Origin of the sequence: Kitasatospora sp. NBC_01246, from assembly GCF_036226505.1 — a bacterium.
Lineage (GTDB): Bacteria > Actinomycetota > Actinomycetes > Streptomycetales > Streptomycetaceae > Kitasatospora.
Window position 1 is genome coordinate 6,744,758 of the sequence record NZ_CP108484.1, and the last position, 111,680, is coordinate 6,856,437.

General features: G+C 75.4%; 104 protein-coding genes (2 of these 104 running past the window's edge). 52 read left to right on the plus strand and 52 right to left on the minus strand.

All coding sequences use genetic code 11. The features are described 5' to 3' along the window. Together OG618_RS28555 and OG618_RS28560 are read right to left on the minus strand one after the other, a co-directional pair. Positions 1-869, minus strand: partial view of a transglycosylase SLT domain-containing protein gene (locus tag OG618_RS28555; RefSeq protein ID WP_329490421.1) — the 5' portion only. Its footprint begins 178 nt before the window's first position; only the first 869 of its 1,047 coding nucleotides appear in the window; it begins with the start codon at positions 867-869; the stop codon falls past the left edge of the window. A 161-nt stretch (positions 870-1,030) separates the two neighbouring features. Beyond that, a complete protein-coding gene (locus OG618_RS28560) occupies positions 1,031-1,765 on the minus strand; it encodes a helical backbone metal receptor (RefSeq protein ID WP_329492321.1) in 735 nt (244 codons plus the stop codon). A gap of 323 nt (positions 1,766-2,088) precedes the next feature. Between OG618_RS28560 and OG618_RS28565 the strand changes: the two genes are divergently transcribed. From OG618_RS28565 to OG618_RS28575, 3 genes are read left to right on the plus strand one after another with little or no spacing between them, the layout of a single operon-like run. Beyond that, positions 2,089-3,180: an ABC transporter substrate-binding protein gene (locus OG618_RS28565; protein WP_329490422.1), complete on the plus strand. Its 1,092-nt coding sequence runs from the start codon at positions 2,089-2,091 to the stop codon at positions 3,178-3,180. Between the two features lie 4 nt (positions 3,181-3,184). Beyond that, positions 3,185-4,264: a FecCD family ABC transporter permease gene (locus tag OG618_RS28570; RefSeq protein WP_329490423.1), complete on the plus strand. Its 1,080-nt coding sequence runs from the start codon at positions 3,185-3,187 to the stop codon at positions 4,262-4,264. After that, positions 4,261-5,070 carry an ABC transporter ATP-binding protein gene (locus OG618_RS28575; RefSeq protein WP_329490424.1) on the plus strand — a complete coding sequence of 270 codons (810 nt, stop codon included), beginning with the start codon at positions 4,261-4,263 and terminating at the stop codon, positions 5,068-5,070. The genes OG618_RS28570 and OG618_RS28575 overlap by 4 nt, the downstream gene beginning before the upstream one ends. On the opposite strand, the gene OG618_RS28580 is transcribed toward OG618_RS28575, so the two are convergent. From OG618_RS28580 to OG618_RS28590, 3 genes are all read right to left on the minus strand, one after another. After that, the gene (locus OG618_RS28580; RefSeq protein WP_329490425.1) at positions 5,055-6,143 is read right to left on the minus strand and encodes an isocyanide synthase family protein; all 1,089 of its coding nucleotides are present in this window, start codon (positions 6,141-6,143) and stop codon (positions 5,055-5,057) included. The genes OG618_RS28575 and OG618_RS28580 overlap by 16 nt on opposite strands. A gap of 108 nt (positions 6,144-6,251) precedes the next feature. Then, complete coding sequence (locus OG618_RS28585; protein ID WP_329490426.1) at positions 6,252-7,586, minus strand: cytochrome P450 family protein; 1,335 nt, start codon at positions 7,584-7,586, stop codon at positions 6,252-6,254. A 46-nt stretch (positions 7,587-7,632) separates the two neighbouring features. Then, a complete protein-coding gene (locus OG618_RS28590) occupies positions 7,633-9,096 on the minus strand; it encodes an MFS transporter (RefSeq protein ID WP_329490427.1) in 1,464 nt (487 codons plus the stop codon). A gap of 377 nt (positions 9,097-9,473) precedes the next feature. On the opposite strand from OG618_RS28590, the gene OG618_RS28595 reads away from it, so the two are divergent. Next, a complete protein-coding gene (locus tag OG618_RS28595) occupies positions 9,474-10,139 on the plus strand; it encodes an NADPH-dependent F420 reductase (protein ID WP_329490428.1) in 666 nt (221 codons plus the stop codon). Between the two features lie 140 nt (positions 10,140-10,279). On the opposite strand, the gene OG618_RS28600 is transcribed toward OG618_RS28595, so the two are convergent. Then, positions 10,280-10,870, minus strand: coding sequence for a sigma-70 family RNA polymerase sigma factor (locus OG618_RS28600; protein WP_329490429.1), 591 nt, complete (start codon positions 10,868-10,870; stop codon positions 10,280-10,282). A 55-nt stretch (positions 10,871-10,925) separates the two neighbouring features. Between OG618_RS28600 and OG618_RS28605 the strand changes: the two genes are divergently transcribed. Further along, on the plus strand, positions 10,926-11,219 hold the full coding sequence (locus OG618_RS28605) for a zf-HC2 domain-containing protein (RefSeq protein WP_329490430.1): 294 nt from the start codon (positions 10,926-10,928) through the stop codon (positions 11,217-11,219). A 251-nt stretch (positions 11,220-11,470) separates the two neighbouring features. Here OG618_RS28605 and OG618_RS28610 read toward each other — a convergent pair whose 3' ends face one another. Further along, positions 11,471-12,349, minus strand: coding sequence for a hypothetical protein (locus tag OG618_RS28610; protein WP_329490431.1), 879 nt, complete (start codon positions 12,347-12,349; stop codon positions 11,471-11,473). A 406-nt stretch (positions 12,350-12,755) separates the two neighbouring features. On the opposite strand from OG618_RS28610, the gene OG618_RS28615 reads away from it, so the two are divergent. Together OG618_RS28615 and OG618_RS28620 are read left to right on the plus strand one after the other, a co-directional pair. Then, complete coding sequence (locus tag OG618_RS28615) at positions 12,756-14,084, plus strand: ATP-binding protein (RefSeq protein WP_329490432.1); 1,329 nt, start codon at positions 12,756-12,758, stop codon at positions 14,082-14,084. Between the two features lie 89 nt (positions 14,085-14,173). After that, the gene (locus tag OG618_RS28620; RefSeq protein ID WP_329490433.1) at positions 14,174-15,457 is read left to right on the plus strand and encodes a cytochrome P450; all 1,284 of its coding nucleotides are present in this window, start codon (positions 14,174-14,176) and stop codon (positions 15,455-15,457) included. Positions 15,458-15,482: 25 nt separating this feature from the next. Here OG618_RS28620 and OG618_RS28625 read toward each other — a convergent pair whose 3' ends face one another. Further along, positions 15,483-15,941, minus strand: a complete 459-nt coding sequence (locus OG618_RS28625; protein ID WP_329490434.1) for an Lrp/AsnC family transcriptional regulator — start codon at positions 15,939-15,941, stop codon at positions 15,483-15,485. Positions 15,942-16,058: 117 nt separating this feature from the next. Between OG618_RS28625 and OG618_RS28630 the strand changes: the two genes are divergently transcribed. The 3 genes from OG618_RS28630 to OG618_RS28640 are packed head-to-tail and all read left to right on the plus strand — an operon-like array spanning position 16,059 to position 18,784. Then, a complete protein-coding gene (locus OG618_RS28630) occupies positions 16,059-16,685 on the plus strand; it encodes a LysE family translocator (protein ID WP_329490435.1) in 627 nt (208 codons plus the stop codon). A gap of 21 nt (positions 16,686-16,706) precedes the next feature. Beyond that, positions 16,707-18,095, plus strand: coding sequence for a CoA transferase (locus tag OG618_RS28635; RefSeq protein ID WP_329490436.1), 1,389 nt, complete (start codon positions 16,707-16,709; stop codon positions 18,093-18,095). 50 nt (positions 18,096-18,145) lie between these two features. After that, positions 18,146-18,784 (plus strand): DUF6461 domain-containing protein, encoded by a 639-nt coding sequence (locus OG618_RS28640; RefSeq protein WP_329490437.1) that lies wholly within the window; start codon positions 18,146-18,148, stop codon positions 18,782-18,784. 42 nt (positions 18,785-18,826) lie between these two features. Here OG618_RS28640 and OG618_RS28645 read toward each other — a convergent pair whose 3' ends face one another. Then, entirely contained in the window at positions 18,827-19,426 is a 600-nt protein-coding gene (locus OG618_RS28645) for an HdeD family acid-resistance protein (protein ID WP_329490438.1), read from the minus strand. Positions 19,427-19,548: 122 nt separating this feature from the next. Here OG618_RS28645 and OG618_RS28650 point away from each other — a divergent pair, with 122 nt between their 5' ends. Continuing rightward, positions 19,549-19,740: a hypothetical protein gene (locus OG618_RS28650; protein WP_329490439.1), complete on the plus strand. Its 192-nt coding sequence runs from the start codon at positions 19,549-19,551 to the stop codon at positions 19,738-19,740. A 53-nt stretch (positions 19,741-19,793) separates the two neighbouring features. On the opposite strand, the gene OG618_RS28655 is transcribed toward OG618_RS28650, so the two are convergent. The 7 genes from OG618_RS28655 to OG618_RS28685 form a co-directional block, all read right to left on the minus strand. After that, a complete protein-coding gene (locus tag OG618_RS28655) occupies positions 19,794-20,573 on the minus strand; it encodes an enoyl-CoA hydratase (RefSeq protein ID WP_329490440.1) in 780 nt (259 codons plus the stop codon). 181 nt (positions 20,574-20,754) lie between these two features. Next, positions 20,755-21,807 (minus strand): enoyl-CoA hydratase/isomerase family protein, encoded by a 1,053-nt coding sequence (locus OG618_RS28660; RefSeq protein ID WP_329490441.1) that lies wholly within the window; start codon positions 21,805-21,807, stop codon positions 20,755-20,757. Between the two features lie 176 nt (positions 21,808-21,983). After that, positions 21,984-23,204 carry a fumarylacetoacetase gene (fahA, locus tag OG618_RS28665; RefSeq protein WP_329490443.1) on the minus strand — a complete coding sequence of 407 codons (1,221 nt, stop codon included), beginning with the start codon at positions 23,202-23,204 and terminating at the stop codon, positions 21,984-21,986. Beyond that, positions 23,201-24,052 (minus strand): hypothetical protein, encoded by an 852-nt coding sequence (locus OG618_RS28670; protein ID WP_329490444.1) that lies wholly within the window; start codon positions 24,050-24,052, stop codon positions 23,201-23,203. Before OG618_RS28670 ends, fahA begins: the two co-directional genes overlap by 4 nt. Beyond that, a complete protein-coding gene (locus OG618_RS28675; protein ID WP_329490445.1) occupies positions 24,049-25,248 on the minus strand; it encodes a homogentisate 1,2-dioxygenase in 1,200 nt (399 codons plus the stop codon). The genes OG618_RS28670 and OG618_RS28675 overlap by 4 nt, the downstream gene beginning before the upstream one ends. A 69-nt stretch (positions 25,249-25,317) precedes the next feature. After that, the gene (gene hppD / locus OG618_RS28680) at positions 25,318-26,532 is read right to left on the minus strand and encodes a 4-hydroxyphenylpyruvate dioxygenase (RefSeq protein ID WP_329490446.1); all 1,215 of its coding nucleotides are present in this window, start codon (positions 26,530-26,532) and stop codon (positions 25,318-25,320) included. A gap of 291 nt (positions 26,533-26,823) precedes the next feature. Beyond that, positions 26,824-28,185, minus strand: a complete 1,362-nt coding sequence (locus OG618_RS28685) for a phosphoribosyltransferase family protein (RefSeq protein WP_329490447.1) — start codon at positions 28,183-28,185, stop codon at positions 26,824-26,826. A gap of 481 nt (positions 28,186-28,666) precedes the next feature. Here OG618_RS28685 and OG618_RS28690 point away from each other — a divergent pair, with 481 nt between their 5' ends. From OG618_RS28690 to OG618_RS28700, 3 genes are all read left to right on the plus strand, one after another. Beyond that, a complete protein-coding gene (locus OG618_RS28690) occupies positions 28,667-29,752 on the plus strand; it encodes a hypothetical protein (RefSeq protein WP_329490448.1) in 1,086 nt (361 codons plus the stop codon). 162 nt (positions 29,753-29,914) lie between these two features. Beyond that, complete coding sequence (locus OG618_RS28695) at positions 29,915-30,496, plus strand: hypothetical protein (protein ID WP_329490449.1); 582 nt, start codon at positions 29,915-29,917, stop codon at positions 30,494-30,496. Further along, positions 30,493-30,900: a hypothetical protein gene (locus OG618_RS28700; protein ID WP_329490450.1), complete on the plus strand. Its 408-nt coding sequence runs from the start codon at positions 30,493-30,495 to the stop codon at positions 30,898-30,900. Before OG618_RS28695 ends, OG618_RS28700 begins: the two co-directional genes overlap by 4 nt. Positions 30,901-31,500: 600 nt before the next feature. On the opposite strand, the gene OG618_RS28705 is transcribed toward OG618_RS28700, so the two are convergent. Then, positions 31,501-33,738: a GAF domain-containing sensor histidine kinase gene (locus OG618_RS28705; protein ID WP_329490451.1), complete on the minus strand. Its 2,238-nt coding sequence runs from the start codon at positions 33,736-33,738 to the stop codon at positions 31,501-31,503. A 374-nt stretch (positions 33,739-34,112) separates the two neighbouring features. On the opposite strand from OG618_RS28705, the gene OG618_RS28710 reads away from it, so the two are divergent. The 3 genes from OG618_RS28710 (at position 34,113) to OG618_RS28720 (ending at position 38,630) form a co-directional block, all read left to right on the plus strand. Then, positions 34,113-34,745, plus strand: coding sequence for a response regulator transcription factor (locus tag OG618_RS28710; protein WP_329492323.1), 633 nt, complete (start codon positions 34,113-34,115; stop codon positions 34,743-34,745). A gap of 102 nt (positions 34,746-34,847) precedes the next feature. Then, complete coding sequence (locus OG618_RS28715) at positions 34,848-37,079, plus strand: sensor histidine kinase (protein WP_329490452.1); 2,232 nt, start codon at positions 34,848-34,850, stop codon at positions 37,077-37,079. A gap of 243 nt (positions 37,080-37,322) precedes the next feature. After that, positions 37,323-38,630 (plus strand): M28 family metallopeptidase, encoded by a 1,308-nt coding sequence (locus OG618_RS28720; protein ID WP_396488188.1) that lies wholly within the window; start codon positions 37,323-37,325, stop codon positions 38,628-38,630. A gap of 71 nt (positions 38,631-38,701) precedes the next feature. Here OG618_RS28720 and OG618_RS28725 read toward each other — a convergent pair whose 3' ends face one another. Both OG618_RS28725 and OG618_RS28730 read right to left on the minus strand, forming a co-directional pair. After that, positions 38,702-40,402 carry an acyl-CoA dehydrogenase family protein gene (locus tag OG618_RS28725; protein WP_329490453.1) on the minus strand — a complete coding sequence of 567 codons (1,701 nt, stop codon included), beginning with the start codon at positions 40,400-40,402 and terminating at the stop codon, positions 38,702-38,704. Between the two features lie 74 nt (positions 40,403-40,476). After that, complete coding sequence (locus OG618_RS28730) at positions 40,477-41,034, minus strand: PadR family transcriptional regulator (RefSeq protein WP_329490454.1); 558 nt, start codon at positions 41,032-41,034, stop codon at positions 40,477-40,479. Positions 41,035-41,227: 193 nt separating this feature from the next. On the opposite strand from OG618_RS28730, the gene OG618_RS28735 reads away from it, so the two are divergent. After that, positions 41,228-41,698, plus strand: coding sequence for an SPW repeat protein (locus OG618_RS28735; RefSeq protein WP_329490455.1), 471 nt, complete (start codon positions 41,228-41,230; stop codon positions 41,696-41,698). A 122-nt stretch (positions 41,699-41,820) separates the two neighbouring features. On the opposite strand, the gene OG618_RS28740 is transcribed toward OG618_RS28735, so the two are convergent. Next, positions 41,821-43,215 (minus strand): class II fumarate hydratase, encoded by a 1,395-nt coding sequence (locus tag OG618_RS28740; protein ID WP_329490456.1) that lies wholly within the window; start codon positions 43,213-43,215, stop codon positions 41,821-41,823. Between the two features lie 254 nt (positions 43,216-43,469). On the opposite strand from OG618_RS28740, the gene OG618_RS28745 reads away from it, so the two are divergent. Further along, on the plus strand, positions 43,470-45,302 hold the full coding sequence (locus OG618_RS28745) for a cholesterol oxidase substrate-binding domain-containing protein (RefSeq protein WP_329490457.1): 1,833 nt from the start codon (positions 43,470-43,472) through the stop codon (positions 45,300-45,302). Between the two features lie 32 nt (positions 45,303-45,334). Here the strand turns inward: OG618_RS28745 and OG618_RS28750 are convergent, their stop codons facing one another. After that, positions 45,335-45,817, minus strand: a complete 483-nt coding sequence (locus tag OG618_RS28750; protein WP_442906961.1) for a helix-turn-helix domain-containing protein — start codon at positions 45,815-45,817, stop codon at positions 45,335-45,337. 195 nt (positions 45,818-46,012) lie between these two features. Between OG618_RS28750 and OG618_RS28755 the strand changes: the two genes are divergently transcribed. Both OG618_RS28755 and OG618_RS28760 read left to right on the plus strand, forming a co-directional pair. Next, positions 46,013-46,759: an AzlC family ABC transporter permease gene (locus OG618_RS28755; RefSeq protein WP_329490459.1), complete on the plus strand. Its 747-nt coding sequence runs from the start codon at positions 46,013-46,015 to the stop codon at positions 46,757-46,759. Further along, a complete protein-coding gene (locus OG618_RS28760; RefSeq protein WP_329490460.1) occupies positions 46,759-47,067 on the plus strand; it encodes an AzlD domain-containing protein in 309 nt (102 codons plus the stop codon). The genes OG618_RS28755 and OG618_RS28760 overlap by 1 nt, the downstream gene beginning before the upstream one ends. 23 nt (positions 47,068-47,090) lie before the next feature. Here the strand turns inward: OG618_RS28760 and OG618_RS28765 are convergent, their stop codons facing one another. Together OG618_RS28765 and OG618_RS28770 are read right to left on the minus strand one after the other, a co-directional pair. Then, complete coding sequence (locus OG618_RS28765) at positions 47,091-47,411, minus strand: hypothetical protein (protein ID WP_329490461.1); 321 nt, start codon at positions 47,409-47,411, stop codon at positions 47,091-47,093. 94 nt (positions 47,412-47,505) lie between these two features. Then, positions 47,506-48,042: a GNAT family N-acetyltransferase gene (locus OG618_RS28770; protein WP_329490462.1), complete on the minus strand. Its 537-nt coding sequence runs from the start codon at positions 48,040-48,042 to the stop codon at positions 47,506-47,508. Between the two features lie 120 nt (positions 48,043-48,162). Between OG618_RS28770 and OG618_RS28775 the strand changes: the two genes are divergently transcribed. From OG618_RS28775 to OG618_RS28795, 5 genes are all read left to right on the plus strand, one after another. After that, positions 48,163-49,341 carry an acyl-CoA dehydrogenase family protein gene (locus OG618_RS28775; protein ID WP_329490463.1) on the plus strand — a complete coding sequence of 393 codons (1,179 nt, stop codon included), beginning with the start codon at positions 48,163-48,165 and terminating at the stop codon, positions 49,339-49,341. A gap of 83 nt (positions 49,342-49,424) precedes the next feature. Further along, positions 49,425-49,796, plus strand: a complete 372-nt coding sequence (locus tag OG618_RS28780) for an ADP-ribosylation/crystallin J1 (RefSeq protein WP_329490464.1) — start codon at positions 49,425-49,427, stop codon at positions 49,794-49,796. Beyond that, positions 49,793-50,599 carry an ATP-grasp domain-containing protein gene (locus tag OG618_RS28785; RefSeq protein WP_329490465.1) on the plus strand — a complete coding sequence of 269 codons (807 nt, stop codon included), beginning with the start codon at positions 49,793-49,795 and terminating at the stop codon, positions 50,597-50,599. Before OG618_RS28780 ends, OG618_RS28785 begins: the two co-directional genes overlap by 4 nt. A 418-nt stretch (positions 50,600-51,017) precedes the next feature. Continuing rightward, positions 51,018-51,500, plus strand: a complete 483-nt coding sequence (locus OG618_RS28790; protein WP_329490466.1) for a hypothetical protein — start codon at positions 51,018-51,020, stop codon at positions 51,498-51,500. Between the two features lie 131 nt (positions 51,501-51,631). Further along, the gene (locus OG618_RS28795) at positions 51,632-52,921 is read left to right on the plus strand and encodes a multidrug effflux MFS transporter (protein WP_329490467.1); all 1,290 of its coding nucleotides are present in this window, start codon (positions 51,632-51,634) and stop codon (positions 52,919-52,921) included. 60 nt (positions 52,922-52,981) lie between these two features. Here OG618_RS28795 and OG618_RS28800 read toward each other — a convergent pair whose 3' ends face one another. From OG618_RS28800 to OG618_RS28850, 12 genes are all read right to left on the minus strand, one after another. After that, the gene (locus OG618_RS28800) at positions 52,982-53,941 is read right to left on the minus strand and encodes a hypothetical protein (RefSeq protein WP_329490468.1); all 960 of its coding nucleotides are present in this window, start codon (positions 53,939-53,941) and stop codon (positions 52,982-52,984) included. Between the two features lie 369 nt (positions 53,942-54,310). Then, positions 54,311-56,365 (minus strand): glycosyl hydrolase family 18 protein, encoded by a 2,055-nt coding sequence (locus OG618_RS28805; protein WP_329490469.1) that lies wholly within the window; start codon positions 56,363-56,365, stop codon positions 54,311-54,313. 458 nt (positions 56,366-56,823) lie between these two features. Continuing rightward, the gene (locus OG618_RS28810) at positions 56,824-57,426 is read right to left on the minus strand and encodes a hypothetical protein (RefSeq protein ID WP_329490471.1); all 603 of its coding nucleotides are present in this window, start codon (positions 57,424-57,426) and stop codon (positions 56,824-56,826) included. 247 nt (positions 57,427-57,673) lie between these two features. Continuing rightward, positions 57,674-58,279, minus strand: coding sequence for a hypothetical protein (locus OG618_RS28815; RefSeq protein WP_329490472.1), 606 nt, complete (start codon positions 58,277-58,279; stop codon positions 57,674-57,676). 196 nt (positions 58,280-58,475) lie between these two features. Then, complete coding sequence (locus OG618_RS28820) at positions 58,476-59,417, minus strand: ABC transporter substrate-binding protein (protein WP_329490473.1); 942 nt, start codon at positions 59,415-59,417, stop codon at positions 58,476-58,478. Between the two features lie 68 nt (positions 59,418-59,485). Beyond that, positions 59,486-60,181 (minus strand): ABC transporter permease, encoded by a 696-nt coding sequence (locus OG618_RS28825; protein ID WP_329490475.1) that lies wholly within the window; start codon positions 60,179-60,181, stop codon positions 59,486-59,488. Continuing rightward, a complete protein-coding gene (locus OG618_RS28830) occupies positions 60,178-60,846 on the minus strand; it encodes an ABC transporter permease (RefSeq protein WP_329490476.1) in 669 nt (222 codons plus the stop codon). The genes OG618_RS28825 and OG618_RS28830 overlap by 4 nt, the downstream gene beginning before the upstream one ends. Then, positions 60,836-61,972 carry an ABC transporter ATP-binding protein gene (locus OG618_RS28835; RefSeq protein ID WP_329490477.1) on the minus strand — a complete coding sequence of 379 codons (1,137 nt, stop codon included), beginning with the start codon at positions 61,970-61,972 and terminating at the stop codon, positions 60,836-60,838. Before OG618_RS28835 ends, OG618_RS28830 begins: the two co-directional genes overlap by 11 nt. 382 nt (positions 61,973-62,354) lie before the next feature. Next, complete coding sequence (locus OG618_RS28840) at positions 62,355-62,741, minus strand: rhodanese-like domain-containing protein (RefSeq protein WP_329490478.1); 387 nt, start codon at positions 62,739-62,741, stop codon at positions 62,355-62,357. Continuing rightward, entirely contained in the window at positions 62,735-63,301 is a 567-nt protein-coding gene (locus OG618_RS28845; RefSeq protein WP_329490479.1) for a cysteine dioxygenase, read from the minus strand. The genes OG618_RS28840 and OG618_RS28845 overlap by 7 nt, the downstream gene beginning before the upstream one ends. 176 nt (positions 63,302-63,477) lie before the next feature. Then, a complete protein-coding gene (locus tag OG618_RS38070) occupies positions 63,478-63,555 on the minus strand; it encodes a putative leader peptide (protein WP_101948289.1) in 78 nt (25 codons plus the stop codon). Positions 63,556-63,602: 47 nt separating this feature from the next. Beyond that, a complete protein-coding gene (locus OG618_RS28850) occupies positions 63,603-66,689 on the minus strand; it encodes a hypothetical protein (RefSeq protein WP_329490480.1) in 3,087 nt (1,028 codons plus the stop codon). A 410-nt stretch (positions 66,690-67,099) separates the two neighbouring features. Between OG618_RS28850 and OG618_RS28855 the strand changes: the two genes are divergently transcribed. From OG618_RS28855 to OG618_RS28870, 4 genes are all read left to right on the plus strand, one after another. Beyond that, a complete protein-coding gene (locus tag OG618_RS28855; RefSeq protein ID WP_329490481.1) occupies positions 67,100-67,942 on the plus strand; it encodes a nitrilase-related carbon-nitrogen hydrolase in 843 nt (280 codons plus the stop codon). A 14-nt stretch (positions 67,943-67,956) separates the two neighbouring features. Then, positions 67,957-69,369: a dihydropyrimidinase gene (gene hydA, locus OG618_RS28860; RefSeq protein WP_329490482.1), complete on the plus strand. Its 1,413-nt coding sequence runs from the start codon at positions 67,957-67,959 to the stop codon at positions 69,367-69,369. Between the two features lie 75 nt (positions 69,370-69,444). Beyond that, the gene (locus OG618_RS28865; RefSeq protein WP_329490484.1) at positions 69,445-70,482 is read left to right on the plus strand and encodes a TIGR03842 family LLM class F420-dependent oxidoreductase; all 1,038 of its coding nucleotides are present in this window, start codon (positions 69,445-69,447) and stop codon (positions 70,480-70,482) included. Beyond that, positions 70,472-72,001, plus strand: coding sequence for an NCS1 family nucleobase:cation symporter-1 (locus OG618_RS28870; RefSeq protein WP_329490485.1), 1,530 nt, complete (start codon positions 70,472-70,474; stop codon positions 71,999-72,001). Before OG618_RS28865 ends, OG618_RS28870 begins: the two co-directional genes overlap by 11 nt. 68 nt (positions 72,002-72,069) lie before the next feature. On the opposite strand, the gene OG618_RS28875 is transcribed toward OG618_RS28870, so the two are convergent. Beyond that, a complete protein-coding gene (locus tag OG618_RS28875; protein WP_329490486.1) occupies positions 72,070-73,308 on the minus strand; it encodes a glycosyltransferase in 1,239 nt (412 codons plus the stop codon). 136 nt (positions 73,309-73,444) lie between these two features. Between OG618_RS28875 and OG618_RS28880 the strand changes: the two genes are divergently transcribed. Beyond that, the gene (locus tag OG618_RS28880) at positions 73,445-73,711 is read left to right on the plus strand and encodes a GlsB/YeaQ/YmgE family stress response membrane protein (RefSeq protein ID WP_329490487.1); all 267 of its coding nucleotides are present in this window, start codon (positions 73,445-73,447) and stop codon (positions 73,709-73,711) included. Between the two features lie 118 nt (positions 73,712-73,829). Here the strand turns inward: OG618_RS28880 and OG618_RS28885 are convergent, their stop codons facing one another. The 4 genes from OG618_RS28885 to OG618_RS28900 all read right to left on the minus strand — a co-directional run bounded on the left by OG618_RS28885 (position 73,830) and on the right by OG618_RS28900 (position 77,139). Next, complete coding sequence (locus tag OG618_RS28885; protein ID WP_329490488.1) at positions 73,830-74,762, minus strand: ADP-ribosylglycohydrolase family protein; 933 nt, start codon at positions 74,760-74,762, stop codon at positions 73,830-73,832. A 161-nt stretch (positions 74,763-74,923) separates the two neighbouring features. Continuing rightward, positions 74,924-75,511 (minus strand): TetR family transcriptional regulator, encoded by a 588-nt coding sequence (locus OG618_RS28890; RefSeq protein WP_329490489.1) that lies wholly within the window; start codon positions 75,509-75,511, stop codon positions 74,924-74,926. A gap of 123 nt (positions 75,512-75,634) precedes the next feature. Next, complete coding sequence (locus OG618_RS28895; protein ID WP_442906962.1) at positions 75,635-76,630, minus strand: aldo/keto reductase; 996 nt, start codon at positions 76,628-76,630, stop codon at positions 75,635-75,637. A gap of 206 nt (positions 76,631-76,836) precedes the next feature. Next, positions 76,837-77,139, minus strand: a complete 303-nt coding sequence (locus tag OG618_RS28900; RefSeq protein ID WP_329490491.1) for a GNAT family N-acetyltransferase — start codon at positions 77,137-77,139, stop codon at positions 76,837-76,839. Between the two features lie 1,194 nt (positions 77,140-78,333). On the opposite strand from OG618_RS28900, the gene OG618_RS28905 reads away from it, so the two are divergent. From OG618_RS28905 to paaE, 6 genes are all read left to right on the plus strand, one after another. Then, the gene (locus tag OG618_RS28905; protein ID WP_329490492.1) at positions 78,334-79,563 is read left to right on the plus strand and encodes a M20/M25/M40 family metallo-hydrolase; all 1,230 of its coding nucleotides are present in this window, start codon (positions 78,334-78,336) and stop codon (positions 79,561-79,563) included. Positions 79,564-80,061: 498 nt separating this feature from the next. After that, a complete protein-coding gene (paaA, locus tag OG618_RS28910; RefSeq protein WP_329490493.1) occupies positions 80,062-81,117 on the plus strand; it encodes a 1,2-phenylacetyl-CoA epoxidase subunit PaaA in 1,056 nt (351 codons plus the stop codon). Then, a complete protein-coding gene (gene paaB / locus OG618_RS28915) occupies positions 81,114-81,407 on the plus strand; it encodes a 1,2-phenylacetyl-CoA epoxidase subunit PaaB (RefSeq protein ID WP_329490494.1) in 294 nt (97 codons plus the stop codon). The genes paaA and paaB overlap by 4 nt, the downstream gene beginning before the upstream one ends. Positions 81,408-81,424: 17 nt before the next feature. Then, positions 81,425-82,306 (plus strand): 1,2-phenylacetyl-CoA epoxidase subunit PaaC, encoded by an 882-nt coding sequence (gene paaC / locus OG618_RS28920; RefSeq protein ID WP_329490495.1) that lies wholly within the window; start codon positions 81,425-81,427, stop codon positions 82,304-82,306. After that, complete coding sequence (gene paaD, locus OG618_RS28925) at positions 82,300-82,806, plus strand: 1,2-phenylacetyl-CoA epoxidase subunit PaaD (protein ID WP_329490496.1); 507 nt, start codon at positions 82,300-82,302, stop codon at positions 82,804-82,806. The genes paaC and paaD overlap by 7 nt, the downstream gene beginning before the upstream one ends. Continuing rightward, a complete protein-coding gene (paaE, locus tag OG618_RS28930) occupies positions 82,807-83,988 on the plus strand; it encodes a 1,2-phenylacetyl-CoA epoxidase subunit PaaE (RefSeq protein WP_329490497.1) in 1,182 nt (393 codons plus the stop codon). On the opposite strand, the gene OG618_RS28935 is transcribed toward paaE, so the two are convergent. After that, entirely contained in the window at positions 83,976-85,067 is a 1,092-nt protein-coding gene (locus OG618_RS28935; RefSeq protein WP_329492326.1) for an NAD(P)-binding domain-containing protein, read from the minus strand. The two genes, paaE and OG618_RS28935, sit on opposite strands and share 13 nt — an antisense overlap. A 200-nt stretch (positions 85,068-85,267) precedes the next feature. Continuing rightward, the gene (locus tag OG618_RS28940) at positions 85,268-85,639 is read right to left on the minus strand and encodes a YbjQ family protein (RefSeq protein WP_329490498.1); all 372 of its coding nucleotides are present in this window, start codon (positions 85,637-85,639) and stop codon (positions 85,268-85,270) included. A 122-nt stretch (positions 85,640-85,761) separates the two neighbouring features. Between OG618_RS28940 and OG618_RS28945 the strand changes: the two genes are divergently transcribed. The 3 genes from OG618_RS28945 (at position 85,762) to OG618_RS28955 (ending at position 88,188) form a co-directional block, all read left to right on the plus strand. Continuing rightward, positions 85,762-86,697 carry a hypothetical protein gene (locus tag OG618_RS28945; RefSeq protein WP_329490499.1) on the plus strand — a complete coding sequence of 312 codons (936 nt, stop codon included), beginning with the start codon at positions 85,762-85,764 and terminating at the stop codon, positions 86,695-86,697. A gap of 65 nt (positions 86,698-86,762) precedes the next feature. Then, positions 86,763-87,374 carry a hypothetical protein gene (locus tag OG618_RS28950; protein ID WP_329490500.1) on the plus strand — a complete coding sequence of 204 codons (612 nt, stop codon included), beginning with the start codon at positions 86,763-86,765 and terminating at the stop codon, positions 87,372-87,374. Positions 87,375-87,471: 97 nt separating this feature from the next. Next, complete coding sequence (locus tag OG618_RS28955) at positions 87,472-88,188, plus strand: aminoacyl-tRNA hydrolase (protein WP_329490501.1); 717 nt, start codon at positions 87,472-87,474, stop codon at positions 88,186-88,188. 36 nt (positions 88,189-88,224) lie between these two features. Here the strand turns inward: OG618_RS28955 and OG618_RS28960 are convergent, their stop codons facing one another. Genes OG618_RS28960 through OG618_RS28970 form a run of 3 tightly spaced genes read right to left on the minus strand, consistent with a single transcriptional unit; the run spans position 88,225 to position 90,755 of the window. Continuing rightward, positions 88,225-88,971, minus strand: a complete 747-nt coding sequence (locus OG618_RS28960; protein ID WP_329490502.1) for a hypothetical protein — start codon at positions 88,969-88,971, stop codon at positions 88,225-88,227. 45 nt (positions 88,972-89,016) lie between these two features. After that, complete coding sequence (locus tag OG618_RS28965; protein ID WP_329490503.1) at positions 89,017-89,850, minus strand: ABC transporter permease; 834 nt, start codon at positions 89,848-89,850, stop codon at positions 89,017-89,019. After that, entirely contained in the window at positions 89,847-90,755 is a 909-nt protein-coding gene (locus OG618_RS28970; protein WP_329490504.1) for an ATP-binding cassette domain-containing protein, read from the minus strand. The genes OG618_RS28965 and OG618_RS28970 overlap by 4 nt, the downstream gene beginning before the upstream one ends. A 131-nt stretch (positions 90,756-90,886) precedes the next feature. Between OG618_RS28970 and OG618_RS28975 the strand changes: the two genes are divergently transcribed. Both OG618_RS28975 and OG618_RS28980 read left to right on the plus strand, forming a co-directional pair. Beyond that, positions 90,887-92,134: a sensor histidine kinase gene (locus tag OG618_RS28975; RefSeq protein WP_329490505.1), complete on the plus strand. Its 1,248-nt coding sequence runs from the start codon at positions 90,887-90,889 to the stop codon at positions 92,132-92,134. Then, positions 92,131-92,811, plus strand: a complete 681-nt coding sequence (locus tag OG618_RS28980; RefSeq protein WP_329490506.1) for a response regulator transcription factor — start codon at positions 92,131-92,133, stop codon at positions 92,809-92,811. Before OG618_RS28975 ends, OG618_RS28980 begins: the two co-directional genes overlap by 4 nt. A gap of 36 nt (positions 92,812-92,847) precedes the next feature. On the opposite strand, the gene OG618_RS28985 is transcribed toward OG618_RS28980, so the two are convergent. From OG618_RS28985 to modA, 3 genes are all read right to left on the minus strand, one after another. Then, positions 92,848-93,915 carry an ABC transporter ATP-binding protein gene (locus OG618_RS28985; RefSeq protein WP_329490507.1) on the minus strand — a complete coding sequence of 356 codons (1,068 nt, stop codon included), beginning with the start codon at positions 93,913-93,915 and terminating at the stop codon, positions 92,848-92,850. 118 nt (positions 93,916-94,033) lie between these two features. Continuing rightward, the gene (locus OG618_RS28990; RefSeq protein WP_329490508.1) at positions 94,034-94,903 is read right to left on the minus strand and encodes an ABC transporter permease; all 870 of its coding nucleotides are present in this window, start codon (positions 94,901-94,903) and stop codon (positions 94,034-94,036) included. Beyond that, on the minus strand, positions 94,900-95,754 hold the full coding sequence (gene modA, locus OG618_RS28995; RefSeq protein WP_329490509.1) for a molybdate ABC transporter substrate-binding protein: 855 nt from the start codon (positions 95,752-95,754) through the stop codon (positions 94,900-94,902). The genes OG618_RS28990 and modA overlap by 4 nt, the downstream gene beginning before the upstream one ends. Positions 95,755-96,180: 426 nt before the next feature. On the opposite strand from modA, the gene OG618_RS29000 reads away from it, so the two are divergent. Both OG618_RS29000 and OG618_RS29005 read left to right on the plus strand, forming a co-directional pair. Next, positions 96,181-97,248: an RNA ligase (ATP) gene (locus tag OG618_RS29000; RefSeq protein WP_329490510.1), complete on the plus strand. Its 1,068-nt coding sequence runs from the start codon at positions 96,181-96,183 to the stop codon at positions 97,246-97,248. Positions 97,249-97,536: 288 nt separating this feature from the next. Then, complete coding sequence (locus tag OG618_RS29005; protein ID WP_329490511.1) at positions 97,537-98,340, plus strand: MHYT domain-containing protein; 804 nt, start codon at positions 97,537-97,539, stop codon at positions 98,338-98,340. Between the two features lie 104 nt (positions 98,341-98,444). On the opposite strand, the gene OG618_RS29010 is transcribed toward OG618_RS29005, so the two are convergent. Beyond that, positions 98,445-98,816: a hypothetical protein gene (locus OG618_RS29010; protein ID WP_329490512.1), complete on the minus strand. Its 372-nt coding sequence runs from the start codon at positions 98,814-98,816 to the stop codon at positions 98,445-98,447. 203 nt (positions 98,817-99,019) lie between these two features. Here OG618_RS29010 and OG618_RS29015 point away from each other — a divergent pair, with 203 nt between their 5' ends. Both OG618_RS29015 and OG618_RS29020 read left to right on the plus strand, forming a co-directional pair. After that, positions 99,020-99,799: an RNA polymerase sigma factor gene (locus OG618_RS29015; RefSeq protein WP_329490513.1), complete on the plus strand. Its 780-nt coding sequence runs from the start codon at positions 99,020-99,022 to the stop codon at positions 99,797-99,799. Between the two features lie 45 nt (positions 99,800-99,844). Further along, positions 99,845-100,801, plus strand: coding sequence for a hypothetical protein (locus OG618_RS29020; RefSeq protein ID WP_329490514.1), 957 nt, complete (start codon positions 99,845-99,847; stop codon positions 100,799-100,801). Positions 100,802-100,924: 123 nt separating this feature from the next. Here the strand turns inward: OG618_RS29020 and OG618_RS29025 are convergent, their stop codons facing one another. After that, the gene (locus OG618_RS29025) at positions 100,925-102,319 is read right to left on the minus strand and encodes a cation:dicarboxylate symporter family transporter (RefSeq protein ID WP_329490515.1); all 1,395 of its coding nucleotides are present in this window, start codon (positions 102,317-102,319) and stop codon (positions 100,925-100,927) included. 182 nt (positions 102,320-102,501) lie between these two features. On the opposite strand from OG618_RS29025, the gene OG618_RS29030 reads away from it, so the two are divergent. After that, positions 102,502-104,142: a sensor histidine kinase gene (locus OG618_RS29030; RefSeq protein WP_329490516.1), complete on the plus strand. Its 1,641-nt coding sequence runs from the start codon at positions 102,502-102,504 to the stop codon at positions 104,140-104,142. Beyond that, on the plus strand, positions 104,139-104,888 hold the full coding sequence (locus OG618_RS29035) for a response regulator (protein ID WP_329490517.1): 750 nt from the start codon (positions 104,139-104,141) through the stop codon (positions 104,886-104,888). Before OG618_RS29030 ends, OG618_RS29035 begins: the two co-directional genes overlap by 4 nt. A 45-nt stretch (positions 104,889-104,933) precedes the next feature. Here the strand turns inward: OG618_RS29035 and OG618_RS29040 are convergent, their stop codons facing one another. After that, positions 104,934-105,593, minus strand: a complete 660-nt coding sequence (locus tag OG618_RS29040; RefSeq protein WP_329490518.1) for a class I SAM-dependent methyltransferase — start codon at positions 105,591-105,593, stop codon at positions 104,934-104,936. A gap of 145 nt (positions 105,594-105,738) precedes the next feature. Between OG618_RS29040 and OG618_RS29045 the strand changes: the two genes are divergently transcribed. From OG618_RS29045 to OG618_RS29060, 4 genes are all read left to right on the plus strand, one after another. Next, positions 105,739-107,136: a diaminobutyrate--2-oxoglutarate transaminase family protein gene (locus tag OG618_RS29045; protein WP_442906877.1), complete on the plus strand. Its 1,398-nt coding sequence runs from the start codon at positions 105,739-105,741 to the stop codon at positions 107,134-107,136. Beyond that, positions 107,133-108,686 (plus strand): pyridoxal phosphate-dependent decarboxylase family protein, encoded by a 1,554-nt coding sequence (locus OG618_RS29050; RefSeq protein ID WP_329490519.1) that lies wholly within the window; start codon positions 107,133-107,135, stop codon positions 108,684-108,686. Before OG618_RS29045 ends, OG618_RS29050 begins: the two co-directional genes overlap by 4 nt. Positions 108,687-109,234: 548 nt before the next feature. After that, entirely contained in the window at positions 109,235-109,993 is a 759-nt protein-coding gene (locus tag OG618_RS29055) for a tRNA-dependent cyclodipeptide synthase (protein WP_329490520.1), read from the plus strand. Positions 109,994-110,170: 177 nt separating this feature from the next. Further along, entirely contained in the window at positions 110,171-111,358 is a 1,188-nt protein-coding gene (locus tag OG618_RS29060; RefSeq protein WP_329490521.1) for a cytochrome P450, read from the plus strand. Between the two features lie 70 nt (positions 111,359-111,428). On the opposite strand, the gene OG618_RS29065 is transcribed toward OG618_RS29060, so the two are convergent. Continuing rightward, positions 111,429-111,680, minus strand: the 3' portion of a protein-coding gene (locus OG618_RS29065) for an inositol monophosphatase family protein (protein ID WP_329492330.1). 549 nt of this gene lie beyond the right edge of the window; 252 of the gene's 801 nt are visible here — the last part of the coding sequence; its start codon lies beyond the right edge, outside the window — the gene reads right to left on this strand; its stop codon occupies positions 111,429-111,431.

Genomic DNA, 111,680 nt, shown 5'->3' on the forward strand with positions numbered 1-111,680 from the left:
GTCCGGCCGGTGGCCGGGTCGGGGGAGAGGTCGTACTTCCCGCCGAAGGAGGAGTCGCCGTAGTAGGCGACCAGCCAGTCGAGCAGCTGCGTGCCGAGCTGGACGTTGCCGGCCAGCGTCTTCGGGTCGGAGGTGGTGCCGAACTTGCTGTTCATCCAGCTGACGGTGGCGGGCATGATCTGCATGGTGCCGATGCCGCCGTCGCAGGCGAGGATGCCGGACTGCCAGCCGCTCTCCTGCCAGGCGATCGCCTTGACCAGGTTGACCGGCAGCGCCGGGAGCCGGTCCGTGCCGCCGTTGCTGAGGAACAGCGTCCGGGACTGCCCGGCGGCCGAGCCGAGCGCCGCCGCGACGGCCTCCTTCGGCTCGTCGGGCTGGGGCTTGGTCGGGGTGCAGCCGCTCTGCAGCGGCGGGACGTGCGGGGTGGCGGGCGCGGGCGGCGGCGGGGGCGCGACCGGGCCGGGCTTCGCGGTCGGTGCGGGCGCCGCGGCGACGGCTGCCGGGGCCGGGGCCGCCTGGGCCGCCGGGGGCGCGCTGGTGGCCTTGGCGGCCGGGTCCGCGGGCTTGGTGGTGCCGGGCCTGGCCGTGCTCGCCGACGCGGTCGGGCTCGGCTTGGCCGACTTGCCCGCCGTCGCGCTCGGCGAGGCGCTGGGGCCGGGCGAGGTGCTCGTGCCGGGCGAAGGGCTCGCCGTCGCCGGGGCGTCGGCCGTCGGGGTCCCGGAGGGCGAGACCCCGGCGGTGGCGGCCACCGCCGGGCCCGCCGCGGCGTCGGTGCTGCCGTCCGCCTTCTTGCTGCCGCAGCCCGTCAGCAGCGCCGTCGACACGGCCGCCGCCGACACGAGAACCAGCGCCTGCCGTGAAGCACGCACCTTCATGGATTTCCGCCCCCCGTCTTCGCCGGCCGTCCCGGCGAGAGGCGGTCATCCTATGACGGTGTGATCGTCCTACCGACGCGGGCCCCGGAGCGACGTTCGGTACACGGCTCCGGCGTCCCGGCGGCCGCGTGGCGGTCCGGCTCGGGGTGGCCCGGTCAGTCCGGCGCCGCTCCCGGCCGGGCGCGGGCCAGCTGCGCGGCGAGTACCCGGGGCGCCTGCGCCAACGACGGTCCGTACCAGGTCAGATGGCGTCCGCTGAGCAGGGCCGCCGGGATGCCGGGGAACGCCTCGGGGCCGTCCTCGTCGGTGAAGCGGTACGGCTCGTCCGGGAGGACGACCACCTCGGGCCCGCTCGCGAGGAGTTCGGGCAGGGGGACGGCGGGGTAGCGGTCCGGGTGGCCGGCGTGGAGCGTCACTTGGACGCCGAGGCGCCGGAGCAGGTCGCCGGCGAAGGTGTCGCGGCCGAGCACCATCCAGGGGCGACGCCAGACCGGGACGACGGCCCGCCGGAGCACCGGTCCGGGCGGGGCGACGTCCGCCCAGGCGGCCTCGGCGGCGTCCAGCCAGGCGGGGCGGGGGAGTCCGCAGCCGAGGGTGAGCAGGCGGTGGAGGGAGTCGAAGGCCTGCTCCAGGGTGCGGATGTCGGTGACCCAGACGGCCAGGCCGGCGGCGCGCAGCGCGTCGAGGTCGGGGCGGCGGTTCTCCTCGTCGTTGGCGAGGACGAGGTCCGGCGCGAGGGCCGCGATCCGGCGGACGTCGGGGTTCTTGGTGCCGCCGATCCTGGCCGCGGCGAGGTCGGCGGGGTGGCTGCACCAGTCGGTGGCGCCGACCAGCAGGCCGGGAGCGGTGGCGGCGACGGCCTCGGTCAGCGAGGGGACCAGCGACACGATCCGCCGGACCGGGCCGGGCCCGGACGGCACCCGCAGCCCGAGGTCGTCCACCCGGACCGGCGGCCCGCCGACGGTCACCCCGCCGGGCCCGCCCGGCCGGGACCCCGCTCGCGCACCGGACCCTGACGGCGGGTCGGACGGCGGCCCGGGAGGCTCGGGCGGCTCGGGCGGCTGGGCGAGGTGGGAGGCCATGCGGCAAACCCTAGGCCGAACGGGCCCGTCCGGCGGGGGAAAGTCGTGGGAACCGGGCGGGTGCGGCGGCCGACTACCTGGTCCGGGCTCCCAGGAAGGGCCCGAGCACGATCATTGACCAGGAGAGTTCCATGCGCCCTCGCGTGTTCTGCGGCATCGCGGCCGCCATCGCCCTGTTCGCCACGGCCTGCGGGAGCGGCGGTGGGGGGAGCAGCGCCGGCGGTGACGGGGCCGGTGGGGCGGGGCAGTCCGCCGCTTCCGGGTTCCCGGTGAGGGTGGCGAACTGCCAGGGCAAGGAGACCACCGTCCAGCAGGCCCCGAAGCGGATCGTCACCAGCAACGCCGCCGCCCTGGAGATGCTGCTCCAGCTCGGCGCGGGCGACCGGGTCGTCGGCACCGGGTTCCCGCCGGGCAAGGGCAGCCTGCCGGCGGCGCTGGCCGAGCAGGGCGCGAGGGTGCCCGTCCTGGGCGCCAAGGTGATCGCCAAGGAGAAGCTGCTCGGCTCGGGGGCCGACCTCTACGTGGACACCTTCGGCTCGATGCCGATGATGGGCGGGGCGGGCGCGGTGCCGAGCGAGCAGGAGTTCGCGGCCGCGGGGATCCAGCACGTCATGCTGCTCTCCACCGCCTGCGCCGGCACGCCGAAGGCCGCCCCCGCGCCGCGCACCGACCTCTCCCAGGTGGAGGAGGACATCCGCCGGCTCGGCGCGGTGACCGGTACGGCGGCCAGGGCCGAGGAACTGGTCACCGGGATGGAGCGGCAGATCGCCGAGGTCCGCACCGCGACCGCCGCGGTGCCCGCCGACCAGCGGCCGAGCTACTTCCTGTTCGACTTCGACGCCGGGACCAAGCAGCCGATATCGGTCTGCGGCCGGCAGGTCGCCAACGCGGTCATCACCCTGGCGGGCGCCCGCAACGTGTTCGCCGACTGCGACGCCGACTTCAAGCCGGCGTCCTGGGAGGACGTGGTCGCCAAGAACCCGGACTGGATCCAGCTCGCCGTGCGCAACCGGGGCACCGAGGAGGAGAACCGCAAGGCGTTCGAGGACGCCGAGGCCTTCCTGCGCGGCTTCCCCGCGACCCAGGGCCTGAAGGCCGTCCAGGAGGGCCACTTCCTGCGGATCGGCTCCGAGGTCACCACCATCGCCGGGGTGCGCAACGCCGACACGGTGCGGCAAATAGCCGCCGCCGTGTACCCGGCGCTCGTCGAGAAGGGCCGGTAGGCCGGTGGCATCGGCCGCCGTCACCGCCAGGCGGAGCCGGACGGGGACGCTGCGCGCCGGGCCGCTGGCCGTCGTGCTCGCCCTCGCCCTGGTCGCCGCGCTGACCGCCGCCGTCTCGCTCGGCTCGGTGGACATCGCCCCGGGCGAGGTCTGGTCGGTGGTCGCCCACCGGCTCACCGGCCGCGCTCCCGACCCCGGCACCCGGGACCTCATCGTCTGGCAACTGCGCGTCCCGCGCGCCCTGCTGGCGGCGATGGTCGGGGCCGGGCTCGGCCTGGTCGGCACCGCCGTCCAGGCACTGGTCCGCAACCCGCTCGCCGACCCCTACCTGCTCGGGATCTCCTCGGGGGCGTCGCTCGGCGCGGTCGCGGTGATCGTCCTCGGCGGCGGCCTCGGCCTGGAGCTGGCCTTCGGCAGCGCGATCGGGCTGACCATCTCGCTGGCCGCCTTCCTCGGCGCGCTGGCGGCGTTCTCCCTGGTCTGGCTGCTGGCCCGGCGCGGCGGCGGGTTCTCGCCGCTGCGGCTCGTGCTGGCCGGCATCGGCATCGGCCAGTTCCTCGCCGGCTTCACCAGCTACCTCGTCCTGCAGACCAGCGACGAACAGCAGACCAGGGGCGTGCTGTTCTGGCTGATGGGCAGCCTCAGCGGCGCGGTCTGGGGTCAACTGGCCGTCCCGGCCGTCGCCGTGGCCCTCGGGCTGGCGCTGCTCCAGGCCCGCGCGCGGAGCCTGAACGCGCTGCTGATGGGCGACGAGACGGCGGCCGGGCTCGGGGTGGACGTCACCCGGCTGCGCCGCGAGATCTTCGTCGTCACCAGCGTCCTGACCGGGGTGCTGGTCGCCGTCTCGGGCGCGATCGGCTTCGTCGGGCTGATGGTGCCGCACGTCTGCCGGCTGCTGGTCGGCGGCGACCACCGCCGGCTGCTGCCGCTGTCCGCGCTCACCGGGGCGGTGCTGCTGGTGGTGGTCGACACCCTCGCCCGGACCGCCCTGGACACCCAGGAGCTGCCCATCGGGGTGGTCACCGCGCTGCTCGGCGCGCCCACCCTGCTCTTCCTGCTGGACCGACGACTGGAGCGGAATTGAGGATCGCGGTCGAGGATCTGAGTGTCACCCTGTCCGGACGGACGGTGGTGGCGGGCGTCCACCTGGTCGCCGAGGAGGGGGAGATCGCCGGGCTGGTCGGTCCGAACGGCAGCGGCAAGTCCAGCCTGCTGCGCACCGTCTACCGGCATCTGCGGCCGAGTGCCGGGCGGGTTCTGCTGGCCGGCCGGGAGCTGGCCGGGCTGACCGCCGCGCAGTCCGCGCGGCACATCGCCGCGCTGCCCCAGGAGCGCGGCGGGGACTTCGAGTTGACCGTCCGCGAGGTGGTGGCGATGGGCCGCACCCCGTACAAGCGGGCCTTCGCGGCGGACGACGCGGAGGACCACCGGCTGGTCGCGGACGCCCTGGAGCGGGTCGAGATGGCCGGCGCGGCGGACCGCCGGTTCGCCCAGCTGTCCGGCGGTGAACGCCAGCGCGTACTGCTGGCCAGGGCGCTGGCCCAGCAGCCGGACGTCCTGGTGCTGGACGAGCCGACCAACCACCTGGACGTCCGGCACCAGGTCGAGCTGCTCGGGCTGCTGCGCGAACAGCGCCGCACCACGCTGATCGCGCTGCACGACCTCAACGCGGCGGCCTCGGTCTGCGACCGCCTGCACGTTCTGCACGAGGGCGCCCTGGTGGCGTCCGGGCCGCCGCGCGAGGTGCTGACCGCCGAGCTGTTGGCCAAGGTCTTCGGGGTGCGGGCGGCGGTGGTCGAACACCCGCTCACGGGTGATCCGTTGATCGCGTTCGACCACCGCACGCCCGCCTCGATGGCGGGATCGCCGAAGCGTCAGGAGGTCTCGTAGTGGCTCGGGCGGCCGTCGCGCTCCACCAGCCGGCCGATCTGACCGGCCTCCGCACTGCGTAGCAACTCCCAGCGCCCGTCGGGGCGGTGGAGCACCGCGGAGTGCCACGGCGTCATCCAGACGTCGGCGGCCTCCAGCAGCCGGATGCCGAACTTCGCCACGCCGACCCGCTGGGGGTGGATGGAGAGCCGGAAGGACCGGGGGTGCTGCTCGGCGATCAGGTCGCCCCAGGCGCGGCTGCGCTGGATGACGCCGTACGCGCGCTGCCGGCAGTCGCGCTGCAGGGCGGACCTGGTGCCGGTGAAGCCGGCGGTGTCCTCGGTGAGGAACCGGGTGATGCCGCGGTAGAGGTGCAGGGTCTCCTCGTCGGTGAGCACCTGCTCGCGCAACTCCTCCTTGCTGGGCGCGTACTGGGCGTGCACCCGGGCCCGCTTCTCGTCGAACGGCAGGTCGCCGAGGACGGCCCGCAGGTCGAAGGTGGCGAGGTGGCTCAGGCCCTCCCGCGCGATCATCGCGGAGAGCGCGTCGGAGTACTCGTCGATGTGGTCGTCGGGGACGTGGATGAGGTCGCCGAAGATGTGGCCGTCGGAGCAGATGAGGATCTGTGCGCCGGGCTCGTAGAGCGTGCCGATCTCCTCGCAGAGCCGGTCGAGGAAGGTGAGCGAGAGGCGTTCGCCCTCGTCGGGCAGGTGGCCGAGGACCTTGGCGGAGTTGGGCGACTTGCAGGGGAAGCCGGGCAGGGTGAACACGATCGGGTCACCGGCGGCGACGAAGTCGGCCAACTGCTCCAGCTGGAGCGGGAAGTCGGCGGTCGTGGCGTCGACTTCGGGGTCGGAGGCCCGGCGGTGCGGGAGCAGCAGCTCCAGGATCGCGGCGCAGATCCGCGGCACGGACTCCGGCGCCGGGGCGCCGGGGCGGCGGGCGGCGCCGGGCGGGGCGGCGCCCGGCCGGGGCTCGGCGGTTCGGTGGTCGGTGGGCCCGTGTTCGGCGGGTCGGGCGGTGGTACCGGCCGCGGTGGTGGCCGGGGAACGGGTGTCGGTCGGGGAGTCGGTCGCGACGCCGGTAGGTGGCATGGTGGTCCTCCACGGGACGAACGGTGTGCGGGCTTCGGGGCAGGCGGGAGCCACGCCCGGCGGTGGCCGCCGGGACGACGGGAGGGAGCGTGGGGGGCTTCGGGGCGGTCAGACCCGCCGGTCGTAGGCGACCGGGAGGCGGTTCACGCCCCGGGCGAGCACGGCGGGCACCCAGGTGAGCGCGTCGATGCCCGCGCCGTCCTCGGTGGACGGCCGCAGTCCGGGCAGCCGGGTGAGCAGGGTGGCGAGGGCGATCTGGAGTTCGAGCCGGGCCAGGGCCGCGCCGGGGCAGTAGTGGATGCCGTGGCCGAAGGCCAGGTGGGCGTTGGGGGTGCGGTCGAAGTCGAGGACGTCGGCCTCGGGGAACTGCTCGTCGTCGCGGTTGGCGGCGCAGAGCGAGACGATCACGGAGTCGCCGGCGGGGACGGTCGTGCCGTACAGGTCGCTGTCCTCGGCGAAGAAGCGCCAGGTGGTGAGCTCGAACGCGGCGTCGTGACGCAGCAGTTCCTCCACCGCGCGGGTGAGCAGGCCCGGGTCGGCGGCGATACCGTCGCGCAGCCGGGCGAGCTGCTCGGGGTGGCGCAGCAGGGTGATCAGCATGGTGGTGATCTGGTTGGTGACGGGCTCCTGGCCGGCCACCAGCAGCTGGAACACGATCGAGTCGCGCTCCTCGGGGGTCAACTCGCCCGCGTCGCAGGCGGCGACGAGCCGGCCGAGCAGGTCCGTGTCGGGCCCGGCGGGGTCGTGGTGGGCGCGCTTGTGGGCCACCACGTCGGCGATGTACCCCTGGAGGCCGCGCAGCCGGCCCTCGTAGGCCGGCCGGCCCGGGTCCTGCGGGCCGACCGGCTGGACGACCTTGCCCCAGTCCCGGTCGAAGCGGGCGGCCAACTCCTGGGGGAGTCCGATGACTTCGGCGAGCACCCGGAAGGGGTAGTGGGCCGCGAAGCCGGCCACCAGGTCGGCGCCGCCGGTCCCGGGCAGCTCGTCGACCAGGGCGTCGGCGAGCTCCTGGACGCGCGGCCGCAGGGACTCCACCCGGCGCGGCGCGAAGGCGTCCAGGACGAGCCGGCGCATCTGCGTGTGCTTCGGCGGGTCCTGGTGCAGCAGGTGGACCTGGAGCTGGGAGTGCTGCGGCTCGGGCATGATCGAGGCGAGCCGGCGCCAGCCCTCGTTGCCCAGGGCGTGGTTCTTGCCGAGCCGCGGGTCGTTGAGGGTCTCGTGGGCGGCCCGGTAGCCGGTCACCAGCCAGGCGGCGATCCCGCTGGGGAACCGGACCCGGTGGACCGGCCCGGCCTCCCGCATCCGCCGGTAGAGCGGATAGGGGTCGCTCTTGTACGCGGGCCCGTACAGCGGTACCGGGTCCGGGAGTTCGTCGTAACCGAACGGGCAGCGCGGGGTGTCCGCCGGGCTGCCGGCGGTCGGGTCGTGGACGGTGTCGGTCATGCGGGGTCCTCCGGTCGGGATCGGTGGTGCGCGCGAGGGCGCTTCGTCAGGCTCTGGAGCGCGTCGTGCTGTCGGCGCCGCTCGCCCCGTCGGTGCTCCCGGCCTGCTCGGGGAGCGGGGGGAGCGCGGCGCGGGCGGCGCGGTGGGCGCGGTGGTGCAGGGCGAGGAGGGCCACGGCCGTGGCGGCGGCCAGCGTGGCGAGGACGAGTCCGGCGCGGCCGGCCGTGGGGCCGCTGCCGCCGACCAGGGCGGCGGAGGTGCCGAGGGCCGGGCCGAGGGCGAACCCGAGGCTGCGGGAGAGCTGGACGACGGAGCCGGCGGTGGCCAGTTGCCCGGTGCGGGCGGCGCTCATCACCAGGGCCTGCACGGGGCCGCCGTTGAGGCCCATGCCGGCCCCGGCGAGCGCGAGCCGCCAGGAGATGTCGGCCGGCGTCCAACCGGAGTCCAGCGGGACGAGCAGCAGCAGACCGGTGGCGGTGACGACGGCGCCGGTCAGCGCCGTGGGCCGGGCGCCCCAGCGGTCGGCCAGCCGCCCGCCGAAGCGGCCGGCGAGCACCATGCCCAGCGGGAACGCCAGCATGGTCAGGGCGGTGGTGGTGGCGCTGATCCCGTCGTCCCGGCGCAGGTGCTGGGCGAGCAGGTAGTGGGTGGCGGCGAAGCCGGCGGCCAGGGCCAGCACCGAGCCGTTCACGCCCGCGGTGCCGGAGGCGCGCAGTACGGCGGTGACCGGCCGCCCGCCGGGCCGGCGCAGCCAGAGCGCCACCAGCGGGGCGGCGGGCAGGGCGAGCAGCAGCAGGCCGGGCCGGTCGGGGGCGAGGGTGAGCCCGAGCATGACGGCGGCCACGGCCGAGCCGATCAGCGCGGCGTCGCCGAGGGAGCCCCGGTCGGGCAGGCGCAGCCGGCCGCCCCGCGGGGCGTGCCGGTAGGCGATCGCCAGGGCGACCAGACAGACCGGCAGCTTGACCAGGAAGATGGCCCGCCAGCCGACGTGGTCGAGCAGCAGGCCGCCGAGCACCGGCCCGGTGACGGCGCCGAGCGGGCCGAGGGTGGCGGGGACGCTCATCGCCCGGCCGCGCAGCTGGGGCCGGACGGCGGTGGCGGCCAGCACCGGCATCAGCACGAACAGCACCGCGCCGAAGGCGCCCTGGGCGAGCCGCGCCGCGATCAGCCAGCCCGCCCACGGGGCGACGGCGGCGAGCACGCTGCAGAGCGCGAAGCAGCTGACGGCCAGCAGCAGGGCGGACCGGGCGCCGACCTGGCCGAGCCAGCGCCCGGCCGGCAGCAGCAGCGCCACCAGCGGGAGCTGGTAGCCGAGGACGGCCCACTGGGCGGTGGTCGACGAGACGTGCAGTCCGGCGGCTATGTCGGTGAGCGCCAGGTTGACGACGTTCATGTCGAGCATCGCCACGAACGAGAGCAGCCCGGCCGCCACGACCAGGATCCACCGGTCCGGCTGCTCTGCCGGACCGTCACCCGGTCCGCCGGTGGCCGGCGCCTGTCGCGCTGCCATGGGGTCCTCCTCCGCTTGCCGTGCCGTGCGACACCGCCTCGTCGGCGGCGTCCGGTACAGCAGTCGGGGGCGGGGGAGCTCCGGTTCCGAACACCTGGGGGAATTTCCCGGTTGGCCGGAATGTGGCGACCGGATGGCTGGTCTAGACCACTAGTGATCTAGGAAGGCCCCGGTTCAGCGCCTGTTCGGCCCTGGTTCGGCCCCGGTTCTCCCGGCACGATCGACCCCGTCGGCCCGGTGCCGGTCCGGCAGGGACGCGAGTCGGTCGGACGGCGGCACGGGGGTCGCTCCGATGGCGGCACGGGGAAATAGCCCGGTCCGTTCCGGGGTTGCAGCCAGGCACGACGCATGATCGCGGCAGGACCGGAAGGATCATCATGAAGATCGGCATCATCGGCGCGGGCAACATCGGCGGCAACCTCACCCGGCGGCTCACTGCCCTCGGGCACGAGGTGTCCGTGGCCAACTCGCGCGGCCCGCAGACCCTGGCCGCGCTGGCCGAGGAGACCGGCGCCACGCCGGTCGCCGCGACGGAGGCGGCGCGCGGCGCCGAGATCGTGGTGGTGACGGTGCCGCTGAAGAACGTGCCGGACCTGCCGTCCGGGCTGTTCGACGGCGCGGCCGAGGGCTTCGTCGTGATCGACACCGGCAACTACTACCCGCAGCAGCGGGACGGCCGGATCGCGGCCATCGAGGAGGGGCAGACCGAGAGCCGGTGGACGGAGGGCCACCTCGGGCACCCGGTGGTGAAGGCCTTCAACGGCACCTACGCCGAGGACCTGCTGGAGCGGCCGCGCCCGCAGGGCGACCCGGACCGGCTGGCGCTCCCGGTGGCCGGTGACGACGAGGCCGCCAAGCGCGTCGTCCGGGCCCTGATCGACGAGCTGGGCTTCGACAGCGTGGACGCGGGCGGTCTGGACGACTCCTGGCGCCAGCAGCCCGACACCCCCGTCTACGGTCTGCGGGCCGGCGTGGACGCGGTCGTCAAGGCGCTGGCCGAGGCCTCGCCCGAGCGCACCGCCGCCTTCCGCGCCCAGGCCTGACGCTCCAGGCCTGACGCTCCAGGCCCGACGCTCCAGGCCGACGCTCCGGCCCCGGGCCCGGTCGGCGCGCCTGCCCGGTTCCTTTCCCCGATGAGGGAGGAACCGGGCCCGGACGCGCCGACCGGGCCGGTGGCGCGGCGTCAGCAGGCGGCGGCCAGCGGGGTGGCCGGTCCCGGGGACGCCGGGTCGCCGGCCTCGGCCGCCCGCAGGCGGGCGATCAGTTCCTCGCGGGCCCGGGCGACCCGGGAGCGGACGGTGCCGACCGGGCAGCCGGCCACCGCGGCGGCCTCGGCGTAGCTCAGGCCGACCACCTGGGTGAGCACGAAGGCCTCCCGGCGCTGCGCGGGCACCCGGTCGAGCAGGTCGCCGAGCGCGACGCCGTCCTCGAACCCGGCGGCGGGCGGGGCGCTCTGCCGTTCGGCGGCCTCCTCCCAGTCCGGCAGGGCGGCGCAGCGCGGGCGGGCGGCGGCGGTGCGGTAGCGGTCGATGACGGTCCGCCGGGCGATCGACAGCAGCCAGGTGCGGGCGGAGGAGCGGCCGGCGAAACCGGGCAGGCTCCGCAGCGCGCGCAGGAAGGTCTCCTGGGCGAGGTCGTCGGCGGACTGGACGTCGGTCAGATGGGCGACGAACCGCCACACGTCCCGCTGGGTGGCCATGACGAAGGCCTCGACGTCGGCCGGCCGGCCCGCGCGGGCGGCGAGGGCCAGCGCGGTCAGCTGCTCGTCATCCATGCCGGACCCCCACCCGGTCGGTCCGGCCCGGGGCCCGGTGCGGGACGATGGTCACATGAGATGCGCCCAGTTCCGTACTGCTCTGTCCGCCCGTCTCGACGGTGAGCCGACCGGTCTGCCGGACCGGCGGCTGGACAAGCACCTCGCGCGCTGCGAGGCCTGCCGCGGCTGGCAGGAGCAGGCGGAACGGCTGCGCGGTCGCACGACGGGGATCGACCCGGACGGCCCCTCGGCGGCATGGTCGGCGAACCTGCTCGCGAGCCTGGGCGGGCGCGGGTCGGGTGCGGGCGGTCCCGGCGTGACGGGCGGTCCCGGGCAGGGGGACGACGGGTCGGGGCCGGAGCGGTAGGACGGTGGCGCCGGGCGAGGCCGGTGCGCCGTCGTAGTCAGGCATGAAGAGGTCCTGAGGAGAGTGCTCGGGAGCGGCGGCCGCTGCGGGCGGCGCGCTCGGCGTCGGTGGACGCGCACGGATCGCCGTGTCCCGGCAGGGGGCGGCGGGGCGTGCGGGCCCGGGCCCCGGCGGCGCGGCCTACGGCCACGGCGCGGGGCGACCTGCCCACCGCGGCGCGGACACCGGAACGGCGTCGGGCGGCGGGCGCGTCAGCAGGCGGCAGCGAAGGACGGCGGCCCGCGCCGGACGAGGGCGTGCGAGAGCAGGACCGGTCGGGGCGGGCGGGCCCGACGGGCGGCAGGCCGGGGCGGGACCGGCGGCTCGAAGCCGCGCGGTCGGGTGAGCAGGGCGAGCACCGGGAGCAGCAGGACCCCGGCCAGCACGGTGCCGAGTGCTCCGAGTAGTTCGAACAGCCGGGTCAGCGCCGTCTCGCCGCGCCGGAGCAGCAGCGCGCAGGCGAGTGCGGCGAGCAGGTGGGCGGTGAGCATCCCGGCCGACATGGAGTGGGCCGCCATGTCGTGGCCGGACATCCCCGGCATCCCCGAGGCTCCGGACAGCCCGGCCGTGTCGCCGGACAGGCCGGACCCGCCGGTCAGGCCCGCCAGCCCGTGGTCCGCGGCGGCCGTGGCCGGAGGCGGGCCCACCGCGGCCGCGGTGCCGTGGTGGTGCGTCCCGGTCAGGACGCGGACGCCCGTGGCGGGCGGCACGTCGGGGTCGATCCCGGCCATCCGGGCCAGGTCGGCGGGGGAGAGCCCGGTGGGCGTCTGGTCCGGATTGCAGAGCAGCAGGCCGGCCCAGTCCGTCGTGGCGATGCGGCCGAACCCGCCGCGGTCGGCGGCCAGGGCCCCGGCCTGTTCGAACATCAGGTGCAGCGCGCTCTGCGCGGCGACCATCCAGACACTGATCGGACCGAGCCCCCGCCGCTTGCCGGCCAGCAGCCAGCCGAAGCCGAGGGTGAGACCGAAGGCGCCCGCCAGGACCGGCGGGGAGACACCGGCGCCGGCCATGGTGACGTGCGCCGCGGCGGCCAGCGCCACGCAGAGCGCGGCGAAGACCACGGCGCGCAGTGCGCGGATTCGGTCGGTCATCACGATGGCACTCATCGTCGCATTCGCCCCGGCGGACCAGGACCGCGCCCTCGGGTATTGGCCGGTTCGGCCCCGTGAGAGCATGCCCGGCCGCCCGGTCCCGGCTGCCCGGACGGGCAATCGGCCAAGCGATCGGCCAAGCGATCGGACGGGCGATCGGAGGGGCAGTCGACCGGGGCAGTCGACCGGGGTCGGCCGGACCGCCGCCGCCCGGCCGGTGCACGGCCGTCGCCGGCCCCCGAGGGCGGCGCGCCAGAGGCGGTTCGTACGGTTGCCCGGCCCCGGCTTGTCCGTTCCGGCACGGGACCGCCGCCCGCGCCCGCCCGTACCGTCTGGGCACCGCGCGGCGCCGCGCCGCCGGTCGACGACGGCACGGGCCGGTGAGCACGGAGAGGCGGGCGGGCCGATGTACTGGCTGGTTCACGACTATCGCGAGGACGACCTCGCGGCGGTGGTCCACTTGATCGACACCACGGCGGAGCTCGGCCAGGAGTCGGTGTTCTCCCTGGCGGAGTGCATCAGCGCGCTGACCTCGCGCCAGCCGGCCGTGGTCGCCGTGCACCAGGGGGCGCCGATCGGCGCCGCGCTCGCCTGCGTGGCGGGCGAGCGCGCCTGGGTGATGCGGATCGCGATCGCGCCGGCCTGGCGCGGCCGGGGCCTGGCGAGTTCGCTGCTGCGCGAGCTGGAGCGCCGGCTGGTGGCCTGCCGGGTGCGCCGCATCGCCTACGTGCTGCCCGAGGAGGAACTGCTCGGCGAGGGCCTGCACAACGCCGGCTACACCCGCCGCCCCGCGGCCGCCTACTTCGAGAAGGACGAGCCGCAGGCGGGCGCGGCGAGCGGACTCCTGGAGGAACTCGGCGGCCGGCTGCTGCCGGGCGACCTCTGGGCCAAGGTGGCCGGGATGGAGACCGAGAAGAACCTGATCGAGCGCCGGGTGGTGGCGCCGCTCGCCGAGCCCGAGCGGGCCGCCCGGCACGGTGTGCGCCCGCCGCGCGCGATCGCCCTGTTCGGACCGCCCGGTACCGGCAAGACGACCTTCGCCCGGGCGATCGCCTCCCGGCTCGGCTGGCCGTTCGTCGAACTGCTGCCGTCCCGGCTGGCCGACGAGGGCAACCTGGCGGCCGCGCTGCGCGACGCCTTCGCCCGGATCGGCCGGCTGGAGCGCGCGCTGGTCTTCATCGACGAGGTGGAGGAGATCGCGCCGCTGCGCACCGAGGGCGTCCAGGGCGGCATGCACGGCGTCACCAACGAGCTGCTCAAGCTCATCCCGGGGTTCCGGGAGGGCGAGGAACGGCTGCTGGTCTGCGCGACCAACTCGATCCGCTCGCTGGACCCGGCGTTCCTGCGCCCGGGCCGCTTCGACTACCTGATCCCGATCGGCACTCCGGACCCGGCCGCGCGCTCCGCCATCTGGTCCCGGTACGCGGCCGGCCGGGCGGACGTGGACCTCGACGCGCTGGTGGGGGCGAGCGAGCTGTTCACCCCGGCGGACATCGAGCACGCCGCCCGGGTCGCCGCCCAGGCGGCCTTCGAACGGGACCTCGCCGGAGCGGACCCCGCCGGAGCGGACCCCGCCGGAGCGGACCCGGCCGGAGCCGCCGTGACAGGGCCGGACCCCGCCGACGGGGCGAGCACCGAGGACTACCTGGCGGCCATCGCCCGGGCCCGGCCGACCGTCACCCCGGCGATGATCGAGGAGTTCGGCGCGGACATCACCTCGCATGCGCGCGTCTGAATATCGTTTCATCGCATGGTAGTTGCGGTTTGACACCCTGCCGGTCGGTGCTGACTAAATGTGGGCACCGACAGGACAGGAGGCCCGGCATGGGCACAGTGGCCGCGACGGACACCCCCGCCGTCGACCTCGCCGACCCCGGGTTCTGGCAGCTGCCCGCGCCGGCCCGGGCCGCCGCCTTCGCCGAGCTGCGCCGACTCCCCGGCCCGGTCTTCGTCGGCGAACGGGCCGGGGAGCGGGCCGGCGGCGCCAAGGGCGCCAGGAGCGCCAAGGGCTACCACGCCCTGGTCCGGCACGCCGACGTGGTCGAGGCCAGCCGCACCCCCGCGGTGTTCCTCAGCGGTCCCGGGGTCACCACCCCCGAACCCGCCCGCTGGGTCCGGGCGCTGTTCGGCGACTCGATGGTCAACCTGGACGACCCCCGCCACGCCCAGCTGCGCCGGATCGTCTCCCGGGCGTTCACGCCGCGCCTGATCGCCCGGGTCGAGGACGACATCCGCCTGGTCGCCGCCCGCCTGATCGACCGGGTGGCACGGGACCGGCCCGAGGACTTCGTCACCTCGGTCGCCGCCGAGCTCCCCTTCCAGGTCATCTGCAACATGATGGGCATCCCGGAGGAGCCCCGCCGCGCGATCCTCGACCAGGTCAACCACGCCTCCGAGAACACCGGGGTGGCCCGGCCGCTGCGCAGCCGGATCCGGGTGCCCGGGCGGGGCCTGCGGGCGCTCGCCCGGATGCAGGGCATGGTCGCCGAACTCGGCCGGGAGCGGCGCCGCCGGCCCACCGACGACCTCGTCTCCGCCCTGGTCACCGCCGACGTCGACGGCCGCCGGCTGACCGGCCGGGAGCTCGGCGCGTTCTTCTCCCTGCTGCTGGTCGCCGGTGTCGAGACCACCCGCAACGCACTGGCCCACGGCCTGCACCTGCTCACCGTCCACCCCGAGCAGCGGGCCCTGCTGCTCGGCGACCCGGACCGCCACCTCGGCGGCGCGGTGGACGAGATCGTCCGCCACGCGACGCCGATCATCCAGTTCCGCCGCACGCTGGCCGTCGACCACCGGCTGGGCGGCCCCGAGGGCCCCCTGCTGCGGGCGGGGGAGAAGGCGGTGCTCTTCTTCGGCTCCGCCAACCGCGACGAGAGCGTCTTCACCGACCCGGACGCCTTCGACATCACCCGCACCCCCAACCCCCACCTCGGCTTCGGCGGTGGCGGGCCGCACTACTGCCTGGGCGCGCACCTCGCCCGGCAGGAGATGAAGGTGCTCTACCGGGAGCTCTTCACCCGCCTGCCGCAGGCCCGCTCGGTGGGCGAGCCGGAGCTGATCCCGTCCAACTTCGACCACCGGGTGCGGGCGCTGCGCTTCACGTTCTGACGCGGCCCCGCCCCCCCGCGGGCGGCTACCCACCGGTCGGGATGCCGCGGTCGGCCTTCACCTGCTTCATGGTCAGGTGCGAGTTCACCTGGGCGATCCCGGGCAGCCCGGAGAGCACGTCGGTGATGAACCGCTCGTAGGCCGCGATGTCCGCCACCGCGATCCGCAGCAGGTAGTCCGGTTCGCCGAAGAGCCGGTGCGCCTCCACCACCTCGGGCAGCTCCGCCACCCGGTGTTCGAACTCGGCCACCGTCGCCCGGTCCTCGTGCCGCATGGTGATCGTCACGAAGGGCTGGAAGCCGCGGCCCACCGCCGCGCCGTCCAGCAGCGCCCGGTAGCCGCGGATCACGCCGTCCTGCTCCAGCTGCCGGACCCGGCGCAGGCACGGCGAGGGGGTGAGGTCCACCCGGGCGGCCAGTTCGGCGTTGGTGAGGCGGCCCTCCTGCTGGAGCTCGCGGAGGATTCTGCGGTCGATACGGTCCATAGCGCAATATTCTGCCAAATCGCGGACCGAACGGGCAGGAAGTGGCCATCGTGTGCCGAGCCGTTCCGGCTACCGTCAGTGACCGTAGCGCCGGAACGAACACGACAGGTCACGACCATGGACACGCACGCCCTCCTCCTCTTCCTGGGGGTCGACCTGCTCCTGGTCTGCACCCCCGGCCCCGACTGGCTCTACATCGCCGCCCGCGGCCTCGGCCAGGGCCGCCGCGCCGCACTGGTCGCCGTCGCCGGCGTCTGCGCCGGATACGCCGTTCACACCCTGCTCTCCAGCGCCGGCCTCGCCGCCGCGCTGCGGGCGGTGCCCGCCGCCCTGCCCGTGCTCCGGCTGGTCGGCGCCGGGTACCTGCTGGTGCTGGCGGCCGGCATGCTCCTCGCGCTGCGCCGGGGCGGGGCCACCGCCTTCGCGCAGGCACCGCCGCAACCCACCGCCACCGTGCTGCGCCAGAGCATGCTCACCGCCCTGCTCAACCCCAAGGGCCTGCTGCTCTACCTCTCCCTGGTGCCGCAGTTCGTCGACCCGGCCGCCGCGCTGCCGGTCGGCGGCCAGGTGCTCGCGCTCGGCTCGCTCAACGTGCTGGCCTGCGCGGTCGTCTACGCCCTGGTCGCGCACGCCAGTGGCCGGCTGGGCGGCCGGTTCGGCGCCACCCCGCAGGCCGCCCGGCGGATGACGATGGTCTCCGCGGTGCTGCTGATGCTGGTGGCGGGCGTCACGGCGAGCGCCTGAGAACCGGAGCAGAATGCGGGCATGACAGAGCGTCCGCTACCCGCCACCCCGCCCGCCGCCGCCCCCGACGGCCCCACCGCGCACGCCTGGGCCGCCCTGGGCGGGCCCGCCGACCTGCTGGAGCGGGTCTCCTTCCACGGGCCCGAGGGCGTGCTGCCCGCCCGGCTGCCGGTCCGGCAGCTGGCCCGGGCCACCGTCGCCGCTTGCTCGCTGGCCGCCGGGGAGCTGTCCGCGCTGCGGTCGGGCGGCCCGGTGCCGGCGGTCCGGATCGACCAGGGCGCGGTGGCCACCGCCTTCGTCAGCGAACGCCACCTGCGGATCGACGGCCGCGCCCCCGTCAGCTTCGCCCCGCTCTCCGGCTTCTGGCAGACCGCCGACGGCTGGGTCCGCACCCACGCCAACTACCCGCACCACCGGGCCCGGCTGCTCACCGCGCTCGGACTGCCCGCCGGCACCGGCCCCGAACCGCTGGCCGCGACGCTGCGCGAGCACCCGGCCGAGTGGATCCAGGAGCGCGCCTACCGGGCGGGAGCGCTCGCGGTGGCCGTCGCGCCGGCCGGCGGCCCCGCGGTCCCGCTGGTCGAGACCCGGGTCACGGACGGGGCCGCCGCCCGCCCGCTCGGCCCCGCCGGTCTGCCCGCCGAGGGCGTCCGCGTGCTCGACCTCACCCGGGTGATCGCCGGCCCCGTCGCCACCCGCACGCTCGCCCTGCTGGGCGCCGACGTCCTGCGGGTCGACTCGCCCCGGCTGCCCGAGGCCGAGGACGCCCACGCCGACACCGGCTCCGGCAAGCGCTCCACCCGGCTGGACCTCGCCGCCCCCGGCGACCGCGCGGTCTTCGAGGAGCTGCTGGCCACCGCCGACGTCGTCGTCACCGGCTACCGCCCCGGGGCCCTGGACGCCTTCGGCCTGGCGCCCGACGCCCTGCTCGAACGGCGCCCCGGCCTGGTCGTCGCCCAGCTCCACGCCTGGGGCCGGACCGGCCCCTGGGCCGGGCGCCGCGGCTTCGACAGCCTGGTCCAGGCCGGTGTCGGCATCGCCGTCACGGAGGCCGGCGCCGACGGCCGCCCCGGCGCGCTGCCCGCCCAGGCGCTCGACCACGGGACGGGGTACCTGATCGCCGCCGGCGTCCTGCGCGCCCTCACCGAGCAGCGCACCGGCCGCCCCGGCGGCCGCCACCTGCGCTTCTCGCTGGCCGGTACCGCCTCCTGGCTGCAGCACGGCATCGGGCCCGCCGCCCCCGGCCCGGCGGCCGAGGAGCCCTACGACCCGCAGCGGTGGCTGACCGAGGCGGACTCCCCGTACGGGCGGCTGCGGTACGCGCTCCCGCCGATCGGCTACCAGGGCGGCCCCGCCGACTGGTCCCGCCCGCCGGGCCGCTGGGGCACGGACGCGCCGGCCTGGAGCTGACGGGCGGCCGCCGCCGGGGAGCTGTCGGCGGCGGGTGGCAGGATCCCGGTATGACCGCGCACGCGAGCGACTACGCCTGGCTCGACTCCGGGGAGTTCGCCACCCTCACGGAGGCGTACTGCCTGACCATGGTCGAGGGGGTGTCCGCCGGCGAGCTGCTCCGCCGCTTCGGCGCCGCCCCCGGCCGGCGGGTCACCGGTACCCCGGAGGTCCTGGCGGCCTGGGACCGGTACGAGGACGGCGGCGACACCGACGGGGGCGGCGGCGACGGCGACGAGGAGCTGCTGCTCGTCGCCGTCGCCGAACTCGACGGCTGGGCGGTGGCCCTGGAGGTCAACGGCTACCTCGGGACCAGCTGGGGCCTGCTGCCCCGCCTCGCCGAGGGCTCCAGGCTGGTCTCGCACTTCCGGAACGTCAACGCGGTGGACCACTTCCACTGGCAGGAGGGCGAGCGGCACCGGCTGCACTTCGAGCCGCTCTTCCCGGCGGACCGCGACGGCGCCGACGCGGACGCGGTGGCGGAGCTGCTGACGGCGGTCGGCTTCGACCTCGGCCCGGCCGAGGGGCGCGGCATCGACCGGACCACGCCCGCGGCCTTCGCCCTCGGTGAGGAGCTCACCGGGCTGCGGCTGACCCCGGAGCGGTTGCGGGCGGCGGAGTTCGTGATCGGCTACGCCCCCGTGCCGTAGCGCCCGCTGCCGGGCGCCCACCGGGGCGCGGGGCCGCGGCCGTCAGACGCCGGACGGGATCTCCTTGGCCCGGCTGCGGACCTGGAAGGCGGTGATGATCTCGATCAGGCCGAGGAACAGCAGCCAGCACCCGGCGAGCACGGTCAGGGCGGTGATCGAGCCGACCGGCCAGACCATCAGCAGCACGCCGGCCACGGTGTTGGCCGCCCCGGCGAAGGCCTGCCAGCCGCGCGCCGGCATGTCGGCGTCCGAGATCGCGGCGACGAGCTGGGTGATGCCCCGGAACAGCCAGCCGATGCCGATCCAGAGCGCCAGCAGCAGGAGCGACTGCACCGCGCTGCGGAAGCACAGCAGGCCGAGCAGGACGCAGAGCGCGCCGCTGATGAAGGCCAGCACCCGCATCGCGGTAGTGACATGGGTGCCGAAGGCGGCGACCAGCTGCACGATGCCGATGACCAGCAGGTAGAGGCCGAACAGCACGCCCACGACCATCAGCGTCTGCTTCGGCCAGGCGAAGACGATGATCCCGAGGGCGAGCGAGACGAGCCCGGCGAGCAGCAGCACCTGCCAGGCGGCCTTGGCGAGCATTCCGAGCGGGCCCCGGACCGGCGAACCGTCGGGGGTGATGATCGGGGAGACCACGGTGGTGTACTCCTGGCGGCTTGGGAGGGGCGGAGGACACTCCTGACGATCGTCGCGGGGGCCGCGCACCGCCCGTCGGGTTCGCCCGTCCGGGGGACGGAACTGATGTCCCCCTGCTCGGGATGAACCGCCACGACCCGGAGGACCCGGGCGGCGTCCGGGTGGTCGCCGTCCGGCTCGCCGCCGGGCCGCCCCTCTACACCTGGAACCACGCCGACCGCACCTGCCGCCTCGAAGCGGGTGACCGGATCGTGGTCGCCGCCGGCCGCAGCGGGCTCGCCCGGCGCAACACCCGTGTGGTGGCCGAGGACTGACGGACAGGCGGGGTCGGCGGCGCCATGCGGCCGCCGCCCCCGCCCGTGCCGGATCAGCGGTGGGTGAACTCCGGCGGGCGCTTCTCGGCGAAGGCCGCCATGCCCTCCTTCTGGTCCGCCGTGGCGAAGGTCGCGTGGAACAGCCGGCGCTCGAAGCGGACGCCCTCGGCCAGGGTGGTCTCGAACGCCCGGTTGACGCTCTCCTTCATCATGATCGCGGCGGGCGTGGACATCTGCGCGACCGTCTCCGCGGTGGCCAGCGCCTCGGCGAGCAGCTCGCCGGCCGGGACGATCCGGGAGACCAGGCCGGCCCGCTCGGCCTCCTCGGCACCCATCATCCGGCCGGTCAGGCAGAGTTCCATCGCCTTGGCCTTGCCGACCGCGCGGGTCAGCCGCTGCGAGCCGCCGATCCCCGGGATGACCCCGAGCTTGATCTCCGGCTGGCCGAACTTCGCGGTGTCGGCGGCCAGCAGGATGTCACAGAGCATCGCGAGCTCGCAGCCGCCGCCGAGGGCGAAGCCGGCCACCGCCGCGACGACCGGCTTGCGCAGCTCGCCGAGCCGGTCCCACGGGCCCAGCCAGTCGTCCAGGTAGACGTCGGGGAACGCGTTGCCCTGCATCTCCTTGATGTCGGCGCCGGCCGCGAAGGCCTTCTCCGAGCCGGTGATCACCATGGCGCCGATCTCCGGGTCCCGGTCGAACGCGGTGGCGGCCGCGACCACCTCGTTCATCAGCTGGGTGTTGAGCGCGTTCAGCGCCTTCGGCCGGTTGAGCGTGATCAGCCCGACCCGCCCCTTGCGCTCGACCAGGATCGTCTCGTAGGTCTCGGTCATCGCCGTTGACTCCCATTCCGCTGCTCGGCACCACACCGGGTGCGTCCTGACCACCCAACGATCTACGACGGGCCCCGCCTCGCGCCAGTCTTGCCATGCGAGACGGTGGTCACGGGCTCCGGCGTCCGGCGGGTCGGCTCCGGCCGGGGCCGGTACGCCGCCCCGGCCGGTCCGACGGCGGTCAGGCCAGGCCGAGTTCGTCGCCCTCGCGCGGGGCGAAGAAGCGGTCGACCTCGGCCGCGGTGACGCCGGCCGGCTCGGCCGGGGCCCAGCGCGGGGCACGGTCCTTGTCGACCACCTGGGCGCGGATGCCCTCGACGAGGTCCGGCGTGGTCAGCGCGTGGCAGGAGATCCGGTACTCCTGGTCGAGCACCGCCTCCAGGGAGGGCAGCGTGCGGGCCCGGCGCAGCGCGGCCAGGGTGACCTTGACGGCGGTGGGGGCGTTGCCGAGCAGCTGTTCGGCGGCCTCCTTGGCCTCCGGGACGCCGCAGCCGAGCAGCCGCTCGACGATCTCCTCGACGGTGTCGGCCGCGTAGCAGGCGTCGATCCACTGCCGCCGGTCGGCCAGGGCGGCGGGCGGTGCCGGGGCGGCGTGGGCGGCCACGGCGGCGGTGAGGCCGGCGCCGGTCAGCCCGGCGGTGCCCGCCAGGGCGGCGAGCAGCGCGGGGATGCGCGCGGTGGGCACGAAGTGGTCGGCGAAGCCGCAGTACAGGGCGTCGCCGGGGCCCATCGAGCCCGAGGTGAGCCCGAGGTGGAGGCCCGACTCGCCCGGGGCGCGGGCCAGCAGCAGGCTGCCGCCGACGTCCGGGACGAGGCCGATCCTGGTCTCCGGCATCGCCACGACGGACCGCTCGGTGACGATCCGCACGGCGCCGTGGGCGGAGAGGCCGACCCCGCCGCCCATGGTGATGCCGTCCATCACCGCCAGGTAGGGCTTCGGGTAGCGGGCGATCAGCGCGTTCAGCCGGTACTCGTCGCGGAAGAACGCCCGGGCGCCGGCGCCGCCCGCCTTGGCGTCGTCGTGCAGGGCCCGGATGTCCGCCCCCGCGCAGAGGCCGCGCTCACCGGCGCCGGTCAGCACCACGGTGCGCACCGCGTCGTCCGCCGCCCAGCCGTCCAGGGCGGCCCGGACGGCCCGGATCATGTCGTGGGTCAGGGAGTTGATCGCCCTCGGTCGGTCGAGCACGATCCGCCCGACGCCGCCGTCCCGGTAGGCCTGTACCTCTGCGCTCATCGGGCCCGCTCCCGTTCGTCGTCGCTGTCCGTCGTGGAGAACTCCGCCGTCACCGTACCCCCGGCGGGTGGCCGCCCCGGCGGCCGGGGACGCGCCGCTACGCGCCGGAGGCGGCGCCGGGTGTCCGGCGCCGCCTCCTGGGCGCTCCCGCGGCCGTGGTGCCGGCCGCGGTGGGGCTACGGCACGACCCGGCCGGTCACCTCGCCGAAGCCGACCACGGCGCCGTCGCGGCCCGGGGCGGTGGCGGTGATGACGACCTCGTCGCCGTCCTCCAGGAAGGTCCGGACGGTGCCGTCCGGGAGCTTCAGCGGCTCCTCGCCGTTCCAGGTCAGCTCGATCAGGGCGCCCCGGGTCCGCGGCTCGGGGCCGCTGACGGTGCCCGAGGCGAAGAAGTCCCCGGTGCGCAGCGAGGCGCCGTTGGCCGTCAGATGGGCGAGCTGCTGCGCGGCGGTCCAGTACATCGAGGCGAACGGCGGGTGGGAGACCGGGTGCCCGTTCAGCCGGACCTCCATCGCGAGGTCCAGGCCCCACGGCTCGCCGCCGCGGTCGTCCAGGTAGGGCAGCGGCTCGACGTCCCGGGCGGGCGGGGCGACCCGGGCGTGCTCCAGGGCGTCCAGCGGCACGATCCACGGCGAGACCGAGGTGCCGAAGGACTTGCCGAGGAACGGGCCGAGCGGCACGTACTCCCAGGCCTGGATGTCGCGCGCGGACCAGTCGTTGACCAGGCAGACGCCGAACACGTGCTCGCGGAAGGCGTCCAGCGGGACGGGCGTGCCGAGCGCGGACGGCGTGCCGACCACGAAGCCGACCTCCGCCTCGATGTCCAGCCGGCGGGTCGGTCCGAAGGACGGCGCCGGGTCGGCCGGGGCCTTGCGCTGTCCGTGCGGGCGGACCACCTCCGTCCCCGAGAGCACCACCGTGCCGGCCCGGCCGTGGTAACCGATCGGCAGGTGCTTCCAGTTGGGGGTGAGCGGCTCCGAGCCGGGGCGGAAGATCCGGCCCAGATTGGTGGCGTGGTGCTCGGAGGCGTAGAAGTCGACGTAGTCGGCGACCTCGAACGGCAGGTGCAGCTCCACCTCGGTCAGGGGCAGCAGCAGCGGCGAGAGCGCCGCCCGGTGGGACTCGTCGGTGAGCCAGCGGGTCAGCGCCGCGCGCACCTCGGTCCAGACCGGACGCCCCGCGCCCAGCAGCGGATTGAGGCTCTCGGCGTCCAGCAGGACGGACGGCTCCCCGGCCGCGCGGGCGGCGGCCCCGGCGTCGAGGACGAACTCCCCGACGCGTACGCCGATCCGCCGCCGGCCCGGCCGGTCGGCGGCGGTGAAGACGCCGTACGGCAGGTTGTGCACGCCGAACGGCGAGTCCTGGGCGCTGGCGAGCCAGCTGCGGGGGGTGCTCAACGGTCCTCCTGGGGCATGGGACTGGGCGACAGCAGGCCGAGCCCGGCCAGGTCGTCCAGGGGTTCGGCGACGCTGCAGGTGCCGAACGCGGTGAACGAGTTCCTGATCACCGTAACCTGACGGTCGGTCAGGTCGCCGACCGCCTTGGCCAGCACGGCGCCGGAGCGCTCGGCCAGCACCTCGGCGGCGGCCGACCGGTCGGTCTCCTGTGCGGCCAGCAGGACGTTCAGGAAGCCGTGGTGCTCGAAGCCGGTGACCGGATCGGTGTGCCGGACGGCGTGGTGCAGCCCGGCGGTGCACTTGTACGGCAGGCCGCGCTCCGCGCAGCCGGTGAGGAAGCGGGCCAGCTCCTCCTCGTCGGGGAAGGCGCCGGCCACCACCCCGCCGGTGCGGAACTTCACCCGGTACGGGCTGTCGACCAGGACGTCCAGGGCGTCGCCCAGCGCGTCGCCGCGCAGCAGTTCGCGCGGCAGCTCCACGGCGGCCGGGACGTCCGGCGGCAGCAGCAGGTCCAGCGCGGCGACCGCCTCGCCGGCGTCCCGGGTGGCCAGCTCGACGCCGGCCACCTCGAACGGCGCGGCGGCCTCCAGGGCCGGGCCGAGCTCCGCACTGCCCCCCGGCAGTACGAGCCCGACCCGCAGCGGCCCGGTGTGCCGGGCCGGGTCCGCGGCGGCCGCCAGCTCGCCGAGCCGGCCCGCCCCGCAGAGCAGCGGGCCGACCGCGGCGGCGTACCAGGCGCTGCGGTGCGCCCGGTGGGCCGGCACCGCGTCGGCGAGCGGCAGGTTCCCGGGCGGGAACACGGCCGCGTCGTCGAAGAGGTCCCGGAACAGCTCGGGGATCGCGCTCATCGCGCGGGCCCCCGACCGGCCCAGGTCCACGCGTAGTTGCCGTCCTCGGAGGCCCGGCCGCCCTCGCCCAGCTCCAGTGGCCGGAAGGTGTCCACCATCACCGCGAGCTCGTCGAAGAACTCCGCGCCGATGCTGCGCTCGTACGCCCCCGGCTGCGGGCCGTGGGTGTGGCCGCCGGGGTGCAGCGAGATCGAGCCCTGGGCGATGCCCGAGCCCTTGCGGGCCGCGTAGTCGCCGCCGCAGTAGAACATCACCTCGTCGCTGTCCACGTTGGAGTGGTAGTAGGGGACGGGGATCGAGAGCGGGTGGTAGTCCACCTTGCGGGGCACGAAGTTGCAGATCACGAAGCCGTTGCCCTCGAACACCTGGTGCGCGGGCGGCGGCTGGTGGATCCGGCCGGTGATCGGCTCGTAGTCCCGCACGTTGAGGACGTACGGGTACAGGCAGCCGTCCCAGCCGACCACGTCGAACGGGTGGTGCGGCACGGTGTACCGGGTGCCCGCGACGCCGTTCGGGCCGCGGTGCTTGACCAGCACGTCGACGTCCGTGCCCTCGACGAGCAGCGGGCCGGCCGGACCGCGCAGGTCCCGCTCGCAGTACGGCGCGTGCTCCAGCAGCTGGCCGTACTTGGAGAGGTAGCGCTTCACCGGGGAGATGTGGCTGTTCGCCTCGATGCAGTAGGCGCGCAGCGGCTCGTCGCCGGCCGGCACCCAGCGGTGCGTGGTCGCCCGGGGGATGACCACGTAGTCGCCCTGGCCGACCTCCAGCGTGCCGAAGACCGTCTCGACCGTGCCGCTGCCGGACTCCACGTACACGCACTCGTCGCCGAGCGCGTTGCGGTACAGCTCGCTCGGGGCCCCGGCGGCGACGTACGAGATCCGCACGTCGCCGTTGCCGAGGACGAGCCGGCGGCCGCCCACCACGTCGGCGGACTTCCACTCCTGGCCCGCGAACAGCTCGTGCAGCTTGAGGTGCCGGGGGAGCAGGGGGTGGTTGGGCACCGTCGACTGGTCCGGCAGCTCCCACGGCACGGCGTCCACGACGGCCGAGGGGATGCCCCGGTGGTAGAGCAGCGAGGAGTCCGAGGAGAACCCCTCCTCGCCCATCAACTCCTCGTAGTACAGCCCGCCTTCGGGGGTGCGGTGCTGGGTGTGCCGCTTGGGCGGGATGCTGCCCAGCTGCCGGTAGTACGCCATCGTCCTGCTCCTCCTGGCCCGTTCGCCGACTGGCCCGTTCGCCGTTCTCGCTCCGATCGGGGGTGCTGATCAGAGGTTGCCGCGGCGGTCCTGCTCGCGCTCCAGGGATTCGAAGAGCGCCTTGAAGTTGCCCTTCCCGAAGCCGAGCGAGCCATGCCGCTCGATGAACTCGAAGAACACGGTCGGGCGGTCGCCCTGCGGCTTGGTGAAGATCTGCAGCAGGTAGCCGTCCTCGTCGCGGTCGACCAGGATGCCGCGCTTCTTCAGCTCCTCGACCTCGACCCGGACCTTGCCGATCCGGGCGCGCAGCTCCGGGTCGTCGTAGTACGAGTCGGGGGTGGAGAGGAACTCCACGCCGTTGGCGCGCAGGATGTCGACGGTGGAGAGGATGTCGTTGGTGGCGAGTGCCAGGTGCTGGCAGCCGGGGCCGCCGTAGAACTCCAGGTACTCGTCGATCTGCGACTTCTTCTTGGCGATGGCCGGCTCGTTGAGCGGGAACTTCACCCGGTGGTTGCCGCTGGCGACGACCTTGGACATCAGCGCGGAGTACTCGGTGGCGATGTCGTCGCCGACGAACTCGGCCATGTTCACGAAGCCCATGACGCGGTTGTAGAAGCCGACCCACTCGTCCATCCGGCCGAGCTCGACGTTGCCCACCGCGTGGTCCAGGGCCTGGAAGAGCCGCTTCGGGTGGCCGGCGGTGCGGGCCACCCTGGTCTCGGCGGCCACGAAGCCCGGCAGGTAGGGGCCGTGGTAGCGGGAGCGGTCGATCAGGGTGTGCCGGGTCTCGCCGTAGGTGGCGATGGCGGCGCGGCGCACGGTGCCGTTCTCGTCGGAGACGTCGTTCGGCTCCTCCAGTACGGTGGCGCCCTGGGCGCGGGCGTGCGCGATGCACTTGTCGACGTCCGGCACCTCCAGGGCCAGGTCGACGACGCCGTCGCCGTGCCGGCGGTGGTGGTCCAGCAGCGGGCTGTCCGGGGCGACACCGCCCTTGATCACGAAGCGGCAGGAGCCGGAGCGCAGCACGAAGGCCTTGCGGTCGCGGCGGCCGGTCTCCGGGCCGGAGTAGGCGACCAGCTCCATGCCGAAGACGGACTGGTAGAAGTGGGCCGTCTGGGTGGCGTTGCCCACCACGAACACGATGGCGTCCTGCGCGGTGACAGGGAACGGGTCCGTGGCGGGGTCGTGCTCGACGAGGCCGACGAGGCGGCGGAGCTGCTCGGCGTCGAGACCGGCCTCGCGTTCCTCGGGGGTCAGCTCAAGGGCGTGGGACTGCGGGGTCATCGGTCGTTCCTCCACATTGAGGCCTCGGCATTGAGGCATCCGCTTGAGGCGGCCGCACCGCTGGGTGGGTGGTGCGGCTGAGCGGAGAGCTTGCTCCTGTCGGGGTGGTTGGGCAACAGGTCGGGATTTCACTGTTCAATGTGTACAAGCTGGTCAGGAAATGGCCGGTCCGGCTGCACAAAATGCCTGGTCGTCCGGGGTGGTTCGCGAAAGGTCTGTACGGCGGTCGATCGGGGCCGGTCGGGTCGGTCGGGGCGGTGCCGGGGGTTCGGTTCGGGTCGGTGGGGTCGCTCATGGGGTGGCCGGCGGGCCGGCCGGCAGGTACCGCAGGAACCAGTCGCGGGCCAGCTCGGCGACCCGGTCGAGCGTGCCCGGCTCCTCGAAGAGGTGGCCCGCTTGCGGCACCACCGCCAGTTCACTCTCGCAGCGCAGCCGCGCCCGCGCCTGCCGGTTCAGGTCGATCACCCGGCCGTCCAGGCCGCCCACCACCAGCAGGGTCGGCGCGGTGACCTCGGCCAGCCGGCCGGGACCGGTGAGGTCGGGACGCCCGCCCCGGGACACCACGGCGCGCACCCCCTCGCCCAGCGCGGCGGCCGTCGTGAGCGCGGCGGCCGCACCGGTGCTGGCCCCGAACAGCCCGAGCGGGAGAGCCCGCTCCCGGCCCTCCGGCAGCTCGGGCAGGAGCCCGGCCACGGCGGTCAGCCGGGCCCCGAGCAGCTCGACGTCGAACACCTTCCGCCGGTCCGGCTCCTCGTCCTCGGTGAGCAGGTCGAACAGCAGGGTGGCCAGGCCGGCCCGGTTCAGGGCGGCGGCCACCCGGCGGTTGCGCGGGCTGTGCCGGCCGCTCCCGCTGCCGTGGGCGAACACCACCACGCCGGCCGCGCCCACCGGGACGGTCAGCCGGCCGGCCAGCCGGACACCCGCGACCGGCAGGACCAGCTCACGGTCCACCCCGCCGCCGGGCGCTCCGCTGCCGGCCGCCCCGGCGCCGTCCTGGGCGGGCGCGGCCCGCGCCTCGGCGAGGTGGCGCAGCACCTCCTCGTCACCGGTCTGCGAGAAGTCGCCGTAGAACTCGCCGATCGCGAAGAACGGCGACGGCGTGCCGACGCAGACCAGTTCGTCCGCGATCCCGGCCAGCCGGTCCGTCCAGTCGTCGGGCGCCACCGGAACGGCCAGCACCACCCGGGCCGCCCCCCGGGCCCGGACGATCACGCAGGCGGCCCGGGCCGTGGAGCCGGTGGCGATGCCGTCATCCACCACGACCACGGTGCGGCCGCGCAGCTCCTCGGGCGGGCGCCCGCCCCGGTAGCGGCGGGCCCGCCGCTCCAGCTCCGCGCGCTCGCGCAGCTCGACGTCGGCGAGCTGCCCGGGCGTGATGCCGACCAGCCGGATCACCTCGTCGTTGAGCACCCGGACGCCGTCCTCGCCGATCGCGCCCATGCCCAGCTCGGGCTGGCGGGGCACCCCGAGCTTGCGGATCACGCAGATGTCCAGCGGGGCGCCGAGCGCGGCCGCGACCTCGGCGGCCACCGGGACCCCGCCGCGCGGGAGGGCGACGACGACGGTGCCGGGGCCGCGCAGGTGGCCGAGCAGTGCGGCCAGCCGGCGGCCCGCGTCGGTGCGGTCGGTGAAGTGGGTCCGGGTGCGGTGCATGACGCGGCCTCCGGTTCCACCGTACGTCGGCGGGCGGCGCCGGGGGCTGGCCGTTCCCGTCTCCGGCGGCCGGTGGGTGCCTCGCGCCGCACGCCGTCGCCCCGGCGGCCGGCACCCCCGGGGGGACCGGCACGAAGTACGGGACGTTCGGCAGGGATCCGGTGCACTACCTGCTCCCCTACCTGCGGGCCCGGAGCTGGGAGCGGTCATAGCGCCCGCGCGCCCTGACCTGCCCGTTCCGCGCCCGGCCCTTCGCGGTCCTGCCCCTTCCCGGTCCCGCCCCTTCGTGGTCCTGCCCCGCGCCCGGCCTGTCCCGGTCCTGCCCCGGCCCGTCCCGGTGCCGCTCCGGCCTGTCCCGTGTGCCGACCGGGCCGGGACGGGCAGGGCGGCTCAGGCGCCCGGGGCGTCGGGCGGGCCATCGTCGAGATCGGAGAACCCGGGAAGCCGGAGCAGTCGCAGCAGGAGCGGGAGGTGGATCGCGATGGGCGGCACCACCGCATTCGACCGTCGGATCCAGGCCGGACCGGCCGGCATCCCGCTGGCGGTGCGCCGGGGCGACGGCTCCTGGGCCGAACTCGCCGAGCGGACGGCCGCGTTCGGGGCCGATCGGTTCCTGCTCGTGACCGACGGCGCGGCACCCGCCGACCACCTCGCCAGGGTCCGGGCCATGGCCGCCGCGCAGGCGCCGTGCACCGTCATCGACCTGCGGTCCGCGCCGCTGCCGGATCGGCCTGCCCCGGGCGAGGGCACCGGGGGCCGCACCGTCGTGATCGCCCTCGGCGGTGAGCGGGCCTGCGCCGTCGCGGCCGACCTGCGGCTGCCGACCACCCTGGCGGCGGCCGTCGGGCCCGCGCTCGCGCTGCGGTGCCCGCCCCCCGAGGCCCGCGCGCTGCCCGACCGGACGGCGCCCGCGCTGGTCTGGGTCCGCGGCGATGTGCTGGCCGACCGGCCCGCCGCCGAGACCAGGGCGGGCATGATCGGCGTGATCCGGCACGTGCTCGCCGTCTGCCCGGCGCAGTACGAGGCGCTCGCCGAGGCCCTCGACCCCCAGGCGCGCTACTCCGAGCGCACCGTCGCCGGTTTCCTCGCCGTCTGCGCGGACGCCCGGGCGGCCCTGGTCTGCTTCGACCCGTTCGAGACCGGCCCGGCCCTCGCCCTGGGCTACGGGCGGCGCCTCGGCACATTGGTTCGCCGCCTGGCCGGCCGCCCCTCCGCGCCCGGCGACGCCGAGGCCCTGGGACTCCTGCTCGCCGCCCGCCTCGCGGTCCGGCTCGGCCTGCTGGACTCGGCCGGAGCCTGGGCCCACCGCGAACTGGTCGCCCGCAACGGCTCGGTGACCGGCCTGCCCGGCGGTACGGACGTGGCGGCCCTCGCCGACGCGCTCGGCGCGGCCCTCGCTCCCGGGCCCGGTCTGCTGCTGCTCGCCGGTCTCGGGCGGCCGTCCTGCGTGGACGGCCGGCTGCTCACGCCGGTGGGAGCCGCGCCGGTGCGGGCGGCGGTGGAGGGACTGGGTCCGGTCGGGGTGCCGTCCGGTCGGGTCGCGGAGCTCCTGCCGGTGACCGGCTGAGCGCGGGGTCCCGGTGCGCCGCACCTCCGGACCGGGCGGGCCCGGCAGCGGGCGGGAGCAGGACGGGACACGGTCACCGTGCGACCGGGACGACGGGCGGCACACCGTGGAACGGCAGGGCGGACCGGACCGGGCCGCCGCCGACCAGAAGGAGTCACCGCCATGACGGGCACCGTCATCACCGACCTCCGCCGACGCGGCGCCGTCGACCCCAGCCGCGTGCTGACCGGGCCGCTGCGCGCGGTCGGACTGCGGTGGCTCGACCCGGGCCGCACGACCGAGGTCATCGCCGAGGGCGTCGAGCACGCCCTCTACGTCACCGCCGGTTCGGGGACGGCCACCGGCCCGGACGACGACGCCGAGGAGGCCCCCGACGCCGGGTTCCCGCTGGTCGAGGGCACCGCGCTGACCCTGCCGCTGGGCGGGCGGACGGTACTCACCGCCGGCACGGCGGGGCTGGAGTTCTTCCAGGCCGTCCTGGCCGTTGCCGGCCGTCCGACCGGGTCCGAGGCCCCCGGGCGGTCCGGGGGAAGGCGGCGCGCCGACGGCCACGCCGGGGCGCGCCCCGCAGGTGACGGCCCGGGAACAGCCCGTCCGGACCGGCCCCCGCGCCCCCGGCGGTCCGCCGATCCGGAGCACCCCGAGCAGCCACAGCACCCCGAGCACCCCGAGCAGCCACAGCACCCCGAGCACCCCGAACATCCCGAGCACCCCGAACATCCGAAGGGAGGCGAGTCACGGTGATCGTCACCACCGCCGCAGGCTCCGCCGCCGTCATCCTGGGTCCGAACGGCGAACGGATCCGCCTCCGCTGCCTGGCCCGCCGCTCCATGCTCGCCAGTGCCTGCGAGTCCTTCGACCACCTGCGGCTGAGCCCCGGCGCCCGCCACACGCTGCCGGGGCAGGCCGGGACCGAGGTCGCCCTCCATGTGCTGCGCGGCTCCCTCCTCGTGGGGCAGACGCCCGGTGAACCGAACCACCTGGCGGTCGACGGCGACCTCCTGCTGGCCCGCCGGGGCACCCCGCTCCGACTGGAGGCCGGACCGCTGGGTGCCGAACTGCTCTGCCTCACCCTGGCCGCGGCCCCCCGCGCCACCGCCCGCCCGGCCCCGGCCCGGCGGCGCACCGAGTGGCGTACCCGCCCCTGACCCGCCCCGAGCCCGCCGGCCCTCCCGGCCCGGGTGCTCCACTCCGGAGCGCCCGGGCCGGACGGCTGTCCCGGCCCCACGCCCGCAGGTGCACCCCGGCCTGCCCCGACCCGCGCCGGGGCCGCCCCACGTGCGCGGGGCCGTACCGCGTCCGGTCCTGCGCGGGCCGCCGCCCCGTTCGCCGCCCTGTCCGCCGTCCCGTCCGAAGTCCCGTCCGAAGTCCCGGAGTGGGACCGGAACGGGACGGCGGGCCCATGCGCCCGGGGCGGCGGCCCGCGCAGGGTGGAGGAAGAACGGCCGACCGGCCCGAACCGGTCGGAAGTCGAAGGATCTGGAGCATTTCCCATGGCAACGAACACGGCAACGAAGACGTTCTGCGTCGCGTCCGTACTCGTCGGCCTGGCCGCGGCAGCCGTCGTGTGTCGGAACGTCGTCGACGGCGCGGCAACCACCCCCGCCCCTTCGCCCAAGCGCGGTGGGACCACGAACAGGTGCAAGCCCGGGGAGAAGGACTGCAAGGGCTGAGGCGCCGTCCGTCTCCGTCCCCCTGAACCCGTCGCCGCCCCCGGTGCAGCCCGCACCGGGGGCGGCGGCCGTTCCTCATGCCGTGCCCGCGCCGCCCTTGGACGGGAAGCGGGGGAGCACGGCCCGCACCCGGGTCCCGTGTTCCCGGGGCAGCGGTGCCACCGTGCAGCTGCCGCCGATCTCGGCGGCCCGGTCGGCCATCGACCGGACCCCGACCCCGCTCCCCTCGCCGCCCGCGGGCTCGGGCAGGGCGTCGCCGTCCGCCTCCCGCCGGTAGCCGACCCCGTCGTCCTGCACGGTCAGCGTCAGCGTCTCGTCGTCCACCCGGACCACCACCTCGGCGCGTTCGGCGCGGGCGTGCCGCAGGACGTTGTTCAGCGCCTCGGCGGTGATCCGGTAGACGGCCACCTCGACGGCGGCCGGCAGGGGCGGCAGGGGGTCGGGGGTCACGGTGGCGTCGACGGCGAGTCCGGCGCCGCTGAAGGTGAGCGCGAGGTGCTGGACGGCCCGGGCCAGCCCGAACTCGCCCAGCGGGGCGGGCCCGAGGCGGTCGGTGATCCGCCGGACCTCCTTGATCGCCAGCGCGAGGTCGCCCGAGATCCCGGTCAGCGTCCGCGCCATCTCCCCGCCGGTGTCCGCGGCCCGAGCCTCCTCCCCGGCGGCCCCGGAGACCCCGGTGGCCGCGGCGACCCCGGCCGCCGCCGAGGCGACGTTGTCCACCCGCAGCCGGAGCCCGGCCAGCACGGGGCCGAGCCCGTCGTGGATGTCCCGGCGCAGCCAGCGCCGCTCCTCCTCCCGCGCCGCGACGATCTGCGCCCGGCTCGCCTGGAGGTCCTCCTGCAACCGCAGCGAGGCGACGGCGGGCGAGACCTGGTCGGCGAGCGAGCGCAGGATGTCGATGTCGCCGGCCTCCAGCCGCTCCTCGCCCTCGCGCAGCCCGACCGTCAACTCCCCGATCGTCGTGCCGTGGTGGACCAGGGCGAAGGCCTGGTCCGGTCCGTCCGCCCGGCCCACGGCGGCCAGCGGGCGGCGGCCGGCCCGGGTGGTGACGCTCAGCGCGACCCCGGGCAGCCGCAGCTCCTCCGCGACGGTGCCGCACAGGACGGCCGGCAGCCGCTCGGGGTCCACCACCTGCCGGACCCGTCCGGCCAGGGTGCGCAGGACCTGGTAGGGCTGGGCGCGGCCGCCGTAGTAGAGCCGGTCGATCACCCCGACCGCCCACCGGGCGGCCCGGGGCAGGGCGGCGCCGAGCCCGAACACCAGGGCGATCAGCGTCAGCCCGGCCGCACCCCGGCCCGGGACCAGCCAGCCGGAGAGCACGGCGGCCACCACCACGAACAGCGTGGTCAGCCCGGTGGCCAGGAGCAGTCCGGTCAGTACCGACCGGGCCGCCCGGTCGAGCCGCCAGCCGCCGTCGCGGATCACCAGGTGGGCGACGGCGACCGCCCAGACCGCGCCGGCGGCGGTGAACAGCCCGTAGCTGAGCCAATAGTCGCTCTGGAAGCTGCGGTTGTAGTAGTCCTCCAGCCCGGCCCAGAGCAGGTAGGCGCCCAGCATGCCCGCCACGTGCGCCCGGTGGGCCGGGTGCTGCGGCCGGGGCGCGCCGTCGCGGCCGCGCTCCGGACGGGGGGAGGGGCGGAGCAGCCGGACCAGCAGGACGGCGGCGGCGAAGCCGACGAACAGGAAGTTCGCCGGTTCGTAGAGGCTGTCCAGGTGGTCGGCGATCGAGCCGAAGAACCGGGCGGGCGCGCCGTCGGCGAGCGGGTTCGGCCGGCCGTACGAGGTCGCGTGGCCCAGGAACGACAGGCCGTCCGGGATCTCCCAGAGCGCGACGGCACCGATGTAGAGCCACCACCGGCGGTCGGTGAGCCGGCCGTACGGGAGCCAGAGCGGCAGGACGTAGAACAGGGTCTGGCTGATCGTGTTGCAGACCGACCGCAGCACCGCCATCGCCCCCGCGAGGCGCGGATCGGAGAGTTCCACCCAGACGGGTGCCCCAGCGGCGCTGGGCAGCATCGAGGTCAGGGCGTAGACCAGCATCACCCAGCCGAGCGGGCTGCCCGGGCGGTGGGCGTGCAGCAGCATCCCGGCACCGGCGGTGGGCAGTGCGTAGAGCAGGACGGCGAGTTGGTCCCGGGGGCGGTCGACCCCGGGCGTACCGAGGTGGACGAGCACGTAGCAGGTCCAGAGGGTGGCGACGGCCAGGCAGAGGGCCGTGCAGGCCGCTGCGGCGGCGAGCTGCCGTTGGGCGGGCGTCCGGCGGGCGGAGGGCCCGGTGGCAGTCCGCGGCCGGGTCGGGATCACCGTGATCATGGCACCGCCTCGCAACGGGCTCGGGAGAGGTCCGGCGGCAGCCGCGCGCCGGGCACCATTTCAGTCTCGACCGCCCGCCGTCCCGGGCGCATGGGGCAGCGGTCTCGTCCTCGGCACGGTGGTCCGTCGCCGCACATCGATCCGCGCATGTCACAGAGAGTCACTCCCGCATCGCTGGTAGTGTCGGCCAGGTGGACCAACAGCACCCCGTCGAACCGCCCGCCCCGCAGCCGGACGATCGGCCCCGGGCCGCGCCGCCGGGAGCGGGCGACGGCTCCGGCGCACCGGGAGCGCCGTCCGGCCCGGTCGGCGGGCAGGTCCCGGAGGCCCCCGGGCCGTCGGGCGAGGAGCGGGAGGACTCCTCCGTCCGGGTCCTGATCGTCGACGACCACCCGCTGTTCCGGGAGGGCCTCAGGGCGGCGCTGGAGAGCGCCGAGGGGATCGCCGTGGTGGCCGAGGCGGAGCGGGTCGGCGAGGTCGCGGCCGCCGTCGCCCGCAGCCGCCCGGACGTGGTCGTGATGGACCTCTCGCTGCCGGACGGCTCCGGGCTGGAGGCCGCGCGCCGGCTCGCCGAGCGGCAGCCGTCCCCGCCGGTGCTGATGCTGACCATGTCGGACGACGACGGCAGCCTGCTCGCCGCGCTCCAGGCGGGCGCGCGCGGCTACCTGGTCAAGGGCGCCGGCCGGGAGGAGGTGCTGCACGCGGTGCGGACGGTCGCGGCGGGCGGGGCGGTGTTCGGCGCGGACGTGGCCGGGCGGATCACGGCGCTGCTGGCGGGCGCCCGGCTGCGCGAGGCCGGGCAGCTGTTCCCCGCGCTCACCGCGCGCGAGGCGGAGGTGCTCGACCTGGTGGCGCGCGGGCTGGACAACCGGCGGATCGCCCGGGAGCTGGTGGTGGCGGAGAAGACGGTCCGCAACCACGTGACGCACATCTTCGAGAAGCTGCACGTCGCCACCCGGGCCGAGGCGGTGGCCCGGGCACGCGACATGGGACTCGGCGACGGCTGAGGCGGCCGGCACCGGGGCGGGCGCGGGGCGGGGCACGGAGCGGACCGCCGCCCCGCGCGCCCGGGACGCCAGGAAGCCGAGGATGCGGGGGAGGAGGCCCACATGAGCGAACCGGTGCCGGCGATCGGCGCCCGGCAGGCCGGTCCGACCCGGGCGTACTGGGTCTGTGCCGCGACGCTGCTCTCCGGCCTCGGCTGGGTGCTGCTGGCCCTCGTCCACCAGGACGCCCCGTGGACCGACGCGTTCCTGCTCCACGACGGCCAGACGGTGCTGCTCGGCTTCGGCTTCGCGCTCTCCGGGGTGCTCGTCCTGGCCCATCGGGCCGGACCGGACTCCTCCCCGCCGGGCGCCGTCGGCGGTCCCGGCCCCACCGACCCCGGCCGGACCGCCCCGGCCGCCGCCGCTCCCCCCGGACTCGGCCTCGGAGTGGTCCTGCTGGCCGCCGGCTTCGGCGGCTGCCTCTCCCGCTTCGTGCTGTTCGCGGCCAGGGCGGCCGGGGCCGGCCCGGTGGCGGAGGCCGTCGGGGCGGCCTTGCTGCTCGCCTCCGTCACCCTGTTCGTCTTCCTGGCCATCGCCCTGCCGCTCTGGCTCCCGGAGGGGCGGCTGCCCGGCGGCCCCGCGGGCCGGGCGTTCGTGGTCGTGGTGGCGCTCTGGAGCGCCTGCCACGCCTGCGTGGTCCGGCTCGGGGCGCCGCTGCCCTACTTCGGCGACGTCCTGGTGCCGCAGGGCGAGGGGCTGCCGCTGGACGAATGGCGGGTCACGCCGGTCTCCTGGGCGCTCGTCGCGGTCAGCCTGACGGTGGCCGCGGTGCGCTGGCGCCGCTCGGACCGGCCGCACCGGGCGGTCGCGGCGGTGCTCGTCCCCTACCTGATCTGGTTGGTCACCACCAACATCGCGCTCAGGCTGGGGACCTCCGAGAGCATCGCGGCGGTCGCCTACTTCACCGGCTCGGCGCTGTGGATGCTCGGCGCGGTCGGGTACGGCTTCACCCGGGACCGCTCGCGCTACCTGGACCGGGCGACCCGGCGGATGCTCAGCGTCCTCGCCCTGACCGCCGTGCTGATCTCCGGCTACCTCGGCATCGCGCTGCTGCTGCGCCGCGCGTTGCCGCAGGCCAGTACCGCCGGCGCCCAGCTCCTCGCGGCCGGGGCGCTCGCCATCGGGGGGTTGATCGGCCCGACCACCCGCTGGGTGGTCCGCGCCGTCGACCGCTTCTACTACGGCGAGCGGGCCCGCCCGTACCAGGTGGTGCGCGCGCTCGCCGAGCGGCTCAGCCGGGCCGTCAGTCCCGCCGACGCGCCGCCGCTGCTCTGCGAGACCGTGGTCGGCGCCCTCGGCCTGCCCGGGGCCCGGGTGGTCCTGCACACCAGCAGCGGTCCGCACGAACTCGCCTCGGTGGGCACCGTCGGTCCCGACAGCCAGGTGTTCCCGCTCAGTTACGAGGGCATGGTGATCGGCGGCCTCTGCGCGCCGCCGCGCGCCGGGCAGCCCGTGCTGGACGCCCAGGACCACGAGGTGCTGCGGTTCCTCGCCGACCAGGCCGCGCCCGCCATCGCCTCGCTGCGGATGTACGAGGAGGTCCAGTCCGGCCGGCGGCAGATCGTGCTGGCCCGGGAGGAGGAGCGGCGCCGGCTGCGGCACGACCTGCACGACGGGCTCGGGCCGACCCTGTCCGGACTGCGGCTCGGCATCGACACCGCGCGGGCCGCCGTCCCCGAGGACTCCCCGGCCGCCCGCTCGCTGCGCGCGGTGTCGGCCGGGATCGGCCAGGCGATCGTCGAACTGCGCCGGATCACCGAGGGGTTGGCGCCCGCCGCGCTGGCCGGCCAGGGCCTGGCGGAGGCGCTGCGGCGACTGGTCGCCGGACTGGACGGGGAGCGGGTCCGGCTCAGCCTGGAGCTCGACCCGGACCCGCCGCCGGTGCTGCCGGCCGCCGTCGAGGTGGCGGTGCTGCGGATCGGCGGCGAGGCGCTGAACAACGTGCTGCGCCACGCGGGCGCCACCGAGGCCCGGTTGACGCTGCGGGTCCGCCCGCACGAGGTGGTGGTCGAGGCCCGGGACGACGGCCGGGGCTTCCCGGCGGCCCCCGCGGGCGGCGGCGAACCCGGCGCCGCCGAGCAGGACGGCGCCGGCCGCCGCGGTGCCCACCGGGCCGGATCCGGGCTCGGGCTGCGCTCGATGGCCGAGCGCGCCGAGGAGTTGGGCGGCGCCTTCACGGCCGTGAACCACCCCGGCGGCGCCCTCGTCCGGGCGGTGCTGCCCCGGATGCCGGTCGTGTCCGAAACGACGGCCCCGACCACGGACGGAGCCGACCGCCCGCGGCGGGCCCCTTGACGGAAGCCGGGGTTGGCCCAATCATCATGGTCGCGTCAACTTCGCGGCTGTGCCCCCGCTGTCACCGCTCCCCGACCGGGCTGTCCCGGCCGGCAGCCCTGTTCCCGGCCGGACCCCAACCCGGCCGCCCCTACGACCCGATGGCCCTCCGCGAGGCTGTGCGCTTCCGTTCTGCCCCATCAGAATCTGGAGCCTCCATTGAACGAGCGCGCCTCGCGGCGATCCCGCCTGCGCCGATCCGCCCTGTCGACCGGGGCGGTCGTCACACTCGCCGCCGCCCTGTTCGCCCCCGCCGCCGTCGCGGCCCCCGCCGCCCCGGTGGCACCCGAGGCCCCCCGGGCCGTCGCCGCCGCCCCCGACATCCCGGTCGCCAACGTCAAGGCGCACCTGGCCCAGCTGCAGTCGATAGCCACCGCCAACGGCGGCAACCGTGCCCACGGCCGTACCGGCTACAAGGCGTCGATCGACTACGTGAAGGGCAAGTTGGACGCGGCGGGCTTCACCACCGCGCTGAAGACCTTCACCTACAACGGCTCGACCGGCTACAACCTCATCGCCGACTGGCCGGGCGGCGACACCTCGCACGTCGTGATGGCCGGCGCCCACCTGGACTCCGTCACCGGCGGTCCGGGCATCAACGACAACGGCTCCGGCTCGGCCGGCATCCTGGAGACCGCGCTGGCCGTCTCCCGGGCCGGCCTCCAGCCCACCAAGCACCTGCGGTTCGGCTGGTGGGGCGCCGAGGAGTACGGCATGGTCGGCTCCAAGAACTACGTCAACAGCCTTCCCGCCGCCGAGCGTTCGAAGATCGACACGTATCTGAACTTCGACATGATCGGCTCGCCGAACCCGGGCTACTTCACCTACCGCTACGACTCCGCGCTGGACGCGCTGTTCCGCGACTACTTCGCGGGCATCGGGATCAGCACCGAGCAGGACTTCGAGGGCGACGGCCGCTCCGACCACGCCCCGTTCCAGGACGCGGGCATCCGGGTCGGCGGCCTGTTCAGCGGCGCCGACTACACCAAGACCGCCGCCCAGGCGGCCAAGTGGGGCGGGACGGCCGGCCAGGCCTTCGACCGCTGCTACCACTCCTCCTGCGACACCAGCGCCAACATCAACGACACCGCGCTGGACCGGATGACCGACGCCATCGCGTACGCCGTCTGGACGCTCTCGGCCGGTACCACCACGCCGCCCACCGGCACCGTCTTCGAGACCACCACCGACGTCCAGATCCCGGACTACGGCGCCGCGGTGACCTCCGACCTCGCCGTCACCGGCCGGACCGGCAACGCGCCCGCCGCCCTCCAGGTCGCGGTGGACATCAAGCACACCTACCGCGGTGACCTGGTGGTCGACCTGGTCGCGCCGAACGGCACGACGTTCCGGCTGAAGAACTCCAGCGGCAACGACTCCGCGGCCAACGTCCAGGCCACCTACACCGTCGACGCCTCCGCGGTGCCGGCCAACGGCACCTGGAAGCTCAAGGTGCAGGACATCGCGCGCCAGGACACCGGCTACGTCGACAGCTGGAAGCTCACCTTCTGACGAAGGCGCGCGAGGACGTAGGCACGCGAAAGGGGGTGCCGGCCGCGGCCGGCACCCCCGTCCAGCGCAGGTTACGGCTGCATCTCGTACGCGCCGGACAGCGCCTCGACCATGGACCACACCTTGGCGGCCCGCTCGCCGTCCGCGACCGGGCGGCGGACGTTGGCCAGCGCCCACGCCGCCTGCGCCTCGGTGGTCGAGGCCTTCCCGTGCAGCTCGGTGGCGTGCTTCGAGAAGTCCCGCACCAGCGCGTCGAAGACCTGGTCCAGCAGGTCCGCGTCCAGCCCGGTCAGCTCGGCCTGCTCCAGCACCAGCTGGCCGTAGACGATCAGCGCGAAGAGCTGGCCGATCTCCAGCAGGAAGTCCAGGTCGGCCTGTTGCGCCTCGCTCGGCGCGTCGGTCAGCAGCAGGTCGCAGAACCCGTCGGCCTGCTCGCGGAAGCGGGCCACGTTCGGCAGGTGCGCGAAGGCGTCGTAGGCCTTGCGCCAGTCGTGGAAGCGGATCGCGCCGAGGCCGCGGGCCGGGCCCTGGCGGAACAGGAACTCGTCGTCGGCCGCGTCCAGTCGGGTGGGCACCGGCGCGTAGTCGGCCGGGTTGAAGAGGTAGTTGCCCATGAACTTGAGGATCAGCGCCAGGTTGACGTGGACGGTGCCCTCCAGCTTCGGCAGACCGCGGATGTCCTTCGCGGCCTTGTCGAAGTAGGTGTCCGCCTCGAAGCCCTTGGCCGCGATGACGTCCCACATCAGGTCGATGACCTTCTCGCCCTCGGTGGTGACCTTCATCTTGGTCATCGGGTTGAAGAGCAGGTAGCGGCGGTCCTCGGGCGAGGCGGTGCGGAAGTAGTCCACCGCACGGTCGGAGAACAGCTTCATCGCCACCAGGCGGGCGTACGCGTCGGTCAGCTCGCGCCGCACGTGCGGGAAGTCGGTGACCTTCTTCCCGTACAGCACCCGGTTCTGGGCGTGCGTGACGGCCTCGTACATCGCGTGCTCGCAGATGCCGACCGAGGCCGTGCAGAGGTTGAACTTGCCGACGTTGACGGTGTTCAGCGCGGCGTCGAAGGCGGCCTTGCCGGTGTGCAGCACGTCCTCGGCGCGCACCGGGTAGTCCTCCAGCCGGAACTCGCTGACGTACATCTGGGCGTTCACGACGTTCTTGACCAGGTGGTACGCCTCGTGGCGGCTGTCGGCGGCGAAGAAGACGTAGCCCTCCGGGCCGTCGACGTCCGAGCGGCGGCCGAAGACCGAGACCAGGCCGGCGACGTTGCCGTTGCCGATGTAGTACTTGGAGCCGGTGGCGGTGAAGCCGCCCTCGCCGTCCGGGGTGAGGATCATGTCGGTGGAGTAGATGTCGGCGCCGTGGCTGCGCTCGGAGAGCCCGAACGCCATCACGTGACCCTCCGCCAGGAGCTGGGCGGCGCGCGCCCGGACGGCCTCGTTCCCGCTCTGCCAGACCGGCCCCAGGCCGAGCACGGTGACCTGCCAGGTGTACCAGTAGCCCAGCCCGTAGAAGCCGAGGATCTCGTTCAGCTCGGCGATCCGGGCGGTGTCCCAGCGCTTCTCCGGGTCGACCGAGGAGGGCGTCAGGAACTCCGCGAACAGGCCCTCCTTCGCCGCGAATTCGAGGAAGTCGGCGTACCAGCTGCGGTCGATGTACGTGTCGATCAGCGCCTTCTTGCCGCGGGACTCGAACCAGTCCACGGTCGCGCGCAGCAGTCGGCGGGTCGGCTCGTCGAACTGCGCGGGGTCGTACGTACGCGGGTTGAAGAGCATCACGGGCTCCCGGGGGTCGAGGGTGGTGATCGGATGGGGCGTGGAGTTCTCGTCCGTCGGCGGAGCCGGGGGGTTCAGGCCCCGGTCCGGTCGGCGGCGAGGCGGTGCAGGGTGGCGAGCACGTCGTCCAGCCAGGCGAGGGTCATCCGCTCGTACTCGATCCCGCCGCGCAGCACCACGTGCTGCAGCTGCTGCCGGGCGTCGAGGGCGGCCGGGTCGGGGAAGTCCCGCTGCTCGCCGTGCAGGTAGCGGGCGAGCAGGGCGGCATGGCTCTCGCGGTGCCGCTCGACCTCGGAGAGCAGGGCGGCCGGGTCATCGAAGGCGGCCGCGCGGATCTTGACCGCCAGCTCGTGCCGGACGGTCTCCGGTTCGACCGGTTCGCGCAGCCAGCCGGCCAGCGCCGCCCGGCCGGGACCGGCCGCGGAGTAGACCTTCTTGTCCGGCCGGCCGTCCTGGGCGACCTCCTCGGCGGAGATCCAGCCGTCCGCCTCCATCCGCCGCAGCACCCGGTAGATCTGCTGGTGGGTGGCGGTCCAGAAGCGTCCGATGGAGCGGTCGAACCGCCGGGCCAGCTCGTAGCCGGAGCCGGGCTGCTCCAGCAGCGAGACGAGGATCGCGTGCTCCAGTGCCATGGCGGCATCCTGCTATGCAACGAGTTGCATAGGCAAGGGCGCCCCGGCCGGGTGAGACGCAGCTCACCGCGGTGCGCGCCGGGTGTGGGCGGTGAGGTTAGCTTCTCGGGCGAAATGGTGCAAAACGGCAGATCGGCGCCAGAATGGTACTGGGCTTGCGCCCTCCGTGTACCGGACCTAGGAGGTGGTATCGGTGTCTACCCAGATTCCGATGGGCATGGAGCACCATCCGGACATCGTCGAACTGCGTGAACACTACGAGCGGGTCACCCTGACTCCGCGCGCCCAGGCCGTCGAGGCCCTGGCTGTCCTCGCCGGTCTGTTCCTGGCGGCCTCGCCATGGATCGTCGGCTTCACCGCCTTCAGCACGCTGACCGTCACCTGCCTGATCGTGGGTCTCGCCTACTGCGTGCTGATGGCCGGGTACGGCTCGGCGTACGAGCGCACCCACGCACGGGCCTGGGCGGCGACCCTGCTCGGTGCCTGGACGATCATCTCGCCCTGGGTGGTGTCCGGAGCGGTCGACCGCGGGAAGAACATCGTGACCTGCATGATCGCGGGTGCCGTGATGTTCCTGCTGGGTCTCGCGGCGATCTCGATGGCCACCATCACGTCGAACGGCGCGTCGATGCGACGTGGCCGGGCCGGCCGGGCCGGGGGCTGACGCCACCCGGTAGTCCGGAGCCGGGGTGCGGGCGGCGAGGCCGCCGCCCGCACCCCGGCGCACGCCGTCGGGCCGCTACGGCCGGGGGCCGGTCAGGGGCGGGCGCCCCCGCCGCAGCGTGGTCACGGGCGGGTCATCCGCAGCACGTCGAGGGCCTCGTCCAGCTGCTCGCGGGTCAGCTTGCCCTGCTCCAGGTAGCCGCGCTCCAGCACCACCTGTCGGATCGTCTTGCGCTCGGCCAGCGCCTGCTTGGCGACCTTGGCGGCCTCCTCGTAGCCGAGGTAGCGGTTGAGCGGGGTGACCACCGAGGGCGAGGACTCGGCGTACTCGCGGGCCCGTTCGACGTTGGCGGTGATGCCGTCCACCGTGCGGTCGGCGAGCAGCCGGGCGCTGTTGGCGAGCAGCCGGACCGACTCCAGCACGTTGCGGGCGATCACCGGGAGCATCACGTTGAGCTCGAAGTTGCCGCTCGCGCCGGCCACCGTGACGGTGGTGTCGTTGCCGATCACCTGGGCCGAGACCATCAGCACCACCTCCGGCAGCACCGGGTTCACCTTGCCCGGCATGATCGACGAACCGGGCTGGAGGTCCGGCAGGTTGATCTCCCCGAGGCCGGTGCGCGGGCCCGAGCCCATCCACCGCAGATCATTGGCGATCTTGGTGAAGCCGACCGCGACGGTGCGGAGCTGACCGCTCAGCTCGACCAGGCCGTCCCGCGCGCCCTGCGCCTCGAAGTGGTCCCGCGCCTCGGTCAGCGGCAGGTCGGTGGCCCGGGCGACCTCCTCGATCACGGCGGCGGCGAAACCGGGCGGGGTGTTGATGCCGGTGCCCACCGCCGTCCCGCCGAGGGGCAGTTCGGCGACCCGGGGGAGCGTCGCCAGCAGCCGCTCCCGCCCGTGCCGGACCTGCGCCGCGTACCCGGCGAACTCCTGGCCGAGGGTCACCGGGGTGGCGTCCATCAGGTGCGTCCGGCCGGACTTCACCACCTCGGAGAACGCCGCGGCCCGCCGCTCCAGGGCCTCCGCCAGGTGCTCCAGGGCCGGGATCAGGTCGTGGGTGACGGCCGCGGTGGCCGCGATGTGGATCGAGGACGGGAACACGTCGTTGGAGGACTGGCTGGCGTTGACGTGGTCGTTCGGGTGGACGGGGCGGCCGAGCCGCTCGCCGGCCAGGGTGGCGATCACCTCGTTGGCGTTCATGTTGGAGGAGGTGCCCGAGCCGGTCTGGAAGACGTCCACCGGGAACTCGTCGTCCCAGCGCCCCTGGGCGACCTCCTCGGCGGCGGCCGCCACGGCCTGCGCCGTCTCCTCGTCCAGCACCCCGAGCCGGGCGTTCACCCGGGCCGCGGCGGCCTTGATCCGGGCCAGCGCGGCGATGTGGGCCCGCTCCAGCCGCTGGCCCGACACCGGGAAGTTCTCCACCGCCCGCTGGGTCTGCGCCTGCCACTTGGCGGCGGCCGGCACCCGGACCTCGCCCATCGAGTCGTGCTCGGTCCGGAACTCCTGCTGCTCACCCATGACGCGCTGCACCTCCTGGTCGGCCCCGGCCGGGTCTGCTCCCCGACCGGCTGCGGTCTGCGCAGACGACAGCCGCGCAGGGGCCCCCGGTATTTCCGCGCCAGGTGGGGGAACCGGCCGACCTTCACTCGAAGGGATGAAGATCGCGACCGGCCGGTCCGAGCGCGCCGGTCCGCTTCGTACGCTCGTGCACGCACCGGCTTCACCCGCCCGTGCAGGCACCGGGGGAGACGATCACCGAGCAGGGGGCGGACATGGCGGCAACACGGCGCGACCGGGACGGGCTGAGCAGGCGGGAGCTGCTCGGCGCCTCGGCGGCCCTCGGCACGGCCGGCTGGCTGCTGCGCGGCACGATCGGGCCGGACAGCGCGCGGGCCGCCGTCCCGGTGCCGCCCGAACTGCCCGCCGGCACCGAGCTGTACCAGCGGGTCTACCAGAACTGGTCCGGCGAGGTCCGCACCGACCAGCTCTGGACCTGTGCCCCGCGGACCCCCGAGGAGGTCCCGCCGCTCGCCGACTGGGCACGTGCCCACGGCTGGCGGCTGCGCGCCCAGGGCTACCGGCACACCTGGGCGCCGCTCACCGTCGCCGACGACACCCCCGGCTCCGCCCGCGTCCTGCTGCTGGACACCACCCGCCACCTCACCGCGCTCACCGCCGACTCGCCGACCACCGTCCGGGCGCAGACCGGCGCCACCATGGAGAGCCTGCTCGCCCACCTGGCCGGCCGCGGCCTCGGCGTCGCCAACTGCCCCGCGCCCGGCGAACTCACCGTCGGCGGCGTGCTCGCCATCGGCGGTCACGGCACCGCCGTCCCGGCCGTCGGCGAGCTCCGCCCGGACGGCCACGGCTACGGCTCGGTCAGCAACCAGGTCGTCCGGCTCACCGCCGTCGTCCACGACCCGGCCACCGACCGCTACGCGCTGCGCACCTTCGAGCGCTCCGAGGCCGACAGCGCCGCGTTCCTGGTCCACCTGGGCCGGGCCTTCGTCACCGAGGTGGTGCTCCGGGCCGGCCCCGACGTGCCGCTGCGCTGCGTCAGCCGGCTGGACATCCCGGCGACCGAGCTGTTCGCCCGCCCGGGCACCCCGGGCGGCATCCTCGGCCGCCCGCGCACCCTCGCCGACTTCGTCGACCGCGAGGGGCGCGCCGAGGTGATCTGGTTCGCCTGCACCGAGCGCCCCTGGCTGAAGACCTGGAGCGTCGCGCCGCAGCGCCCGCTCGGCTCCCGCACCGTCGACGAGCCCTACAACTACCCGTTCTCCGACAGCATCCCGGAGCCGGTCGCCCGCCTCGCCGGCCAACTCGTCGCCGGCGCCTGGGGGTCGGCCCCGCTCTTCGGCCAACTCCAGTACCTGGTCGCCAAGGTCGCCCTCACCGGGGACCTCACCGACGTGCTGCTCTCCGGCGGCGTGCTCCGCGAGCTGCTCTCCGGCGAACTCCTCACCCACCTGCTCGCCGGCGGCCTGCGCTCCGACCTCTGGGGCCCCTCCCGCACCCTGCTGCAGTACGTCCGCCCGACCACCCTGCGGGTCACCGCCAACGGCTACGCCGTGCTCGCCCGGCGGGCCGACCTCCAGTGGGTGGTGTCCGAGTTCGCCGCCCACTACCGGCAGTTGCTCGCCGAGTACCAGGCGCGCGGGGAGTTCCCGGTCAACGGCGCGGTGGAGATCCGGGTCACCGGCCTGGACGACCCGGCCGCCAGCGGCGTCCCCGGCGCCCGGCCGCCGCTGCTCTCCGCCCTGCGCCCGCGCCCCGACCGCCCCGACTGGGACACCGCCGTCTGGCTGGACGTCCTCAGCCTCCCCGGCACCCCCGGCCTGCACCGCTTCGCCCGCGACCTCGAACGGTTCCTGCTCCGGACCTTCGACGGCACCCGGGCCGGTCTGCGGGTCGAGTGGTCCAAGGGCTGGGCGTACACCGAGGACGCCGCCTGGGCCGACCCGGACGTGCTCGGCCGGGTCGTCCCGGCCAGCCTGCGCGACGGCGGCGGCCCCGGCTGGGACGAGGCGGTCGCCGTTCTGGACCGCCACGACCCGTACCGGGTCTTCGGGAACGCCTTCCTGGACACCCTGCTGACGGTCTGACGCCTGGGCCCCGGTTCTCCGCCGGCCGGGTCCTACACGTGCTCCATGACCATGACCGCGACGGTGTCCGGCGCGAGGGCGCGGAAGATGTGCGGGGCGTCCCCGGGGTAGCTGACGTAGTCGCCCGGGTGGAGTTCGACCGGCTCCGCCGGCGGGCCGACCAGGGCCCGCCCGGCGCTGAGCACCACGTGCTCCACCGTGCCGGGCATGTGCGGGTCGGACGCCCGGGCCTCGCCCGGCTGCGCCTCGATCCGGTAGACGTCCCGGCGGGCGTTGGGCGGGCAGGAGGCCAGCAGGGTGGCGGCGTAGTCGGCCCGCTCGGAGTGGGTGACCGGCCCCTCGCCGGCCCGGATCACCCGCACCACCGGTCGCGGCGGGTCGACCAGCCGGCTGAACGGCACGTCCAGCGCGACGCCGAGCGCCCAGAGCGTCTCCACGCTCGGATTGCCCGCGGCCGACTCCAGCTGGGAGAGCGTCGACTTGGCGATCCCGGCCCGGCGGGCCAGCTCGGCCATGGAGAGACCGGCCCGCTCGCGTTCGCGCCGGATGGACGCGGCGATCAGCCCGATCAGCTCCGAGCCGGCGGCGCCCGGCCCCCCGGCTCCGTCGCCCGCGCTGCGGGACCCGGTGTTCGCACTCATCCGCGTTCGCTCCGCACGTACGGGCGTTCGCCTTGACGAACGACAGCCTTCGGGTTCACTCTACTGGACATGCGTTCGCTCCTCCGAACACTCGACCGTGCCACGCTGCGGGACATCGCCCTGGTCTGCGTCGCCGACGCCCTGGTCGGCGCCTCCTTCGGTGCCATCAGTGTCTCCGGTGGCCTGCCGCTCTGGCTGCCGATCGCCATGTCGGTGTTGGTCTTCGCCGGCGGTGCCCAGTTCGCCGCCGTCGGCGTCGTGCTCTCCGGCGGCGGCGCGCTCGCCGCCGTCGCCACCGGCCTGGTGCTCAACGCCCGACTGCTGCCCTTCGGCTTCACCGTCTCCGACGTGCTCGACGGTCCGTGGTGGCGGCGGCTGCTCGGCGCCCAACTGCTCACCGACGAGTCGGCGGCCTTCGCCCTGCTCCAGTCCGACCGGCGCCGGCGCCGCGCCGCGTTCTGGGTCTGCGGCGTGGCGCTGTTCGTGGTCTGGAACGCCTCCGTGCTGGTCGGCGCGCTGGCCGGCGGCCTCATCGGCGACACCGACGCCCTCGGCCTCGACGCCGCCTTCCCGGCCGTCCTGCTCGCCCTGGTGCTGCCCTCGCTCACCGACCGGCGGACCCGGGCCGCCGCGCTGGCCGGAGCCGTGGTCGCGGTCGCCGCCACCCCGTACCTGCCGGCCGGCCTGCCCGTGCTGCTGGCCCTGCTCGGCCTGCTGTTCGCCGGGCCGCGGTCCGGCCGGCCGAACGCTCCGGAGCCGGCTGCCCAGGGCCCCGCCCCGCCTCGCCCCGCACCCGCCGCCGAGGGAGTCCACTGATGCCACTGCTCGCCGTCCTCCTGCTCGCCGCCGGCACCTACGCGTTCCGCCTCGCCGGCCCGGCCCTCGGCGACCGCTTCACCCTCTCCGACCGGCTGCGCCACCTGCTCGCGGTGGCCGCCGCCGTCCTGCTGGTCGCGCTGGTCGCCACCGGCGCCCTCACCCAGGGCCACGGCTTCGCCGGCTGGGCCCGGCCGTCCGGCGTCCTGGTGGCCGGGCTGCTCGCGCTGCGCCGTGCGCCGTTCCCGCTCGTCGTGGTGGCGGGTGCCGCGACCACCGCGCTGCTGCGGCTCTGCGGAGTCGCCTGAGACGGGCGTCCGGACCGGCCGGCTCAGCCCTGCGCGGCGTTGCCCAGGCGCTCCTGCTGGATCTCGGGCCGCTCGCTGTCCCAGAGCAGCTCCCACACCCGGAACACGCAGTGGTAGTCCCGCATGCTGCCCTGGGAGATCAGCAGATAGGTGTCACCGTCCCGGAGCAGGGTGCGCCGGCGGCTGTTGAACGGGTGCTGCGGGGTGTACGACGGGACGAGCCGCCGGAGTTCGGCGAGCGCCTCCTCGCGGTTGCCCTCGATCTCGGCCAGCACCTTGGTGCCCCAGATCCGGTCGTTGCCGACCCCTTCGGTCTCCTGGACGACCAGTGCCCAGCGCGTCATGCCCCACCCCTCGTTCGGATTCCCGTCCGCCCCCCTGAAACGATCATCCTAGGGGCTGGCGGTCGGGAGGAGTCCGCCGGACGGGGAGGGCCCGTCAGGTGGCGGCGGCTGGGAGGGCCTTGAAGAAGACGGTGGTCGGGTGGAGTTCACCCGCCGGGTCGGTCGCGTAGCCGGGAATGGTCCCCACCCTGGTCCAGCCCGCCGCCCCGTACATCCGCTCGGCGGGGCTGCCCGTCTCGGTGTCCAGCACCAGCAGCCGCAAACCGTGCCCGGTGCCCGCCGCCTCCAGCGCCGCCAGCAGCCGCCCGGCCAGCCGCTGGCCCCGGTCCGCCCGGCGGACCATCAACTTGGCGACCTCGCCGCGGTGCCGGCCGTTGGCGGTGACCGCCGGCCGCAGCTGGACCGTCCCGGCGATCCGGCCGTCCGCGTCGGCGCGGGCCACCCAGAGCAGCAGTCGCCCGGCCTCGACCTCGGGAGCCAGCGCCCGCCACCAGGCGGTCGCCTCGGTGGGGTCGAGCGGAGCGAGGAAGCCCAGCGAGGAGCCGTCCGCGACGGTGTCCGCCAGCAGCGCGGCCAGCTGCTCCGCCGAGTCGAGCAGCGCGTCCGCCGTCAGCCGTTCAATTGTGTACATGCTCACTCCCTCGCCCTCGTCCGGAGGCCCGCTCCGTACGGAATACTCGCCGGTACCCGCCGCGGCCGACACCCCTCTTCCGGCCCGGCCCGGTGCCCGCCGAGACTACAAGGAGCTGCCATGGCGAAGCCGACCCGGATCGACCCGGCCGACCTGCTCGCCGTCGGTGACCTGCTGACCGACGAGGAGCGGCTGATCCGCGACACCGTGCGGAAGTTCGCCGACGAGCGGATCCGCCCGCACATCGGCGACTGGTTCGAGCGCGGGGTCTTCCCGGCCCGCGAACTCGCCCCCGAACTGGGCGCCCTCGGCGTGCTCGGCATGCACCTCGACGGCTACGGCTGCACCGGCTCCACGGCCGTCGCCTACGGGGTCGCCTGCATGGAGCTGGAGGCCGCCGACTCCGGCCTGCGCAGCTTCGTCTCCGTACAGGGGTCGCTCGCGATGCGCTCGATCCACGCCTACGGCTCCGAGGAGCAGAAGCGGCGCTGGCTGCCGGGCATGGCCGCCGGCGAACTCATCGGCTGCTTCGGCCTCACCGAACCGGACTTCGGCTCCGACCCGGCCAACATGCGCACCCGGGCCCGCCGCAGGGGCGGCGACTGGGTGCTCTCCGGCTCCAAGATGTGGATCACCAACGGCAGCGTCTCGGACGTCGCGGTGGTCTGGGCGCAGACCGAGGACGGCGTCCGGGGCTTCCTGGTCGAGCCCGGCACCCCCGGGTTCACCGCCACCGACGTGCACGGCAAGCTGTCGCTGCGCGCCTCCGTCACCAGCGAGCTGGTCTTCGACGAGGTCGTGCTGCCCGCCGACGCCGTGCTGCCCGGCGTCACCGGACTGCGCGGGCCGCTCTCCTCGCTGGGCGAGGCCCGCTACGGGATCCTCTGGGGCACCGTCGGCGCCGCCCGCGACTGCTACACCACCGCCCTCGACTACGCCGGGAGCCGGGTGCAGTTCGAGCGCCCGATCGCCGGCTTCCAGCTCACCCAGCAGAAGCTGGTCGAGATGATGCTGGAGGTGGAGAAGGCGTACCTGGTCGCCCTGCGGATCGGCCGGCTCAAGGACGAGGGGGCCGCCCGCCCGGCGCACATCAGCTTCGGCAAGCTCAACAACGTGCGCGCCGCGCTGGAGGTCGCCCGCAGCGCCCGGACGGTCCTCGGCGCCAACGGCATCACCACCGAGTACCCGGTGCTGCGGCACGCCAACAACCTGGAGTCGGTGCTCACCTACGAGGGGACGAGCGAGATCCACACCCTGGTCCTCGGCGAGGCCATCACCGGGGAGTCGGCGTACCGCTGACGGCCGTCCAGGGGCCGCCGCCCCGGCCCGCCGCCCGGAATCCGGTGGCCGGGCCGGCGGCGGCCCGGCTACCGTCGGCTCCCATGAACGGACCGACCCGCACCCCCGCGACCACCACCCTCTGGCGGCCCACCGGGCCCGAGGAGCTGGCCCTGGTCGAGGCGGCGGACCGGCGGGCCTGGCCGCCCCGGCTGCCGGACCAGCCGATCTTCTACCCGGTGCTGAACGAGGACTACGCGATCCGGATCGCCCGGGACTGGAACGTGCCCGCGTCCGGCGTCGGCTACGTCACCCGCTTCGAGGTCGACACCGCCTTCCTGGCCCGCTACCCCGTCCGGCAGGCCGGCGGCCGGACCATCCTCGAACTCTGGGTGCCCGCCGACGAGCTGGCGGAGTTCAACCGGCACATCGTCGGCCGCATCGAGGTCGTCCACGAGTTCCGGCCGCGGCCGTGACGGCCGTACCGGGCGCGCCCGTGCTGCTCACCCCGGCCCGGCAGACCGGGACGACCGTCCTGCTCGCCGAGGCCGCCGCCGCGCGCGGCCTGCCGACCGTCCGGCTCACCGGTCCCGACGTCCTCGACCGGCTCGCCGGGTGTCCGGTCCACTGGTTCGGCGGCCCGCTCGCCGGCGCCCGGATCGCCGACCGGCTCGGCCTCGCCCTGCTGGAACCGGCGGACGACTGGCTGGCCCGGCTGCCCGAGGAGTTCACCGGCCGGCGGATCGAGCTGACCACCCTCGCCGAGGCCTGGACGCTGCGCGGCCCGGCCTTCGTGAAGCCGCCCGCCGACAAGTCCCTCCCGCCGGCCGTCTACGCCGACGGCTCCCGGCTGCCCCGGCACGGCGAGCGGATCGGACCGGACACGCCCGTCCTGGTCAGCGACCCGGTGACGTTCGGGTCCGAGTACCGGCTCTTCGTCCTGGACGGCGAGGTGGTCGCCGGCAGCCGCTACGCCCGCTTCGGCCGGCTGGACCCGGGGCCGGTGTCCGAGGAGGCCGTCGGCTTCGCCCACCGCCTGCTGTCCGTTGCCGGGGACGGCCTGCCCAGCGCGGTGGCGCTGGACGTCGGCCCGCTGCTCGACCCGTACGACCCGGCCGAGCGCTGGGCCGTCGTCGAGGCGAACATGCCGTGGTTCGCGCACTCCTACACGGCCGACCCGGCCCGGATGCTGGACGTGGTGCTGCGGGCGGCCGGACCGGTCGCGGCGCTGCGGCCCGCCGACCGGCGGTTCGTCCGGGCGGGCGCCGGGCCGGACTGAGGCCCGCGGTCCGGTCCCGCGGTCCGCTCCCCGCCGCCCCGCCCACCGGGGAGATCCGGCACCCGGACGTCGCCGCCCAGGTGTACGCCTCCCTCGGCCGGCCGATCGACCCGCACTGGACTCTGGACGGCCGGCCGTCCCGGTCGCCGTGCCCGCGCGGGCGGGGAGCCGCCCCCCGGCGGCCCCCTGAACGGCCCGCCCGCCCCGGCCTGTCGGGGGTGAACCCCGAGACGGCGGCGCCGCGTATACCCCTGAAGGTGGAGACGGTACCCCCAAGGTCGGAGGGACGGTCGCGACCTGGTGGTGACGCCACGGCAGCCCACGGCGGGTCAGGATGGAGACACCCCGGTGGACCGGGCACCGACGCGCAGCGCCGGGCACCGGGTACGGGACCGAACAGGGAGAGGGCAGGGCGGGCATGAACGGCATCGTGAGCAAGGTCGCGCTCGGAGTCGCAGGTACGGGCATGGCCGTCGCCGTCGCCACCGTGGCGGTCGGCCCGCGGGTCTCCGACTGGTACGACGGCCGCCACCAGGAGCAGGCCAGCTACAGCACCGGCAGCGCGGCCAAGGCCGACCGGCAGTCGGTACCGTCCTGGCTGCCCGACAACGCCTCCACCGTCCAGTACCTGATGTCGACCACCGGCGACGACCGCCTGCTGCGCGCCACCCTGCCCGACGGGCGGCTGCCGGCCGGCTGCGTCACCGCCCAGCCGGGCAGGGCCGTCCACCCGGTGCCGGCCGCGCTGAAGGCCGGCTGGTTCCCGCAGGGCGTCTCCTCGAAGATCACCGGCTCGTGCGGGCAGTACAACGTCACCCTGACCGGCAACCAGCTCTACGCCTGGCAGGACGGGGCCGCCGTGCAGGCCGCCCTGCGCGCGCAGTCGGCCGCCAGGCACTGAGGAGCCGGGCACCGGGCGGACGGGCGCCGGGGGCGGGAGTGGGCCGCGCGGCCCACCCCGGGTGTCGCCCCGCCGGGCCGCTGGGGTAGGACGGAGCGAGGACAATCCAGCGCCCGCCCCCGAGGAGCCCCATGCCTGGTTCGACCGTCGGTCCCGCCGGCCCCACCGGCGAGACGTCGACCGCGCCCGCGGCCCGGGCCACCGGGTCCGGCCGGACCGCCGCCGCCCCGGGGCGCGGCACCGTCGCCGTGCTCGGCGGCCTGGTCGCCCTCGGCCCGCTCACCACCGACCTCTACCTGCCCGGCCTGCCGGCGATCGCCGACGACTTCGCCGCCGAGCCGGCCGCCGTCCAGCTCACCCTGACCTTCTCGATGTTCGGGGTCGCCGCCGGCCAGCTGATCTTCGGACCGCTCAGCGACCGCTTCGGCCGCCGCCCGCCGCTGCTCGTCGGCCTGGTGGTCTACACCCTGGCCAGCGTGCTGTGCGTGCTCGCGCCCACCCTGCCGGTGCTGATCGCGGCCCGCTTCGTGCAGGGCGCGGCCGGTGCGGCCGGCCTGGTCATCGGCCGCGCCGTCGCCCGGGACCGCTTCGAGGGCGTCGCGATGCTCCGCTTCCTGGCCTCGATCAGCCTGATATCCGGCCTCGCCCCGATCCTCGCCCCGGTCGTCGGTGCCCAGCTGCTCCGCGTCACCTCCTGGCGCGGCACCTTCGGCGCCCTCACCGCACTCGGCCTGCTGCTCACCCTGATCGCCTTCGCGGCCCTGCGCGAGACCCTGCCGCCCGCCGACCGGCACGGCGGCGGGCTCGTGGCCACGCTGCGCACCATGAAGGGGCTGCTGCGGAACCTGCCCTTCCTGGGCCTCGTCCTGACCAGCACCTTCGCCTTCGGCTCGCTGTTCGGCTACATCAGCGGCTCCTCGGTGGTGCTCCAGCACGTGTACCACGTCTCGCCGCAGACCTACAGCCTGCTGTTCGGCCTCAACTCGCTCGCCATCGTGGGCGTCACCCAGCTGAACGGGCGGGTGCTCGCCCGCCGGTTCACCCCCGGCGCGCTGATGCTGGCCGGCCTCGGCACGGCGGTCGCCGCGGGGGTGGCGCTCGTCCTGCTCACCGCGGTCTGGGACCTCGGCCTGGCCGGGGTCTGCCCGGCGCTCTTCGTCCTGATGGGCAGCCTCGGCGTGATCCTCCCGAACTCGGCCGCCCAGGCGCTCAGCCTGGTCCCCCCGCAGTCCGCCGGCTCGGCCTCCGCCCTCATCGGCACCGGCACGTTCCTCTGCGGCGCGCTGGTCGCGCCGCTCAGCAGCCTCGGCGGCACGCCGTCGGCGGTGCTCCTCGCGGCGGTCGTCCTCGGCTGCGCCGCACTCTCCGCCATCGCCTACCTCGCGCTCTGCCGCCCCCGCCGCCCGGCGGTGGCCGGATAGCGGGGGCGCGTGGGACGCCGGCGCCGGCCCGGGCCGCCGCCGGCCCACCACGCCGTCGGGTCAGACGCCGACGGCGGCCTGGCCGCGGGCGAGCAGGCGGGTGCGGGCGTAGGCGGCCAGCTCGGGGCCGGCCGCGGTCGCGGCGGCGTCCTGGGTGGTGCCGCCGGGGCGGTAGGTGCCCGAGACGGTGTAGTAGCCGTAACGGCCGATCGTGGTGTGGGTGTTGGCGCAGCCCGTGGTCACGCACCAGGCGATGCCGGCGGGTGTGGTCAGCCCCTGGATCTGGCCCTTGTGGGCCTGGCCGACGGCGTCCGCCTGCGGCTTGTGGTCGAAGACGGCGACCCCGACGGTGACCGCGCTGTCGCCGGAGGTGTACGTCGCGCGCAGCAGCTTGCGGCAGGACTGACCGCTCGCCACGTCGCCGAGGCCGCCGGTGGTGGCCTGCCAGCAGGTGTCCGTGCTGCTGGTGGCGATCCGGTTCCAGGTGCGCCCGCCCACGGTGAGGATCGGGGCGGCGAACAGGGTGCCCGGGTCGAGCGGGGCGGTGTCCGTCGCGGCCTCGGAGATGACCGTCAGCGGGTCGCGCGGTGCGCTGCTCGCCGGTGCGGGCGCACCGGCGGGTGGCACGGCCGGCGGCGCGGCGGGCGGGGGAGCGCCCTGGGTGGCGCTCGCCCCGGGCGTGCCGGGGGTGGCGGTACCGCTCGGCCTGCCGCCGGACTTGCCGGGCGAGGGGGTCGGGCTCCCGGAGGCGGTGCCGGTGGGGCCGGGAGCGCCGGTCGGCGCGGTGGCCGTCGCGGTCGGTGGCGCCCCGGTGGTGAGGCCCGTGTCCGCGCCGGTCGGGTCGGCGGTGGGGCCGGGCCGGAGCGTGGCGGTGCCGGTCGGGTGGTCGTTCCGGGAGCTGCCGGAGACCGTGATCGCCGTCGCCGTCATCCCGCCGATCAGGGCGGTCGCGAGCACACTGGCACCGATCACCCGCAGCCGCTTCCGGCGCCGGATCTCCGCCTCGTGCTGTTCGGCCATGGCCGCCCAGTCGGGCTGCCGCGGGGCGTCGGGGCCGGCGAGGTACGGCGAGCCACCGGCGTACGGCGCCCGGGCGGTCGGCCCGGCCTGCGCGGGATCGGTTCGGGGCGGGCCGGGCTGCGAGGGATCGGCCTGCGGTGGGCCGGCGGGTGCTCCGGCCGGTGGCGGGAGGGAAGCCCCGCCGGGTGTTCGCGTGCTGTCCGTCGTCCCCACCCCGTCCGCCATGGTCGGTGATCCTATGACATGACTGATGGGCCGGGAGTGGGCGGTGGGACGGCCGTGTCCCGCTCGTGGAACGGACGCCCGCCGGGGGCGGCGCGACGGGAGGTCGCGCCGCCCCCGACGGGACGGGGGGTGTCGCGGGCGGGATCAGGCGATGGCGAAGTCGTCGCCGAAGACGTTGCCCTGGCCGTACCAGCCGTGCAGGTACACCGTCACGGTGCCGGAGGCGCCGGTGGTGAACGGGACGGTCAGCTTGGTCCAGCCGGAGGCGTTCGTCCAGGTGCTGGCGGTGGCACCGCCGCTCACGCCGAGGTAGGCGTAGCTGCCCTGGACCCAACCGCTCAGCGTGTACGAGGTGTTGGGCGACAGCGTCACCGTCTGCTGGCACTGGCCGGTCTGGCCGGCGGTGGCCGCGGCCTGCAGGGCGTGGGCGCCCGAGTGGGCCGGGGTGGCGACCACCGAGCCGCCGCTCTGGCAGGTCCACGGGGCGAGGCCGCCCGTCTCCAGGCCGCCGTTCACCAGGCCGCCGGGCGGGGTGACCCCGGTGACGGTGAGGTTGTAGGTGCCGGTGTGGCTGCCGGAGGTGGCGTTGCCGGTGATCGTCAGCGGGTAGGTCCCGGCGGCGGTCGCGGCGGTGCTGGTGATGTTCAGGGTGGCGGTGCCGCCGGCGGTGACGCTGCCGGGGGTGACGGTGGCGGTGACGCCGGCCGGGGCGCCGGTGACGGTGAGGTTGACGCTCTGGGCGGAGCCGGCCGTCACGGCGGTGGAGACGGTCGCGCTGGTGGCGGAACCGGCCGCCACGGTGCCGGAGTTCGGGTTCACCGCGACCGAGAAGTCGTTGCCGGGCTGGGTGCTCGTCACCTTCAGCGAGTAACTGCTGGTGTGGCTGCCGGAGGTGGCGTTGCCGGTGATCGTCAGCGGGTAGGTCCCGGCGGCGGTCGCGGCGGTGGTGGTGATGTTCAGGGTGGCGGTGCCGCCGGCGGTGACGCTGCCGGGGGTGACGGTGGCGGTGACGCCGGCCGGGGCGCCGGTGACGGTGAGGTTGACGCTCTGGGCGGAGCCGGCCGTCACGGCGGTGGAGATCGTCGCGCTGGTGGCGGAACCGGCCGCCACGGTGCCGGAGTTCGGGTTCACCGCGACCGAGAAGTCGTTACCCACCGGGGTGCTGCTGGTGTACTGGGAGAAGATGTGGCTGAAGTCCCACTTGCCCTGGCTGATCCCGGAGCAGTCGTCCCGCCCGCCGGTGCCCGGGCAGCCGCCGTTGTCGCGCTGGAGGGCCCAGAACGACAGCGTGTTGATGCCCTTCGAGACCGCCCAGTTGTACACCGCGGTCGCGTTGGCGACGGTGAAGGTCTCCGCCGGGCCGAAGTCGTCGATGCCGACCATCTCGGTGACGCCGATGGAACCCCACAGCTGCGCCGGGGTCCTGGTCGGGTAGAGCTTGGCCAGCTGGTTGTAGAGGCCGGTCGCCGCGGTCTGGGTGTCGGCGGCCATGTCGTGCGCGGCGTTGTCGTAGTAGTCGAAGGTCATCAGGTTGACGACGTCGATCCGGGCGTTGTTCGTGACGGCGTTCTTCAGCACCGCGAGGCCGCTGGAGGCGAGTCCGCTGGTCGTCGTCGGCAGCGTGTAGGAGAACTGGATCGAGCGGCCGTTGGCGGCGGCCCAGTCCTGCACCAGCTTGATCGCCTTGTTGCGGCGGTCGATGCCGGCCGTGTTGGTCAGCGAGTTGTCCTCGATGTCCAGGTCGATCCGGCTGATGTCGTACGTGGTGATGACGTTCTCGAAGGCGGCCGCGATCTGGTTGACATCCGTGCAGCTGTCGGCCAGTTCGGTACCGGTGTTGTCGGCGGTGTAGCCGCCGAACGACGGGATCACGTCGCCGCCGTTGGCCCGGATGGTGGCGATGTCCGCGCCGAAGGTGGCCTGCGAGACCGGCATCGAGCTGTCGCCGTTCCAGTACGGCGTGCAGGAGCCCTTGGTGGCGGCCTGGAGGAACGCCATCGTCAGGTGCTTGGCACCGGACTGGGCGGCGAGCGCGGCCGGGCTCTCGCCCGTCCAGGCCTCGAAGTACGGGGCGAAGACCCGGGTCGGCAGCGGGGTGGCGGCTTCGGCCGAGGCCGTCCCGACGGCGACCAGGCCGGCCGACGCGGCCAGTGTGACACAGGCCGTCAGGGCGGCCTGGAGTGTTCTGCGTAGACGCATGGAATTCTCCAACAGACTTGGTGGGGCAGGACGTTGGTGAAGTGCGGGGCTGCGCGGCGAAACCGTGGGACCGCGCAGGTGGCATTGCTGCGGAGCGGATGCTGCGGAATGTGGTGGGGGCGTGCGGCGGGTGGGCGTACGGAGCCCCCGTGCCATCCGGACGGGCGGACGACAGTGTGTGGGCAGGCGTGCGCCGTGCGGGTCGGGGGTGGAGCGGAGCAGGGCAGGGCAATGCCTCAGCCGCCGGTGGTCACACCCCCACAGTGCATCCCGGTCGGATCGACATGCTTATGGTTGGACTAGACCACTCGTCTGTCAAGAGTCCTAACTGTTCGTCGGCGGACGGGTCGGGCGGTCACCGGACGCACCGTCAGGGCCGCGCGGGCGGCGCCGCCGGAGCCCCACCGGCCCCAGGGGCGCGGCTCGGCGGGAGGGCCGCCGCCGGGGTCGGGAGGGTCTCAGGAGGCCTGTGCGAGCAGCTCGTCGACGAGTTCGGCGACCCCGTCCGGCCGGCGCCACCGGACGGCGGGGCGGTGCGCCGCCAGCCCGCGGACGGCGGTGGTCAGCCAGGCGTCGTCACCCAGCAGCTCGGCCCGCTTCCGGTCGACGACGAGGCCGAGCAGCGACTGCAGGAGCACGATCTCGCGGGAGGGGTAGAACGCGCGGTGGTGGCTGAACCCGGCCGACCACATGTCGTAGGGGTGCCGGACCATGGCCCGCAGGCAGGAGCCGTGGGTGGTGATGCCCGGGGTCCTGCTCAGCAGGCCGCCGACCCTGGAGCTGGAGAACCGGTCGGCGGTGACCGCCACGCCCAGCTCCATCAGCCGGTCCCAGGCCACCGGGTGCGGCTCCCGGCCCACGACGCGGTGCACCAGGCCCGCGGGCTCGAAGGTGAGGTGGGCCCGCTGCCGGTGGTCGCCCAGGATCCAGCGGCCGTCGACCCGGACCAGCGGGCCGAGGCGGTCCGCGGCGGGCTCGGCGCGCCCGGCGGCGGCGGACGCGGCGGACGGGGTGGTCGCGGCGGCGGGTGGCGGGGCGGCGGCGTTCGGCTCGGTGGCCACGGTGCTCCTCGGGCAGGCGTCGGCATCATGCCGACCAGTCTTCCCGGCTCACCTGGGGGCGACCGTACACCGTCGCACCGCTACCCCGTACGGCAGTTCGGGAATCGCCGCCGCACGGCGGGCGATCCGGACGGTGCCACGCCGCCTTGGTGCCGTGGCCGCGCGCCGGTCGTTGCGCGCGGCCACGGCGGGCCCGGTGCTCAGGACACCGGGCGGCTCGGGGCGGTCCGCCCGTGGTGCGGGGCCGTCAGGCCGGCGGGCAGAGGGTGGCGCGCAGGGCGTCGATGATCTTCTCGGCCTTCTCGGCGCCGAAGCCCTGCGGGTGGTCGGGCGCGGTGAAGCGCTGGTTCACCAGCTCGACCAGCTTGGCCCGGTCCTTGGGGAACTGGTACATCGCCTGGCACTGGTTGCGGGCCCGGTCGACGGCCTCGTCGGGCTTGCCGCCGACGATCGCCGGGTCGATCGCGTCGAGCGCGGCGACCAGCTTGGCGGCGTCGGCCGAGCCCGGCTTGGCGGGCAGCCCGGCATCGGCCGGAGGCGCGGGCTTGGGCGGCGCCGACGTGGCGGGGGCGTCCGGGGCGTCGGGGGTGGCGGGCGGGGTCGATCCCGGCGCGGGCCCGTCGGGGCTGCCCGTGGCGGGCGCGCCGGGTGCGGTCGGGGTGGCCGGCGCGCCGGTGCCCGAGGGGTCGGCGGTACCGCCGGGGGCGGGGGTGCCCGGTGCGGACGCGGTGGCGGCGGCCGGGGTGGTGGGGGAGCCGGCCGCGGATCCGTCCGAACCCGAGCCGGACGAACAGGCAGCCAGGCTCACCGCGGCGAACGCCGTGAGGGTGGCGGCGAGGAGACGAGTGCGCATTCCGCCACACTGTCATGTTCGCGCCGCTCAAGGGAAGATCCCCCGACGGCGAAGCGGCGGCGGCCCGGGGGTCGCCCCCCCGGACCGCCGCCGCGTGCTGTCACCGGCCGTACGGTCGGCCGGCTCGTACCGTCGGCCCGGCGCGTACGGTCCGCCGGTCGCCGTCACTGCCGGTCGGGCCGTCCGGCCGCCCGGCTCAGCTCAGGCCGTTGGCCTTCAGCCACTCCTTGGCCACGGCGGACGGGTCCTCCTTGTCCACCGCGACCTTCTTCATCAGCGTCGCCAGGCCGTCGGTGCTGAGCTTGGCCGACACGGCGTTCAGTGCGGCGACGGCGGGGGCGTCGACGGCCGTCTTGTTCACCAGCGGGGTGATGTTCTGCGCGCCGAACAGGTGCTTCGGGTCGGTCAGCGGGACGAGCTTCAGCTGGGCGATCTTCGGGTCGGTGGAGAAGACATTGCCGACCTGGATCGAGCCGTCCTTGATCGCGTTGGCGGTGGTCTCGCCGGTCGGCTTCCACTCCTTGAAGGTCAGCCCGTAGACGTCCTTGAGCGGCTGCTCCTGGCGGGTCTTGAACTCCGGCGGCCCGCCGATGGTGAACTCGCCCGCCTTGGCGGCCAGGTCCTCGATGCTCTTCAGCTGGTACTTGTCGGCGCTCTCCTGGCTGATGCTCAGGGTGTCGTTGTCCTCGGCGGGCGAGGAGTCCAGGATGGCCAGCGAGGCGGGCAGCGTCTTCGCCAGTTCGGCGTTGACCTCGTCCTTGGTCGCGGCCGGCTTGCCGCCGAGGTAGGAGAGCAGCGCGCCGTTGTACTCGGGCAGCACGGTCAGGCTGCCGTTCTGGAGCTGCCCGTAGAGCACCTCGCGGCTGCCGATGTTGAACTTCTCCTCGACCTTGACGCCCTTGGCCTTCAGCGCCTGCGAGTAGATCGAGCCGAGCAGCACGTTCTCGGGGAAGTTGGCCGAGCCGACCACGACGGTCGAGCCCGAGCCGCCGGTCGTCGCGCCGGCCGGGGCCGAGGCGCCGCCGCCGAGCGGGTCGCCGCCGGAGGAGGAGCAGGCGGTGGCGCCGAGGGCGAGCGCGGCGACCGTACCGAGGAGCAGGGCCCGGCGGCCGCTTCGGCGGCGTGCGGATGTCGACATGGTGATAGGTGTCCTTTCGGGACGGCAGATGCTCGGTGGGACGAGCGGGACAAGCCTGCGGAGCGGGATCAGGGGGACTCGCGCGAGGAGCGGGCGCGGCGCTGGGCGCGCAGCCCGGGCGGGAGCGCGTAGCGGGCGAGCAGCGCGAAGAACAGCTGGGCGCCGACCGCGAGCAGCACCACGAGCAGCGCGCCGCCCACCGTCACGGCGTAGTTCCGGGTGGCCAGCCCGTCCATCACGTACCGGCCGAGCCCGCCGAGGCCGACGTACGCGGCGACCGTGGCCGTCGCGACCACCTGGACGGTCGCGGTCCGGAAGCCGGCCAGCAGGGTGGGCAGCGCGGACGGCAGGCAGACCTGCCGCAGCACCTGCGGGTGGGTCAGCCCGACGCCGCGCGCCGCGTCCCGGACGTCCGGATCGGTCCCGCGCACCCCCTCCACGGCGGCGACCAGCAGCGGCGGCGCGGCGAGCGCGACCAGTGGGATCAGCACGGCCGTGTCGCCGACCCCGGCGAGCAGCACCGCGAGCGTCACCAGGCCGAGCGTCGGCAGCGCGCGGGCGGCGCCGGCCAGCGAGGTGACGGCGGTGGCGCCGCGGCCGGTGTAGCCGATCAGCAGGCCGAGCGGCACGGCCAGCAGGGCCGCGAGGAGCAGGGCCTCGCCGGAGAGCACCAGGTGCTCGGTCACGCGGTGCACGATCGAGTCCGGGCCGCTGCGGCGGTCCGGGGAGGAGAAGAAGTCCCCCAGCCAGGAGAGCCAGTTCATCGGCCGGTCCCCTTCTCCCGGACGGCCCAGGGCGCGAGCAGCCGCCGGGCGCCGACCAGGAGCAGGTCCACCGCCAGCGCCAGCGCGGCGATCAGCACGATGCCGGCCACGATCGGGGTCGGGAAGGTGCGCTGGAAGCCGTCGATGAAGAGGTAGCCCAGCCCGCCGCGTCCGACCAGGGCGCCGACGCTCGCCAGCGAGATGCTGGAGACCGCGGCGACCCGCAGGCCGGCGACCAGGTAGGGCACGGAGGCGGGCAGTTCGACGGCCGTCAGCCGGTGCCACGGCCCGTAGCCCATCGCGGTGGCCGCCTGGCGGACCGAGTCGGGGACGGCGTGCAGGCCGTCCACCGTGGTGGGCAGCAGGACGGCGACCGCGTAGAAGGTCAGCGGGATCATCACGGTGGCCTGGGTGGCCAGCCCGGTGTAGGGGATGAGCACCACGAAGACCGCCAGCGAGGGCAGCGCGTAGACGACGTTGAAGACGGCGGCCAGCGGCTGGTAGAGCCGGGGGTGGCGGGCGCAGGCCAGGCCGAGCGGGACGGCCAGCAGCAGGCCGATCAGGACCGGGAGCAGCGCGATCACCGCGTGGTCGGCGAGCAGGTCGCCCAGGTAGCCGAGGTGGTCGCCGATCCAGTACCACCGGACGATCGGTTCATCGTCCACCGGTGGCTCCGTCGGTCGCGTCCTCGTCCACCTCGCCCGCCCCGGGCGTGTCGTAGGCCTTGGCCATCGCTATCTCCTCGGCCCTGGGACCGGGCGCGGCCGCCAGGGCGGTCAGGACGGCCTCCCGGCTCGCCGTGCCGGTGGCCCGGCCCTCGGCGTCCAGGGCGACCGCGACCCCGGCGGGGGAGAGGACGGCGGCGTCCAGCGCGGAGCGCAGGGTGTCCGCCTGCGGGTGGTACCCGGCGACCGGGTGCAGCGCGGCGGCCGGGGCGTCCCGGTCGATCCAGCCGATCGGGCGGCGCTCGTCGTCCAGCGTCAACTCCCACCGGCCGTAGCGCAGTCCGTCGGCCACCGGGCGGACGGTGACGGCGGTGGCCGGGCGAAGGCCGAGCCCGCGCAGCCCGCGGTCACGGCCGAGGAAGGCGGCGACCTCGGCGTCGGCGGGCGCGGTGAGCAGCGTGTGCGGGTCGGCGAGCTGGGCGATCCGGCCCTGCTCGCGCAGCACCACGACCTGGTCGCCTAGCCGGATGGCCTCCTCGATGTCGTGCGTGACGAAGAGGACCGTCTTGTGCAGTTCGGACTGCAGCCGCAGCAGCTCGTCCTGGAGTCCGGCCCGCACCACCGGGTCGACGGCGCTGAACGGCTCGTCCATCAGCAGCACCGGCGGATCGGCGGCCAGCGCCCGGGCCACGCCGACCCGCTGCTGCTGGCCGCCGGAGAGCTGGAACGGGTACCGCTTGCCGGTCTCGGGCGCGAGCCCGACCAGCTCCAGCAGCTCGGCGGCCCGGGCCCGGGCCCGCTTCTTGTCCCAGCCGAGCAGGTAGGGGACGGTGGCGATGTTGTCGATCACCTTGCGGTGCGGGAAGAGGCCGGCCTGCTGGATCACGTAGCCGATGCCGCGGCGCAGCTTGGCCGGCTCCAGCTCAGCGACGTCCGTGCCGTCCAGGAGCACCCGGCCCGAGGTCGGCTCCACCATCCGGTTGACCATGCGCAGCAGGGTCGTCTTGCCGCAGCCGGACGGGCCGACCAGCACCGTCGTCCGGCCGGTGGGCACATCGAGGTCCAGGCCCCCGACGGCGATGGTGCCGTCGGGATGGCGCTTGCCGGCGCCGTCGAATCTGATCACGGGGAGTTTCCTCTGTCTCGGCGCCGCCCGGTGGTGGCGCCGATGGTGTCGGTCTGTCGGTCTGTCGGTCGTGGCGGTTTGTCGACAAGTGACGGACCGTGAAGCGGCCGCCCTTCGTCGGATCAACTGCCCGGGCGTTCTTCCGCCCGCGTGGCTGCCCTGCATCGGACCGGCGGAAACTCCGATCAGACTATGACCTGAATCATCTCCTGTCCGTGATTTACCCTCCGCGTGGGGCGGCCGCCCCCGGGAGACCGGGCCCGGCCCGGGGCCGTCGGGCCGGCCGCCGAGGGGCCGCGGCGGTGCTGCCACCTGGCCGGACGCGCCCCGGACCAGGCGGGTGGGAGCGCCCTGCGGGCGGCCCGTTCAGCCGCCCTGCCGTTCAGCCGCCCTGACGCGTCGGCAGTCCGGCGGCCGCCCAGCCGACGAAACCGCCGTCCAGGTCCGTCGCCCGGTGCAGCCCCAGCTCGCGCAGCGAGGCGGCGGCCAGGCTGGAGGCGTAGCCCTCCGAGCAGACCACGACCACCTCGACGTCGTAGCCCTCGGCCTCCGGGATCCGGTGACTGCCCGTCGGATCGAGCCGCCACTCCAGCACGTTGCGCTCGATGATCAGCGAGCCGGGGATCTCGCCCTCGGCCGCCCGCTGCGCCGCCGGCCGGATGTCCACCAGCAGCGCGCCGTCCAGCTGGGCCTGGTACGCCTCCCGGGCCCGGGGCCGGTGGACCCCTTCGCGGGCGCGCTCCACCAGGTCGTCGATCGTGGTCACCATTGCTCCGGTCCTTCCTGCGAGGTGCGGACCAGTCCGCCGGCCCGCAGTTCGTAGTGCGCCATCGAGTCCAACGGCGGTGAGTAGGCGTGCAGCGTGACCGCGGGGCCCGCGCCCGTGTTGCGGACGTCGTGCACGTATTCCGGGCCGAAGGCCCGGGCGGTGCCGGCCGTGATCCGGCGGATCAGCAGGCCCTGCTCCGGCCCGCCGAGCGAGAGCTCCTCCAACTCGCCGAGGGCGACGGCGAACGCGCCGCGCGAGCCGCCGTGGTCGTGGAAGCCGGTGGACTGGCCGGGCAGCCAGCTGATCAGCCAGACCTCGTGGTCCTCGTCGGCCACCAGGCGCCGGTACCAGCGTTCCTCGGTGGAGAGCCGGACGTGGTGGATCCACTGGTCGGGCTGCTCGGCGAGGTCGCGGACGATCGCGCGCAGGGACTTCGGGGTGAGTGGGGTACCGGTCCGCGCGGGCGCGGTGGTGGCGGAGTCGGCGGCGGTCGGGGCGTCGGGGGCGGCTTCGGTGCGGGCCGGGCCGGCCGGGGTGCCGGGGGCGAGGTCCAGGCTCATGTGGGCGTCCTCGGGGAAGGCGGAGCGAGCGGAGGTACGGCCGTACCGGGGCGGGGGATGCAGGCCTGCCGGGTACGGGTGCGCCGGGAAACGGGGCGCGTCAGGAAGACGGGTACGGCTGCGCGGCGCGGGCCCTGGCGGACGTCACAGGGCGGGACCGGCGAGGAGGGTCAAGGTCAACAGGCACAGATGGAGCTCGCCTGGCGTCGCAGATCGACGTGCAGGCGGCAAACCAGAGTGGTGCCGGAGTCCATGCGCCGGATCCTTCCCGACCCGCGGGGCGTGAGTCAAGCGGGCCCGGTCACTCGTGCGTGGCGCGCCGGGGTGCTGGAGGCGCCGCGGCCGGGCGCGCTGCCGTGCTGGTCGGAGCCACCGGGGCGGTCGGCGCGGGGGCCGGCGCCGGGGTCGGTGCGGGGTCGGCCAGCGTCGCGCCGAGCACCGGGGCGGCCTGCTCGCCCAGATGGCGGCCGAGCGTCTGGTAGGCGTCGAACTGCCGGTGGTCGAACCACTGGTCGCTGGTGCTGTCGTTGGGGAACGCCGCGTTGGCCGCCGCGTAGGCGTGCAGCTCGTACGGCATGCCGACGGTGAGGACGGCCTGGACGACGATCAGCGTGCCGTGGTGCCGCCACTCGTCGCCCTGGGGGCCGTGGGGGCCGTGGTGCCGGTCGCCGACGGCCGGGCCGACGCGGGTGTCGTCGCCGGGGGCGTCGAACGGGTCCGGGTAGCGGATGTCCCCGGTGATCACGGCCCGGGCGGAGAGCCGGCCCGCCAGGCGTGCCGCCAGACCGCGCAGCGACGTGTCGTCGCTGCCGGGGATCAGCAGCTCCGGCCGGTGCAGGGTGATGACGATGCCGAGCTCCTCGCGGGCGAGGGTGATCGCCGCCGCCAGACTCGCCGCGACCGGGGCGTCCCCGCTGGCGTCGACGCAGACCGCCGTCCGCACGCGGTGCCGGAGCAGCTCGACCAGGCCCAGGTTCTCGTAGTGGCCGCCGTCGGTGGTGAGCAGGAAGCGGTCGTCCATCGGGAAGCGGCCGCTCAGCTCGCGCAGCTGGTAGGGGAGCCGGCGGACGGCGGGCTGGGAGGGGAGCCGCCAGTCCCGCCCCGGCGCCCAGAGCGGCCCGAGCGCGGCCGGGTTGGGCAGCCAGGTGCCCAACCGGGCGTTGGTGACGGCGAACAGGCCCTGGTAGGCGCGGGACTGACGGCCCATCGCGGAGGAGAACGCGGCGCCCGAGACGGCCATCGCGGACTGCACGGTGAGGTCCCTGGCGATGTGCCGTCGGGTGCGCCGCTCCAGCAGGTCGGTGCGGGCGTAGCCGACGTCCGGCCCGCCCACGTAGTCGTGCGAGAAGGTGAAGGAGACGGCCCGGCGCCCGGGCGGCGTGCGGGAGCTGCCGGACAGGTTGGCCGCCGCAGCGAAGATCATCTGAGGGACGTCGGGGTGCCGGGCGCCGTAGTGGCTGAGCCAGGTCTGCTCTCGGTAGAAGTGGTACGGCCGGGCCAGTGCCTCACCGTCCTCGGTGGCGCGGCGGACGGCGAAGGCGGAAGCCAGCCGGCGCCGGTAGAACGGGTGCAGGCTCATCCACGTCTGGTCGAGGTTGAGCCCCACCGTGCCGAGCACGAGCGGCAGCAGCACCTGCGCGGTGGCGGGCCAGGCGTGGCCGGTGGCGACCGCCCAGCCGAGCGCGAGCAGCGCGCCCGACGACAGCGTGGCGAGCGCCGCCCACACCAGCAGGTACTGGACCAGCCCGTCCGTCACCCCGCCGCCGAGCCGCCGGGTGCTGTGCAGCAGCCCGCCGAGCGCCGCCGCGCCCTGCTCGACGACCCGGCGCCCGCGCCACAGTATGCCGAGCAGCAGGGTGAGGTAGCTGAGGAGGACGGTCAGGCTGAGCCCGGCGCCGGTCTGCCGGGCGCCGACCGCCAGCTCCTGCTGCAGCCAGACCGCGCCCCAGGCCAGCCCGGGCACCACCAGCACCCCGGCGGCCACCAGCGCGGCCAGGGCGAGGGCGCCGTGCGAGAGCCGCCGCAGGGTGCGCGGCAGCGGGGTGTCCCAGCCGAGCTGCGAGAAGGCGAGCAGCCAGAGCAGCCAGCAGAGCGCGGCCGCCGCGAGCAGCCCGAGCAGCGCGAGGACGGCCGGCTGGCGGACGGCGAGCGCGCCGAGCCGGCCGGCCCCGCCGGTGCGCAGGCCGACGGCGGCCAGCGCGTCCAGGTCGGTCAGCGGGACGAAGTGGTAGAAGCGGCTGAGCCCCAGGCCGAGCACCAGGACGGCGGCGAGCAGCAGGGCCAGCGCCGCCACCAGGCCGCGGAGCAGCGTGCCGAGGGCGACCAGCCACTGGCCGGCCCCGTCCGCGAGGTACTTGGCGTGCCGGCGGAGGTGGTCCTCCTCCGGCGAGCCGGGCTCCAGGACGTCGTCCGCCGTCAGGCCGGAGACGGCGTGCTCCGGGCCGCCGGGCGCGGAGTCGCTGAGGGCGAGCTGCAGCGCGCCCGTGGTGTAGCCGCCGCCGGAGACGGAGACCAGGTAGCGGGCCTGCTTCAGCCAGGGCCGCAGCGCCTGGAGGACGCCGAGGGTGACGCAGGCGGAGCGGATGCCGCCGCCGGAGACGCAGAAGCCGAGCCGGGCGGGCTCCCGGCCGGGCGGCACCCGGGTGCCGTTGCGCCAGCGGGCGTGGCGGTCGAGCGGCCCGTGCGGGCGCGGGCCGGCCGGCCAGCGCCCGCCGTGGCGGGTGGCCACCGGCCACGGCGGGATCAGCTCGGGGCCGGCGTCGGCCGGTCCGGCGCCCCCGGCGCGGGCCGGCGCGGGCGGCCGCCGCAGGATGCCGCGCGCCGCGCGGTGGACGGTGATCGTGAGCACGGCCAGGGCCATCGCGCCGGCCGGCAGCAGGAGCAGCCACTTGACGGTGGCGAGCGCGGTGGCGGCGGCGAAGGGCGCGTCGGAGCCGGCGTGCGGGCCGGGGCCGGTGCCGAGCCCGTCCAGCCCGATGCCGAGCAGCGCGTTCTCCGCGATGTCCAGGGCGCCCGCGAGCAGGCCGGCGGCCCCGGCTGCGAGCGCGGTGAGCCGCCAGTGCGGACGGGTGAGCACGTACCGGCCGAGCAGCCCGGCCGCCGCGAGGGTCAGGGTCCAGCCGCCGAGCAGCCAGGGCTCGGCCCGCAGCGCCGCGAGGTGGTCGGCGGCCCGCCCGGCGACCACGGCTCCGGCGGAGGCGGCGGAACCGGCCAGTTGCAGCCGCACGCTCCGCACCGCGGGCGCCCACCGGGCGAAGAGCAGGCTCCCCAGCACGAGGGGCAGCGGCACGGCCAGGGCGAGCAGCAGCCCGGCCCACGGCGGTACCGGACCCGGCGGAGGGTCGGGGGGCGCGCCACCCGGCCCGGGCGCGGCGGATGCGGCCTTCACCTCGACCTCCCCCCGTGGGCCCGGCCCGGACGACCGCCGGGAACTCACCGTCCGGAGCGCTCCGGTGACGGACCGGAGCAGCGTCCACCGGCGTCTTACCCCGACGCGCGGTACTTCGCACCCGGATTCACCCGAATGGGTAAGGAGTGCGGCAGTGGGGTAGTTGAGCGTTTCATCCCGTCGAGAAGCACCCGCGTGTCCGCGTAACAGGATCGCCCCGGCCGCGTTACGTCCGACGTATTGTCAGGCCACCGAGGCCGGGCCTACGGTCTACAGACCACGTTCTACGCACGTAGATGTGTGCGTCACCGCATGCCGACGCGTGCCGGAACCCGAGGCAGATCCGCCCCGTCAACCCTCAGACCGCAGGCCCGACCCCCCGGCCGGGCCACGGAGTTGCGGAGGTACCCATGTCGCAGATCGTCCGTGCCGCCCTCGTGCAGACCCGGTGGACCGGTGATCAGGAGACGATGATCGCCCTCCACGAGCGCCACGCCCGCGAGGCCGCCGCCCAGGGGGCGAAGATCATCGGTTTCCAGGAGGTCTTCAACGCCCCGTACTTCTGCCAGGTCCAGGACCCGGAGCACTACCGCTGGGCCGAGGCCGTCCCGGACGGCCCCACCGTCCGCCGGATGCGGGACCTCGCCCGCGAACTCGGCCTGGTCGTCGTCGTCCCCGTCTACGAGGAGGAGCAGCCCGGCGTCTACTACAACACCGCCGCCGTGATCGACGCCGACGGCAGCTACCTCGGCAAGTACCGCAAGCACCACATCCCCCAGGTCAAGGGCTTCTGGGAGAAGTACTACTTCAAGCCCGGCAACCTCGGCTGGCCCGTCTTCGACACCGCCGTCGGCAAGGTCGGCGTCTACATCTGCTACGACCGCCACTTCCCCGAGGGCTGGCGCGCCCTCGGCCTGGCCGGGGCCCAGATCGTCTACAACCCCTCCGCCACCAGCCGCGGCCTCTCCGGCTACCTCTGGCAGCTCGAACAGCCCGCCGCCGCCGTCGCCAACGAGTACTTCGTCGCCGCGATCAACCGGGTCGGCACCGAGGAGTACGGCGACAACGACTTCTACGGCACCTCCTACTTCGTGGACCCGCGCGGCCAGTTCGTCGGCGACGTCGCCTCCGACAAGGAGGAGGAACTCGTGGTCCGCGACCTCGACCTCGGCCTCATCGAGGAGGTCCGGCAGCAGTGGGCGTTCTACCGGGACCGCCGGCCCGAGGCCTACGGTCCGCTCACCGAGGCGTGAGGGAGGCACCCACCGTGACCCGCACCGTCATCCGCGGCGGCCTCGTCATCACCGCCACCGACGAGATCCACGCCGACGTCCTGATCGAGGGCGAGCGCATCGCCGCCCTCGCCGCCACCGACAGCGACGCCGCCCGGGCCTGGACCGCCGACACCGTCATCGACGCCACCGGCCACTACGTCGTCCCCGGCGGCGTCGACGCCCACACCCACATGGAGCTGCCCTTCGGCGGCACCGCCGCCTCCGACACCTTCGAGACCGGCACCCGCGCCGCCGCCTGGGGCGGCACCACCACCATCGTCGACTTCGCCGTCCAGCCGGTCGGCGGTTCGCTGCGCGAAGGCCTCGACACCTGGCACGCCAAGGCCGACGGCAACTGCGCCGTCGACTACGCGTTCCACACCATCGTCTCGGACGTCAACGACGCGGTCCTCAAGGAGATGGACGCCCTCGTCGACTCCGGCGAGTCCACCTCCTTCAAGCTCTTCATGGCCTACCCCGGCGTCTTCTACAGCGACGACGGCCGCATCCTGCGCGCCATGCAGCGCGGCGCCGCCAACGGCGGGCTGATCATGATGCACGCCGAGAACGGCATCGCCATCGACGTCCTCGTCGAGCAGGCGCTCGCGGCCGGCCGCACCGACCCCCGGTACCACGGCGAGGTCCGCCGCGAACTCCTGGAGGCCGAGGCCACCCACCGCGCCATCAAGCTCGCCCAGGTCGCCGGCAGCCCGCTCTACGTCGTCCACGTCTCCGCCGCCTCCGCCCTCGCCGAGCTCGCCCGGGCCCGTGACGAGGGCCTGAACGTCTTCGGCGAGACCTGCCCGCAGTACCTCTTCCTCTCCACCGACAACCTCGCCGAGACCGGGGCCGACGGCTTCGAGGGCGCCAAGTACGTCTGCAGCACGCCGCTGCGACCCCGCGAGCACCAGGAGGCGCTCTGGCGCGGGCTGCGCACCAACGACCTCCAGGTGGTCTCCACCGACCACTGCCCCTTCTGCTTCGCCGGCCAGAAGGAGCTCGGCCGCGGCGACTTCTCCAAGATCCCGAACGGGCTGCCCGGCGTGGAGAACCGGATGGACCTCCTCCACCAGGCCGTCGTCGACGGTCACCTGACCCGCCGCCGCTGGATCGAGGTGGCCTGCACCACCCCCGCCCGGATGTTCGGCCTGCACCCGCGCAAGGGCACCATCGCCCCCGGCGCCGACGCCGACGTGGTCGTCTACGACCCCACCGCCGTGCAGACCGTCTCCGCCGCCACCCACCACATGAACGTCGACTACTCGGCCTACGAGGGGCGCCGGCTCACCGGCCGGGCCCGCACGGTGCTCTCCCGCGGCACCGTGATCCTCGACGACGGCACCTGGCTGGGCCGCGCCGGACACGGCGCCTTCCTGCGCCGCGACACCTGCCAGTACCTCACCTGACCCTCTCCCCGCACCGCCGTGGCCCGGGGCCGTGCGTCGGCCCCGGGCGGCCCCACCCTTCCCTGGAGCTCCCCGATGGACATCGGCCTCGTCCTGCAGACCGACCCGCCCGCCCGACTGCTCGTCGACCGCATGGTCCGCGCCGAACGGGCCGGGTTCAGCCACGGCTGGACCTTCGACTCCTGCGTCCTGTGGCAGGAACCCTTCGTGATCTACAGCCGGATCCTCGCCGAGACCACGACGCTGACCGTCGGCCCGATGGTCACCAACCCCTCCACCCGCACCTGGGAGGTGACCGCCTCCCTGTTCGCCACCCTCAACGACATGTACGGCAACCGCACCGTCTGCGGCATCGGCCGCGGCGACTCCGCGATGCGGGTGGCCGGCCGCCGCCCCGCCACCCTCGCCCGGCTCTCCGAGGCCATGCACGCCATCAAGGAGCTGGCCGAGGGCCGCACCGTCGAGGTGGACGGCACCGAGATGCACCTGCCGTGGGTCCGCGAAGGCGCCCTGCCGGTCTGGATGGGCGCCTACGGGCCCAAGGCGCTCGCCCTCACCGGACGCCAGGCCGACGGCTTCATCCTCCAACTCGCCGACCCCTACCTCACCGAGTACATGATCAAGGCCGTCCGCGCCGCCGCCGCCGAGGCGGGCCGCGACCCCGACACCGTCACCATCTGCGTCGCCGCCCCCGCATACGTCACCGCCGACGACTCCCCGGCCGCGCTCGCCCACGCCCGCGAGCAGTGCCGCTGGTTCGGCGGCATGGTCGGCAACCACGTCGCCGACCTGGTCACCCACTACGGCGAGCACTCCAGCCTCGTCCCCGAGGCCCTCACCGCCTACATCAAGGACCGCCAGGGCTACGACTACAGCCACCACGGCCGGGCCGGGAACCCCGACACCGCGTTCGTGCCCGACGAGATCGTCGACCGCTTCTGCCTGATCGGCCCGCCCGCCGCCCACCGGGACCGCCTCGAACACCTCCGCTCCCTGGGCGTCGACCAGTTCGCCGTCTACGCCATGCACGACGCGGTCGAGGCCACCATCGACGCCTACGGCACCGACGTCATCCCCCGGCTCCGGCAGGAGGCGCGCCCCGGTGAAGGGTGACCCGCCGCCGACCGACCGCGCCGCCGCCACCGGCCAGTACGAGCACGGGGACGGCCGGGTCGAACCCGACCCCGCCGCCCCCGTGCTGCCCGCCAACGGCTTCACCAACGACGACCTGCGGCCCGTCCCGGTCGCCCGCCGCACCTGGACCACCTACAACTTCCTCGCGCTCTGGGTCGGCATGGCCCACAACATCCCGTCCTGGACGCTCGCCTCCGGCCTGGTCGCGCTCGGCATGGACTGGAAGCAGGCCGTCCTCACCATCGCCCTGGCCAACCTCGTCGTGCTCATACCGATGCTGCTCACCGGCCACGCGGGTACCAAGTACGGCATCCCGTTCCCGGTCTTCGCCCGCGCCTCCTTCGGCCTGCGCGGCGCCAACCTGCCGGCGCTGCTGCGGGCCGCCGTCGCCTGCGCCTGGTTCGGCATCCAGACCTGGATCGGCGGCGAGGGCATCTTCCTGCTCGCCGGCAAGCTCCTCGGCGAATCCTGGCGCACCGCAGCCGAGTTGGGCGGCCACCCGTGGACGCAGTGGCTCTCCTTCCTGCTGTTCTGGCTGATCGAGATGGCCGTGATCGCCCGCGGCATGGAGACCCTGCGCCGGTTCGAGAACTGGGCGGCCCCGTTCGTCATCGTCGGGGCGCTGGCCCTGCTGGCCTGGATCACCGTCAAGGCGGGCGGCTTCGGACCGCTGCTCGACCAGCCGTCCCGGCTCGGCTGGGGCGGCGACTTCTGGAAGGTCTTCTTCCCGGCGCTGATGGGCATGATCGGGTTCTGGTCGACCCTCTCGCTCAACATCCCCGACTTCACCCGCTTCGGCGGCAGCCAGCGCGCCCAGATCCGCGGCCAGGCGCTCGGGCTGCCCACCACGATGACCCTCTTCGCGCTGCTCTCGGTGCTGGTCACCTCCGGCTCCCAGGCCGTCTACGGCGAACCGGTCTGGGACCCGATCGCGCTCGCCGCGAAGATGGAGAGCCCGGTGGGCATCCTGTTCGCCCTGCTGACCGTGCTGGTCGCCACGCTCTCCGTCAACATCGCGGCCAACGTCGTCTCGCCCGCGTACGACCTCGCCAACCTGCTGCCCCGGCTGATCACCTTCCGGACCGGGGCGCTGATCACGGGTGTGATCGGGATCGCGCTCTTCCCCTGGAAGCTGATCTCCGACCCGCACGTCTACATCTTCACCTGGCTCGGCCTGGTCGGCGGCCTGCTCGGCACGGTGGCCGGCGTGCTGATCGCCGACTACTGGGCGCTGCGGCGCACCCGGCTGCTGCCGGCCGAGCTCTACCGGCCGCACGGCGCCTACTGGTACACCGCCGGCTGGAACTGGCGGGCCGTGGCCGCCCTGGCCACCGGCGGCGTACTGGCCGTCGGCGGCTCCTACGGCGGCCCGTTCCCGGCCGACGGCCTGCTGCCCGTCCTCAAATCGCTGGCCGACTACGGGTGGGCCGTCGGCTTCGCCACCTCGTTCGCCCTCTACCTCGTGCTGAGCCGGGGGACGGGCCGGCGCCGGCGGTAGGGGCGGGCCGTTGGGGCCGTTCGGGGGCCGTTCCGGGGGCGCGTGGGGGCCGGTGGGGCCGTTCGGGGTCAGGAGGCGAGGCGGTCGACGGCGGCCAGGACCCCGGCGGTGCCGTCCTCGGCGGCCAGCGCGGCGGCGACGGCCCGGGCGCGCTCCCGGTAGTGCGGCGTGTCCAGCGTGCGGCGGACGGCGGCGGCCAGGCGGGCGGACGTGAGGGCGGGGAGCGGGACCGGCCCGGGGGAGGTGCCCAGGCGGGTGAGGCGCGCGGACCAGAACGGCGCGTCGAGCTGGGCGGGCACGGGGACGGCGGGCGTGCCGGCCCGCAGGGTGGCGGCGGTGGTGCCGGCCCCGGCGTGGTGGACGACGGCGGCCATCCGCGGGAACAGCCAGTCGTGCGGGGTGTCGTCGATGGTGAGGACGTCGTCGGAGTCGGCCGCGCCGAGGCCGCTCCAGCCGGCCTGGAGGACGGCCCGCACCCCGGCGGCACGCAGTCCGGCGAGGACGGTGGCGCTCAGCGCCGCCGGATCGGGGACGACCAGGCTGCCGAAGCCGACGAAGACCGGCGGCGGCCCGGCGGCGAGGAAGTCGACGAGGCGGTCCGGCGGTCGCCACCCGGGCTCGGGGTGCGGCCACCAGTACCCGGCGACCTCCAGGCCGGGTCGCCAGTCGGCGGGGCGCGGCACGACGGTCGGGGAGAAGCCGTGCAGCACGGCGTGGGCGCGCCGGGTCCGGGCGATGCCGCGCGCCGGCAGGCCGAGCCGGTGGCGCAACCCGCGGACGGCGGGGGCGAAGAGGCGGTCGGCGGCGGCCTCCACGGCGTGGCCGGCGAGCAGGTTCCCGGTCCGGCCCAACGACCGGGTGCCGGTCACGGAGGGCGCGAACTCCCGGGTGGGGGCGATCGGTTGGAGGTAGAGGCCGATGCTGGGGATGCCGGCGGCCTCGGCGGCGACCTGGCCGAGCGGGGTGGTGGCGCTGGTGGTGAGCAGCAGGTCGGTGCCCTGGGCGGTGGCCGCCACGATGGCGTCGCCGAGGGCGGGCATGAAGGAGCGCCCGAGGCGCAGGAGTTGGAGGAGGGACAGCGGTCCGGAGCCGGACCGCAGGACCCGCTGGCCGCGGTCGGAGGCGAGTTCGGCGCGCGGATCGACCGGGAGCGGGCGGAACTCCAGGCCCGCGGCGCGCACCTGGCCGGCGAAGGTGGTGTGGGTGGCGACGGCCACCTGGTGGCCGGCCGCGCGGAGCCGGGCGCCCAGACCGGTGAAGGGCGCCACATCGCCCCGGGACCCGGCGGTGGCGATCAGGATGCGCATGGCCGCAGTATCGCGGCGCGGCCGGTCGTGCCGCCGGGTGCCACGCCCGGCGCACTGCAACCGAGGGGGCGCACGGCGGCGTCCTCGCCGGTGAGACGGCCCGCTGGGAGTGCCGTGACGGAGGGCGGGAGGACGCATGAGCATCATCGCGTGGATCGTGCTGGGTCTGGTGGCCGGGGCGCTGGCGAAGCTGCTGCTGCCGGGCAGGGACCCGGGCGGTCTGGTGGTGACCACCCTGATCGGCATCGCCGGGTCGTTCGTCGGCGGCTGGATCTCCTCGCGGATCCTGGACAAGCCGGTCTCGGCGCACTTCTTCGACCTGGCCACCTGGGGCTCGGCGATCGGCGGCGCGCTGGTCCTGCTGATCCTCTACCGGATCTTCTTCGGCAACTCCCGCAGCTGAGCGCCGTAGGTGACCGCCTGCGGTGGCCCCTGCCGGTGACCGGCAGGCCGGGTCGGGCGTCAGAACCGCCCGACCCGCCCGACCCGCCCGAACCGGCCGACCCGCCCGGCCGTGCCGGCTACGGCTCGGCCACCCACCCGGGCAGGTCCTCGCGGGCGTCCAGCCAGGCGGCGGGCACCCCGGCGAGGCCGGTCCGGGCGGCGACCACGCCGCCCGCGATCGCGCACGTGGTGTCCATGTCGCCCCAGCCCTCCAGGGTGTGCCAGAGCGCGTCCGGCAGGGAGTCCAGGTGCGTGGCAGCGGACCAGAGGGCGAACGGCACGGTGTCCGGGGCGGAGATCAGGAGCCCGGACCCGAGGACCTGAGCGGCGTGCCGGACGCTGGTGTGCCCCGGCAGCCGGGCGGCGATCCGCAGTCCGGAGCGGACGTCGCTGTCGGGCAGCCGGGCGGCGACCTCGGTGAGCAACTCGGCCCGACCGGGCGGGCGCTGCCCCCGGCTGCGGGCGGCGAGCGCCGCCGCCAGCGCGACCGCGACGGCCCCCGCCACCGCCTCCGGGTGGAAGTGCGTGGTGAGCGCCTGCAGTTCGGCCTGCCGGGCCACGGTGTCCAGGTCTTCGGCGAACCAGGCGCCCAGCGGGGCGGCCCGCATGGCGGCGCCGTTCCCGTAGGAGCCCTGCCCGCCGAACTGCTCCGCGGTGACGCTCCGCCAGTCGGCGCCCGCACCCACCGCCCGCAGCACGCCGTGCATCGACGGCCCGTACTTGCGCCCGTACTCGGTGGCGTACTCCTCGGCGAACCCGGCCGCCAGTTCGTCCTGGTGGACCGCACCGCGGCGACGGAGATGACGGACCAGGACGAGCGCCATCGCGGTGTCGTCCGTCCAGTGCCAGGGCGCCGGGCGGGGCAGCCGGGCGCCCAGTGCGGCGGGAGCCTCGTCGAGCGGGGCGGAGAACCAGCGGTCGCCGAAGGCGTCGCCGAGGGCGAGTCCTTGCAGGCTGTCCAGCGCCGGTCCGGCGGCACGCAGGCCGTCCTCCCGAGGGGAATCGATCATGCGTGGGAGTCTGCCGGGTGGCGCCACGGTGGGGCGAACGCTTTTCGGCGGTGGGGCCGGGCGCGAGCCGGGCCAGGTGTGCGGCCCCGGGTGTGCGGGTCCGGGTGTGCGGGCCAGGTGTGCGGCCCCGGGTGTGCGGGTCCGGGCACGAGGGTGGTCGGTCAGCGGGTGAGGAGGCCGCCGAGGAGGAGCTTCCAGAGGGCGGCGAAGCGCTCCGGTGCCTGGGGGTCGGACCACTCGGCGGCGTACGCGGGGTCGTGGAAGTGTGCGGTCGCCTCGAACAGGGCCCGGGCGGTCGGGCCGACCGGAGCCGGCCCGAACTCCCCGCTGTTCACCCCGGCCTGGACGATCCGGCCGATCTGTTCGACCAGGGTGTCGATGTGGGCCTCGACGGTGCTGCTGGTCTCCGCGACCAGCACCAGGTAGGTCGCGAACAGCTGGGGGTCGTCGAGCGCCTTCTTCCGCTTGGCGGCGAACAGCGTCTCCAGCCAGCGGTGCAGGCGCTCCACCGCCGGGCCGGACTCGGCGGTGATAGACGCCAGGCTGTCGTGCGCCTGGTCGAGCCAGCGCTGGGTGACGGCCTCGCGCAGCGCCGCCTTGCTGGGGAAGTGGCGGTAGACGCTGCCGTGGCTGACGCCGAGGGTGCGGGCGACGTCCACCACGGTGGCCTTGGCGGGGCCGAACCGCCGGAGGACCTCCTCCGTTGCGCCCAGGATCTGCTCGGGAGTGAGTGCGCTGTCCGTGGTCACGGGGAGGTACGTCCTAACGGGGTGGTGCGTCCGTCGCCGGGGCGGCGGACGGTGCTGCGGCTGACGGGCGGGCCGGGGCGGGGCCCCGCCCCGGCCGCGAACCGGCGACCGCCGGGGTGCCGGTCAGTGCTCGCTGTCGAGGTGGGCCATCTGAGCGGCAGCGTACCTGTCCCCGGCGGCGGACCCGGCGGGGACGGCGGCCTCGATGGCGGCGAGGTCGGCCGGAGTGAGGGCGACGTCCAGCGCGCCGAGGGCCTCGGCGAGCCGGTCGCGACGGCGGGCGCCGACCAGCGGCACGATGTCCTCGCCGCGCGAGGCGACCCAGGCGATCGCGACCTGGGCGACGCTCGCGCCCCGCTGCTCGGCGACCGCGCGCAGCGCCTCGACCAGGTCGAGGTTGTGGGCCAGGTTGTCGCCCTGGAAGCGGGGGCTGTGGCCGCGGAAGTCCGAGCCGGCCAGCGCGCGCCCGTTGTCCCAGTGCCCGCTGAGCAGCCCGCGCGAAAGCACGCCGTACGCGGTGACGCCGATGCCCAGCTCGCGGGCGGTGGGCAGGATCTCGGCCTCGATGGACCGCGAGAGCAGTGAGTACTCGATCTGCAGGTCGCTGATCGGGTGCACGGCGGCGGCCCGGCGCAGCGAGTCGGCGCCGACCTCGGACAGGCCGATGTGGCGGACGTGACCGGCCTTGACGAGGTCGGCGATCGCGCCGACCGTCTCCTCGATCGGAACGCTCGGGTCCAGCCGGGCCGGGCGGTAGACGTCGACGTAGTCGGTCCGCAGCCGGCGCAGCGTGTAGGCGAGGGCGGTCTTGGTGGCGGCCGGGCTCGCGTCGTAGCCGAGCCACTGGCCGTCCGGGGCGCGCTGGGCGCCGAACTTCACGCTGATCTGCACACTCGCGCGGTCCCGGCCGCGCAGCGCGTCGTGGATCAGCAGTTCGTTGTGGCCCATGCCGTAGAAGTCGCCGGTGTCGAGCAGGGTGATGCCCGCGTCGAGTGCGGCGTGCACGGTCGCGATGCTCTCGGCCTCGTCGGCCGGGCCGTAGAGGTCGGACATGCCCATGCAGCCGAGGCCGAGGGCGGAGGTGGTGGGGCCGGTGGCGCCGAGCGGGCGCTGCGGGATCCGGGAGGTCGTGGTCACGGGGTGCTCCGGCGGGGTGAGGGGGTGGAGGGTCCGGCGGCCGCGCGGGGCGCGGGCCTGCCGGGTTCCACTATGGCACCTCGACTGACAGATTTCAAAGTTTGTCAGCCGTCATCTGTCAGTCGTCAGCTGTCACCTGTTGCCTGTCACCTGTTGCCTGTCACCTGTCAGTCGTCACCTGTCATTCGTCAGTCGCTCACCCGGCTGCGGTTCTCGTAGGCCAGATCCGTGTACGCGGGGTGGCGCAGCATCCAGCCCTTGATGAACGGGCAGGTCGCCAGTACCGCCAGGCCCCGTTCGCGTGCGTCGTCCAGCGCGGCCCGGGCCAGCGCGCTGCCGACCCCCTGCCCCTCGAACGCCGGCTCGACCACGGTGTGCGGGTAGACCACCAGCCGGTCGCTGCGGATGTACTCGGCGAAGCCCGCCGGGGCGCCGTCCACCCGGGCCTCGAAGCGGTTCTCGGCTTCGGCGTCGTGCACGGTGACGGTCATCGAAGGCTCCTCGCGGTAGGTCGCGGGGCCGGGGCCGGCCCCGGTCCATCATCGAGTTCCGGCGGCCGCACCGCCCGTCGGTCGGCCGGGTGTTGCCGCGGCCGCGCCGTCTCCGCGCCGGACGGCCTCGCCGTCCGGTGGACCGCGGGTCGCCCCCGGCTAGGGGCAACCGGGCGCCCGGGCAACGCACTTGGGCCGGTGCCGGGTCGCCCGGGCCGGTCCCGGGCGCGCCGCCCCGGTGCTCTCGCCCGGTCACCTCCGCCGCGACGTCCACCCGGCCGACGGGCCGCACCACGAGTGCCTCCGCCGCCGCCGCGTATCGCGACGGACGGCCGCGCCGACGGCCCGCTTCCTCGTACCGGGCGCTGAGCCGGGGTCACCCATCCGGCGTGGAAAACCCGCGCCTTGGGCGTTTGGGCTGCCGAACCCGGGCGCCGGGTCCATGGTGGAGATGGGCGCGATCCGGCGACCGCGCTCGCGCGCCGATCCAGGCCCGCGCGCCGTGCGCCCGCCGCCGTTCTCCGACGGGTGCCCGAGGCAGGGCCCGGCCCTCCGGCGCGCTGGGAGCAGGGCCACCTCGCAGGAAGCCGAACGGTTCTTCTAGGCTCACATCTCGGCTTCCCCGTGGTGGTGCCGTTGCTGCGCCCGCCGCATCGAAGCCGCCGTCCACGGGGGCTCCGGGCCGACCGGGGCCTCCGGATCGAGCGAGGAGGACGCAATGCCAAGCATGCCGCCCAGCCGTTCCACCGCACTTGGGCCAGACGGGCCGACCTGGCAGGTCGTACGCCGGGCCGGGGCCGCGCGCCCCGGCTGGTCCGGGCACCCGGGCTGGTCCGGTCGGCCGGTCCGGCCGCTGAATACCGGCGGCGGCCGCGGAGGCGAGCGTTGAGTCCTCAAGCCGTCCGGCCGCCCGCCGCGTCGACCGTGACCACCGCGGCCGCCGGCCCCTCCTCGGCCACCGTCGCCCCTGTGACTCTCGCCACAGCCACAGCCACAGCCACAGCCACCGCCGCAGCCACGGCCCCAGGTAAAACCACAACCACACCCAAGGCCGCGGCCGTGGCTGCGGCGGTACAGGCGGTGCGGTCCGCGCCGGCGCCGGCCGCGACACCGGTCGCGACACCGGCCGCGACGCCGCCCCGGCCCGAGCCCGCCCCGCCGGCCCGCCCCACCGCCTCCGCCCAGGCGTCGCCCGTGGAGCCGCCCACCCCTCCGGCCGCCGACGGTGATCCCCACGCCGGCCTGACCGCCGCCCTCCCCGGACTGCCCCAGGCCCTCGGCTCCCGCGCCCGTACGCTGGCCGGAGCCGTCCGACGCCGCTGCGCGGACCTCGCCCGTATCGAGTCGCCCAGTGGCGACGCGCCTCGACTCGACGCCCTCGCCGAGGAGTTGGCCGCCGGATTCCGCGCGACCGGCGCCACCGCCCACCGCGAGCCCGGCCCCGCCGGTGATCACCTGGTGCTCCAGTGGGACGGCCAGGACGAGAGCCTGCCGCACCTCCTCGTGGTCGGCCACCACGACACCGTCTGGCCGGCCGGGATCCTGAACGACTGGCCGGTGACCGAGCAGGACGGCACCCTCAGCGGCCCCGGCGTCGTCGACATGAAGGGCGGACTCGCCGTCCTGGAGGGCGCGTTCGCCCTGCTGGCCGACCTCGGTCAGCGCCCGCACCGCACCGTCCGGCTGGTCGTGGTCTCGGACGAGGAGGTCGGCAGCCCGGACGGCAGGCGCCTGGTCGAGCGCCAACTGCGCGGCGCGGCGGCCGTCCTGGGGCTCGAACCGCCGCACCCGGACGGCCGGCTCAAGACCGCCCGCCGGGGCAGCACCCGGGTGCGGCTCACCGTCACCGGGCGGGAGGCGCACGCCGGCAACGACGCCGGCGAGGGGGTCTCCGCGGTGGACGAGCTGGTCGACCAGCTGGTCGCGGTCCGTGACCTCGCCCGCCGGCCCGGTACCGAGCTCAACGCCGGGCGGATCAGCGGCGGTACCCGCGCCAACGTGGTCGCCGGCCGGGCCGAGGCCGAGCTGGGTCTGCGCTTCTCCACCGGTGAGGCGCAGCGCCGCACGCTCGACAGCCTCGCCCGGCTCACCGCGCTGCGGCCCGGGGCCCGGGTGCGGACGGAGGTCCTGTCCAGCCGGCCGGCCTGGCCGGAGCGCACCGCCAACCCGCTGCTGCGGCACGTCCGGTCGCTCGCGGCGGTGCTCGGGCAGCAGCTGGACGGCGGCCCGGCCGGCGGCGCCGGTGACACCAACCTGCCGGGCTCGCGCGGCCTGCCGACGCTGGACGGCTTCGGCGCGGTCGGGGCCGGGGCGCACGCCCGGCACGAGCACATCCGGATCGATCAGCTGGCGCCCCGGATCGCGCTGCTGGCGGCGCTCCTCGCCGTACCGCTGCCGCGCCTGCGGGACCGGTCGGAGGGGTGAGCGCGCCCCCGTCGCGGTAGCGGCGGGCCGGGCCGGGTGGGCCCGTCGTCCGACCCCGGACGGCGGGCCCACCGCCGTGCGGCCGGTTGCGGTGAGCGGCTCCCGCGCCGGGGCCGCGGTGACGCGCCGCGACGGACGGGTCGCTGCCCAGCGGGGCCCGGCGAGGCCATAGCGGGGCCCCGGTGAGGCCCCCGGGGAGACGGCGGCCGCCACCCGCACCCCCGCCCGGGGCGGTCCCCGGCGCGGGAGCGAGCCCCGGCGGACCCCGGGCGGCCCGGTTCCCTTGTCAGGGCGCCGCCTCACCGCGCACAATGGTACCGACCGAACGGTCAGTCGGTTGCCGTGAGGGCGGCGGCCGAGCCCGGCACACCGCGCTGCCGGTGGCCGGTGCACGGGGCGCCGGTGCGGGGACGCGAGCGGATCGCGCCCGGGCACCGGCCACCGGGGCACCGGCCGCCGGGCGCGGACCGCAGGGACAGGACGCGAGAGGGGCGAGTGGTGACAACAGAGGTGGCCGAACGGGCCTCCGCGCAGACGCAGGAGGAGCGGTTCGAGGCGGTCGTCGCCGCCGAGCAGCGGATCGAACCCCGGGACTGGATGCCCGACGCCTACCGGGCCACCCTGATCCGCCAGATCGCCCAGCACGCCCACTCCGAGATCATCGGCATGCAGCCCGAGGGCAACTGGCTCACCCGTGCCCCGTCGCTGCGCCGCAAGGCGATCCTGCTCGCCAAGGCCCAGGACGAGGCCGGCCACGGGCTCTACCTCTACGCCGCCGCCGAGACCCTCGGCGTGGACCGGGCGGAGCTGACCGAGAAGCTGATCTCCGGCCGCCAGAAGTACTCCTCGATCTTCAACTACCCGACCCTCACCTTCGCCGACGTCGGTGTGATCGGCTGGCTGGTCGACGGCGCCGCGATCTGCAACCAGGTACCGCTCTGCCGCTGCAGCTACGGCCCGTACGCGCGCGCGATGGTCCGGATCTGCAAGGAGGAGTCCTTCCACCAGCGCCAGGGCTACGAACTGCTGATGACGCTGATGCGCGGCACCGACGCCCAGCGGCGGATGGTCCAGGACGCGGTGGACCGCTGGTGGTGGCCGTCCCTGATGATGTTCGGTCCCTCCGACGCGGAGTCGCCGAACACCGCCCGCTCGATGGGCTGGCGGATCAAGCGCCACACCAACGACGAGCTGCGGCAGCGCTTCGTCGACATGACCGTCCCGCAGGCGGACCACCTCGGGGTCACGCTGCCCGACCCGGCGCTGCGCTGGAACGAGGACCGGGGCTGCTGGGACTTCGGCGAGCCGGACTGGTCCGAGCTGACCAGGGTCATCCAGGGCCAGGGCCCGTGCAACGCCCAGCGGGTGGACCGCCGCCGCGCGGCCCACGAGGACGGCGCCTGGGTCCGCGAGGCGGCCACCGCCTACGCGCGCAAGCGCCGGGCGGAGAGCCGCCCGACCGCCCCGGCCGCCACCGCCCCGGCCGCCACCGCCCCGGCCCCGACGGCCGGACCCGAAGCGCCGAGCGCGCAGAGCGAGGAGAACGGAAAGTGACCGAGTCCAAGGCCGGCTGGCCGCTCTACGAGGTGTTCGTGCGCCCCCGGCGCGGACTGAACCACGTCCACGTCGGCTCGCTGCACGCGGCCGACGACCGGATGGCGCTGCTCGCCGCCCGTGACCTCTACACCCGGCGCAACGAGGGCGTCAGCCTCTGGGTGGTCCCCTCCGCCGCGATCACCGCCTCGACCCCGGACGAGCGCGACCCCTTCTTCGCCCCCAGCGGCGACAAGGTGTACCGCCACCCGACCTTCTACGACATCCCCGAGGATGTCCCGCACATCTGACGGGGAGCAGCACGACCATGACAGACGACCACGTCTACCTGAGCCTCTCCGAGGCGTCCGACGAGCCCGAGGGCGAAGGCCGCTGGGCGTACGGGACGGGCTTCGCCGACCCGCTGCTCGGGGTGGACACCGCCGTGCCGCCCGGCCTGGACGGCGCCGACCTCGCCGCGTACTGCCTGATGCTGGGCGACGACGCCCTCGTCCTCGCCCAGCGGCTCACCGAGTGGTGCACCCGGGCGCCGGAGCTGGAGGAGGAGGTCGCGCTCGCCAACCTGGGCCTCGACCTGCTCGGCCAGGCCCGCCAGCTGCTCACCCGGGCCGGCCAGGCGGACGGCTCCGGCCGCACCGAGGACGACCTGGCGTACTGGCGCGAGGAGCACGACTTCCGCAACGTCCGGCTGGTCGAGGCGGAGAACGGGGACTTCGCGTTCTCGGTCGCCCGGCTGCTGGTCTTCGCGACCGCGCGCGGCGCGCTGTACGAGGCGCTGGCTACGCACCGCGACCCCGTGCTGGCGGCGGTCGCCGCCCGGGGCGTCAAGGAGCTGGCCTACCACCGCGAGTACGCCACCGCCTGGACGCTGCGGCTCGGCGACGGGACGCCGTACTCGGCGCTGCGGATGCAGGCCGGTCTGGACGCGGTCTGGCCGCTGGTGGAGGAGCTGTTCACGGCGCATCCGGTGGAGCTGCGGGTCGGCGTGGACCCGGCCGGCCTGCGCGAGCCGCTGCTGCGCTCGCTGGCCGCCGTCCTCGCCGAGGCCGGGCTGACCGTGCCCGAGGTGGCGGGGCTGGCCACGGTCGGCGGCCGGGCCGGGCGGGACGGCGTGCACACCGAGGCGCTCGGTCCGCTGCTGGCCGAGTTCCAGGTGGTGGCCCGCGCGCACCCGGGGGCGACATGGTGACCACCACGCGCGGCCGGGCCTGGGAGGTCGCGGCGAGCGTCCCGGATCCGGAGCTGCCCATGCTCACCCTGGCCGACCTCGGGGTGCTGGCCGAGGTGGAGGAGGGCGGTGCGACGGTGACCGCCTGGCTGACCCCGACCTACTCCGGGTGCCCGGCCGTCGCGGAGATGGCGGCCGATGTGGACCGCCGCCTGCACGCGGCGGGGTACCCGGACGTCCGGGTGCGGCTGCGGCTGGACCCGCCGTGGTCGACGGACCTGATCACCGAGGAGGGCCGCCGCAAGCTCGCCGAGGCGGGCATCGCGCCGCCCGACCGGGCGTCGGCGCACCGGTCGTCCCCCGGCCTGCTGGCCCTCGGCCCGACCCGCCGTGTGGTGGCCTGCCCGCTCTGCGGCGGCACCGACACCGAGGAGCTGTCCCGCTTCGGCTCGACCGCCTGCAAGGCGCTGTGGCGCTGCCGGGACTGCCGCGAGCCCTTCGAACGCGTCAAGGAGATCTGAATGGCCGCCAGCCCCGCCCCGGCCACCGGCCCCGCCCCGGCCACCAGTGCCGAGCAGGCCACCGGCCCCGCCCCGGCCACCAGTGCCGAGCAGGCCGCCAGCCCCGCCCCGGCCGCCCGGCGTCCGGCCTTCCACCACCTGCGGATCGCCGAGGTGGAGCGGCTCTGCGACGACGCCGTCGCGGTGACCTTCGAGGTGCCGGAGGCGCTCGCCGAGGAGTTCGCGTTCCGCCCCGGACAGACGCTGACGCTGCGCCAGGTGGTGGACGGCACCGACGAGCGCCGCTCGTACTCGATCTGCGCCCCCGTCGGCGGCCCGCTGCGGATCGCCGTCCGCGAGGTGCCCGGCGGGCTGTTCTCCCGCCGGCTGGTGCGGGAGGCGCGGGCGGGCGAGGAGGTCGAGGTGCTGACCCCGTCCGGGCTCTTCACCCCCACGCTCGGCGAGCCCGCCGACCACGTGCTGCTGGCGGCCGGCTCGGGCATCACCCCGATGCTCTCCATCGCCGCCTCCGTCCTGGCCGCCGACCGCACCTCGACCGTCACGCTGCTCTACGGCAACCGGCGCAGCGACACCGTGATGTTCGCCGACGAGCTGGCCGACCTGAAGGACCGCTACCTCGGCCGGTTCCAGCTGGTGCACGTGCTCTCCCGGGAGACCAGGGACGCCGAGCTGCTCAGCGGGCGGCTGGACCCGGAGCGGGTCGAGGCGCTGCTGAGCGCGCTGGTGGACGTGCCGGCGGTCGGTCACTGGTGGCTCTGCGGGCCGTTCGGGATGGTCACCGGCGCCAAGGAGCTGCTGGCCGGGCTGGGCGTGCCGACCGCGCGGGTGCACCAGGAGCTGTTCCACGCCGAGGACGAGCCGGCCGCCGAGCGGACCGAGCCGGCCGGTCCGGCGGACGGCGTCGCGCACAGCGAGGTCACCGTCGTCCTCGACGGGCGCGGCAGCACGCTCACGCTGCCGCGCGACCGGTCCGTCCTGGACGGCGCCCAGCGCTCCCGCCCCGACCTGCCGTTCGCCTGCAAGGGCGGGGTCTGCGGTACGTGCCGCGCCCTGGTCACCGAGGGCGAGGTGGAGATGCGCCGCAACTTCGCGCTGGAGGAGAAGGAGCTGGCCGCCGGCTACGTGCTGACCTGCCAGGCCCGCCCGCTCACCGACCGGGTGACGGTCGACTACGACCGCTGAGCGGGCACCGCGGCCGCCCCGGCCGGCGGTCCGAGCAGCGCGACGATGTCGTGGACGGCGGCCCGGCCCGCCCGGTTGGCGCCGACGGTGCTGGCGGACGGGCCGTAGCCGACCAGGTGGACGCGCGGGTCGACGGTGGCCCGGGTGCCGGTGAGGGCGATCCCGCCGCCGGGGGAGCGCAGGCCGAGCGGGGCGAGGTGGCCGACCTCGGGGCGGAACCCGGTGGCCCAGACGATCGCGTCGACCGCCAGCTCCCGCTCGCCCCAGGCGACGCCGTGTTCGGTGAGGCGGTCGAACATCGGCCGGCGGTGCAGGGCGCCGAGCTCCTCGGCCCGGCGGTAGGCGACGGAGGGGCCGAGCCCGGTCACGCTCACCACGCTGCGCACCGGCAGCCCCTGGCGGACCCGCTCCTCGACCTTGGCGACCACCGCGCGGCCGTACTCGGGGGTGAACGGGCCCTCGTGGAAGACGGGCGGGGTGCGGGTGACCCAGACCGTCTCGCCGACGGCCGCGACCTCGGACAGCACCTGGACCGCCGAGGCGCCGCCGCCGACCACCAGGACGCGCTTTCCGGCGAACTCCGCCGGCCCCCGGTACTCGGCGTAGTGCAGCTGCCGCCCGGCGAAGTGGCCGGGGTAGTGCGGCACGAAGGGGCGGGTCCAGGTGCCGGTGGCGTTGATCAGCGCCCGGGTGGACCAGGTACCGGCGTCCGTCCCGACCAGCAGGCGGGCGTCCGGCCGGTCGGACTCGGAGCGCACCGCCCGGACGTGGACGGGGCGCACCACCGGGAGCGCGTGCTTCGCCTCGTACGCCGTGAAGTACCCCGGGACCACCTCGCGCGCGGGTGCGTCCGGGTCGGGCTCGGGCAGTTCGAAGTCGGGCAGGTCGTGGAATCCGTGCACGGTGGCCATCCGGAGCGAGGGCGCGCGGTGCGCCCAGGCGCCGCCGGGGGCGGAGCCGGCGTCGAGGACGACGAAGCCGCCGTCGGCGTCCTCCCGGTAGGGGGCGAAGCCGCGGCGGCGCAGGTGGTAGGCGGCGGACAGACCGGCCTGCCCGGCCCCGACCACCAGGACGTCCACCCGTCGGGTCGTCCGGCCGGCTCCCGGGGCGGCGTCGGCGGCGAGCGGGGCGGCCCCGGGCTCGACCGCCCCCAGGTTGGTTGCACCGTAAACAGTCACGCCGGTGAAACATCCCGCGGGCGGGGAGTGTTCCCGGCGCGGGGGAGGACCCTCGCGCCGGGAACCGGCGGTGGGTGCGGCCAGGGGCTCGGGCGGCCGGCTCAGGTGAGCGGGGAGATCACCACGGCGGTGCCGTAGGCGCAGACCTCGGTCCCCGCGTCCAGCGCCTCCGTCACGTCGAACCGGAACATCAGGACCGCGTTGCCGCCGCGTGCCTTGGTCTGCTCGACCAGGCGCTCCATCGCCTCGTTGCGGCTCTCCACCAGGGTCTTCGTCAGACCCCGCAGCTCGCCGCCGACCAGTGACTTCAGGGAGGCGCCGATCTGGCTGCCGATGTGCCGGCTGCGGACCGTCAGGCCGAAGACCTCGCCGATGACGTGGTCGACCCGGAAGCCGGGGATGTCGTTGGTGGTCACGACCAGGACCTGGGCGTCCGGGCGCTGCCCGCCGCCGAATTCGTCGATGTTAGCCATGGGGCCATCCTGCGGGCTGCGTACCGCCGGTGGGCAGAGGCATGGCCGGGAACCGGCGGAGAAGGCGCCGAGATGCCGGACTGACCGGTGATCGGTCGGCGGAAAGGCCGTACCGTAGCCCCATGGGCGAGCGAAGCGATCATCCACAGGGGCCGGGCGCGGCGGAGGACTCGGGCGCGCAGGAGATCGAGGCGACGGTGGTGCTGGGCCTGCGGATCACCGACTGGCCGGCGTTGCGGGCAGCCGCGATCGCGGCCGTCGAGGAGTTGGACTTCGCGGGCGTCGACCCGGCGGGTCAGCGCCGTGAACTGCTGCGCGAGGTGTCCGAGGACGCCAACGCGGCGCTCGGCGCGTTGCTGCACCCGGACCGGCTGGTGGCCGCGATCGCCGGTGTCGAGGCGATCGGCGGCACGCTGGAGATCAGCGTGACCGAGGACTTCGCGCCGGATTTCGCCGAGTTGTTCCCGCTGGACGGCGGCGAGGACGAGGACGGCGGCGGCGGGGCCGGCGACTGGACGCTGACCCCGCGCACGGCCTGCCTCCTCCACGCCCAGCTGCTGGGCCTGGCCGACGCCGCGTACGACGACCTGGAGGAGCACGAGGACGAGCCGGTCGGCGACGGCGACGAGACGGACTGGACGGTCTTCGCCCGGCTGCCGCAGCGCACCTGGCGCCAGCACCGGAACTGGCGCCGGGCGATGGCCCGCGCCTTCGACGACCTCGCCGACGACCTCGCGCTCGGTGAGTGGCCGCTGCCGCGGAACCTGGCCGAGGAGATCGCGCTGCGGATGGCCCTGGTGGACGCCCGCACGCTGCTCGGCGCGCAGCCGGAGTCGGTCGCCGACATGATGGGCGACCTGCCGGCCGACCTCTACGACTACGACTGGGACGGCTGCCACGACGAGCTCTTCGGGGTCTTCGGGCCGGACGACGGCGATCCGGAGCTGAGCACCGAGCAGCGCACCGAACTGCTGCTCGCGGCGACCCACCCGGAGGGCTGGTTCCTGGTGTACGAGGACGCCGAGGAGCGGGATCCGCAGCGCGGCTACCGGCGATGACGGCGCGGGTCGGGGCGGCCCGGCCGGGTGGGGCGGGGGGCGCGGCGGACGGTTAGGCTGCGGGCATGTCCGATTTGTCCGACATTCCTGACGGGCCCGCCGCCGGCGCGGGCCTCGCCGACGCGGGTGCGGCCGCCGCGCTGGGTACCGCCGTCTCCGGTGCCCGCGCCTTCGGAGCCGCCGACGGAGCCGCCGATGCCGGTGCCCACGACGCCGCCGGTGCCGACGACCGCGTGCTGGAGCGGCTCACGCTGGGCCTGGAGGGCGTCGAGGCCGCCCAGCGCGGGCGGCGGGCGCAGGCCCGGGAGAGCTTCGAGCAGCTCTGGCACGAGCTCGGCGAACGCGGCGACGTCTTCCACCGCTGCGTGCTCGCCCACTACCTGGCCGATCTGCAGGACGATCCGCGCGCCGAGCTGGAGTGGGACCGCCGGGCCCTGGCCGCCGCCGACTCGCTGACCGCCGAGCGCGCGCAGACCTACGCGGCCGCCCTCCAGGTCCGGGCGTTCTACCCGGCCCTGCACCTCAACCTGGCCTCCGACCACCTCAAGCTCGGCGAGCCCGAGCCGGCGCGCGAGCAGCTGGAGCGCGCCGTGCGGAGCCTCGACGCGCTGCCGCAGGACGCGTACAGCGCGGGTATCCGGACCGCCGTCGAGGAGTTGCGGCAGCGCCTGCGCTGACCGGGCCGCCGGCCCCCGGTACGAGCCCCGGGCCCGGCGGTGCGTCCCGGCCGACCTGGCGTGATCACCGCCGCGTGCGGGCTGGCATGCTGGACGGGTGACTTCTCCGTTCGACGCCCCCGTCCCCGCCCCTGCTCCCGAGGACCGCGACGCCCGGCCGCAGTACGTGCTGCCGCTGGTCGTCCGGCTGGAGCGGGCCACCCCGCCCGGGCGGACCGACGCGCTGGAGACCTCGGCGCGGGCCGTGCTCACCCTGCTCTCCGACCCCCGGGTCACCGCGCCGGACGGCGAGTGGGCCGAGCGGGTCGAGGCCTGGGAGGACGCCCGGATCCGCAAGGTCGTCCGGCGCGCCCGGGGCGGCGAGTGGCGCCGGGCGGGCGAGCTGCCGGGCATCACGGTGGCCGGCCGGGAGGCGGAGGTGCGGGTGTTCCCGCCGGTCCCGCTCGACGGCTGGCCCAAGGAGCTCGCCAAGCTCCAGGTCTCCGGCACCGATCTGGAGGAGAGCGGTCCGGTCGCCGAGTCCGGGGCGGGCCTGCCGGTGCTCTGGCTCAACCCGGAGCTGGAGATGAGCGCCGGCAAGACGATGGCCCAGACCGGCCACGCCGCCCAGCTCGCCTGGTGGCGGCTGGACGACGCGCAGCGCAAGGAGTGGGCGGAGTCCGGCTTCGCGCTGGCGGTCCGGACGGCCACCCCGCAGGCCTGGGCGGAGCTGGTGGCGAGCGGTCTGCCGCTGGTCCAGGACGCGGGGTTCACCGAGATCGCCCCGGGGAGCTGCACGGTGGTCGCGGAGCACCCGGCGCTGCGGCGCGGCTGACCGGGGCCGGTGGGCGGGCCGGGCGACCGCCGCCGGTCACTCGGCGCGGACCGCGTACCGGCGCACCGAGCGCAGACCCGCGCAGGCCGCCGCGGCCGCCCAGAGGGCCATGATCAGCAGACCGGTCCAGTGGCCGTAGTGCACCGTCGGGTCCGCCTGGGTGCGCATCGCGTGGAAGCCGGCCCGGTCGGGCAGGAACTGCGCCGCCTCGCGCACCCCGGGGATCGCCGTCAGCACGGTGGTGCCGAGGAAGAGCATCGGCGTGAGCAGGCCGAGCGCGGCGCTGAGGTTGCGCAGGACGGCGGTCAGCCCGAGGCAGAGCACGATCAGCAGCGGGTGGTAGAGCACCCCGGCGAGGAAGCTGCGCCCGGTACCGGGGACGGTGAGGTCCACCCCCACGGTCGCGGCGGTGGCCAGGAACGAGCCGGCCGTGGAGACCAGCCCCAGCAGCAGCCCGAGCCGGGCGCCGAGGGCCAGCTTCGCGCCGTAGAGCCGCCCGCGCCGGGGGACGGCGGTGAGCGAGGCGGCGATCATGCGGGTGTTGAACTCCTGCCCGATCAGCAGGACGCCCACGCAGGCCACCGCGACATGGCCGAACTGCAGGCCGTAGTAGATCCCGATGGACGGGTCCTCGCCGGGGGTGTGGTCCACCTGCCCGTACGCGGCGTTGACGGCGGCGGTGATGCCAACGGTCAGCGCGAGGGCGACGAGCGGAGTACTCCACTGCGAGCGGAGGGTGGTGAACTTGAGCCGTTCCGAGCGGAGCACGGCGGAGGTGGTCATCGCGGGGGTGTCCTTTCCAGCAGGTCCGGTCGTGGGGAGTGGCGGTCAGGCGTCGGCCCGGCGCAGGGCGCGCAGGCCGCCGTACGCGGCCGCGGCCGCCCAGAGGGCCATGATCAGCAGACCGGTCCAGTGCCCGTAGACGACCTGCGGATCGTCGGCGTAGTGCAGCGCGTACTGGCCGGCCCGGTCGGGCAGGAACTGCACCACGCGGCGGACCCCCGGCACGCCGGCCAGCAGCGGGGAGAGCAGGAAGACCGTCGGCACCAGCAGGCCCATCGCGGCGGTGAGGTTGCGCAGCACGGCGGTCAGGCCGACGCAGGTCACCACCAGCAGCACCGGGTACAGCACCCCGACGGTGGCGCTGCGGAGCAGGGCGGGGCCGTCCCAGGCACCGGTGGCGTAGGCGGCGTAGCCCGCGAAGGAGCCGGCCGTCCCGAGCAGGCCGACGACGAGGGCCACCAGCGCGCCCAGGGTGAGCTTCCCGGCGTAGAACCGTCCGCGCCGGGGGACGGCGGTGAGCGAGACGCCGATCATGCGGGTGTTGAACTCCTGCCCGACCAGCAGGACGCCGAAGCAGGTCAGGGCGGCCTGGCCGAAGTTGAGGCCGTAGTGGATCCCGATGCCGGGGTCGTCGATCAGGCTGGCGTCCTCGCCGCCGAGCGCCGCGGCGGTGGCGGTGCCGAGCCCGGCCGTCAGCAGGACCGCCAGGAGCGGCGTCAGCCAGAGCGAGCGCAGGGTGACGAGCTTGATCCACTCGGACCGCAGGACCTGCCCGAAGCCCGTCGGGGCGGACCCCGGGGCCGGCGCCGTGCCGGTACGGACGGGGGAGCCGGTGCGGACGGGGGAGCCGGTGCGGACGGCCGTGCCGGTGGCGCTCATGCCGCCACCGCCCGGTACTCGACGCTGTCGGCGGTCATCCGCATGAAGGCCTCCTCCAGCGAGTCCTGTTGGACGGCGATCTCGTACAGCACCACGCCGTTGGCCGCCGCCAGTGCGGCGATCCGCTCCGGCTCGGCGCCGGTGACCTCCCAGGCGCCGCCGTCCACCGCCTCGGCGGCCAGGTCGGAGCCGGCCAGCAGGGCGGCCAGCTTCACCGGGTCCACCGCGCGGACCCGGACCCGGGTGCGGCCGTGGCGGTCGAGGAAGTCGGAGGTGGCGGCGTCCGCCAGCAGCCGGCCCCGGCCGATCACCACCAGGTGGTCGGCGGTGAGCGCCATCTCGGTCATCAGGTGCGAGGAGACCAGCACCGACCGTCCCTCGGCGGCGAGTTCGCGCAGCAGGGTGCGGATCCACCGGATGCCCTCCGGGTCGAGGCCGTTGACCGGCTCGTCGAGCATCAGCACCGGCGGATCGCCGAGGAGCGCGGCGGCCACGCCGAGGCGCTGGCGCATGCCGAGCGAGAAGCCGCGGATCCGGCGGCCGGCCGCGTCGGCGAGACCGACCTGGCCGAGCACCTCGGCCACCCGGCGCTCCGGCAGGCCGCCCGCGGCGGCCAGCCAGCGCAGGTGGCCGCGGGCGGTGCGGCCGCCGTGCAGGGCGTGGGCGTCCAGCAGCGCGCCGACCTGCCGCAGCGGGTCGGCCAGTTCGGCGTAGGGGCGGCCGCCGACCAGCGCGCGGCCGGCGGTCGGCCGGTCCAGGCCGAGGACCAGTCGCATGGTGGTGGTCTTGCCCGCGCCGTTCGGCCCGAGGAAGCCCGTCACCACACCGGGCCGGACCTCGAACTCGAGGTCGCCGACCACGCGTGTGCCGTCGTACTCCTTGGTGAGGCCCTGAACCTGGATCACGGCTGCCCTCCCTCTCTGTCGATGGCCCTATTCGACCGGAGCGGAGGCTGCGGCGGATCCCGCCGGGGAGGGGACCGGCCTCCCTCCCGGGAGGGAGGCCGTCCGTGCGCCTGGCCTGGCAGGATGGCCGGATGCCCAGGATCCTCGCGCCGCTGCTGAGCGCCGCCACCTACGCGCGGTGGCTCCATCTGCTGATCGGTCTGATCTTCGCCGGCGTCGTCCTGCTGGTCTTCCCGGGGACGGAGGGGCGCAGCCTCGGCGGGCTGCTCGCACTGGCCGTCCCGCTGGACGTCGCGCTGCTCGTGGCGGCCGCCCTGGTACCCGCGATGCGCCGGGCGGAGGGTGTCCAGGCCCGGTTGCTGCTGATGCCCGCGCGGGAGCAGGACATCGCGGCCGAGCCGGCCCGCGGCTTCGCCGACCGGCGCCGTACAGCGGTCTGGCTGATCGGGCGGGTGGCCCTCGGGACGGCCGTCGGCTTCCCGTCCGTCCTGGTGCCGGCCGCCGCCGTCGGGCTGCTCGTCCGGCCGGAGCCGGACCTCTTCGGCCTCCGGCTCCCGGCGCGCGAGGGGTTCACCTGGTACCCGCTGCTGGCACCGGTGCTGATGTTCGCCCTCGGCTGGCTGGTGGTCTGGGCGGGCCGTCTCCAACTCGCCATGGCGGTGCGGTTGCTGGGGCCGTCCCCGGCCGAGCGGCTGGCCGCCGCCGAGCTGCGGGCCGAACGCCTGCTGGAGCGCAACCGGCTGGCCCGGGAGCTGCACGACTCCATCGGCCACGCGCTGACGGTGACGGTCATCCAGGCGGGCGCGGCGCGGGAGGTGGGCGACCCGGCGTTCGTCGCCAAGGCGCTCGAAGTCATCGAGGAGACCGGCCGGCAGGCGATGGAGGACCTGGAACGCACGCTCGTCCTGCTCCGCGAGACCCGCGACACCGCCGGTACGGGCGGGGCCTTCGAGGGCGCGGACGGCGCCGACGGCCCGGCCACCGAGCGGCCCGGCATCGGGCAGCTGCCCGCCCTCTTCGACACCGCGCGCGCGGCCGGCAGCCCGGTCGAGGCGTGGATCGGCGTACCGGCGGCGAAACTGCCCGGGGTGCTCTCCCGGGAGGGTTACCGGATCGTCCAGGAGGGTGTCACCAACGCCCTCAAGTACGCGCCGGGTGAGCCGATCACTGTCCGGATCACGGTGCGGGAGGGGCAGTTGGAGCTGCGCTGCACCAACGCGCTGGCGTCGTCCGCCGTCCGCGCGTCACCACGCCGGGGCGGCAAGGGACTTCGCGGCATCCGCGAACGGGCCACCCTGCTCGGCGGCGGGGCCGCGGCGGGGCCGGAGGCCGGGCAGTGGGTGCTGGCCGTGCGGCTGCCCCTACGCTTGGGCGCGTGATGATCGACATTCTGCTGGCCGATGACGAGGAGCTGGTCCGGGCCGGGCTGCGGGCCGTCCTGGAGGCGCAGGGCGACCTGCGGGTGGTCGGCGAGGCCGCCGACGGCGCCGAGGCGGTCGCGATGGCGCGCGAACTGCGCCCGCACGTGGTGCTGATGGACGTCCGGATGCCCCGGCTGGACGGTCTCGCGGCGACCCGCGCGCTCGTCGGGGCCGTGCCGCCCGGCGGGCCGGACGGCTCCGGCGGGCAGCCGCCGAAGATCCTGGTCGTCACCACCTTCGAGAACGACGACTACGTCTACCAGGCCCTGCGCGCCGGGGCCGACGGCTTCCTGCTGAAGCGCTCCCGCCCGGCGGAGATCGCCCACGCCGTCCGGCTGGTCGCGGCGGGTGAGTCGCTGCTCTTCCCGACCGCGATCCGCCGTCTGGCCGCCGGCCAGGGCAACCGGGCGGCCCGGGACACGATGGCCCGCGCCGCGCTGACCGAGCGCGAGGCCGAGGTGCTGCGCCTGGTGGCCCGGGGGTTGACCAACGGTGAGATCGCCGAGCAGCTCTTCCTCGGCGTGCAGACGGTGAAGACGCACGTCAGCAGCGTGCTGGCGAAGCTCGGGGCGCGGGACCGCACCCAGGCGGTGATCGCCGCGTACGAGTCCGGGTTCGTGGAGCCCTCGGAGTAGCCGGGCGCCGGCCGGCGGCTCCGGGCGGCGGCCCGCTCAGGCCGGGTAGGCGTGGGTCTGGACGGCCTTGACCGAGGCCCAGACGGACGTGCCGGTCGCCAGGTCGAGTTCGGCCGCGGCGGCTGGGGTGAGGTCGGCCGCCATCGGGAGGGCGCCGGCCAGGTCGGCGCGGACCTGGTCGCCGTGCAGGTCCAGCCCCGCGATCTCCAGCTTCCAGACGTTGCGCGCACTGCCGTGCGGCCGCTCCCGGTGCAGCGTCACGGCGGCCGGCGGGAAGGCCACGAAGGCCGGGCCGGTCAGCTCCTCGGAGGTGGCCAGCTCGGTGCCGTCGGCCAGCGTGACCCGGCGGCCGTCCGCGAGGCCCTGGTACAGGTTGAGACCGACCAGGCGGGCGATGTAGTCGGTGCGCGGCCGCCGGGCGATCTCGGCGGGGCTCCCGGACTGCACCTCGCTGCCGTCCTCGATCACCACCAGCCGGTCGGCCAGCACCATGGCGTCCAGCGGATCGTGCGTCACCAGCACCGCCACCGCCTCGAACTCGGCCAGGTGGCGCCGCAGTTGCGAGCGGACGTCGAGCCGGGTGCGGGCGTCCAGGGCGGCCAGCGGCTCGTCGAGCAGCAGCAGCCGGGGCCGGACGGCCAGTGCCCGGGCGAGCGCGACCCGCTGGGCCTGGCCGCCGGAGAGCCGGCCGGGGCGGGTGCCCGCGTGCTCGGCCAGGCCCAGCCGCTCCAGCCAGCCGGCCGCCTCGGCCCGGGCCGCGCGCTTGGGCCGGCCTTGGCAGCGCGGGCCGAACGCCACGTTGTCGAGTGCGCTGAGGTGCGGGAAGAGCAGGTAGTCCTGGAACACCACGCCGACCGGCCGTTCCTCGGCGGGGGTGTGCAGCCGCTCGGCCGGGTCCTCCAGCACCCGGCCGTCCAGCCGCAGATGGCCCGCGGTGAGCGGGAGCAGCCCGGCGAGGGCCCGCAGCGCGGTGGACTTGCCGGCGCCGTTCGGCCCGAGCAGGGCGACCACCTCGCCGGGGGCGGCGGTGAGCGCGAGGTCGAGGCTGAAGGCGGCGCGGTCCACCCGCAGCCGGGCGTCGAGGGCGTGCTTCGCGGCGGTCATCGTGGCAGTGTCCCGGGGGAGGTGCGGGGCGGCGGGGCGCCCACGGCGGTGGCGGGCAGGGCGCGGGTGGGCAGGGCGCGGGCGGAGGGCGCGGCGCGGCCGCCGGCCGGGGCGCCGGTCACGGGGTGGACAGCCAGCGGTCGCGCAGGCCCGCCAGGACGGCGATGGAGACCACCAGCAGGACGAGCGAGAGCGCGATCGCCGCCTCCGGATCCGACTCCATGGCCAGGTAGACGGCGAGCGGCATGGTCTGCGTCCGGCCCGGGAAGTTGCCGGCGAAGGTGATCGTCGCGCCGAACTCGCCGAGCGCCCGGGCCCAGGCCAGCACCGCGCCGGCCCCGATCCCGGGAGCGATCAGCGGCAGGGTGACCCGGCGGAAGGCGGTCAGCCGGGAGGCGCCCAGGGTGGCGGCCGCCTCCTCGTAGCGCGGGTCGGCGGCCCGCAGCGCGCCCTCGACGCTGATCACCAGGAAGGGCATCGCGACGAACGCCTCGGCGATCACCACACCGGTGGTGGTGAACGGCAGGGTGATCCCGAAGGCGGAGTCCAGCCAGGAGCCGACGATGCCGCGCCGCCCGAGCACCAGCAGCAGCGCCACCCCGCCGACCACCGGCGGCAGCACCAGCGGCAGCGTGACCAGCGCCCGGACCAGCCGGCGGCCGGGCAGTTCGGTCCGCGCCAGCACCCAGGCCAGCGGCACCCCGAGGACCAGCGACACCCCGGTGGCCGCCGTCGCGCAGAACAGCGAGAGCCGCAGCGCGTCCCACACCTCGGTACTGGTGAGCTGTTCCGGCAGCGCGCTCCAGGGGGCCCGGACCAGCAGGCCGACCAGCGGCAGGGTCAGGAACGCCAGCCCGAGCAGGGCCGGGAGCAGCAGCGCGACCGGGACGCGCCGCCCGCGCCGCCGCCGGTGCGCCGTGCCCGCTCGCGGGGGCTCGGCACCGGAGGCGGCGCGGACGCCGGAGCCGGCGGTGGTGCGGCGGCTCATGGTGCCTGGAAGCCCGCCGCGGTGAGCACCTGCTGGGCCTCGGGCGACTGGATGTAGGCGACGAAGGCGGCGGCGCCGTCCTTGTTCGGCGCCTTGGCGAGGGCGGCGATCGGGTAGTCGTTCACGGCCTTGGCGGCCTCGGGGAAGTCCACGCCGTCGATCTTCGCAGCATCGGCCTTCACATCGGTCCGGTAGACCAGCGAGGCGTCGACCTCGCCCAGCTCGACCTTGGTGAGCGCGCCCTTGACGTCCTGCTCCAGGGTGACCGGGGTCAGGTTGACGCCGGCGGCCTTGAGCGCGGTCAGGGCGGCGGCGCCGCAGGGCACCTCCTTCGCGCAGAGGGCGACCTTGACCCCGGGCGCGGTGAGGTCGTTCAACCCGGCGACGTGCTTGGGGTTGCCCTTCGGCACGGCGATGGTGAGCGTGTTCCTGACGAAGGTCTTCGGCTCACCGGTGGCGCCGCCCGCGTCGGTGACCGTCTTCATGGTCGCGGGGCTGGCGGCGGCGAACACGTCCGCCGGGGCACCGGAGTTGATGCTGGTGGCGAGGCTGGAGCTGCCGCCGAAGTTGAAGGTGACCTTGGCGCCCGGGTTGGCCGCCTCGAACGTCTTGCCGAGGTCGGTGAAGGTCTCCTTCAGCGAGGCGGCGGCGAAGACGGTGATCGGGCCGGACACCTTGGCGGCGCCGGTCGACGCCGGGGCGGACGCCCCGGCGGCCGGGGCCGCGGTGGACGAGCCCCCGGAGGCCTTGTCGCCGCCGTCGCTGCCGCAGGCGGTGACCCCGAGGCTGAGGGCGAGGGCCGCTGCGGCGGCGACGGCGAGTCTGCGGGAGCGCACGGCACGGATGCTCATCGGTATTCCCCTCCTGGGCGCGCCGGAAGGGGCGCGAGGATGCTGCCGCAGGTGCGGCCATTACGCCGATCATAGTGCCGCAAATGCGAGCCGAAAGTGCCTGTCTCATTGCACAGGCAGGTGCCGCCGGGCTTCGTGCCCGGGCTGTGGGAAGGCTCAAACCGGGCGGTCGGCCGGCCCCTCGGCGAGGGGGCCGACGCCGCTGCGCGCCCCTGCCGAGCCCGCCGCCCGGCACCTCCGCGGCGGGCGGGCGTCTAGCGGGGGATCCCCGCGCCGGCCGGGAAAACCCGTCGCGCGCGAGCAGTGCGAGGGGCGAGAGTGCTCACCGGGCGTGAGCGCGCCCGGCCGGGCAGCGGTCCGCCCGTACGCACCCGCGCCCGTACGCACCGCCGGCCGACCGGCCGGGCCAAGGGGAGGAGCCCACCCGTGTCCACACTGCGTGTCACCGCCGAACGGCTGACCGTCCTGGCGCACCCGAACGCCGACGCCCTGGAGCTGGCACAGGTCGGGCTCTACCGGGCGGTGGTGGCCAAGGGCGCGTACCGGACCGGCGACTACGCCGTCTACATCCCCGAGCAGGCCGTGCTGCCCGCGCCGCTGATCGAGGAGCTGGGCCTGACCGGGCGGCTGGCCGGGAGCGGCGCCGACCGGGTGAAGGCCGTCCGGCTGCGCGGCGAACTGTCGCAGGGCATCGTCTGCCGGCCCGGTGCGCTGGCCGGCACCGATCTGGCGGCCGCCGCCGAGCGCGGCGAGGACTTCGCCGAACGGCTGGGCGTGGTGAAGTGGCGGCCGCCGATCCCCACGGCGATGAACGGCGAGGTGGTCCGCGCGCCGGACCTGCTGCCGTGGGTGGACATCGAGAACCTCAAGCGCTTCCCCGGGATCTTCGAGCCCGGCGAGCCGGTCGTGCTGACCGAGAAGCTGCACGGCAGTTGCTGCCTCGTCACCTACCACGCCGCCGGGGGAGAGGTGCAGGTGGCCTCGAAGGGCATCGGCGCCCAGGGGCTGGCGCTGGCCGAGGACGGGCGGAACCTCTACTGGCGGGCCGTCCGGGCGCACGGCATACCGGCGGTGGCCGCCCGGCTGGCGGAGCGGCTCGGCGCCGAGCGGGTGGGCATCTTCGGCGAGGTGTTCGGCGCCGGTGTGCAGGACCTCACGTACGGCGAGTCCGGCCGCACCGAGCTGCCCGGCTACGCGGCGTTCGACGTCTCGGCGGTGGTGGACGGGCAGCTGCGCTGGCTGTCGGCGGCCGAACTGCTCGGCGGTGAGCTGCCGGTGGTGCCCGAGCTGTGGCGCGGCCCGTTCGACCCGGACACCGTGCTGGCGCTGGCCCAGGGGCGCGAGACGGTCTCCGGGCGCGAACTGCACGTGCGCGAGGGCGTGGTGGTCCGTCCGGTGGCCGAGCGGTACAGCCCGGTGGTGGGCGGCCGGGCGATCGCCAAGGTGGTCGGCGACGCCTATCTGACCCGCAAGGGCGGCACCGAGTACGAGTAGGAGGGCTCGTCGGCCGACCGCCGGTCGGGGCGGCACAGGACCGGCTCATTCGAGCACAGCCTCCCCAGGGTGCGGGCAGCTTTCCATATCTTCGGGTGACTTCTTTCGAGGTCCCGATAGCGTCCCACGCACCCCGGACCGGAAGCGCACGTGCGGACGGCATATGACGGCTGATCGGCCCCTCCGGACCGGTCACCCGCCCGCCGGCCGTGCGGAGTCCGCCCGGTCCAGGGAGCCCGGGGCGCGGCGGGGACCGCCCCGGGCCCCGACCGCTCGACCGGAGGTCCCATGGGCACGACGAGCCACCTCGGCTCCGGCTGGGTGACGCCCGCGCTGTCGTGCGTGGTGGCCTGCGCCGTCGCGGCGCTCGGCCTGCGCCGCACCCTGCGCGGTCTCGCGGCGACCGGCGCCGCCCGGCGGAACCGGCTGCTCACCGCGGCGGCGGCGATCGGCTCCGGCATCTGGACGATGGACGTCGTGGCGATGTCCGGCTTCACCCCCGACGGCGCCGAAGCGTGCCACGGCGTTCCGGCGGCGGTGCTCGGCCTGCCGGTGGCCGTCCTGGTCACCGGTCCGGGGGTGTGCGCCGTCGGGTGCGGGCGCCGCCGCGGCCCCGCGCTCCTGGCCGGCGGCGTGATCACCGGCCTCGGGATCGCCGCGGTGCACTACCTCGACCTGGCGGCCCTGCGGACCCGCGGCGGCCTGCGCTTCGACCCGGGCACGGTGGCGCTCTCGGTGCTGGTCGCGGTCGGGGCGGCCACCGGCTCGCTCTGGGCCGTCGTCACCCTCCGCAGCGCGGCGGCCGAGACGGCCGCCTCCCTGGTGATGGGGCTCGCCGTCAGCTGTCTGCACTGCGCGCGGACGGCCGCCGTGTCCGCCCGGGCCGGGCTCGACGGGACCGGCCCGATGGAGTTCGTCCTTCCGCTCGCCGTCGGGACCGGGTCCTTCCTCTTCCTCGCCGCCGCTTTCGCCGCGCTCTCGCCGCCGGCCCCGGACCGCGCCGCCCACCGGGAGGCGGGCGAGCTGACCATCGAGGAGTTCCCGGCGGCGCCCGCGCGCCCCGGGCCGGGGCGGCACGACCGCGCGGCCTGACGCCGTCCCGGCCGCCGGCCCGCCGGGCGCGACGGGCCGTCCGGAACGGTTCGGGGGCGCCACCCGCGGACGGGTGGCGCCCCCGCGCCGGTGCGCGGAACGGGTCAGCCGCGGGTCTGGAACACGATCCTGGTCCAGCTGGAGCCCGGGCAGTTGCCCCAGACCGCCCACGGCTGCGTCCGGGCGCCGATCCAGAGCCCGGTGGTGGAAGTGCCGTTGGCGCAGTAGGTGATGGTGCGCAGCTCGCCCGAGTAGACCCGGCAGTTGCCCTCCCAGCGCCAGCCGTAGTCGGCGGTGATGGTGCAGCGGTAGGAGGCGGTGACGGCCTCGGCGGACGCGCCCGGACCGGCGGAGATGGACTGGTCGCCGGCGGCCGGCGCGGCGGCTGTCGGCAGGGTGGTGGCGCCGACCGCGCCGAGGGCGGCCGCGGCCACCATCCCGAACTTGGCGATGTTCCTGGCGATACAACCTGACATGGGTGCTCTCTCCTCGCTCGTGGTGCCTGCCCCGGCCGGGCGTCGGGAGCCGGAAGTCCCCGGCTCCGCCCGGACGATGACGCATTGCACACGAATGACTGCGGAGCGTGAGACGACAATCTATGATGTGACCTGTGTCACAGGCTGGTTGTCGGCCGGGCCGTCAACCGTGCCTCCGGGGTGCCGATGTCCGAGGGGGCGGCATGGAGTCCAGTGGTGGGTGCCGGGGCGGGCGGGAGCCGGATCCCGGACCCGCCTCCGACACGGCCGAGTTCAACCGGGTGTTCACGGATCTGCTGCCCCGGCTCCACCGCGCGGCCGTCGGGCTCACCGGCAGCCGGGCCGCCGCCGACGACGTCGTCCACGACGCGTATCTGCGGATCGCCCGCGGCCCCGACCGGTTCCTCGGCCATCCGCAGCCCTACGCCTACGCGTTCACCACGATGGCGAACCTCGTCCGGGACCAGTGGCGACGCGAACGCCGCCGGGTGCCGCCGCCCGAGTGGGCGGCCGACGAGCAGGCCTGCGCCGATCCGCTCGGCGGCGGGCTGGGAGAACTGCTGGCGCGCTGGGAGGTGCTCCGGCTGCTGGGCCGGCTGACCGCCAAGCAGGCCCGGGTGGTGCAGCTGGTCGACCTCGACGGGTACAGCGTCGACGAGGCCGCCGCGCTGCTCGGCCTGCACCGCTCCACGTTGGCGGTCACCCGGCGCCGGGCGCTGGCCCGGCTCCGGGTGGTCCTCGAAGGCGAACGCGAGCACGGACGCGGTGACGAGGGGGGTCGGGGGCGCGAGGGGCAGCGTGCCGGCGGGCTCCCCGGCCGCAACCCGGTCGAACGCGCGGGCGATCGCGATCGCGATCGCGACTGCGACTGCGACTGCGACCGTGCCCGCCGCTGCGACCCGGCCCGGGGTCGCTCCGGCCCCGAGGTGCGGCCGTGCGCCCCGCGGTGGCGGCGGGGAGGGGCCGCCGACGCACCGAACTGACGACAAGTCAGCTGATGCGGGGCCCCGGCCCGTACGCTGCCCATCGTGATCGCGTACGAGGAACACCGGCTCCGCACCCTGGCCGAGGACGGCCGCTGGTCCGAGCTGCTCGGCCACTACCGGCGCGCCCGGGCCCTCGCGGCGGCGCGCGACGGCGAGCAGCGGGCGGCGGCGGAGACCGCGTCGCTCGGCCACCTGATCGCCTACGCCGCGCCGCCCGAGCTGGCCGTCCGCCTGTTCGACCGCGATGGCGGCCCGGGCAGCGCCGCCGGAACGGCGGACCACGACGCCGGTCCGCTCTGGGAGGTACTGGCGACCCGGCACTCCTGGCTGCGGCTGGCCCCGCTGCTCGGTCCGGCCCCGGTGCGCCGGCTGGTCGCGCACACCCGGGTGCTGATCGGCGAGGACCTCTCGTACGGGGCCGAGCCCGATCCGGAGGGCGTCCCGCTGCAACTGGAGCCCTGGGAGACGGCCGGCTGGGGCGAGGGCGTGCGGGTCCGGGACTACCTGCCGGCCGGCGGTTCGCGCAGCGCCCTGCTGACGCTGCCCGCCACCCGGGAGGGGCTCGGCCCCGTCCTGCTGCCCGAGCCCGGTACCCGGCTGCGCGGTCAGCGGGCCACCCGGGGGCTGGCCGCGCTGGCGGACTGGGTGGAGGTGGTCTGCGCCCGCGGGCCGGCCCCGCAGGCCGCCGCCCTGGTGGCGCCGGGGCGGCGGGTCACCGGGGGGTACCTGCCGTTCGCGCTGGCCTACCCGGTGCTGCTGCTGGCCGGTGTGGTGGACCGGGCGCACGGCTCGGCACAGGGCCGGCTGGCGCTGTGGCGGGCGCTCGGCGCGATGGCCGGCGCGGGCGGGCCGAACCGCGCCGAGGTGAACGCCCTGGTGGCCCGGATGCGCTGCTTCACCTGGTGCGAACCGGAGGACGGGCTGCGCCATCTGCACATCGCGGTGGAGGATCCGGCGAGCGGTCTGAGCTGGGCGGTCAGCGGATCCGACGATTTCTGACCTCGCCGGGCGGCGTTCACCCGGTCGCCGGGCGGCGACCGGGTGCGGACGGGCGGATCCCCGGCCCGGCGCCGCTCGGGGGGTTGGGCGGGGCGCCGGGCCGGGGGGCTCGGTGGCGGTGGCTCAGGCCGCCGGGGCGGCGCTCTGCGCGGGGACCGGGTCCGGCCGCACCTCGGGGGTGCCGGGCGCGTCGGGCGCGCCGTGGGTGTCCACCAGCGTCCGCTCGTCGAACGGGATCGCGCCCGCCAGCACCTGCCGGGCCCGCTCGCGGTCGAACTCGCCCGTCCAGTGCCCGATCAGCACGGTGGCCACGGCGTTGCCCGCGAAGTTGGTCAGTGCCCGGGCCTCGGACATGAAGCGGTCGATGCCGACGATCAGGCCGACCCCGTCCACCAGCGCCGGCTTGTGCGACTGCAGTCCGCCCGCGAGGGTGGCCAGCCCGGCGCCGGTGACCCCGGCCGCGCCCTTGCTGGCGATCACCATGAAGACCAGCAGCGACAGCTGCTCGCCGATCGACATCGGCTTGTCCATCGCCTCGGAGATGAAGATCGAGGCCATCGTGAGGTAGATCGCGGTGCCGTCCAGGTTGAAGCTGTAGCCGGTCGGCACGGTGATGCCGACGACCGGGCGGCTGACGCCCAGGTGCTCCATCTTGGCGATCAGGCGGGGCAGCGCGCTCTCCGAGGACGAGGTGGAGAGGATCAGCAGGAACTCGCGGCCGAGGTAGCGCAGCAGGGTGAACACGTTCACCCCGGCGACCAGCCGCAGCAGCGTGCCGAGCACCACGACGACGAAGAGCCCGCAGGTGAGGTAGAAGCCGATCATGATCACGGCGAGGCTCTTCAAGGCGGCCGTGCCGGTCGCGCCGACCACCGCCGCCATCGCCCCGAAGGCGCCGACCGGCGCCACCCACATGATCATCGACATGACCCGGAACACCAGCCGCTGCACGTGCTCGATCCCGCGCAGCACCGGCGCCCCGGCGGTGCCCATCGCCTGGAGGGCGAAGCCGGCCAGCAGGGCGACCAGCAGGGTCTGCAGCACCTTGCCCTCGGTGAGGGCCGAGAACATGGTGGTCGGGATCATCCCGAGCAGGAAGTCGGCGGTGGACTGGGCGCCCCCGGCGGCTGCCTGGGCGTGACCGGACTTGGCCAGCGCGGCGGTCAGGTGCAGCCCGCCGCCGGGCTCCAGCAGGTTGCCGACCAGCAGGCCGATGGCCAGGGCCACGGTCGACATGGCGAGGAAGTAGCCGAGGGCCAGTCCGCCGACCTTGCCGACCTTCGCCGCCTTGGTCACCGAGCCGATGCCCAGCACGATGGTGCAGAAGATCACCGGGCTGATCATCATCTTGATCAGATTGACGAAGCCGGTGCCGATCGGCTTCAGTTCCACCGCGAACGACGGTGCGGCCAAGCCGACCACCACGCCCGCGACCACCGCCACGATCACCGCGAGGTAGAGGTAGTGGGTGCGGTCCCGGCGTCTGCCTCCCGCCTGTGCTGCTCCAGTGATCGACATCCGCGGCTCCTTCGCCTGCAGTCCTGGCGGCCCCGGGTGGTGGGCCGCTCCGACTATGGGCCGCGCCGTGACGGAGGTCACGTTTGCGTTCATAGAGTTCACACCCCGCCCGGGCCCGCGGCGGACCGGGCGGGGCCCGCGGGGGCCGGGCCGGGTTCCGGCGGTGGTGCACACTGTCAGGCATGTCCGCGCGCACCCTCCCCTCGCCGCGCCGGCCGGTGCGCAGCCTGGCCGGACAGCTCTTCGTCGTCCAGGTGGTGATCGTCGCCGCCGTGGTGGCCGGTGGCGCCGTGCTGGCCTACCTGTTCACCGCCGACCGCACGGAGGACGCCGCCCGCCGCCAGGTCACCGCCGTCGCCCGCTCGGTGGCCGACGCCCCGTCGGTGCGGGCGGCCGTCGCCGGGCCGGACCCGACCGCCGTCCTGCAGCCCTACGCCGAGCAGGTGCGGGTGGACACCGGGGTCTCCTTCATCACCGTGATGGACACCGCCGGGATGCGCTGGACGCACCCGCTGCCCGAGCAGATCGGCAAGACCTTCCTCGGGCACATCGACTGGGCGCTCGCCGGGGAGACCCGCAGCGAGACGTACACCGGCACGCTCGGGCCGTCCGTGCGGGTGGTCACCCCGGTCCTGGACGCGGACCACCGGGTGGTCGCGCTGGTCAGCGCCGGCATCACGGTGCAGTCCATCTCCGCGCAGCTGCGCGGGCCGCTGCTCGCGCTGGTCGGCGTCGCGGTGGCCGCGCTCGCCCTCGGCGGGCTCGGCACCTACCTCGCCAACTCCCGGTTGCGGCGGCACACCCACGGCATGGGGCCGGCCGAGCTCAGCCACCTCTACGAGTACCACCAGGCGACCCTGCACTCGGTGCGGGAGGGGCTGGTGCTGCTCGACCGCAAGCACCGGGTGGTGCTCTGCAACGACGCGGCCCGCGAACTCCTGTCGCTGGCTGGGGAGGTGGAGCGGCGGCCGATCGACGGGCTGGGGCTGCCGGCGGCCCTGGTGGCCGCCGTGCTCGGGCAGGAGCCGGTCCGGGACGAGGTCCACCTCACCGCCGAGCGGGTGCTGGTGCTCAACACCTCCACCATCGGCACCGGCCTCGGCCGGGTCGTCACCCTCCGCGACCACACCGAACTGCAGTCGCTCACCGGCGAGCTGGACTCCGTGAAGAGCTTCACCGAGGCGCTGGGCGCGCAGGCGCACGAGGCCGCCAACCGGCTGCACGCCGTCGTCTCACTGATCGAACTCGGCCGCCACGAACAGGCGGTGGAGTTCGCCACCGCCGAACTCGAACTCGCCCAGCAGCTGACCGACCGCGTCGTCGCGGCCGTCGGCGAGCCGGTCCTGGCCGCCCTGCTGCTCGGCAAGGCGGCCCAGGCCGCCGAGCGGGGCGTGGAGTTGACGCTCACCGAGGACAGCCGGATCGACGACGGAGTGCTGCCGCCCGGGCTCGCCGCCCGCGACCTGATCACCGTCCTCGGCAACCTGCTCGACAACGCGGTGGACGCCGCGATCGCCGGCGCCGCCGGGCGCCCGGACCAGCCCGAGGTCACCGTCACCGCCCGGGTCGACGGCGACCACCTGCTGCTGCGGGTCGCCGACACCGGCGCCGGGATCGACCCGGGCGCGGTGGACGACGTGTTCCGGCGCGGCTGGAGCACCAAGCAGGACGGCCACGGGCACGGCCTCGGGCTCGCCCTGGTCGCCCAGACCGCCCGGCGCAACGGCGGCACGGTCGAGGTCGGCCGGGACCGCGGCGCGGTGCTCACCGTCCGGCTGCCGCTCGCCCGCCGGCCCCGGCAGCCCGAGACGGCGGCGTCATGAACAGCCCGTCGGTCCGGCCCGAGATCTCCGTCCTGGTGGTCGAGGACGACCCGGTGGCCGCCGCCGCCCACACCCTGTACGTCGGGCGCGAGCCCGGCTTCCGCGCCGCCGGGACGGTGCACAGCTGCGCCGACGCGCTGCGCTTCCTGGACCGCGCCCGGGCGGCCGGCCGGCCCGTCGACCTCACCCTGCTCGACCTCTACCTGCCGGACGGCCACGGCCTCCAGCTCTGCGGCACGCTGCGCGCGGCCGGCCACACCACCGACGTCATCGCCGTCACCTCGGCCCGCGACCTCGCGATGGTCCGCCAGGCCGTCTCGGCGGGCGTGGTCCAGTACCTGCTGAAGCCGTTCGGCGCGGCCGCGCTGCACGACCGGCTGGAGCGCTACGCCCGCTACCGCGACACCCTGGGCCGCACCGGCGAGGCCACCGGCCAGGACGAGGTGGACCAGGCGCTCGCCCTGCTGCGCACCCCGGAACGCACCGCCCTCCCCAAGGGGTTGAGCGCCCCCACACTGGACACCGTCGCCACCGTGCTGCGGGAGGCCCGCACCGGGATCTCCGCGGCGGCCGCCGGAACCGCCGCCGGCGTCTCCCGGATCACCGCCCGCCGCTACCTGGAACACCTCGTCGACACCGGCCTGGCGGCCCGCGAACCGCAGTACGGCAACGTCGGCCGCCCGGAGCTCTGCTACCGCTGGACGGGCGGCGGCGAGCGGAAGGGCGTCACACCGGGACGAGCATGATCCGCCCGTCGCCCTCGCCCGCCGGGGGCCGGCCCCCGGCGGCACCTAGCCGGCGGTCCTGACCGCTCGGGCGAGGTACTGGTCGTCGGTGTCGGTGTACCTGTCCAGGTGCCAGCCGGTGGTGGTCAGGAGGGGGCGGAGGTTGGGTTCGGCGCGGAGGTCGTCGGGGGTGAGCGCGCGGCCGTGGCGGGCGGCCAGGGCGGCCCGGCCGACGGGGTGGAAGAGGGCCAGCACGGCGCCGGGGCGGGTGACGCGGGCGAGTTCGCGCAGGGCGCGGTCCGGATCGTCGAGGTGGGAGATCAGCCCGGCGGCGAAGACGGCGTCGAGGGCGGCGTCCGGGAGCGGGAGGCGGGCGCAGTCGGCGAGCAGCAGGGCCGCGGTGCCGGGGTGGTGGGCGCCGGCCTCGCGCAGCATCTCGGGGGTGACGTCGACGCCGAGCACCAGGCCGTCGGGGCCGACCGCCGCCCGCAGCGGGGGGAGGGCGCGGCCGGTGCCGCAGCCGGCGTCCAGGACGCGACCGCCCGGGCGCAGGCCGAGGGTGGCGACGGCGGCGTCGTACCGCGGCCCGTCGTCGGGGAACTTGGCGTCCCAGCCGGCCGCGCGGGAGGCGAAGAACGCGCGGGTGCGGGCCAGTTCGGCGGAGTGCTCGGCGTCGCGCCCGGCCGGGTCGGGGGCGCCGGGGGCGGGGGAGGGTGAGGGCGGCATGGGGGCGAGAGTAGCGCGCGGGCCGTAACCGGTGGGCGGTTCACTCGTTGGGGAGGCGGGCTCCGCGTCACCCGCTCGGGTGGTTCTCGCCTCCCGGAGCCCGTCCGGCCAGGTCAGGGAAGTAAAGTTAGGCTTACCTAACTTCTTGGAGTTCGCCTTGACGCTCGCCGCCGTCCCCGCCACCGGGCCCGCTGCCGTCCCCGCCCAGGCCCCGGGCGACGCCATCCTGCGCCGCCAGCGCGTTCGCGAGTCCGCCGCCCGCACCTACGCCCGCTCGTTCCCGATCGTCCCGGTGCGCGCCCACGGCATGACGGTCGAGGGCGCCGACGGCCGCCGTTACCTGGACTGCCTCTCCGGGGCGGGCACGCTCGCCCTCGGTCACAACCACCCGGTGGTGCTGGAGGCGATCCGCCGCACCCTGGACAGCGGCGCGCCCCTGCACCTGCTCGACCTCGCCACCGCCGAGAAGGACGACTTCACCACCGCCCTGTTCGAGAGCCTGCCGCCGGAGTTCGCCCGACAGGCCCGAGTGCACTTCTGCGGGCCCGCGGGGACGGACGCCGTCGAGGCGGCGCTCAAGCTGATGCAGACCGCCACCGGCCGCTCCGGCGCCCTCGCCTTCACCGGCGCCTACCACGGCATGACGGCCGGAGCCCTGGCGCTGACCGGCAACGTCGCCGTCAAGGAACCCCTGCCGGGCGGCGGCGAGGTGGTCCGGCTGCCCTACCCGTACGGCTACCGCTGCCCGTTCGGCGTCGGCGGCGAGGCCGGCACCGAGCTCGCCGCGACCTACGCCGAGCGGCTGCTGGACGACCCCTCGGGCGGGGTGGTCCGGCCCGCCGCGATGATCCTGGAGGCGGTCCAGGGCGAGGGCGGCGTCGTCCCCGCCCCCGACGGCTGGCTGCGTGCGATGCGCCGGATCACCGCCGAGCGCGGCATCCCGCTGATCGTCGACGAGGTGCAGACCGGGGTCGGCCGCACCGGTGCGATGTGGGCGGTCGAGCACAGCGGGATCGTCCCGGACGCCATGGTGCTCTCCAAGGCGATCGGCGGCAGCCTGCCGCTCGCCGTCGTCGTCTACCGCGAGGAGTACGACCGCTGGCGGCCGGGCGCCCACACCGGCACCTTCCGCGGCAACACCCTCGCCATGGCGGCGGGCGCCGCCACTGTGCGGTACGTCGCCGCGAACGGCCTGGCCGCGCGGGCCGAGCTGGTCGGCGCCCGGATGGTCGAGCGGCTGCGGGCGCTGGCCGGTGAGCTGCCGGTGATCGGCGACGTGCGCGGGCGGGGGCTGATGCTGGGCGTCGAACTCGTCGACCCGGCCGCCGAACCGGACGCCTGCGGGGCCCGCCCGGCCGCACCCGCGCTCGCCGTCAAGGTCCGGGAGGCCTGCCTGGCCCGCGGCCTGATCGTCGAACTCGGCGGCCGGCACGACGCCGTCCTGCGGCTGCTGCCGCCGCTCACCATCACCGACGAGCAGGCCGCCGCCGTGCTCGACCGCCTGGCCGACGCCATCGCGGCGGCCGCGGCGGGCGTACGGTGACGACCCCGGTCGAGCCCGGCCGCCCCGACCGGGAGCCCGCCCGCCTCGCCGCGGTGCCCGGAACCGCCCCAGCCCCCGCCCCCGACGCGCTGGCCGGTGGCGCCGGCGGCGGCGCGGCGCTCGCCCCGCTGGTCGCCGAGGTGCTGGCCGCGCTGGCCGCCGGAGCCGCCCGCCGGGCCGGTCCGCTGCCCGCCGGCCGACCCGGGGAGCTCGCCGCGCTGGCCCGCGCGGAGCTGGCCGACGCGCACGGCCCGCAGGCGCTCGCCCGGCTCACCGAACTCCTCGCCCACGGCGCCGCCGACCCGGCCGACCCGGCCTGCGCCGCCCACCTGCACTGCCCACCGCTGGCCGTCGCGGCCGCCGCCGACCTCGCGGTCAGCGCGCTGAACCCCTCGCAGGACTCCTGGGACCAGGCCCCCGCCGCGACGGCCCTGGAGACGGCGCTGATCGCCGAGCTGGCCGCCCTGGTCGGCTACGACCCGGCCGGCGCGGCCGGGGTGCTCACCTCCGGCGGCACCGAGTCCAACCTGATGGGCCTGATGCTGGCCCGCGACCAGAAGCTCGACGGCATCGTCGAGCTGGAGGGGATCCCGGCCGGCGTCGAGCCGCGGATCATCGCCTCCCGCGCCGCGCACTTCTCCGTCCAGCGCGCCGCGGCGCTGCTCGGCCTCGGCGAACGCGCCGTCGTCCCCGTCCCCGTCGACCGCGACCAGCGGATGGACCCGGACGCGCTGGCGAGCGCCCTGGCCGGGGCGAGCTGGGCCGGACAGACCCCGATCGCCGTGGTGGCCACCGCCGGCACCACCGACACCGGTGCGATCGACCCGCTGCACGCCGCCGCCGACCTCGCTGCCCGCTACGGCGCCTGGCTGCACGTGGACGCCGCGTACGGGGGCGGCGCGCTGCTCTCGGACCGGCTCGCCCCGCTGCTCGACGGCATCGCCCGCGCCGACTCCGTCTCGCTCGACTGGCACAAGCTCGGCTGGCAGCCGGCCGCCGCCGGGGTCTTCCTGGTCCGCCGCGCCGAGACCTATGTCTCGCTCGCCCGCCGGGCCGAGTACCTCAACCCGGCCGACGACGAACAGGCCGGCTACCCCAGCCTGTTGGGCCGCTCGCTGCGCACCACCCGGCGGGCCGACGCCTTCAAGATCGCCGTCACGCTGCGCACCCTCGGCCGCGCCGGGCTCGGCCGATTGGTCGACGCCTGCCACCGGCTGGCGCTGGACGCCGCCGAGGCCGTCCGGGCGGAGCCGGCGCTGGAGCTTTACGCCGAACCCGTCCTGACCACCGTGCTGTTCCGCTACCTCCCGCCGGGCCGCCCGGGCGCCGGCGCCGCCGACCCGGCCACCGTGGACGCGGTCAACGGCGAGCTGCGCCGGGAGCTGCTGCGCACCGGCCGGGCCGTCGTCGGCCGGACCGAACTCCCGGGCGAGGGCCCCGGGCGGGTCCGGCTGAAGCTGACGCTGCTCAATCCGCACACCACCGCCGCCGAGGTCGGCGTCCTGCTGGGCCGGGTGGTGCGGGCCGGGCGGGAGATCGCGGCCGGCTGACCGCCGCGGCCGGCCGGTGGGCCGCCGGCTGCCGCGTCCGACCGGTGGGCCGCGGTGTCCGGCCGGCCGGACCCGGGTCCGGCCGAATTGCCTTTGCCTCGGCAATTCGGCCGGACCCGGGTCCGGCCGAATTGCCGAGGCAAAGGCAAAGCCTTTTTCGGGGGCGGATGTTGGAGGAATGCACACTGGCGTGCCATGCTCCCCGGGGGATATTCGGCCGCCCCCGGAAAGCCTCCGTGGACATACCTTCCCGGAGGAGTACAGGCTGATTCAGGCCGCCTGGTGATCAGAATCCGCCAACCCCTCGGCAGGGCTTGCGGAGATCCCGAACGGCGGCGGTAACTTCATGTGGTCGCCGCCCCACCAAGAGCACACGGCTCCCCGGGGCAGGCCGCCTGACCAGGCGCGCGTCATCAGCATGCGGTGACCCCACCCCCGACTCCGGGTGAACTCCGGCTGCCGTCATGCACTTCTGTGAATCCCCGGTAAAACCGCGTGAACCACCTGAAGCCAGTCCTGTGACCATTCCTGCGAAGCGGAGGCAAGGCATGCGTGAAACCCTCCCGGGTGAACGTGCCACACCCATCGATACGACCGGGTACGAGGCCCTTCCGTTCTCCGACCGCTGCCGCGAGATCTGGCGCCGCGGTGAGCACCTGCTCATCGGTGTCAGTCCCGGGAACAGCTATTTCAGTCACCGCCGAATCGCCGAACTCATCGGGTGGGGGCTGGAGTTCTTCGAGCGGATCGACATCGTCCACGCCGATCTGCATGTCGGGGCGCAGTACGAGACCTTCGGCTACACACCCGAACACGCGCACCGGCGGGCCGCCAAGGAGGTCAAGGCCACCGCCCGCCGGATCGCCCGCGGCGTCGAGGAGACCGGCCATCGCGACGCCGTCCGGGCGCACGCGCTCTCCGAGTTCGCCGGCCACCCCGTCTACCGGCGGTTGCACCGGGAGGCCCTGGACGCACTCCGCGCCGACCGGGACTTCGGCGCGGCCGCCGAGGCGATGGCGCGCGGCTTCCTGGCCGCCCGGCTGGACGAGGGGCTGGCGCCGAACGAGCCCCAACTGGCCGCCGGGCTCCGCTACATAACCGCCGAGCTGCCGTTCTTCCTGGACACTCCGGCGCTGCTCGGCGTGCCCTCCTCGGTGAGCTGCTACCACCTCCAACTCCCGCTCACCCCGGTGCTGTTCGGCCGCTCGGAGGGTCTGCGGGCGGCGCCCGGCCAGGGCTACGCGGTGGTCCGCCCGGCCGCGCCGACGGCCGCCGCGGGCGCTGTCGCCGGGACCCGCGCGGCCTGACCGCACCCGACCCGACCCGTGCGGCCCGACCCGGCCGCGCCCGCACGTACCCGCGCCGCGCCCCGCCCCGCCCGGCCGACCGCCCGCGCGCCCGTGCCCCGACCGGTGCCCGCACACCCGCCCCGCCCTCGTGGGGCCGCCCCCCGTACCCGCTGCCCGATCCCAGGGAGTACCCCCATGACCGACCTCACCTTCCCGCTCTCCCGCCGGGGCGACGTCCTGCCCGAGGAGGCGAACCGGCTGCGCGCCGAGCAGCCCGTCGCCCCGGTCCGCACCATGACCGGCGACCCGGCCTGGCTGGTCAGCAGCTACCCGCTGGCCAAGCAGGTGCTGGAGGACGAGCGCTTCAGCCTCAAGGCCACCGCCAACCCCGGCGTCCCCCGCCAGTACGCGCTGACCATCCCGCCCGAGGTGGTCGACAACATGGGCAAGATCAACGGCGCCGGCCTGCGCAACGCCGTCATGAAGGCCCTCTCGCCGCGCGCGGACAAGGAGCTGGACGGCTGGCTGCAGGCCGAGGCGCACCGGTTGATCGACGCCCTGGTCGGCCAGGGCGCCCCGGCCGACCTGCGGGACGGCTTCGCCGAGCCCTACTCCGCCGCCCTGCACTGCCGGCTGCTCGGCCTGCCCGTCGAGGACTGGCGGCGGCTGATGGCGGGCATCGACGTCGCCTTCCTCACCAGCCCGGTGCCGTTCGAGGGCTCCGCGCCCAACTGGTACAAGGACCTCGGCTACGTGCGGGAGCGGCTCGCGGCGGAGCCGGCGCCCACCGAGGGCCTGCTGGGCCGGTTCGCCGAACTGCGGCGCTCGCCGGACGCCGCGGACCGGGTCGGCGACGAGCTGCTGGCCACCGTCGCGCTCTCGCTGTTCGGCGCGGGCGCCGTCTCCACCTCCTCGTTCCTGCTGCACGCCGTCATCTACCTGGCCCGGCAGCCCGAGCTGGCCGAGCGGCTGCGCCGGGAGCCCGCGCTGATCGGCCGGGCGGTGGACGAGCTGCTGCGGGTCAACCTGTCGATCGGCGACGCGCTGCCCCGGATCGCGCTGGCGGACGTCCGGGTCGGTGAGGTGCTGGTGAAGGCAGGGGAGCTGGTGCTGGTCCTGGTCGAGGGGGCGAACTACGACCCGGCCGTCTTCCCGGACCCGGAGCGGATCGACTTCGACCGGGTCGACAACCCGCACCTGGCCTTCGGCGCGGGCCGGCACTTCTGCCCCGCCTCGGCACTCGGCCGCACGCACGCCGAGATCGCGATCACGGCGCTGGTCGAGCGCCTGCCGGGCCTGCGGCTGGCCCTGCCGGTCGAGCAGCTGGCGTGGCGGCCCGGTTTCATCAAGCGCCTGCCGGAGCGGCTCCCGGTGCTCTGGTAGCCGGTGCCAGCCGGGCCGGCGGTGCGGCCAGGCGGCCGTGCGGCCCGCAGGCCCGGCCAGCTCCTGGCCCCTACCGGCCGAACAGGACGGCGCGGGCGCGCTCCCAGCACTCCGGGTCGGCGGCGACCAGCAGGCCCTCCTCGCCGCCCGGGGCCTCCGGCCGGTAGGGCTTGCCGTCGAGCCGGGCGGAGACCCCGCCGGCCTCGGTGACCAGCAGCGAACCGGGCGCGTGGTCCCACGGCAGGGTGCGCCAGTAGAGGATGAAGTCCAGCGCGCCGTCGACGAGGTCCGGGTACTCGATCCCGGCCGCGTTGCGGCCCGG

Bases quoted from the DNA above. Each gene is read 5' to 3' on its own strand.
- hppD (WP_329490446.1), bottom strand. From the start codon at position 26,532: ATGACCCCGCAGTCCCACGCCCTTGAGCTGACCCCCGAGGAACGCGAG.
- OG618_RS28675 (WP_329490445.1), bottom strand. From the start codon at position 25,248: ATGGCGTACTACCGGCAGCTGGGCAGCATCCCGCCCAAGCGGCACACC.
- OG618_RS28855 (WP_329490481.1), top strand. From the start codon at position 67,100: ATGTCGCAGATCGTCCGTGCCGCCCTCGTGCAGACCCGGTGGACCGGT.
- OG618_RS28755 (WP_329490459.1), top strand. From the start codon at position 46,013: ATGCGTTCGCTCCTCCGAACACTCGACCGTGCCACGCTGCGGGACATC.
- OG618_RS28695 (WP_329490449.1), top strand. From the start codon at position 29,915: ATGACGGGCACCGTCATCACCGACCTCCGCCGACGCGGCGCCGTCGAC.
- OG618_RS28940 (WP_329490498.1), bottom strand. From the start codon at position 85,639: ATGGCTAACATCGACGAATTCGGCGGCGGGCAGCGCCCGGACGCCCAG.
- OG618_RS38070 (WP_101948289.1), bottom strand. From the start codon at position 63,555: ATGGACTCCGGCACCACTCTGGTTTGCCGCCTGCACGTCGATCTGCGA.
- OG618_RS29040 (WP_329490518.1), bottom strand. From the start codon at position 105,593: ATGCCGCCCTCACCCTCCCCCGCCCCCGGCGCCCCCGACCCGGCCGGG.
- OG618_RS28965 (WP_329490503.1), bottom strand. From the start codon at position 89,850: ATGAGCGCCACCGGCACGGCCGTCCGCACCGGCTCCCCCGTCCGCACC.
- OG618_RS28990 (WP_329490508.1), bottom strand. From the start codon at position 94,903: ATGAGCCGCCGCACCACCGCCGGCTCCGGCGTCCGCGCCGCCTCCGGT.
- OG618_RS28820 (WP_329490473.1), bottom strand. From the start codon at position 59,417: ATGTCGACATCCGCACGCCGCCGAAGCGGCCGCCGGGCCCTGCTCCTC.
- OG618_RS29035 (WP_329490517.1), top strand. From the start codon at position 104,139: ATGAACAGCCCGTCGGTCCGGCCCGAGATCTCCGTCCTGGTGGTCGAG.
- OG618_RS28715 (WP_329490452.1), top strand. From the start codon at position 34,848: ATGAGCGAACCGGTGCCGGCGATCGGCGCCCGGCAGGCCGGTCCGACC.
- OG618_RS28730 (WP_329490454.1), bottom strand. From the start codon at position 41,034: ATGGCACTGGAGCACGCGATCCTCGTCTCGCTGCTGGAGCAGCCCGGC.
- OG618_RS28900 (WP_329490491.1), bottom strand. From the start codon at position 77,139: ATGACCGTCACCGTGCACGACGCCGAAGCCGAGAACCGCTTCGAGGCC.
- OG618_RS28880 (WP_329490487.1), top strand. From the start codon at position 73,445: ATGAGCATCATCGCGTGGATCGTGCTGGGTCTGGTGGCCGGGGCGCTG.
- OG618_RS28580 (WP_329490425.1), bottom strand. From the start codon at position 6,143: ATGCCACCTACCGGCGTCGCGACCGACTCCCCGACCGACACCCGTTCC.
- OG618_RS28865 (WP_329490484.1), top strand. From the start codon at position 69,445: ATGGACATCGGCCTCGTCCTGCAGACCGACCCGCCCGCCCGACTGCTC.
- OG618_RS28790 (WP_329490466.1), top strand. From the start codon at position 51,018: ATGAACGGCATCGTGAGCAAGGTCGCGCTCGGAGTCGCAGGTACGGGC.
- OG618_RS28760 (WP_329490460.1), top strand. From the start codon at position 46,759: ATGCCACTGCTCGCCGTCCTCCTGCTCGCCGCCGGCACCTACGCGTTC.
- OG618_RS28585 (WP_329490426.1), bottom strand. From the start codon at position 7,586: ATGACCGACACCGTCCACGACCCGACCGCCGGCAGCCCGGCGGACACC.
- OG618_RS28825 (WP_329490475.1), bottom strand. From the start codon at position 60,181: ATGAACTGGCTCTCCTGGCTGGGGGACTTCTTCTCCTCCCCGGACCGC.
- OG618_RS28975 (WP_329490505.1), top strand. From the start codon at position 90,887: ATGCCCAGGATCCTCGCGCCGCTGCTGAGCGCCGCCACCTACGCGCGG.
- OG618_RS29015 (WP_329490513.1), top strand. From the start codon at position 99,020: ATGGAGTCCAGTGGTGGGTGCCGGGGCGGGCGGGAGCCGGATCCCGGA.
- modA (WP_329490509.1), bottom strand. From the start codon at position 95,754: ATGAGCATCCGTGCCGTGCGCTCCCGCAGACTCGCCGTCGCCGCCGCA.
- OG618_RS29060 (WP_329490521.1), top strand. From the start codon at position 110,171: ATGACCGACCTCACCTTCCCGCTCTCCCGCCGGGGCGACGTCCTGCCC.
- OG618_RS28635 (WP_329490436.1), top strand. From the start codon at position 16,707: ATGACAGAGCGTCCGCTACCCGCCACCCCGCCCGCCGCCGCCCCCGAC.
- OG618_RS28605 (WP_329490430.1), top strand. From the start codon at position 10,926: ATGAGATGCGCCCAGTTCCGTACTGCTCTGTCCGCCCGTCTCGACGGT.
- paaD (WP_329490496.1), top strand. From the start codon at position 82,300: ATGGTGACCACCACGCGCGGCCGGGCCTGGGAGGTCGCGGCGAGCGTC.
- OG618_RS28805 (WP_329490469.1), bottom strand. From the start codon at position 56,365: ATGCGTCTACGCAGAACACTCCAGGCCGCCCTGACGGCCTGTGTCACA.
- OG618_RS28625 (WP_329490434.1), bottom strand. From the start codon at position 15,941: ATGGACCGTATCGACCGCAGAATCCTCCGCGAGCTCCAGCAGGAGGGC.
- OG618_RS28840 (WP_329490478.1), bottom strand. From the start codon at position 62,741: ATGGTGACCACGATCGACGACCTGGTGGAGCGCGCCCGCGAAGGGGTC.
- OG618_RS28685 (WP_329490447.1), bottom strand. From the start codon at position 28,185: ATGCACCGCACCCGGACCCACTTCACCGACCGCACCGACGCGGGCCGC.
- OG618_RS29055 (WP_329490520.1), top strand. From the start codon at position 109,235: ATGCGTGAAACCCTCCCGGGTGAACGTGCCACACCCATCGATACGACC.
- OG618_RS28775 (WP_329490463.1), top strand. From the start codon at position 48,163: ATGGCGAAGCCGACCCGGATCGACCCGGCCGACCTGCTCGCCGTCGGT.
- OG618_RS28745 (WP_329490457.1), top strand. From the start codon at position 43,470: ATGGCGGCAACACGGCGCGACCGGGACGGGCTGAGCAGGCGGGAGCTG.
- OG618_RS28565 (WP_329490422.1), top strand. From the start codon at position 2,089: ATGCGCCCTCGCGTGTTCTGCGGCATCGCGGCCGCCATCGCCCTGTTC.
- OG618_RS28630 (WP_329490435.1), top strand. From the start codon at position 16,059: ATGGACACGCACGCCCTCCTCCTCTTCCTGGGGGTCGACCTGCTCCTG.
- OG618_RS28690 (WP_329490448.1), top strand. From the start codon at position 28,667: ATGGGCGGCACCACCGCATTCGACCGTCGGATCCAGGCCGGACCGGCC.
- OG618_RS29005 (WP_329490511.1), top strand. From the start codon at position 97,537: ATGGGCACGACGAGCCACCTCGGCTCCGGCTGGGTGACGCCCGCGCTG.
- OG618_RS28590 (WP_329490427.1), bottom strand. From the start codon at position 9,096: ATGGCAGCGCGACAGGCGCCGGCCACCGGCGGACCGGGTGACGGTCCG.
- OG618_RS28750 (WP_442906961.1), bottom strand. From the start codon at position 45,817: ATGGCCGAGCTGGCCCGCCGGGCCGGGATCGCCAAGTCGACGCTCTCC.
- paaE (WP_329490497.1), top strand. From the start codon at position 82,807: ATGGCCGCCAGCCCCGCCCCGGCCACCGGCCCCGCCCCGGCCACCAGT.
- OG618_RS28985 (WP_329490507.1), bottom strand. From the start codon at position 93,915: ATGACCGCCGCGAAGCACGCCCTCGACGCCCGGCTGCGGGTGGACCGC.
- OG618_RS29030 (WP_329490516.1), top strand. From the start codon at position 102,502: ATGTCCGCGCGCACCCTCCCCTCGCCGCGCCGGCCGGTGCGCAGCCTG.
- OG618_RS28950 (WP_329490500.1), top strand. From the start codon at position 86,763: ATGTCCGATTTGTCCGACATTCCTGACGGGCCCGCCGCCGGCGCGGGC.
- OG618_RS28595 (WP_329490428.1), top strand. From the start codon at position 9,474: ATGAAGATCGGCATCATCGGCGCGGGCAACATCGGCGGCAACCTCACC.
- OG618_RS28845 (WP_329490479.1), bottom strand. From the start codon at position 63,301: ATGAGCCTGGACCTCGCCCCCGGCACCCCGGCCGGCCCGGCCCGCACC.
- OG618_RS29010 (WP_329490512.1), bottom strand. From the start codon at position 98,816: ATGTCAGGTTGTATCGCCAGGAACATCGCCAAGTTCGGGATGGTGGCC.
- paaC (WP_329490495.1), top strand. From the start codon at position 81,425: ATGACAGACGACCACGTCTACCTGAGCCTCTCCGAGGCGTCCGACGAG.
- OG618_RS28650 (WP_329490439.1), top strand. From the start codon at position 19,549: ATGAACCGCCACGACCCGGAGGACCCGGGCGGCGTCCGGGTGGTCGCC.
- OG618_RS28705 (WP_329490451.1), bottom strand. From the start codon at position 33,738: ATGATCACGGTGATCCCGACCCGGCCGCGGACTGCCACCGGGCCCTCC.
- OG618_RS28770 (WP_329490462.1), bottom strand. From the start codon at position 48,042: ATGTACACAATTGAACGGCTGACGGCGGACGCGCTGCTCGACTCGGCG.
- OG618_RS28725 (WP_329490453.1), bottom strand. From the start codon at position 40,402: ATGCTCTTCAACCCGCGTACGTACGACCCCGCGCAGTTCGACGAGCCG.
- OG618_RS28795 (WP_329490467.1), top strand. From the start codon at position 51,632: ATGCCTGGTTCGACCGTCGGTCCCGCCGGCCCCACCGGCGAGACGTCG.
- OG618_RS28615 (WP_329490432.1), top strand. From the start codon at position 12,756: ATGTACTGGCTGGTTCACGACTATCGCGAGGACGACCTCGCGGCGGTG.
- OG618_RS28655 (WP_329490440.1), bottom strand. From the start codon at position 20,573: ATGACCGAGACCTACGAGACGATCCTGGTCGAGCGCAAGGGGCGGGTC.
- OG618_RS28610 (WP_329490431.1), bottom strand. From the start codon at position 12,349: ATGACCGACCGAATCCGCGCACTGCGCGCCGTGGTCTTCGCCGCGCTC.
- OG618_RS28875 (WP_329490486.1), bottom strand. From the start codon at position 73,308: ATGCGCATCCTGATCGCCACCGCCGGGTCCCGGGGCGATGTGGCGCCC.
- OG618_RS28800 (WP_329490468.1), bottom strand. From the start codon at position 53,941: ATGGCCGAACAGCACGAGGCGGAGATCCGGCGCCGGAAGCGGCTGCGG.
- OG618_RS28620 (WP_329490433.1), top strand. From the start codon at position 14,174: ATGGGCACAGTGGCCGCGACGGACACCCCCGCCGTCGACCTCGCCGAC.
- OG618_RS28660 (WP_329490441.1), bottom strand. From the start codon at position 21,807: ATGAGCGCAGAGGTACAGGCCTACCGGGACGGCGGCGTCGGGCGGATC.
- OG618_RS28960 (WP_329490502.1), bottom strand. From the start codon at position 88,971: ATGACCACCTCCGCCGTGCTCCGCTCGGAACGGCTCAAGTTCACCACC.
- OG618_RS28780 (WP_329490464.1), top strand. From the start codon at position 49,425: ATGAACGGACCGACCCGCACCCCCGCGACCACCACCCTCTGGCGGCCC.
- OG618_RS28600 (WP_329490429.1), bottom strand. From the start codon at position 10,870: ATGGATGACGAGCAGCTGACCGCGCTGGCCCTCGCCGCCCGCGCGGGC.
- OG618_RS28885 (WP_329490488.1), bottom strand. From the start codon at position 74,762: ATGATCGATTCCCCTCGGGAGGACGGCCTGCGTGCCGCCGGACCGGCG.
- OG618_RS28670 (WP_329490444.1), bottom strand. From the start codon at position 24,052: ATGAGCGCGATCCCCGAGCTGTTCCGGGACCTCTTCGACGACGCGGCC.
- OG618_RS28765 (WP_329490461.1), bottom strand. From the start codon at position 47,411: ATGACGCGCTGGGCACTGGTCGTCCAGGAGACCGAAGGGGTCGGCAAC.
- OG618_RS28945 (WP_329490499.1), top strand. From the start codon at position 85,762: ATGGGCGAGCGAAGCGATCATCCACAGGGGCCGGGCGCGGCGGAGGAC.
- OG618_RS29025 (WP_329490515.1), bottom strand. From the start codon at position 102,319: ATGTCGATCACTGGAGCAGCACAGGCGGGAGGCAGACGCCGGGACCGC.
- OG618_RS28740 (WP_329490456.1), bottom strand. From the start codon at position 43,215: ATGGGTGAGCAGCAGGAGTTCCGGACCGAGCACGACTCGATGGGCGAG.
- OG618_RS28815 (WP_329490472.1), bottom strand. From the start codon at position 58,279: ATGCGCACTCGTCTCCTCGCCGCCACCCTCACGGCGTTCGCCGCGGTG.
- OG618_RS28640 (WP_329490437.1), top strand. From the start codon at position 18,146: ATGACCGCGCACGCGAGCGACTACGCCTGGCTCGACTCCGGGGAGTTC.